Source organism: Kutzneria buriramensis, assembly GCF_003387475.1.
In the GTDB taxonomy this organism is placed as follows: domain Bacteria; phylum Actinomycetota; class Actinomycetes; order Mycobacteriales; family Pseudonocardiaceae; genus Kutzneria; species Kutzneria buriramensis.
In genome coordinates this window covers 510609-622708 of sequence record NZ_QUNO01000001.1, presented here as the reverse complement: position 1 = coordinate 622708, position 112100 = coordinate 510609, and the positions used below count along the sequence as shown (strand labels likewise).

At 70.4% G+C, this 112100-nt stretch carries 117 protein-coding genes (1 of these 117 only partly in view); 21 read left to right on the top strand and 96 right to left on the bottom strand.

Translation table 11 applies throughout. The features are described 5' to 3' along the window. On the top strand, positions 1-162 hold the final stretch of the coding sequence (locus tag BCF44_RS03005; RefSeq protein ID WP_116172474.1) for a serine/threonine-protein kinase. 1500 nt of this gene lie to the left of the window's left edge; the window shows 162 of its 1662 coding nt (coding positions 1501-1662); its start codon lies beyond the left edge, outside the window; its stop codon occupies positions 160-162. 186 nt (positions 163-348) lie between these two features. On the opposite strand, the gene BCF44_RS03000 is transcribed toward BCF44_RS03005, so the two are convergent. Beyond that, on the bottom strand, positions 349-1263 hold the full coding sequence (locus tag BCF44_RS03000; RefSeq protein ID WP_116172473.1) for a LysR family transcriptional regulator: 915 nt from the start codon (positions 1261-1263) through the stop codon (positions 349-351). An 82-nt stretch (positions 1264-1345) separates the two neighbouring features. Between BCF44_RS03000 and BCF44_RS02995 the strand changes: the two genes are divergently transcribed. Next, a complete protein-coding gene (locus BCF44_RS02995) occupies positions 1346-2287 on the top strand; it encodes a DMT family transporter (protein ID WP_116172472.1) in 942 nt (313 codons plus the stop codon). A gap of 186 nt (positions 2288-2473) precedes the next feature. After that, the gene (locus tag BCF44_RS02990; RefSeq protein WP_147328374.1) at positions 2474-2689 is read left to right on the top strand and encodes a hypothetical protein; all 216 of its coding nucleotides are present in this window, start codon (positions 2474-2476) and stop codon (positions 2687-2689) included. On the opposite strand, the gene BCF44_RS02985 is transcribed toward BCF44_RS02990, so the two are convergent. Together BCF44_RS02985 and BCF44_RS02980 are read right to left on the bottom strand one after the other, a co-directional pair. Further along, entirely contained in the window at positions 2632-3309 is a 678-nt protein-coding gene (locus BCF44_RS02985; protein ID WP_116172470.1) for a response regulator, read from the bottom strand. The two genes, BCF44_RS02990 and BCF44_RS02985, sit on opposite strands and share 58 nt — an antisense overlap. After that, positions 3306-4610 (bottom strand): ATP-binding protein, encoded by a 1305-nt coding sequence (locus BCF44_RS02980; protein ID WP_246014790.1) that lies wholly within the window; start codon positions 4608-4610, stop codon positions 3306-3308. Before BCF44_RS02980 ends, BCF44_RS02985 begins: the two co-directional genes overlap by 4 nt. Before the next feature lie 111 nt (positions 4611-4721). Between BCF44_RS02980 and BCF44_RS02975 the strand changes: the two genes are divergently transcribed. Together BCF44_RS02975 and BCF44_RS02970 are read left to right on the top strand one after the other, a co-directional pair. Beyond that, the gene (locus tag BCF44_RS02975; protein ID WP_170217306.1) at positions 4722-5954 is read left to right on the top strand and encodes a PspC domain-containing protein; all 1233 of its coding nucleotides are present in this window, start codon (positions 4722-4724) and stop codon (positions 5952-5954) included. Next, positions 5947-6150: a hypothetical protein gene (locus tag BCF44_RS02970; protein WP_116172467.1), complete on the top strand. Its 204-nt coding sequence runs from the start codon at positions 5947-5949 to the stop codon at positions 6148-6150. Before BCF44_RS02975 ends, BCF44_RS02970 begins: the two co-directional genes overlap by 8 nt. 42 nt (positions 6151-6192) lie before the next feature. Here the strand turns inward: BCF44_RS02970 and guaA are convergent, their stop codons facing one another. Continuing rightward, positions 6193-7737 (bottom strand): glutamine-hydrolyzing GMP synthase, encoded by a 1545-nt coding sequence (gene guaA, locus BCF44_RS02965; protein WP_116172863.1) that lies wholly within the window; start codon positions 7735-7737, stop codon positions 6193-6195. A 67-nt stretch (positions 7738-7804) separates the two neighbouring features. On the opposite strand from guaA, the gene BCF44_RS02960 reads away from it, so the two are divergent. Next, the gene (locus tag BCF44_RS02960; RefSeq protein ID WP_116172466.1) at positions 7805-8506 is read left to right on the top strand and encodes an aminoglycoside phosphotransferase family protein; all 702 of its coding nucleotides are present in this window, start codon (positions 7805-7807) and stop codon (positions 8504-8506) included. A 62-nt stretch (positions 8507-8568) separates the two neighbouring features. Continuing rightward, the gene (locus BCF44_RS02955) at positions 8569-10026 is read left to right on the top strand and encodes an aldehyde dehydrogenase family protein (protein WP_116172465.1); all 1458 of its coding nucleotides are present in this window, start codon (positions 8569-8571) and stop codon (positions 10024-10026) included. Between the two features lie 33 nt (positions 10027-10059). Here the strand turns inward: BCF44_RS02955 and BCF44_RS02950 are convergent, their stop codons facing one another. The 7 genes from BCF44_RS02950 to guaB form a co-directional block, all read right to left on the bottom strand. Then, complete coding sequence (locus BCF44_RS02950; protein ID WP_116172464.1) at positions 10060-11574, bottom strand: FAD-binding oxidoreductase; 1515 nt, start codon at positions 11572-11574, stop codon at positions 10060-10062. Positions 11575-11730: 156 nt separating this feature from the next. Beyond that, positions 11731-13422: an FAD-dependent oxidoreductase gene (locus tag BCF44_RS02945; protein WP_116172463.1), complete on the bottom strand. Its 1692-nt coding sequence runs from the start codon at positions 13420-13422 to the stop codon at positions 11731-11733. 39 nt (positions 13423-13461) lie between these two features. Next, positions 13462-13902 (bottom strand): hypothetical protein, encoded by a 441-nt coding sequence (locus tag BCF44_RS02940; RefSeq protein WP_116172462.1) that lies wholly within the window; start codon positions 13900-13902, stop codon positions 13462-13464. Then, positions 13902-14213: a PadR family transcriptional regulator gene (locus BCF44_RS02935; RefSeq protein WP_116172862.1), complete on the bottom strand. Its 312-nt coding sequence runs from the start codon at positions 14211-14213 to the stop codon at positions 13902-13904. Before BCF44_RS02935 ends, BCF44_RS02940 begins: the two co-directional genes overlap by 1 nt. 65 nt (positions 14214-14278) lie before the next feature. After that, on the bottom strand, positions 14279-14776 hold the full coding sequence (locus BCF44_RS02930; RefSeq protein WP_116172461.1) for a GNAT family N-acetyltransferase: 498 nt from the start codon (positions 14774-14776) through the stop codon (positions 14279-14281). Next, positions 14773-15903: a GuaB3 family IMP dehydrogenase-related protein gene (locus BCF44_RS02925; RefSeq protein WP_116172460.1), complete on the bottom strand. Its 1131-nt coding sequence runs from the start codon at positions 15901-15903 to the stop codon at positions 14773-14775. The genes BCF44_RS02930 and BCF44_RS02925 overlap by 4 nt, the downstream gene beginning before the upstream one ends. A gap of 229 nt (positions 15904-16132) precedes the next feature. Next, on the bottom strand, positions 16133-17641 hold the full coding sequence (guaB, locus tag BCF44_RS02920; protein ID WP_116172459.1) for an IMP dehydrogenase: 1509 nt from the start codon (positions 17639-17641) through the stop codon (positions 16133-16135). Between the two features lie 116 nt (positions 17642-17757). On the opposite strand from guaB, the gene BCF44_RS02915 reads away from it, so the two are divergent. After that, on the top strand, positions 17758-18147 hold the full coding sequence (locus tag BCF44_RS02915; protein ID WP_116172458.1) for a DUF5319 domain-containing protein: 390 nt from the start codon (positions 17758-17760) through the stop codon (positions 18145-18147). Positions 18148-18227: 80 nt separating this feature from the next. Here BCF44_RS02915 and BCF44_RS56475 read toward each other — a convergent pair whose 3' ends face one another. The 5 genes from BCF44_RS56475 to BCF44_RS02890 form a co-directional block, all read right to left on the bottom strand. After that, on the bottom strand, positions 18228-19205 hold the full coding sequence (locus tag BCF44_RS56475) for an anti-sigma-D factor RsdA (RefSeq protein ID WP_211352856.1): 978 nt from the start codon (positions 19203-19205) through the stop codon (positions 18228-18230). Continuing rightward, positions 19206-19778, bottom strand: coding sequence for a sigma-70 family RNA polymerase sigma factor (locus BCF44_RS02905; protein WP_116172861.1), 573 nt, complete (start codon positions 19776-19778; stop codon positions 19206-19208). It lies immediately after the preceding gene. 329 nt (positions 19779-20107) lie between these two features. Further along, entirely contained in the window at positions 20108-20704 is a 597-nt protein-coding gene (locus BCF44_RS02900; RefSeq protein WP_015805222.1) for a response regulator transcription factor, read from the bottom strand. A 146-nt stretch (positions 20705-20850) separates the two neighbouring features. Continuing rightward, a complete protein-coding gene (locus BCF44_RS02895; RefSeq protein WP_116172457.1) occupies positions 20851-21708 on the bottom strand; it encodes a hypothetical protein in 858 nt (285 codons plus the stop codon). Further along, positions 21701-22717: a MerR family transcriptional regulator gene (locus BCF44_RS02890; protein ID WP_116172456.1), complete on the bottom strand. Its 1017-nt coding sequence runs from the start codon at positions 22715-22717 to the stop codon at positions 21701-21703. Before BCF44_RS02890 ends, BCF44_RS02895 begins: the two co-directional genes overlap by 8 nt. 210 nt (positions 22718-22927) lie before the next feature. Between BCF44_RS02890 and BCF44_RS02885 the strand changes: the two genes are divergently transcribed. Beyond that, on the top strand, positions 22928-23227 hold the full coding sequence (locus BCF44_RS02885) for a WhiB family transcriptional regulator (RefSeq protein ID WP_116172860.1): 300 nt from the start codon (positions 22928-22930) through the stop codon (positions 23225-23227). Between the two features lie 110 nt (positions 23228-23337). Then, on the top strand, positions 23338-23616 hold the full coding sequence (locus BCF44_RS02880; protein WP_211352855.1) for a PLD nuclease N-terminal domain-containing protein: 279 nt from the start codon (positions 23338-23340) through the stop codon (positions 23614-23616). A gap of 186 nt (positions 23617-23802) precedes the next feature. On the opposite strand, the gene groL is transcribed toward BCF44_RS02880, so the two are convergent. The 5 genes from groL to tsaB all read right to left on the bottom strand — a co-directional run bounded on the left by groL (position 23803) and on the right by tsaB (position 28167). Beyond that, positions 23803-25422, bottom strand: a complete 1620-nt coding sequence (gene groL / locus BCF44_RS02875; RefSeq protein ID WP_116172454.1) for a chaperonin GroEL — start codon at positions 25420-25422, stop codon at positions 23803-23805. 85 nt (positions 25423-25507) lie between these two features. After that, positions 25508-25801, bottom strand: a complete 294-nt coding sequence (groES, locus tag BCF44_RS02870; RefSeq protein ID WP_116172859.1) for a co-chaperone GroES — start codon at positions 25799-25801, stop codon at positions 25508-25510. A gap of 154 nt (positions 25802-25955) precedes the next feature. Beyond that, on the bottom strand, positions 25956-27011 hold the full coding sequence (gene tsaD, locus BCF44_RS02865) for a tRNA (adenosine(37)-N6)-threonylcarbamoyltransferase complex transferase subunit TsaD (protein WP_116172453.1): 1056 nt from the start codon (positions 27009-27011) through the stop codon (positions 25956-25958). Beyond that, on the bottom strand, positions 27008-27490 hold the full coding sequence (rimI, locus tag BCF44_RS02860) for a ribosomal protein S18-alanine N-acetyltransferase (RefSeq protein WP_211352854.1): 483 nt from the start codon (positions 27488-27490) through the stop codon (positions 27008-27010). The genes tsaD and rimI overlap by 4 nt, the downstream gene beginning before the upstream one ends. After that, complete coding sequence (tsaB, locus tag BCF44_RS02855) at positions 27487-28167, bottom strand: tRNA (adenosine(37)-N6)-threonylcarbamoyltransferase complex dimerization subunit type 1 TsaB (protein ID WP_116172857.1); 681 nt, start codon at positions 28165-28167, stop codon at positions 27487-27489. Before tsaB ends, rimI begins: the two co-directional genes overlap by 4 nt. Positions 28168-28223: 56 nt before the next feature. Between tsaB and BCF44_RS02850 the strand changes: the two genes are divergently transcribed. After that, on the top strand, positions 28224-29675 hold the full coding sequence (locus tag BCF44_RS02850) for an acyl-CoA synthetase (RefSeq protein ID WP_116172452.1): 1452 nt from the start codon (positions 28224-28226) through the stop codon (positions 29673-29675). Between the two features lie 69 nt (positions 29676-29744). On the opposite strand, the gene tsaE is transcribed toward BCF44_RS02850, so the two are convergent. The 7 genes from tsaE to glmS all read right to left on the bottom strand — a co-directional run bounded on the left by tsaE (position 29745) and on the right by glmS (position 36456). Continuing rightward, the gene (tsaE, locus tag BCF44_RS02845; RefSeq protein ID WP_116172451.1) at positions 29745-30212 is read right to left on the bottom strand and encodes a tRNA (adenosine(37)-N6)-threonylcarbamoyltransferase complex ATPase subunit type 1 TsaE; all 468 of its coding nucleotides are present in this window, start codon (positions 30210-30212) and stop codon (positions 29745-29747) included. Further along, complete coding sequence (locus tag BCF44_RS02840) at positions 30194-31297, bottom strand: alpha/beta fold hydrolase (RefSeq protein ID WP_116172450.1); 1104 nt, start codon at positions 31295-31297, stop codon at positions 30194-30196. The genes tsaE and BCF44_RS02840 overlap by 19 nt, the downstream gene beginning before the upstream one ends. Continuing rightward, entirely contained in the window at positions 31294-32436 is a 1143-nt protein-coding gene (gene alr / locus BCF44_RS02835) for an alanine racemase (protein ID WP_116172449.1), read from the bottom strand. Before alr ends, BCF44_RS02840 begins: the two co-directional genes overlap by 4 nt. 71 nt (positions 32437-32507) lie before the next feature. Continuing rightward, complete coding sequence (locus BCF44_RS02830) at positions 32508-32930, bottom strand: PIN domain nuclease (protein WP_116172448.1); 423 nt, start codon at positions 32928-32930, stop codon at positions 32508-32510. Then, positions 32921-33127: a type II toxin-antitoxin system VapB family antitoxin gene (locus BCF44_RS02825; RefSeq protein WP_116172447.1), complete on the bottom strand. Its 207-nt coding sequence runs from the start codon at positions 33125-33127 to the stop codon at positions 32921-32923. Before BCF44_RS02825 ends, BCF44_RS02830 begins: the two co-directional genes overlap by 10 nt. Positions 33128-33162: 35 nt before the next feature. Continuing rightward, complete coding sequence (locus BCF44_RS02820; protein ID WP_116172446.1) at positions 33163-34596, bottom strand: NAD(P)H-hydrate dehydratase; 1434 nt, start codon at positions 34594-34596, stop codon at positions 33163-33165. A 12-nt stretch (positions 34597-34608) separates the two neighbouring features. Further along, positions 34609-36456, bottom strand: coding sequence for a glutamine--fructose-6-phosphate transaminase (isomerizing) (glmS, locus tag BCF44_RS02815; RefSeq protein WP_116172445.1), 1848 nt, complete (start codon positions 36454-36456; stop codon positions 34609-34611). A 262-nt stretch (positions 36457-36718) separates the two neighbouring features. Between glmS and BCF44_RS02810 the strand changes: the two genes are divergently transcribed. Further along, positions 36719-37549, top strand: a complete 831-nt coding sequence (locus BCF44_RS02810) for a poly(ethylene terephthalate) hydrolase family protein (protein WP_116172444.1) — start codon at positions 36719-36721, stop codon at positions 37547-37549. Between the two features lies 1 nt (position 37550). Here the strand turns inward: BCF44_RS02810 and BCF44_RS02805 are convergent, their stop codons facing one another. The 11 genes from BCF44_RS02805 to eccCa all read right to left on the bottom strand — a co-directional run bounded on the left by BCF44_RS02805 (position 37551) and on the right by eccCa (position 50709). After that, a complete protein-coding gene (locus tag BCF44_RS02805) occupies positions 37551-37931 on the bottom strand; it encodes an ATP synthase subunit B family protein (protein WP_116172443.1) in 381 nt (126 codons plus the stop codon). Next, the gene (locus BCF44_RS56470; protein ID WP_116172442.1) at positions 37928-40387 is read right to left on the bottom strand and encodes a WXG100 family type VII secretion target; all 2460 of its coding nucleotides are present in this window, start codon (positions 40385-40387) and stop codon (positions 37928-37930) included. The genes BCF44_RS02805 and BCF44_RS56470 overlap by 4 nt, the downstream gene beginning before the upstream one ends. Further along, the gene (locus BCF44_RS02795) at positions 40387-40704 is read right to left on the bottom strand and encodes a type VII secretion target (protein WP_116172441.1); all 318 of its coding nucleotides are present in this window, start codon (positions 40702-40704) and stop codon (positions 40387-40389) included. Before BCF44_RS02795 ends, BCF44_RS56470 begins: the two co-directional genes overlap by 1 nt. A gap of 152 nt (positions 40705-40856) precedes the next feature. Next, the gene (glmM, locus tag BCF44_RS02790) at positions 40857-42191 is read right to left on the bottom strand and encodes a phosphoglucosamine mutase (protein WP_116172440.1); all 1335 of its coding nucleotides are present in this window, start codon (positions 42189-42191) and stop codon (positions 40857-40859) included. A gap of 227 nt (positions 42192-42418) precedes the next feature. Further along, positions 42419-42967 carry a 30S ribosomal protein S9 gene (gene rpsI / locus BCF44_RS02785; RefSeq protein ID WP_116172856.1) on the bottom strand — a complete coding sequence of 183 codons (549 nt, stop codon included), beginning with the start codon at positions 42965-42967 and terminating at the stop codon, positions 42419-42421. 14 nt (positions 42968-42981) lie between these two features. Beyond that, a complete protein-coding gene (rplM, locus tag BCF44_RS02780; RefSeq protein WP_116172439.1) occupies positions 42982-43425 on the bottom strand; it encodes a 50S ribosomal protein L13 in 444 nt (147 codons plus the stop codon). Between the two features lie 271 nt (positions 43426-43696). Next, positions 43697-43990 (bottom strand): WXG100 family type VII secretion target, encoded by a 294-nt coding sequence (locus BCF44_RS02775; RefSeq protein ID WP_246014789.1) that lies wholly within the window; start codon positions 43988-43990, stop codon positions 43697-43699. Positions 43991-44073: 83 nt separating this feature from the next. Beyond that, on the bottom strand, positions 44074-44388 hold the full coding sequence (locus tag BCF44_RS02770; protein ID WP_116172438.1) for a WXG100 family type VII secretion target: 315 nt from the start codon (positions 44386-44388) through the stop codon (positions 44074-44076). A gap of 141 nt (positions 44389-44529) precedes the next feature. After that, entirely contained in the window at positions 44530-44913 is a 384-nt protein-coding gene (locus BCF44_RS02765; protein WP_116172437.1) for a hypothetical protein, read from the bottom strand. 14 nt (positions 44914-44927) lie between these two features. Then, positions 44928-46712, bottom strand: a complete 1785-nt coding sequence (locus BCF44_RS02760) for a type VII secretion-associated protein (protein ID WP_116172436.1) — start codon at positions 46710-46712, stop codon at positions 44928-44930. 1 nt (position 46713) lies between these two features. Next, positions 46714-50709: a type VII secretion protein EccCa gene (gene eccCa, locus BCF44_RS02755; RefSeq protein WP_116172435.1), complete on the bottom strand. Its 3996-nt coding sequence runs from the start codon at positions 50707-50709 to the stop codon at positions 46714-46716. A gap of 188 nt (positions 50710-50897) precedes the next feature. Between eccCa and eccD the strand changes: the two genes are divergently transcribed. After that, entirely contained in the window at positions 50898-52295 is a 1398-nt protein-coding gene (gene eccD, locus BCF44_RS02750) for a type VII secretion integral membrane protein EccD (protein WP_116172434.1), read from the top strand. A 6-nt stretch (positions 52296-52301) separates the two neighbouring features. Beyond that, positions 52302-53756 carry a type VII secretion-associated serine protease mycosin gene (mycP, locus tag BCF44_RS02745; protein ID WP_116172433.1) on the top strand — a complete coding sequence of 485 codons (1455 nt, stop codon included), beginning with the start codon at positions 52302-52304 and terminating at the stop codon, positions 53754-53756. A gap of 52 nt (positions 53757-53808) precedes the next feature. Here mycP and BCF44_RS02740 read toward each other — a convergent pair whose 3' ends face one another. The 3 genes from BCF44_RS02740 to eccB are packed head-to-tail and all read right to left on the bottom strand — an operon-like array spanning position 53809 to position 56912. Next, complete coding sequence (locus BCF44_RS02740) at positions 53809-54909, bottom strand: WXG100 family type VII secretion target (RefSeq protein ID WP_116172432.1); 1101 nt, start codon at positions 54907-54909, stop codon at positions 53809-53811. Continuing rightward, complete coding sequence (locus BCF44_RS02735) at positions 54906-55220, bottom strand: hypothetical protein (protein ID WP_116172431.1); 315 nt, start codon at positions 55218-55220, stop codon at positions 54906-54908. Before BCF44_RS02735 ends, BCF44_RS02740 begins: the two co-directional genes overlap by 4 nt. Positions 55221-55274: 54 nt before the next feature. Beyond that, positions 55275-56912: a type VII secretion protein EccB gene (eccB, locus tag BCF44_RS02730; RefSeq protein WP_281283070.1), complete on the bottom strand. Its 1638-nt coding sequence runs from the start codon at positions 56910-56912 to the stop codon at positions 55275-55277. Between the two features lie 268 nt (positions 56913-57180). Between eccB and eccE the strand changes: the two genes are divergently transcribed. Genes eccE through BCF44_RS02715 form a run of 3 tightly spaced genes read left to right on the top strand, consistent with a single transcriptional unit; the run spans position 57181 to position 60233 of the window. Beyond that, positions 57181-58365, top strand: coding sequence for a type VII secretion protein EccE (gene eccE / locus BCF44_RS02725; RefSeq protein ID WP_342775561.1), 1185 nt, complete (start codon positions 57181-57183; stop codon positions 58363-58365). After that, positions 58362-59096 (top strand): hypothetical protein, encoded by a 735-nt coding sequence (locus tag BCF44_RS02720; RefSeq protein ID WP_116172854.1) that lies wholly within the window; start codon positions 58362-58364, stop codon positions 59094-59096. Before eccE ends, BCF44_RS02720 begins: the two co-directional genes overlap by 4 nt. Before the next feature lie 45 nt (positions 59097-59141). Then, on the top strand, positions 59142-60233 hold the full coding sequence (locus BCF44_RS02715) for a WD40/YVTN/BNR-like repeat-containing protein (RefSeq protein WP_116172853.1): 1092 nt from the start codon (positions 59142-59144) through the stop codon (positions 60231-60233). A 1-nt stretch (position 60234) separates the two neighbouring features. Here the strand turns inward: BCF44_RS02715 and truA are convergent, their stop codons facing one another. The 9 genes from truA to BCF44_RS02670 all read right to left on the bottom strand — a co-directional run bounded on the left by truA (position 60235) and on the right by BCF44_RS02670 (position 65626). After that, positions 60235-61086: a tRNA pseudouridine(38-40) synthase TruA gene (gene truA, locus BCF44_RS02710; RefSeq protein WP_246014787.1), complete on the bottom strand. Its 852-nt coding sequence runs from the start codon at positions 61084-61086 to the stop codon at positions 60235-60237. Beyond that, positions 61083-61625, bottom strand: a complete 543-nt coding sequence (gene rplQ / locus BCF44_RS02705) for a 50S ribosomal protein L17 (protein WP_116172428.1) — start codon at positions 61623-61625, stop codon at positions 61083-61085. The genes truA and rplQ overlap by 4 nt, the downstream gene beginning before the upstream one ends. Before the next feature lie 32 nt (positions 61626-61657). After that, positions 61658-62716 (bottom strand): DNA-directed RNA polymerase subunit alpha, encoded by a 1059-nt coding sequence (locus BCF44_RS02700; protein ID WP_116172427.1) that lies wholly within the window; start codon positions 62714-62716, stop codon positions 61658-61660. Between the two features lie 86 nt (positions 62717-62802). Beyond that, the gene (rpsD, locus tag BCF44_RS02695) at positions 62803-63408 is read right to left on the bottom strand and encodes a 30S ribosomal protein S4 (RefSeq protein ID WP_116172426.1); all 606 of its coding nucleotides are present in this window, start codon (positions 63406-63408) and stop codon (positions 62803-62805) included. Between the two features lie 23 nt (positions 63409-63431). Further along, complete coding sequence (rpsK, locus tag BCF44_RS02690) at positions 63432-63839, bottom strand: 30S ribosomal protein S11 (protein WP_116172425.1); 408 nt, start codon at positions 63837-63839, stop codon at positions 63432-63434. Positions 63840-63868: 29 nt separating this feature from the next. Beyond that, a complete protein-coding gene (gene rpsM / locus BCF44_RS02685; RefSeq protein ID WP_116172424.1) occupies positions 63869-64249 on the bottom strand; it encodes a 30S ribosomal protein S13 in 381 nt (126 codons plus the stop codon). A 223-nt stretch (positions 64250-64472) separates the two neighbouring features. Beyond that, on the bottom strand, positions 64473-64586 hold the full coding sequence (gene rpmJ, locus BCF44_RS02680; protein WP_022925314.1) for a 50S ribosomal protein L36: 114 nt from the start codon (positions 64584-64586) through the stop codon (positions 64473-64475). 160 nt (positions 64587-64746) lie between these two features. Beyond that, a complete protein-coding gene (gene infA / locus BCF44_RS02675) occupies positions 64747-64968 on the bottom strand; it encodes a translation initiation factor IF-1 (protein ID WP_005166804.1) in 222 nt (73 codons plus the stop codon). Positions 64969-65155: 187 nt separating this feature from the next. Continuing rightward, positions 65156-65626: a DUF1707 SHOCT-like domain-containing protein gene (locus BCF44_RS02670; protein ID WP_211352853.1), complete on the bottom strand. Its 471-nt coding sequence runs from the start codon at positions 65624-65626 to the stop codon at positions 65156-65158. Between the two features lie 78 nt (positions 65627-65704). Here BCF44_RS02670 and BCF44_RS02665 point away from each other — a divergent pair, with 78 nt between their 5' ends. Continuing rightward, positions 65705-68863, top strand: coding sequence for an AfsR/SARP family transcriptional regulator (locus BCF44_RS02665; RefSeq protein ID WP_116172422.1), 3159 nt, complete (start codon positions 65705-65707; stop codon positions 68861-68863). Here BCF44_RS02665 and map read toward each other — a convergent pair. From map to rpsL, 28 genes are all read right to left on the bottom strand, one after another. Beyond that, a complete protein-coding gene (gene map, locus BCF44_RS02660; RefSeq protein WP_246014832.1) occupies positions 68844-69581 on the bottom strand; it encodes a type I methionyl aminopeptidase in 738 nt (245 codons plus the stop codon). The two genes, BCF44_RS02665 and map, sit on opposite strands and share 20 nt — an antisense overlap. Positions 69582-69636: 55 nt before the next feature. Further along, a complete protein-coding gene (locus BCF44_RS02655) occupies positions 69637-70188 on the bottom strand; it encodes an adenylate kinase (protein ID WP_116172420.1) in 552 nt (183 codons plus the stop codon). Continuing rightward, positions 70188-71504, bottom strand: coding sequence for a preprotein translocase subunit SecY (secY, locus tag BCF44_RS02650; RefSeq protein WP_116172419.1), 1317 nt, complete (start codon positions 71502-71504; stop codon positions 70188-70190). The genes BCF44_RS02655 and secY overlap by 1 nt, the downstream gene beginning before the upstream one ends. Positions 71505-71969: 465 nt before the next feature. Further along, on the bottom strand, positions 71970-72413 hold the full coding sequence (gene rplO / locus BCF44_RS02645) for a 50S ribosomal protein L15 (RefSeq protein WP_116172418.1): 444 nt from the start codon (positions 72411-72413) through the stop codon (positions 71970-71972). Beyond that, positions 72413-72595, bottom strand: coding sequence for a 50S ribosomal protein L30 (rpmD, locus tag BCF44_RS02640; RefSeq protein ID WP_116172417.1), 183 nt, complete (start codon positions 72593-72595; stop codon positions 72413-72415). The genes rplO and rpmD overlap by 1 nt, the downstream gene beginning before the upstream one ends. A 1-nt stretch (position 72596) precedes the next feature. Further along, positions 72597-73202 (bottom strand): 30S ribosomal protein S5, encoded by a 606-nt coding sequence (gene rpsE, locus BCF44_RS02635; RefSeq protein WP_116172416.1) that lies wholly within the window; start codon positions 73200-73202, stop codon positions 72597-72599. Positions 73203-73236: 34 nt separating this feature from the next. Then, a complete protein-coding gene (gene rplR / locus BCF44_RS02630; RefSeq protein ID WP_170217304.1) occupies positions 73237-73638 on the bottom strand; it encodes a 50S ribosomal protein L18 in 402 nt (133 codons plus the stop codon). Between the two features lie 2 nt (positions 73639-73640). Then, positions 73641-74180: a 50S ribosomal protein L6 gene (rplF, locus tag BCF44_RS02625; RefSeq protein WP_116172414.1), complete on the bottom strand. Its 540-nt coding sequence runs from the start codon at positions 74178-74180 to the stop codon at positions 73641-73643. 16 nt (positions 74181-74196) lie between these two features. Further along, on the bottom strand, positions 74197-74595 hold the full coding sequence (gene rpsH, locus BCF44_RS02620; RefSeq protein WP_116172413.1) for a 30S ribosomal protein S8: 399 nt from the start codon (positions 74593-74595) through the stop codon (positions 74197-74199). 76 nt (positions 74596-74671) lie between these two features. Then, entirely contained in the window at positions 74672-74857 is a 186-nt protein-coding gene (locus tag BCF44_RS02615) for a type Z 30S ribosomal protein S14 (RefSeq protein WP_043721535.1), read from the bottom strand. A 4-nt stretch (positions 74858-74861) separates the two neighbouring features. After that, positions 74862-75425, bottom strand: a complete 564-nt coding sequence (gene rplE / locus BCF44_RS02610) for a 50S ribosomal protein L5 (RefSeq protein ID WP_116172412.1) — start codon at positions 75423-75425, stop codon at positions 74862-74864. A gap of 2 nt (positions 75426-75427) precedes the next feature. Further along, positions 75428-75742 (bottom strand): 50S ribosomal protein L24, encoded by a 315-nt coding sequence (gene rplX, locus BCF44_RS02605; RefSeq protein ID WP_116172411.1) that lies wholly within the window; start codon positions 75740-75742, stop codon positions 75428-75430. Further along, positions 75742-76110, bottom strand: coding sequence for a 50S ribosomal protein L14 (rplN, locus tag BCF44_RS02600; protein WP_116172410.1), 369 nt, complete (start codon positions 76108-76110; stop codon positions 75742-75744). The genes rplX and rplN overlap by 1 nt, the downstream gene beginning before the upstream one ends. Before the next feature lie 61 nt (positions 76111-76171). Continuing rightward, a complete protein-coding gene (rpsQ, locus tag BCF44_RS02595) occupies positions 76172-76447 on the bottom strand; it encodes a 30S ribosomal protein S17 (RefSeq protein ID WP_116172409.1) in 276 nt (91 codons plus the stop codon). After that, on the bottom strand, positions 76444-76692 hold the full coding sequence (gene rpmC, locus BCF44_RS02590) for a 50S ribosomal protein L29 (RefSeq protein WP_116172408.1): 249 nt from the start codon (positions 76690-76692) through the stop codon (positions 76444-76446). The genes rpsQ and rpmC overlap by 4 nt, the downstream gene beginning before the upstream one ends. Next, entirely contained in the window at positions 76692-77111 is a 420-nt protein-coding gene (gene rplP, locus BCF44_RS02585; RefSeq protein WP_116172407.1) for a 50S ribosomal protein L16, read from the bottom strand. Before rplP ends, rpmC begins: the two co-directional genes overlap by 1 nt. A gap of 3 nt (positions 77112-77114) precedes the next feature. After that, positions 77115-77951: a 30S ribosomal protein S3 gene (gene rpsC / locus BCF44_RS02580; RefSeq protein WP_116172406.1), complete on the bottom strand. Its 837-nt coding sequence runs from the start codon at positions 77949-77951 to the stop codon at positions 77115-77117. After that, positions 77951-78364, bottom strand: a complete 414-nt coding sequence (gene rplV / locus BCF44_RS02575) for a 50S ribosomal protein L22 (protein WP_116172405.1) — start codon at positions 78362-78364, stop codon at positions 77951-77953. Before rplV ends, rpsC begins: the two co-directional genes overlap by 1 nt. Before the next feature lie 32 nt (positions 78365-78396). Continuing rightward, entirely contained in the window at positions 78397-78678 is a 282-nt protein-coding gene (gene rpsS / locus BCF44_RS02570) for a 30S ribosomal protein S19 (RefSeq protein WP_033384221.1), read from the bottom strand. 18 nt (positions 78679-78696) lie between these two features. After that, positions 78697-79530: a 50S ribosomal protein L2 gene (rplB, locus tag BCF44_RS02565; RefSeq protein ID WP_116172404.1), complete on the bottom strand. Its 834-nt coding sequence runs from the start codon at positions 79528-79530 to the stop codon at positions 78697-78699. A gap of 23 nt (positions 79531-79553) precedes the next feature. Next, complete coding sequence (gene rplW / locus BCF44_RS02560) at positions 79554-79853, bottom strand: 50S ribosomal protein L23 (protein WP_043721514.1); 300 nt, start codon at positions 79851-79853, stop codon at positions 79554-79556. 3 nt (positions 79854-79856) lie between these two features. Then, positions 79857-80537 (bottom strand): 50S ribosomal protein L4, encoded by a 681-nt coding sequence (rplD, locus tag BCF44_RS02555; RefSeq protein ID WP_116172403.1) that lies wholly within the window; start codon positions 80535-80537, stop codon positions 79857-79859. Beyond that, positions 80537-81187: a 50S ribosomal protein L3 gene (gene rplC, locus BCF44_RS02550; RefSeq protein ID WP_116172402.1), complete on the bottom strand. Its 651-nt coding sequence runs from the start codon at positions 81185-81187 to the stop codon at positions 80537-80539. The genes rplD and rplC overlap by 1 nt, the downstream gene beginning before the upstream one ends. A 28-nt stretch (positions 81188-81215) precedes the next feature. Next, entirely contained in the window at positions 81216-81521 is a 306-nt protein-coding gene (rpsJ, locus tag BCF44_RS02545) for a 30S ribosomal protein S10 (RefSeq protein ID WP_003938093.1), read from the bottom strand. A gap of 415 nt (positions 81522-81936) precedes the next feature. Continuing rightward, positions 81937-83130 (bottom strand): elongation factor Tu, encoded by a 1194-nt coding sequence (gene tuf, locus BCF44_RS02540; RefSeq protein ID WP_116172401.1) that lies wholly within the window; start codon positions 83128-83130, stop codon positions 81937-81939. 136 nt (positions 83131-83266) lie between these two features. Beyond that, positions 83267-85366 (bottom strand): elongation factor G, encoded by a 2100-nt coding sequence (fusA, locus tag BCF44_RS02535; protein ID WP_116172400.1) that lies wholly within the window; start codon positions 85364-85366, stop codon positions 83267-83269. Between the two features lie 90 nt (positions 85367-85456). Continuing rightward, entirely contained in the window at positions 85457-85927 is a 471-nt protein-coding gene (gene rpsG / locus BCF44_RS02530; protein ID WP_116172399.1) for a 30S ribosomal protein S7, read from the bottom strand. After that, positions 85927-86301 carry a 30S ribosomal protein S12 gene (rpsL, locus tag BCF44_RS02525; RefSeq protein WP_025361387.1) on the bottom strand — a complete coding sequence of 125 codons (375 nt, stop codon included), beginning with the start codon at positions 86299-86301 and terminating at the stop codon, positions 85927-85929. Before rpsL ends, rpsG begins: the two co-directional genes overlap by 1 nt. Positions 86302-86783: 482 nt before the next feature. On the opposite strand from rpsL, the gene BCF44_RS02520 reads away from it, so the two are divergent. From BCF44_RS02520 to BCF44_RS02510, 3 genes are read left to right on the top strand one after another with little or no spacing between them, the layout of a single operon-like run. Beyond that, on the top strand, positions 86784-87437 hold the full coding sequence (locus BCF44_RS02520) for a YbaB/EbfC family nucleoid-associated protein (RefSeq protein WP_170217303.1): 654 nt from the start codon (positions 86784-86786) through the stop codon (positions 87435-87437). Beyond that, complete coding sequence (locus BCF44_RS02515; RefSeq protein ID WP_116172397.1) at positions 87437-88285, top strand: WXG100 family type VII secretion target; 849 nt, start codon at positions 87437-87439, stop codon at positions 88283-88285. Before BCF44_RS02520 ends, BCF44_RS02515 begins: the two co-directional genes overlap by 1 nt. Then, positions 88282-89529: a WXG100 family type VII secretion target gene (locus tag BCF44_RS02510; protein WP_116172396.1), complete on the top strand. Its 1248-nt coding sequence runs from the start codon at positions 88282-88284 to the stop codon at positions 89527-89529. Before BCF44_RS02515 ends, BCF44_RS02510 begins: the two co-directional genes overlap by 4 nt. 115 nt (positions 89530-89644) lie before the next feature. Here BCF44_RS02510 and BCF44_RS02505 read toward each other — a convergent pair whose 3' ends face one another. The 17 genes from BCF44_RS02505 to rplJ all read right to left on the bottom strand — a co-directional run bounded on the left by BCF44_RS02505 (position 89645) and on the right by rplJ (position 111838). Next, positions 89645-93544 (bottom strand): DNA-directed RNA polymerase subunit beta', encoded by a 3900-nt coding sequence (locus BCF44_RS02505; RefSeq protein WP_116172395.1) that lies wholly within the window; start codon positions 93542-93544, stop codon positions 89645-89647. 93 nt (positions 93545-93637) lie between these two features. Next, positions 93638-97117 carry a DNA-directed RNA polymerase subunit beta gene (gene rpoB, locus BCF44_RS02500; RefSeq protein WP_116172394.1) on the bottom strand — a complete coding sequence of 1160 codons (3480 nt, stop codon included), beginning with the start codon at positions 97115-97117 and terminating at the stop codon, positions 93638-93640. Positions 97118-97343: 226 nt separating this feature from the next. Further along, positions 97344-98078, bottom strand: a complete 735-nt coding sequence (locus BCF44_RS02495) for a hypothetical protein (protein WP_116172393.1) — start codon at positions 98076-98078, stop codon at positions 97344-97346. A 637-nt stretch (positions 98079-98715) separates the two neighbouring features. After that, on the bottom strand, positions 98716-99267 hold the full coding sequence (locus BCF44_RS02485) for a DUF2017 family protein (RefSeq protein WP_170217302.1): 552 nt from the start codon (positions 99265-99267) through the stop codon (positions 98716-98718). Positions 99268-99398: 131 nt separating this feature from the next. Next, complete coding sequence (locus tag BCF44_RS02480) at positions 99399-100247, bottom strand: hypothetical protein (protein ID WP_116172390.1); 849 nt, start codon at positions 100245-100247, stop codon at positions 99399-99401. 22 nt (positions 100248-100269) lie between these two features. Further along, on the bottom strand, positions 100270-100806 hold the full coding sequence (locus BCF44_RS02475) for a hypothetical protein (protein WP_116172389.1): 537 nt from the start codon (positions 100804-100806) through the stop codon (positions 100270-100272). A 39-nt stretch (positions 100807-100845) separates the two neighbouring features. After that, positions 100846-102111, bottom strand: a complete 1266-nt coding sequence (locus BCF44_RS02470; RefSeq protein WP_116172388.1) for an MCE family protein — start codon at positions 102109-102111, stop codon at positions 100846-100848. Next, positions 102111-103289, bottom strand: a complete 1179-nt coding sequence (locus BCF44_RS02465; RefSeq protein ID WP_116172387.1) for an MCE family protein — start codon at positions 103287-103289, stop codon at positions 102111-102113. The genes BCF44_RS02470 and BCF44_RS02465 overlap by 1 nt, the downstream gene beginning before the upstream one ends. Continuing rightward, on the bottom strand, positions 103286-104473 hold the full coding sequence (locus tag BCF44_RS02460) for an MCE family protein (RefSeq protein WP_116172851.1): 1188 nt from the start codon (positions 104471-104473) through the stop codon (positions 103286-103288). The genes BCF44_RS02465 and BCF44_RS02460 overlap by 4 nt, the downstream gene beginning before the upstream one ends. After that, positions 104470-105453: an MCE family protein gene (locus BCF44_RS02455; protein ID WP_116172386.1), complete on the bottom strand. Its 984-nt coding sequence runs from the start codon at positions 105451-105453 to the stop codon at positions 104470-104472. The genes BCF44_RS02460 and BCF44_RS02455 overlap by 4 nt, the downstream gene beginning before the upstream one ends. Beyond that, positions 105450-106475, bottom strand: coding sequence for an MCE family protein (locus BCF44_RS02450; protein ID WP_116172385.1), 1026 nt, complete (start codon positions 106473-106475; stop codon positions 105450-105452). Before BCF44_RS02450 ends, BCF44_RS02455 begins: the two co-directional genes overlap by 4 nt. Then, on the bottom strand, positions 106472-107797 hold the full coding sequence (locus BCF44_RS02445) for an MCE family protein (RefSeq protein WP_116172384.1): 1326 nt from the start codon (positions 107795-107797) through the stop codon (positions 106472-106474). The genes BCF44_RS02450 and BCF44_RS02445 overlap by 4 nt, the downstream gene beginning before the upstream one ends. Then, positions 107794-108612, bottom strand: coding sequence for an MlaE family ABC transporter permease (locus tag BCF44_RS02440; protein ID WP_116172850.1), 819 nt, complete (start codon positions 108610-108612; stop codon positions 107794-107796). The genes BCF44_RS02445 and BCF44_RS02440 overlap by 4 nt, the downstream gene beginning before the upstream one ends. A gap of 11 nt (positions 108613-108623) precedes the next feature. Next, a complete protein-coding gene (locus tag BCF44_RS02435; RefSeq protein WP_116172383.1) occupies positions 108624-109412 on the bottom strand; it encodes an MlaE family ABC transporter permease in 789 nt (262 codons plus the stop codon). Continuing rightward, positions 109409-110629: an ABC transporter ATP-binding protein gene (locus BCF44_RS02430; RefSeq protein WP_116172382.1), complete on the bottom strand. Its 1221-nt coding sequence runs from the start codon at positions 110627-110629 to the stop codon at positions 109409-109411. Before BCF44_RS02430 ends, BCF44_RS02435 begins: the two co-directional genes overlap by 4 nt. A 228-nt stretch (positions 110630-110857) precedes the next feature. Then, positions 110858-111244, bottom strand: coding sequence for a 50S ribosomal protein L7/L12 (gene rplL / locus BCF44_RS02425; protein WP_116172381.1), 387 nt, complete (start codon positions 111242-111244; stop codon positions 110858-110860). Between the two features lie 60 nt (positions 111245-111304). Next, positions 111305-111838 (bottom strand): 50S ribosomal protein L10, encoded by a 534-nt coding sequence (gene rplJ / locus BCF44_RS02420; protein WP_116172380.1) that lies wholly within the window; start codon positions 111836-111838, stop codon positions 111305-111307. Positions 111839-112100: the final 262 nt, after the last annotated feature.

Genomic DNA, 112100 nt, shown 5'->3' with positions numbered 1-112100 from the left:
ACCAAGGTGACCGCCGTCGGCAAGAACAAGGTCACCGCGGTGCTGACGTACCAGAAGAAGGACGGCTCCACCGCCAAGGAAGCCGACGTCTTCACGCTCGTGCAGCAGGACGGCAGCAACTCGCTGCTCATCGACAGCCAGCAGTCCAGCCCGCTGAGCTGAGTCTTTGGCGCCGCCTCCGGCGTCGCGGCTCGGCCCCTTTGGGGCCGACGCCTCGCCCTTGCCGGATTTCGATCCGCCGCATCGGCTTTTTGGTGGGTGCGCCGGGTGGCGGCCGATCGAAATCCGCCAACCGGGCGAAGCGTCGGCGGGGCCTCGCATGACTCAGCACCAGCCTGATGGGGGCGGTCAGGCGGTGCGGCGGGCGGCGGCGCGCAGGCAGCGGATGAGGCTGGCGGTGGCCGGCTGGTCGGCGGTGAACTCCGGCACGGCGGCGTAGATGTGCCGCACGGGCTCGGGATGGCGCACCGGCCGCACGACCGTCCCCGCCACCACGGTGCCCAGCCCCAGCTTCGGCACCATGCTGATGCCCAGGCCGGCGGCGACGAAGCCCTGCGCGGTCTGATAGTCGTTGCACTGCAAGGAGAAGCTCGGGCTGAAGCCGGCCGACGCGCAGGCGTCCAACAGGATCTGCCGGCACGTCCAGCTCGACGCGTGGTAGTACTCGTTGTCCACCCACGGCTCGTAGGCCAGGTCGGCGAGGTCGAGAACCTCCTTGTCGGCCAACGGATGCCCGGCCGGCAGCACCGCGGAGTACGGGTCGTCGAGCAGATGCACGAGCTGGATTCCATTCAGCTGCGGGGTTTTCCCGTCGGCGACGACCACAATGGACACGTCGGCGCGGCCGGCCGCCGCCTCGTGGATGGGGTCCAGCGGCTCCACATTGGCCAGGTCCAGCTGCACGCTCGGATGCTGCTTGCGGAACTCGGCGACCGCGCCCGGCACCAGGGCCGCGCCGGCGGTGGAGAAGTAGCGCACGCGCAACCGCCCGGTCCGCCCCTCGCGCAGGTCGGCCAGCGCCCGCTCGGCCTCGGCGAGGTTGTCGGCGATCGTGCCGGCGTGGTCGGTGAGCAGCTTGCCGGCGGCGGTCGGCTGCACGCCGCGGCCGACCTTCTCCAGCAGCGGCAGCCCGGCCTCCCGCTCCAGCACGGAGATCTGCTGGCTGATCGCGGACGGCGTGTAGCCCAGATTGGTCGCGGCCGCGGTGATGGATCCGCTGGTCACCACGGCCCGGAGCACCTGCATCCTGCGCACGTCGAGCATGCTCAGATCTTACAGCGTGGCTTAAAGGTTTTGAAGTTTAATTCACTTGTTCTGATGCTTTGCCCGACGCAGACTTGTTGCCGTGACAACTCCGGGGAGCCTGTTCCGACTGATCTCACTCGCCCTGATCTGGGGCTCGAGCTTCTTGTGGATCAAGCTGGGCCTGGACGCGCTGGCGCCGTCCCAGATGGTCTTCGCCCGCGTCGCGCTCGGCGCGATCGTCTTATGCGCCATCGCCGCGGTCCGGCGCAGCCGGCTGCCACGCGGCGCCCGGATGTGGGGCCATCTCGTCGTCTACGTCTTCCTCGGCAACGTGCTGCCGTTCACCCTGTTCGCCATCGGGGAGCAGACGGTCGACTCCGGGCTCACCGGCGTCATCAACTCGACCATGCCGCTGTGGGCGGTGCCGTGCACACTGCTGTTCGGCGGCGTCCGGCGAGTGAGCCTCAACACGGTCCTCGGCGTGCTGCTGGGCTTCGCCGGCGTGCTGCTGATCTTCTCCCCATGGCAGGCGACCGGCATCAACCTCGGCGGCGCGGCGGTCTGCCTGGTCGCCGCGGCCAGCTACGGCGCGGCCGTGGTCTACGCCGGCCGGTTCCTGGCCAACAAGGGCGTCGAGCCGGGCGGCCTGGCCGCCGCGCAGATGCTCACCGCCACCGCGATGGCCGCCCTGGTGCTGCCGTTCAACGGCCTCCAGCCGATCCACTTCGACGTGCCGGGCCTGCTGGCCGTCGGCGTGCTGGGCGTGTTCGGCACCGGCCTGGCCTTCCTGATCCAGCACGCGCAGATCGCCAAGGAGGGCCCGACCGCCGCCGCGATGGTCGCCTACCTGCTGCCGGTGGTGTCGGTGCTGCTCGGCGTGCTCTTCCTGCACGAGGCGCTGACCCTGCGTGAGGTCGCCGGCGTGGCGATCGTGCTGGTCGGCGTCGGCCTGACCAAGCGCAAGGAGCGCACGCCGGCCCCGACAGCGGTCGAAGAGCTCGAGGAGTCGGTTCCGAGCGCAATCCGGCAGCCGGTGCAGTAGCGGGTTCGCGCCGGTGCCCGGACCGCGGGCCGAGCTCGATCGAGTCGGTCCATCGATCGAGCTCAGCCGAGGGAAGGCACCGGCTCAGAGGCGAACCCGCCCCGCGCGGAACGCGCGGCAGAAACACTGAACCGGGCGCTCCCCGGATCCGTTGGCTGGAATGGGACCGGAACGGGGAGCGTGGGCATGTTGTGGGCACTGGTCATCGGGTCATCGGTTGTCGCCGTGCTGGCGGTCTTCTGGCACCCCCGCAAGGGCGTGCACAGCGGCGGCGGCCCGGAGGGCACGCACACCGTCGCGCACGTGATCGACACCCTCGAGCTGGAGCTGGAGTCGTACGGCCGTCACACCAAGCGGCGGTCGGTGGCCCAGCGGGACAGCTCGTACCTGTTGGACAGCTGAGTCTTGCGCAGCACGCTGGACACGTGCGTCTCCACGGTCTTCACGGAGATGTACAGCTCGGAGGCGATCTCCTTGTACGCGTAGCCGCGGGCCAGCAGCCGCAGCACCTCGCGTTCGCGCGGGGTCAGCAGGTCCAGCTCGGGGTCGGCGATCGGGGCGGCGCCCGGCCGCTCGGAGAAGGCGTCCAGCACGAAGCCGGCCAGCCGCGGCGAGAACACCGCGTCGCCCTCGGCCACCCGGCGCACCGACCTGGCCAGCTCCTGGCTGGAGATGGTCTTGGTGACGTAGCCGCGGGCGCCGCCGCGGATGACCGCGATGACGTCCTCGGCGGCGTCCGACACCGACAGCGCCAGGAACACCACCGACGGGTTGGCCGGCCGGACCCGGCGCAGCACCTCGGCCCCGCCGCCGTCGGGCATGTGCACGTCCAGCAGCACGACGTCCGGGCGGTGGTGGGCTATGCCGGCGACGGCCTCCCCGACCGACCCGGCCTCGCCGACCACCTCGACGTCGTCGCCGTGCGCGGCCAGCTCGGCGCGCACCCCGGCGCGGAACAGCGCGTGGTCGTCGACCAGGAACACCCGCACCGGCTTGCGCTCCTGCTGCTCGGGTGTGGTCATGCCTTGGCCTCCTTCTTGCGGGGCATCTCCAGCTGCACCTCGGTGCCCTCCCCCGGTGACGTGCGCAGCCGGACCTTCCCGCCGTGCCGGTCCATTCTGCCCCTGATCGAGTCGGCGAGCCCGTGTCTGTCGGTCGACACCTGCTCGGGGTCGAAGCCCTTGCCGCGGTCGCGCACGAACACCGTGACGGTGTCCGGCTCGATCTCCGCGTACACGCTGACCTCGCCGACCCCGGAGTGCTTGGCGGAGTTGACGATCGCCTCGCGGGCGGCCTGCACCAGCGCGGTCAGCCGGACGTCCATCGGGCAGTCGCCGACCACGACCTGCTCCACGGCCACGCCGAAGGTGTCCTCCACCTCGCCGCAGGCCACCGCGATCGCCTCGTGCAGGGTGCCGAAGGTGACCGGCACGTCGGCCGCCTCGTTGGCCTCGGCGGCCTGCGCCCGGCCCCGGCCGTAGCCGGTCGGCCCGTACAGCCAGGTCCGCAGCTGCCGCTCCTGGCCGCGGGCCAGCTTGACCACCTCACGCGGGTTCTCGGCCTGCTTCTGGATCAGCGCAAGCGTTTGCAGCACGGAGTCGTGCAGGTGCGCGGCGATCTCCTCACGCTCCTGGTCGCGGATGCGGGCCCGCCGCTCGTCGTCCAGGTCGCGGACCAGGCGCAGCCACCACGGCACGGTGATGACGCCGACGCCGACGAGGGTGGCGAGCATGGCCAGCAACACCGGCGGCAGCAGGGCCGGCGAGATCTGCTGGAACAGGAACAGCGCGACGCCACCGCACACCAGCACCACGCCGGCGATCAGCCGGATCTTGGCCTGGGTGCTGCCGGTGCCGACGAAGCCGCTCACGCCGGACTTGGCTCCGTCGCGCCACTTGCGCCGCTGCGCCTCGTCGGCCTCGCGGTAGACCAGCGCCGCGCCGCCCACGCCGACCGTGACCGGCACGATGAACCAGGATCCGAGCGAGCCGCTGAACACCGTGATCACGATGAACAGGCCGATGCCCAGGGCGATCATGGCGATGCCCTGCTGGCGCTCCTTGGCGTCCGGCGGCGCGGCCTTCTCGCCCGGCGGCGCCTGCGCGGCGAACATCCACAGCAGCACGTACGCCAGCGGGCCCATGAAGCCGATCGCCGTCATCACGGTGAACGCCGCGCGCACCCACAGCACGGGCACCCGCAGATGCTCGGCCAGACCGCCGGCGACACCGCCGACGAGTTTGTGCGACTCGCTGCGGTGCAGTCTGCGGACGGCGTACACCTCCGGGGTGGCGGTCTCTTCCTCGGCCAGCTGCGAACTCACCCCGAAATGGTCACACGCGGGGTGATGCACAGCCATCAGGGACGAGCCCGGGGATTGTTTCAGGGGGCTCCCGGATGCCGCGGCCCGCCGGCAGGCCGCATGCTCGTCACCGTGAACACGACCAAGCACTCCGGGATCAACATCGAGCACCTGGCGTCCGACTTCTGGGCCACCCGCCCGAGGCGGCCGCGACAGGGCCGGATGGTGGCCGGTGTCGCGGCCGGCATCGGGCGGCGTTACGGCATCGACCCGGTGATCGTGCGGGTGGCACTGGTCGTCACCACCGTCTGGGGCGGCGCCGGCATCCTGTTCTACCTGCTGGGCTGGCTGACGCTGGCCGACGAGAACGACGAGGCCTCGGCGATCGAGTCACTGGCCGGCCGCGGCCGCAGCTCCGTCTCGCACGGCTTCACCATCCTGCTCTGCGTCCTGTGCGTGCCGGCGTTCGGCGCGCTGTGGAGCGGCGAGTTCGGCTTCTTCAGCGGCGTGCTCAGCGTCGCGGCGCTGATCGGCGCGCTCGTTCTGTTGCACCGCAACCGCGCCGGGCTGGGAGTGGCCGGCGCCCCGACCTCGACCTCAGGGGGATCGATGACCGCGCCGAGCTACGCGCCTGGTGCGCCGGTGTCCGCCGAGTGGGACCCGCTGGGCGCGTCCCCGCTGCTGTGGGAACTGCACGACCCGAACGAGCCGGAGACCACCCAGGTCGCCACCACCGACCAGGCCGACGCCACCGTCGCGACCCGGCCGCGGCGGCGGAACTCGGCGGTCGGCGGCGTGACCATGGGCATCGCGGTGCTGACCGCGGCGGCCCTGATCTTCACCAAGGCGTACAACCCGTGGCTGACCTGGCCACACATCCTCGGCATCGTCGCCGGCGTGCTGGCCGGCGGCCTGGTGGTCGGCGCGTTCGTGCGCGGCGGCCGCGGCCTGATCGTGCCGACGGTGCTGGTCGGCGTGGCCGCAGTGGCGCTGACGAACTCGCCCAACGGCGGCGGTTCCGGCTTCGGAGACCTGCGGGCGACGCCGACCACCACGCTGGACGCCACCTACGCGCGGTCGTTCGGCGAGGTGCGACTGGACCTCACGTCGTTCAAGTTCGACAAGGAAAAGCCGGCGCGGACGTCGGTCAGCGTGGACGCCGGCGACGCCCGGGTGATCCTGCCGGCCAACGTGAACGTGGACGTCACCTGCACGGCCGACGTCGGCACCGTGCGCTGCCTGACCCAGCGCGGCGACTGGCGCGACGTCAGCCTGCACGTCACCGAGAACGTGCCGAACGCCGTCGGAACCGTGCACCTCGACGTGCACGCCGGGGCCGGAGACGTGGAGGTCGACCGTGGCTGACCTGGAGCGCCGGGGCGGACCCCGGGTGGTGAGCCTGCTGTTCGGCGTCGGCGGCCTGTTCGCCACCGCCTACGCGCTGACCGACGGCCGGATGGCCGACCTGCCGTTCGGGGTGACCGGACTGGTCGCCGGCGGCGCCATCCTCGTCGGCCTGCTGATTCTGTTGTGGACGGTCAGACCATCCGCCCGGAGATAGGAAAGGAAGGGCCCCCGCGTTGCCGAGCGGGGGCCCTTCCCGTCATTCCCACTCGATGGTGCCCGGCGGCTTGCTCGTCACGTCCAGCACGACCCGGTTGACGTCGGCCACCTCGTTGGTGATCCGGGTGGAGATGCGCTCCAGCACGTCGTAGGGCAGGCGGGTCCAGTCCGCGGTCATCGCGTCCTCGCTGGACACCGGCCGCAGCACCACCGGGTGGCCGTAGGTGCGGCCGTCGCCCTGCACGCCGACGCTGCGCACGTCGGCCAGCAGCACCACCGGGCACTGCCAGATGTCGCGGTCCAAGCCGGCCGAGGTCAGCTCCTCGCGGGCGATGGCGTCGGCCTGGCGCAGGATCTCCAGCCGCTCGGCCGTCACCTCGCCGATGATCCGGATGCCCAGGCCCGGGCCCGGGAACGGCTGCCGGTGCACGATCGTCTCCGGCAGGCCCAGCTCCAGGCCGACCCGTCGCACCTCGTCCTTGAACAGCGCCCGCAGCGGCTCCACCAGCGTGAACTGGAGGTCCTCGGGCAGGCCGCCCACATTGTGGTGGCTCTTGATGTTCGCGGTGCCGGCGCCGCCGCCGGACTCCACCACGTCCGGGTAGAGCGTGCCCTGGACCAGGAAGTCGTACTGCTCCTTGTCCTGGAGGTCCTGCGCGGCCTGCTCGAAGACGCGGATGAACTCGCGGCCGATGATCTTGCGCTTCTGCTCCGGGTCGCTGACGCCGGCCAGCGCGCCCAGGAACCGCTCGCGCGCGTCCACCGTGACCAGGTTGACCCCGGTCGCCGCGACGAAGTCCCGCTCCACCTGTGTTCGCTCGCCCGCGCGCAGCAGGCCGTGGTCGACGAACACACAGGTCAGCCGGTCGCCGATGGCCCGCTGCACCAGCGCCGCCGCCACCGCGGAGTCCACGCCGCCGGACAGGCCGCAGATCGCCCGGCCCTCGCCGACCTGCTCCCGGATCCGGGTCACCTGCTCGTCCACAATGGACGCCGTCGTCCACTGCGGACGGATGCCGGCGATGTCGTGCAGGAAGCGCCGCAGCACCTCCTGGCCGTGCGGGGAGTGGCCCACCTCAGGGTGGTACTGCACGCCCGCGAAGCGCCGGTCCACGTTCTCGAAGCCCGCCACCGGCGCGCCCTCGCTGCTCGCGGTCACCTCGAAGCCCTCCGGGGCCTTGGTGACGCTGTCGCCGTGGCTCATCCACACGGGGTGGTGCGCCGGCAGGTCCTCGTGCAGCAAGCCGCCGTCGGCCGTCAGCTCGGTGCGCCCGTACTCACGGGCACCCGTGTGCGCGACGACGCCGCCGAGGGCCTGCGCCATCGCCTGGAAGCCGTAGCAGATGCCGAAGACCGGGATGCCCTGCTCGAACAGGGCCGGGTCCACCTGCGGCGCGTTGTCCGCGTAGACGCTGGACGGGCCGCCCGACAGCACGATGGCCACCGGGTCCTTGGCGACGAGTTCCGCGACGGTCGCGGTGTGCGGAACGACCTCGGAGTACACCTGGGCCTCGCGCACCCGGCGCGCGATCAGCTGGGCGTACTGCGCGCCGAAGTCGACGACGAGCACGGGTCGGCTCACGATCAGCGGACCTCCTGGTTGGGGGATATTCGCTATCTTCCCAGTTCGGCGCGCGGCTAGCGTGCACCGGGTGGAGCTGCGCGGCGGGCTGAACACGGTGTGGCTGATCGACAACCGCGTGCACCGGCCGGCGGGGCCGTGGTCGTCGAGCGTGCATGCCTTGCTGCGCCACGTTTCCGCGGCCGGATTCGCCTCGGCGCCGGTCCCGTTCGGCTTCGACGCCGAGGGCCGGGAAGTGCTCTCCTACCTTCCGGGTGAAGTTGGTCACCACTTCCCGATGAGCGACGAGGCGGTGGTCAGCGCGGCCCGGCTGCTGCGGCGGTATCACGACGCCACGGTCGGCTTCGCCGGCGGCGAGTGGCAGTGTCCGGCGATCGAGCCGGCCGAGGTCCTCTGCCACGGCGATTTCGCCCAGTACAACCTCGTCTTCGACGGCGACACCGCCGTCGGCATGATCGACTTCGACTGGGCGCGGCCCGCGCCGCGCTGGTACGACGTGGCCTACGGCGTGTACCGGTTCGCCCTGATGGACCTGGACCGGCCGCTGGACCGGCAGCTTCGCGGCGCGGCGCTGTTCTGCGACTCCTACGGCGCCTCCGCCGCCACCCGCAGCGGCGTCGCCGACAACCTGGCGGCCCACCTGATCTGGATGGCCGAGCTGGTGGAGCAGGATCCGCGGTTCGTCACGCAGCGCGCGGAGGAGCACAACCAGATGTATCGGGCGCACGCGGCCGCGGTGCCCGACCTGCACAGGACACTTTGTCACGGTTGACCTGGATCGTTGTACCCAATGGCCACCGGCACGACCCGGTGCGGTGGTCATATCGTGTGGTCATGGAAGACGCGATCGAGGCCAAGCCCCGCCCGTGCTGGATCGCCGGTCACCCCGAGCAGGGCGCGACCGAGCTGCTGGTTCGCCACCCGTACGACGGCACCGAGGTCGCCTCCGTCGCCGTACCCGGCCCCGACCAGGTGGAACGGGCCGTGCAGGCCGCCGCCGACGTGGCCGTGAAGTTCCGCTCCTCGCCCGCCCACCTGCGGGCCGGGGCGCTGATGCACGTCTCCGAGCAGCTGGCCGCCCGCCGCGAGGAGCTCGCCGAGGTGATCACCGCCGAGAACGGCAAGCCGCTGAAGTGGGCCGACGGCGAGGTCAACCGGGCCATCTCCACGTTCCGGTTCGCGGCCGAGGAGGCCCGCCGGTTCACCGGCGAGCTCCAGCGGCTGGACACCGACCCGGCCGCCGAGGGCCGGCTGGCGCTGGTGCGCCGGGTGTCGCGCGGGCCGGTGCTGGGCATCGCGCCGTTCAACTTCCCGCTCAACCTGGTCGCGCACAAGGTCGCGCCGGCGATCGCGGTCGGCTCCCCGATCATCGTCAAGCCCGCGCCCCGGACCCCGCTGTCCGCGCTGATCCTGGGCGAGCTGCTGGCCGAGACCGACCTGCCCGAGGGCGCGTTCTCCGTGCTGCCGGTGGGCAACGAGGAGACGGTCGCGCTGGTCAAGGACGAGCGGCTGCCGGTGGTGTCGTTCACCGGCTCCGGCCCCGTCGGCTGGTCGATCATGGACTCCGCGCCGCGCAAGCACGTCGTGCTGGAGCTCGGCGGCAACGCCGCCGCGGTGGTCGCCGCCGACTGGAGCTCGGAGACCGACCTGGAGTTCGCCGCCAAGCGGATCGCGCTGTTCGCCAACTACCAGGCCGGGCAGTCCTGCATCGCCGTGCAGCGGGTGATCGTCGACTCCTCGATCGCCGACGAGTTCGTGCCGCGGCTGGTGGCCAGCGTCCGCGACCTGATCACCGGCGACCCGCACGACCCGGACGTCGAGGTGGGCCCGCTGGTCGACACCGCCGCCGCCGAACGGGTCGAGTCCTGGGTGGGCGAGGCCGTGGCCGGCGGCGCCGAGCTGCTCGCCGGCGGCCACCGGGCCGGGGCCACCGTGGAGCCCACCGTGCTGGCCAATGTGCCGGCGGACAGCAAGGTCTGGGCCGAGGAGGTGTTCGGCCCCGTGCTCGCGGTGTCCGTTGTGGACGGTCCCGACGCCGCGCTGGCGGCCGTCAACGACTCCGCCTACGGCCTGCAGGCCGGCCTGTTCACCCACGACCTCCAGCTGGCCTTCCGGGCCGCCTCCGAGCTGGAGGTCGGCGGCCTGATCGTCGGCGACGTGCCGTCGTACCGGGCCGACCAGATGCCCTACGGCGGCGTGAAGGGCTCCGGCTTCGGCCGTGAGGGTCTCAAGTCGGCGATGGCCGACTTCACCGAAGAGCGGGTCATGGTCCTGACCAACGTCAAGTTCTGAGCGAAACGGGGGCACCCCCAGGGAGCCCCCGTTTCACGCCTTGGCCACCGACTGGGCGAAGGACATGACGCCGTCGGGGTCGTACTGCTGGGCGACCTTGCGCAGCCTGGGCAGGTTGGGGCCGTAGTAGGCGGTCCCCCAGTCCTTGATGCCGGCGTCGATGTAGTTGACGTACGCGCCGTCGCCGATCAGGGAGCCGAGGCTGTCGCGCACCTCGTTGACCGCCGCGCGCGCCGACTCCGCCGTCGAGCCCTGGTAGATCTGGGCGGTGGCAAGGGATCCGCGGTGCGGGAAGGCGGTGTCCGTCACGCCGACCCGCGCGGCCGCGCCGCCGATGCTGTCCAGCAGCACGTCCATGCCGCCGCGGCCGGTCATCAGCTCGGCGAACTTCCCGGTGTCGGACAACGGTTTCGCCAGTACGCGGGAGGTTGCGGTGAAGGATTCCCGCTTCAACACGCCGTTTCCGTTCCAGCTCGGGGCGCACTGCGCCGTCGAGTAGGTGGCGCAGCCGCCGAAGTACTTCATGGCGTCCAAATAGGACTTGGACAGCGCGTACCGGTCGGTCGGCTGCACGCCCGTCGCGGCAACCAGCTTGTCCAGCAAGGGATTCAGGTCGGACGTGGAGCCGACGAAGCAGCCGTTGATCCGGCAGGTGGGCGGATTGCCGCCGGAGACGCCCATGGTCGTCCACAGCTCGTCCGGCGCCGTGCCGATGAACTGCTGCCAGCCGCCGAGCACGTCCGCCATCGAGCCGTCCGGGAACTGGAGCTGGAACACCGCCAGCTGCGGCGCTTCCTCCGTCTGGAACGTGAACGATGTGACGATGCCGAAGTTGCCGCCGCCCCCGCCGCGCAGCGCCCAGAACAGGTCGGGGTCCTGCGACGCCGAGACCGTGCGCAGCTTGCCGTCGCCGGTCACGATCTGCGCCGACACCAGCTTGTCGCAGGTCAGGCCGTACTTCGTGGTCAGCACCCCGACCCCGCCGCCCAGCGTCAGGCCGCCGATGCCCACCGTCGGGCACGATCCCGCCGGCAGACACCGCCCCGCGTTCGCCAGGCCTGCGTAGACGTCCATCAGCCGCGCACCCGCGCCGATCGTCGCCATGCCGTCCTTGACGTCGACACTCGCCATGCCGCCGAGGTCCACGATCAGGCCACTGTCCGGTGTGGAGTATCCGACGTAGCTGTGGCCGCCGCTGCGGGCCGCGATCGGGATCCTCGACGCGTACGCCAGCTCCACGCACCGCTGCACGTCCGCGGCGTTCGCCACCGTCGCCACCGCCGCCGGCTTCCGGCTGTCGAACAACGGGTTGTAGGCCAGCTTCGCCGTGTCGTACCCCGCATCGGACGGCAGCACCAGCTTGCCCGCCAACTGCCCGCGCAGCTTGTTCCAGTCCGCCGGCACCGCCGGCGGCCGCGTCGTGGTCGTCGGCGCAGAGCTGGTGGTCGTCGGCGCAGAGCCGAACCCGCCCGTCGCGCACGCCGACATCGTGACTGCCGTCGCCCCGAGCCCGGCCGCCTGAAAAAACGTCCGCCGGCTGATCGCCATCCTGGACACCTCCTGACCCGAGGACGCGTCGGAACCGCCCGCGTTGCCAGCAGTCTCCCAACGATCAGTTCCGGTCGCCGGTCGGCCAGGCGACCGCGCAGTCCGTCACCGGTCACCAGCTGACCTGGGTCGCCGGCACGCCCGAGCTCGGAAAAGTCAGCCCAGCCGGAGCGCTCCCGGGGCGTCGGCGGGCACGACCGGGTGCTTGGGGGCGACGGGGGCCATCCGCCGGTACGACGACCCGGCGGCGGGCCGCTGGTCCTCCTCGCCCTTGTTCGGCCACAGCGCGAAGGCCCGCTCGGCCTGCGCGGTGATCGTCAGCGACGGGTTGACGCCGAGGTTGGCGGAGATGGCGGAGCCGTCCACAACGGACAGTCCGGGATGACCGAAGGCCCGGTGGTACGGGTCGATCACGCCCTGCGAGGCGTCGGCCCCGATGGCGCAGCCGCCGATGAAGTGGGCGGTCAGCGGGATGTTGGCCAGCTCGCCCCACGTGCCGCCGGCGACGCCGCCGATGTGCTTGGCGGCGAGCTGGTTGGCGAGGTGCCCGGCGGGGATGAAGGTGGGATTGGGCTCGCCGTGCCCCTGCTTGGACGTGAGCTTCCCGCGCCGGGTGAAGGTGGTGATCGAGTTGTCCAGGCTCTGCATCACCAGCAGGATCACGGTCCGCTCGCTCCACCGGTGCACGGACAGCATCCGCGCGGTGGTCACCGGGTGCCGCACGGCGTAGCGCAGGAACTGGAGCCACCGCGCGGTGGGCAGCGAGCCGTCGGTGGCGATGGTCTGCAACAGCCCCATGGCATTGCTGCCCTTGCCGTACCGGACGGGCTCGATGTGCGTGGTGGCGTCGGGGTGGATCGACGAGGTGATGGCCACGCCCCGGCTGAAGTCCTGGCCGGGGTCGAAGCTGAGCCGGCCGGCGCCGATGATCGCCTCGGAGTTGGTGCGGGTGAGCTCGCCGAGGCGACCGGACAGCCCCGGCAGCGAACCGGTGTCGCGCATCTTGTGCAGCAGGTTCTGGGTGCCCCAGGTTCCGGCGGCGAGCACGACCTGGCCGGCGGTGATCGACGACCGCCCGCCGAAGCGGGCCCCGGTGCGCCGGGTGTCGACCCGCCAGATGCCGTCGGCGAGCTCCCGCAGCCCGGTCACGGTGGTCATCGGCAGCACCTTGGCGCCGGCCCGTTCGGCCAGGTACAGGTAGTTCTTGACGAGCGTGTTCTTGGCGCCGACCCGGCAGCCGGTCATGCACGACCCGCACTCGGTGCACCCGGTCCGCGCCGGCCCGGCGCCGCCGAAGAACGGATCGGCGACGGTCTTGCCGGGCTCGCCGAAGTACACGCCGACCGGGGTCGGGTGGTACGACTCCGAGATCCCCATGTCGGCGGCGACCTTCTGCATGACCCGGTCGGACGGCGTGGTCGTGGGGTTGGTGACGACGCCGAGCATCCGGCTGGCCTGGTCGTAGAACGGCGAGAGCTCGGCCTCCCAGTCGGTGATGTGCGCCCACTGCGGGTCCTCGAAGAACGGCTTCAGCGGCCGGTACAGGGTGTTGGCGTACACCAGCGACCCGCCGCCGACGCCTGCCCCGGCCAGCACCATCACGTTGCGCAGGGCGTGGATCCGCTGGATCCCGTAGCAGCCGAGCTGCGGGGCCCACAGGAACCGCCGCAGGTCCCAGGAGGTCTTGGCGAACTCGTCGTCGCTGAACCGGCGACCGGCCTCCAGCACGGCGACCTTGTAGCCCTTCTCGGTCAGCCGCAGCGCGGCGACGCTGCCGCCGAAGCCGGAACCGATCACCACGACGTCATAGTCGACGGAAGCACCGTTGCTACTCGCCAGTAGGCCCATGGACCGAGGCTAAGCGGAACCGGCGCGTTCCACCAGCCCTCAGTGCCGGTGGGCGAGCAGCCGGCGGGCGCCCCCGCCCAGGTAGGCGGCGACGACGGCCGGAGCCACGAGCACGAACAGCAGCGGGTCGCCACCCAGATGAGCGACGCCGACAGCCGCGCCGACCACCAGGCCGGTCAGCCACGCCAGCCGGGGCGCGGCGACGCCCATCAGGGCCGCCACGAGCAGCAGCACGGCCAGGACGACCTGCCCGGCGTCGTCGGACGTGCCGATCCGGTCGACGGTCCCCACCACTGTCGCGGCGGCGAGCACGCCGATCACGTAGCCGCCCACCCGTAGCCAACTCTGACTGATCACGAACCACACACCTCCGGCGATCCAGGCGGCGCGGCGGTCGGCCGGCACCGCGGACAACTCGGCGAGCAGTGCCTCACCCAGTTCACGGCGATTCGGCGGCAGCAGCCGGAACAGCAGCCTCATCACGCACCCTCGATCGCCGGCCGCGGCGCGCTGCGGCGCACGGGCTCGCGGTCGACCTCGGCCGCCCGCTGCACGCCGGTGGCGGTCAGCCGGTACAGGTGCCGGCGCGGACGCCCCTCCTGCGGATCGGTCTCCCAGCACGTCTCCAGGAGCCCACGGTCGGCCAGCCGACCGAGGATCGGGTAGAGCGTGCCGGAGGCCAGCTCGGTCTCCTTGGCGATGTCGTAGCCGTGCCGCCAGGTCGACGGCTCACGCCGCAGCGCGGCCAGCACCGAACGGGTCTGCGGCGACGAATCGGGACGTGCGGGCATGTCCATAGCCTACCTATGTAGACCTTGAAGGTCTACATAGGTTCGGACCCCTTCTCGGACGGGTTTCAGAGATCCGTGCGCAGGATGCCAAACTTGACCATGTCGTGGCGCACGCCGCCGCGCGGGTGGGCGCCACGAATCACGCCTTCGCGGCGCAGGCCGGCATTGGCGAGCGCCTTCTGCTCGGCGATGTTGTCGACGTCGGTGTCGGCCTCGATGCGGTCGTACGGCGTCGTGGCGAACAGGTGCTCCACCAGCAGCCGCTGCGCGATCGAGCCGACGCCCCGTCCACGCGCGGACGGCACCAGCCCGATGCCGATGTTCCAGGCCACGCAGCCGGTGGTCGGCCCGTACATCACGGGCAGCCAGTTCACCAGGCCCAGCCGCTCGCCGGTCGCGGTGTCCACCACCAGCAGCCGGTGGATCGGCACCCGGATCAGGTCGCGCACCGGCTCGCCGGGGTCGGCGTCGAAATCGCCGCGCCCCCCGGCGGCCTTCACCTGCTCGATGTCCTCCTGGGTGGGCTCGACCAGCCCGACCCCGTCGCGCTCGAGGGCGGTCATCCCCGCACCGTCAGGCCAACCTTCTGGAACTCCTTGATGTCGGAGTAGCCGGTCTTGGCCATCGCCCGACGCAGCGCCCCGAACAGGTTGACGGCGCCGTCCGGGTCGGCCGACGGCCCGAACAGCAGCGTCCGCAGGTCCACCTCCGCCTCGGCGCCGACGGTGACGCGCGAGCGCGGCACCGACGGGTGTGCGGCGGCCGAGGTCCAGTACAGACCCTGGCCGGGCGCCTCGGTGGCGGCCGACAGCGGCTCGCCGAGCATCACGGCGTCCGCGCCGCAGGCGATCGACTTGGCGATGTCGCCGCTGGAGTGCACGCCGCCGTCGGCGATCACGTGCACGTACCGGCCGCCGGTCTCGTCCAGGTAGTCCCGCCGCGCCGCCGCCGCGTCCGCGATGGCGGTGGCCATCGGCACGCCGATGCCCAGCACCTGGTCGGTGGTGGTGACGCCGCTGGAGTGCCCGTAGCCGACGATCACGCCGGCCGCGCCGGTGCGCATCAGGTGCATGGCGGTCCGGTAGTCGCCGACGCCGCCGGCGATCACCGGCACGTCCAGGTCGGCGATGAACTGCTTGAGGTTGATCGGCTCGCCGTCGCGGGCCACGTGCTCGGCCGACACGATCGTGCCCTGGAGCACGAGGATCTCCACGCCCGCGGCCAGCAGGTCCGGGGTGAGCTCGGCGGCGCGCTGCGGGCTGACCCGCACCGCCACCGTCACGCCGGAGTCCCGGATCTGCTTGATCGCCTCGGCGATCAGGTCGGCCTGGATCGGCGCCGCGTGCAGCTCCTGGAGCAGCCGGGTGACGGCCAGCGGGTCGTCCTCCTCGGCGGCCCGGGTCAGCCGGAAGATCGCGTCCTCGACGTCTGAATGCCGCGCCCACAGCCCCTCGGCGTTGATCACGGCCAGCCCGCCGAGCTCGCCGATCGCCACCGCGGTGCGCGGCGAGACCACCGCGTCCGACGGGTGCGTGATCAGCGGGATGTCGAACCGGTACGCGTCGATCTGCCACGCCGTCGACACGTCCTTGGACGACCGCGTCCGCCGCGACGGGATGATCTCGACGTCGTCCAGCTCGTAGGCCCGCCGCGCGGAGCGACCCATCCCGATCTCAACCAAGTCCCGCACGGCGGTCCCTCCTCAAGGCAACCGGCACAGGATATGTGACCCGGTAACGCGCCGATCCGCGAGGCCGCGCCGGTGCTTCGCCCGATCGCTGGATTTCGATCGCCGCCACCCGACGCACCCCACCGCCGAGCCGACGCGGCGCTCGAAATCCAGCAAGGGCGAGGCACCGGTCACGAGCGGCCTCGCCGCGACGCCGAAGGCGGCGCCAAAAACACAGACGCGCGGCATGTCACCGCGTCGTGTAGTTGGGAGCCTCCACGGTCATGGTGATGTCGTGCGGGTGCGACTCCTTCAGGCCGGCCGCGGTGATCCGCACCAGCTGCCTCTGCTGGAGGTCGGCGATGGTGGCGGAGCCGGTGTAGCCCATGGCCATCCGCAGCCCGCCGACGAGCTGGTAGGCGACCTGGGACAGCGGGCCGCGGAACGGCACCCGGCCCTCGATGCCCTCGGGGACCAGCTTGTCCTCGCTGAGCACGTCGTCCTGGAAGTAGCGGTCCTTGGAGTACGACTTGCGGTCGCCGCGGCCGGACATCGCGCCCAGCGAGCCCATTCCCCGGTACACCTTGAACTGCTTGCCGTTGACCAGGATCAGGTCGCCGGGGGCCTCGGCGGTGCCGCCGAACAGGCCGCCGAGCATGACCGCGCTGGCGCCGGCGGCGATGGCCTTGGCGATGTCGCCGGAGTACTGGATGCCGCCGTCGCCGATCACCGGCACGCCGGCCGGGCGACAGGCCTGGTCGGCCTCGTAGATGGCGCTGATCTGCGGCACGCCCACGCCCGCGACGACGCGCGTGGTGCAGATCGAGCCGGGCCCGACGCCGACCTTCACGCCGTCGGCGCCCGCGTCCACCAGGGCCTGCGCGCCGCCGCGGGTGGCGACGTTGCCGCCGACGATGTCGACGCTGTCGCCCAGGTCCTTCTTCAGCCGCGCGACCATCTCCACCACGCCGCGGGAGTGCCCGTGCGCGGTGTCCACGATCAGCACGTCCACGCCGGCCTCGGCCAGGCTCATGGCGCGGGTGTAGGCGTCCTCGCCGACGCCGACCGCGGCGCCGCAGATGAGGCGGCCGTCCGGGTCCTTGGTGGCGTTCGGGTACTGCTCGGTCTTGACGAAGTCCTTCACGGTGATCAGGCCACGCAGCTTGCCGTCGCCGTCGACGATGGGCAGCTTCTCGATCTTGTGCCGGCGCAGCAGGCCGAGCGCGGCGTCCGCGGACACGCCCACCTGGGCGGTCACGAGCGGGCCCTTGGTCATCACCTCGCGCACCGGGCGGCTGTGGTCCACCTCGAAGCGCATGTCGCGGTTGGTGATGATGCCGATCAGCTTGCCGTCGGGCTCGGTCACCGGCACGCCCGAGATGCGGAACTTGGCGCACAGCCGGTCCACCTCGGCCAGCGTGGCGTCGGGCGGGCAGGTCACCGGGTCCGTCACCATGCCGGCCTCGGACCGCTTGACCACCTCGGCCTGCGCGGTCTGGTCCTCGATCGACAGGTTGCGGTGCAGCACGCCGATACCGCCCTGGCGGGCCATGGCGATGGCCATCCGGGCCTCGGTCACGGTGTCCATCGCGGCCGAGGCCAGCGGGATGCGCAGCGTCACGTTGCGGGAAAGCTTGGTCGAGGTGTCGACCTGGCTCGGGATGACGTCGGACTCGGCGGGCAGCAGCAGCACGTCGTCGAAGGTCAGCCCGAGCATGGCGAACTTCGACGGCGTTTCCTGAGCGGTGAGCTCGGTCATGATTCGGGCCTCTGGCCTTCCTGCACTGACTACAAAGGGTGGATTTTCGCAGGCGGAGCGCCTCTGTCCATGGTATCTGGAGCCATCGGCGGCCCGGCGCGGTACCGTGCGGGGTCGTGCCGCACGACGCGTTGCCACCAGACCCCTTCGCGGGCGACCCCGACGACCCCGCTCGGGCGCTGCGCGATGCGGATGACGACCATGAGCACGACCCGATCGGCGAGGAGGAACGGGCCGAGCTGATCAACGATCTCAGCGACCTGGCCGTGTACCAGGCGCTGTTGCAGCCGCGCGGGGTCCGCGGCGTGGTGGTGGACTGCGGCGACTGCGACGAGCCGCATTACCACGACTGGGCGCTGCTGCAAGCCAGCCTGGAGCAGCTGCTGCACGACGGGCACATGCGGCCGCACGAGCCGGCCTTCGACCCGGACCCGGCCGACTACGTCAGCTGGGAGTACTGCCGGGGGTACGCGGACGGCGTCAACGAGCGGGAGAGCGCCCGCTGAGCTGCGAGCAAGCTCACAGTGTGACGTGAAGGGCCATCCCTCGCAGCCGTGCGAGGAATGGCCCTTTTCGTGCGTTTCGGTCAGTGGGTGGTCGGCGTGGTGCCTGACGTCGACGACTTGCCCCCGTTGCCGTTGCCGTTGCCCGGGTTGTTGTCGTCGCTACCGGGCGGCGGCCCGCCCTTGCCGCTGCCCACGGCCGACCCCGTCGTCGTGCTCGGCGGCGTCGACGACTCCTTCGGGGTGGTCGTCGTGGTGGTCGTCGTGGTCGTGGTGGTGGTCGGCGGCGGGGTCGTGGTGGTCGTCGTCGTGGTCTCCGTGGATGTCAGCGTCGGCGACGTCAGCGGCACCGAGGTCGTCGGCGGCGCCGAGGTGGTGTTGAGCTCGTTGACCAGGCTCTGGTGCGTCTGGGACAGCGCGGAGCGGCCGTCCTCGTTGGACACCAGCGGCAGCGAGCTCTGCGCGTTGGCCAGCGCCGTGCGGGCGTCGCCGATCCGGCCCTGGCTGAGCGCCGAGCGGGCGGCCTTCAGGTCGGACTCGACCGCGACCGCGGCCTCCACGGAGTGCGCGTGGTCGGTGTAGAGCATCTGGGTCAGCCCCCAGAGGGCGTCACCGGGCCTGGCGTCGCGCGCGGCCAGGCTCACGCCGGTGAAGGCGATCGCCAGGACCGCGGCCGCGGTGGCCAGCGGGACCAGAAGTCGGGGTCGGCGGCGGGCGTCCCGCCGCGCTCGGAGCACCGTCTCGGCGGCCGTCTCGGTGTCGACCAGCTCGCCGAACGGCTCGCTGTCCACGTCCCGCCGCCAGGACAGCAGCAGCGCGCTCAGCTCGTGGCCGGCGAGCGCGGGATTGAGCTCGGGGTTACCGCCCCCGAGAGCGTCCAGCAGCGCGTCGTCGGCACGCACCGCCCCCAGGTCCACCGGTGTCTCGCCGCCCAGGTCGAAGCCGTTGACCTGCTCGCCGCCCAGTGGGTCGTCGCCGGTGAGCACCGGTCTGCCCGGTCCTCTCCAGTGCCACTCTCTCTTGGTGGCATCCTCGCCGCCGGGCCCGTGCTGCTCGGCCACTCAGACCACCTCCTCCGCTGCCAGTGTCTTGCGTAGACGTGCCAGGGCGCGGTGCTGCGCCACGCGCACCGCTCCCGGGGTTGAGCCCACCGCGTCCGCCGTCTCCTCGGCCGACAGCCCGACGACCACGCGGAGCAGCAGGATCTCCCGCTGCTTGGCGGGCAGGATGCGCAGCAACTGCGCCATGCGCTCGGACAGCTCGCCGTGCATGGCCCGTTGCTCGGGGCCCGCGTCGGTCTCCGGGGCGTCCGGGACCTCGGGCACCGGCTCGGCGCGGTTGCGCGCGGCCGCGCGGTGCGCGTCCGCGACCTTGTGCGCCGCGATGCCGTACACGAATGCGAGAAAGGGCCGGCCTTGGTCGCGGTAACCGGGCAGAGCCGTGAGCACCGCGAGACACACCTCCTGGGCGACGTCGTCCGCCGAGGCGAAAGACCTCTCCTGCCTGCCAACACGCGCGCGGCAGTACCGCACGATCAGAGGGCGGATCGACGCCAGGACACGTTCGATGGCCTGGCGGTCGCCATCAACGGCCGCGCCCACTGCGGCGTCCAGTCCGTCCCCCGTAGTGCTCATCGCAGACACAAGCCCTGGTGTTACTTCTGGGCACACCGACGCGGTCGGCGTGCGAGACGGTGGTCGCTCAACCCGGTCGGACTCACCGTACCGGGCGACACCGAACGATGTAACGCAACGATCGGTCGCGTTCGGTCACCGAGCGTGGCAAAGGGCCGCAGACACGGGCCAGTCCAGCTCAACCGGTAGCTGAGCTGGACCAGTGCGGCATGCGACACCGGTGACGGGGCGGCAGCGGGGAACCGATTTCCCCGCCCTCCGCTAGGGGGACGCCGGCGAAAATGTGGCGTCCCCGACACTGGCGGCTCTCGTGCTGAACAGCGGGTACTTCAGGACACCAGGCCACGACGGAAGCCGTGCGCGACGGCCTGGGCGCGGTCACGGACGCCGAGCTTGCGGAACAGCCGGCGGGCGTGCGTCTTGACGGTGTCCTCGGACAGGTACAGCTCGCGGCCGATCTGCCCGTTGCTCTTGCCCTGGCTCATGCCCCGCAGCACCTGGAGCTCGCGCTCGGTGAGCTGCACGCCCGGGTCGGACGGCTGCCGGGGCGCCGGCACCGAGGTGCTGGCCAGCGTGTGCGCGAGGGCGGCGACCAGCTCCGGCCGGGACGCGTCCCAGCGCAGGTAGCCGCGGGCCCCGCCGGCGATGGCGGCGGCGATGCTGCCGGCGTCGTCGGGCGCGCCGAAAACGATGACGTTGGCCTGCGGGTTCGCCGAGACCAACCGACGGGTCGCCTCCACCCCGGTGGGCACGGCGCGCTGGGTTCCCACCAGTACGACATCCACCGGCTGCCGGGAGAATCGCGCCAACAACTCGTCACCGTGTGCCACGCAGTCGATGCGACTGACCCCGGGGACTGCCGACATGACACGCGTCAGCCCCTCCCGCACGCTGCGGCGGTCGTCGCAGATCAAGACCGTCGTCACGGGGACTCCTTTCCTGCAGCCGAGTGACGTTCCTCTTCCCCTATCGGACGCCGGGCGGGCAACCTTGACACGATCCGGTGCTTAATCCGTCAAGTAGTTCGCCCGGATGTCCGCCAGGCCGGGTTCCCCGGAACGGAGCAGCGGCCTCACGGCACCCAGACGGAGGCCGCCGCGAGCGATCGGGCGACCGGATCGGCGCGGAGCAACACGCAGCTCAGCACCCCTTTAGCCCGTTCGAGCCACCCCGGGGCCCCATCGGGTCGAAGCTCACCCAGCAGTAGTGCGCAGGGCCACACGAGGGGGGTGAGACCCAGGGCCTCATTGTGATGCAGATCACACTCCAACAGGGCTTCAGCTCGCTCTTTCGAGACCACGTCGTGCAGATTCGCCAGCGCCGCGGCGAGCACCATCCGGGACTTGACCCGGTGTCGGACGGCCCCGGCGGCGGTCGCCACGGCCACCGCGCGCTCGGCCGGAACCAGCGCCTCGGCGGGTCGGCCGGCGGCCAGCTCGATCTCCGCGCGGACCCAGTCCAGCCGCACCGCCGAGCGCCAGCGGTGACCCTCGGTGCCACCCAGCCGCTCGACCGTGTCGGCCGCCACCACATGCAGGCGACGGGCCGGGCCGCCGACACCGATCGCATCCGCGGCGAGGCCGGTCAGGGCATCCGTGAACGCGCCCGCGGCGTCCACGCAGTCGGGGTCGTCGGCGACCGGCTCGACGCCGGCGAGCCGCGCCAGCGCCTCGCCGTCCAGCCGGCGCGCGGCGGCGTGACCACCCACCTGGCGGCGTTGGGAGGCCAAAGTGCTCGCTGCCAGTGACGCCAGCACCGGATCGGCGGTGTGCCGCAGCTCGGTCAACAGCGTCGTGGCGGCGGCGTAGCGGCCCTGCCCGCCCAGCACCACCGCGGCCAGCCAGCGCTGCCGTGGCGTGCCCATGGCGGCCTTGGCCACGTCCGCGCCGGGGTTGCCGCCGAAGGCGGCGTCCCTCAGGTAGTCATCCATCGGTGCCCAGCAGCACGTACGAGATGCGGTCCACCGCGGCGGACAGCGAATCGAGGGGCTCCGCGTGCGGCGGCAGCTTGCTCTGGTGCCAGCCGGGGCCGCCCACGAACAGCCGGATCCGCTGGCGGGTGCGCGGCAACTCGGTCAGCAGCTCGCAGTGCGCGTAGCGGGGCAGCTGCGCCCACAGGAACACCGCAGCGGGCGCGATCCGCCGGATGGCCGCTCCGAGTGCATCCGCCGGCAGCGCGGCCCCCAGCATCATCGTGCCGACACCCTTCTGGGCGAGCGCGGCCGACAGCGCCAGGAGCGGCAGGCTGTGCTGTTCCTCCGGCACGCAGGCCAGCATCACCGGCCGTGGGTTGACCGGCACCGGCGCGCCGATCTGCGCCGCCGACAGCGCCGCCGTCACACACTGCGTGAACAGGTGCTCGACCTCGACGCACTCGCCCGAGTGACGCCAGCGCTGGGCGATACCCGTCAGCACGGGCCGGATCATGGTGTTCCAGGTGACCATGACGCCGAGCTCCGTCAACGCGTCGCGCAGGAGCTGCTGCACCGACACCGCGTCCATCGCCATCACGGCCCGGCCCAGGCCACGGGCCTGCCGGCTCACCCCCGGCAGCCGCAGCACGCGGCCGCCGGTGCTGACCTGTTCGTCGGCCGCGTCGCCGCCGACGATCAGCTCCGACTGTTCGGCCGGGGCGGGCTGCACGGTGAGCCTCTGCTCGGGCAACGCGCTGCTCAGGGCGTAGCGGGCGGCCTCGGCCGGTGACGCTCCGCGCAGCAGCGCCCGCTGCATGAGTTCCAACCGGGCGATGTCGTGGCCGCCGTAGCGGCGGTGCCGGCCGGTGGTGTGGTCCGTCGGGCCGAGGCCGTAGCGCCGGTCCCAGGTGCGCAGCGTCGCAGGTGCCACACCGAGCCGCCTGGCAACTGCCGCAACGGAGAGCATCGGTTCGCCGGCTGCGCGCGCGTCCGGCGCGGGCTCCGGCTGAGTCGTCACGGTGGACATGGTCCGGGCACCTTCTCACAGCGGCAACTCACGTCACTCGGTGTGACCTGCGCCACCAGACGTGGCGGACCTTGATCACCCGTCGGCAGGAATGAACAACTTCCCACTCGAACACTCTTGAACAAGTTTTGGCGCGGTTCTACGGTGATCACAGTTAAGCCATACGGAGCAACCACGATGGGCACCGACCCGGCGAGGAGGCGGTTCTCGATGGCAGACACCCGGAGGCTCCCCGGCCCGAACGCGGACGTCTGGGACTGGCAGTTGGAAGGCAACTGCCGGGGCATGGACAGCGCCTTCTTCTTCCACCCCGACGGCGAGCGCGGACCCGCGCGGTCCCGCCGCGAGGCCCGGGCCAAGGCCGTCTGCCAGACCTGCCCGGTGCTGGAGATGTGCCGCCGGCACGCGCTGGCCGTCCAGGAGCCGTACGGCATCTGGGGCGGCATGTCGGAGTCGGAGCGCGACACCATCCTGAAGTCGAGGCGTCGTCAGCTCGTGCTCACGTCCTAGCTCTCAGGTATGACGCCAGGACCATCTTCGTGGTGGACGCCCGATGAGAACGGGCACCCCTAACGTCGAACGCATCGACGGGGACGAAGGGGATGGTCGAAGTGCACAGTATGGCTCTGGTCCAGTTCGGACAGGTGTTCGCCGGGGTGGCGCTCGTCGGACTGGTCGCCCTGGCCATCGCGCACGTGCTGATCGCCGTGCTCGCGGTGGTCAGCGTGATCACGTCCAGGCAGAGCCTGGGCATGAAGGCGGTGTGGTTCCTGCTGATCTGGGCGATGCCGCTGATCGGCAGCGTGCTGTGGTTCCTGGTGGGCCGCCGCGAGGAGCGCGCCCAGTGGAACCCCGCGGCGTCTTTGCCGCATGTTCCGCGCGGGGCGGGTTCGCTCTGATCCGGCGCCTCGCCCTTGCCACGTTTTCGAGCGCCGCATCGGCTCGGCAGTCGGGTGCGTGAGTGGCGGCACTCGAAACGTGGCAACCGTGCGAAGCACCGGCGCGAACGCGCGCCGGCCAGCTGCCACCGAACACGACGAGGGGCCCTTCCGACAGCGGAAGGGCCCCTCGCTTGGGTTCAGGCCTCAGTGACCGTGACCGTGGCCGTGACCGGCGGCAGCCGCCGGCTCCTCTTCCTTCTTCTCCACGACGGCGCTCTCCGTGGTGAGCACCATGCGGGCGATGGAAGCGGCGTTGGCGATCGCGGAGCGGGTCACCTTCACCGGGTCGATGACGCCGGCGCCGACCAGGTCGCCGTACTCCAGGGTGGCGGCGTTGAAGCCCGAGCCCCACTCCAGGTCCGCGACCTTGGACGTCACGACGGCGCCCTCCAGGCCGGCGTTGCTGGCGATCCAGAACAGCGGCGCGGACAGGGCGTCGCGCACGATGCGCACGCCGGTGGCCTCGTCGCCGGTCAGGCCCAGGTTGTCGGCGAGCTCCTTGGCCGCGTGCACCAGGGCGGAACCGCCGCCGGGCACGATGCCCTCCTCGACCGCGGCCTTGGTGGCGGCGACCGCGTCCTCGATGCGGTGCTTGCGCTCCTTCATCTCGGTCTCGGTGGCCGCGCCGACCTTGATCACCGCGACGCCGCCGGACAGCTTGGCCAGCCGCTCCTGGAGCTTCTCGCGGTCCCAGTCGGAGTCGGTGGCCTCGATCTCCTTGCGGATCTGCTCCACGCGGGCGTGGACGTCCTCGGTGCGGCCGCCGCCGTCCACGATCGTGGTGTTGTCCTTGGTGACGTGCACGCGCCGGACGTTGCCCAGCACCTCCAGGCCGACCTCGGACAGCTTCAGGCCCACCTCGGCCGCGACGACCTGCGCGCCGGTGACGGTGGCCAGGTCGTCCAGGAACGCCTTGCGGCGGTCGCCGAAGTACGGGGCCTTCACCGCGACGACCTTGATGGTCTTGCGGATCGAGTTGACCACCAGCGTGGACAGGGCCTCGCCCTCGAGGTCCTCGGCGATGATCAGCAGCGGCTTGCCGGACTGCGCGACCTTCTCCAGCACCGGGAGCAGGTCGGCCAGCGCCGAGATCTTCTCGCGGTGCAGCAGGACGTACGCGTCCTCGTAGACCGCCTCCTGCGTCTCCGGGTCGGTGGCGAAGTACGCGGAGATGTAGCCCTTGTCGAACTGGACACCCTCGGTGATCTCCAGCTCGGTGGCGAGCGTGGAGGACTCCTCGATGGTGATGACGCCGTCCTCGCCGACCTTCTCGATGGCCTCGCCCAGCAGCGCGCCGATCGAGGAGTCGCGGGAGGAGACCGTGCCGACCTGGGCGACGTTGTCGCGGCCCTTGATCGGGGTGGCCTTGTTCTTCAGGAACTCCACCACGTGGTCGACGGCGGCCTGCATGCCGCGGCCCAGCGAGGTGGGGTTGGCGCCGGCGGCCACGTTGCGCAGGCCGACCCGGACCAGGGCCTGGGCCAGCACCGTCGCGGTGGTGGTGCCGTCGCCGGCGATGTCGTTGGTCTTGGTGGCGACGCTCTTGGCCAGCTGGGCGCCGAGGTTCTCGTACGAGTCCTCGAGCTCCACCTCGCGGGCCACCGTCACGCCGTCGAGGGTGACGGTCGGGCCGCCGAACTTCTTGTCCAGCACCACGTGGCGGCCGCGCGGGCCGAGGGTCACCTTGACGGCGTCGGCCAGCTTGTTGACGCCGCGCTCCAGGGCCCGACGAGCGTCCTCGTCGAAGCTGATCTGCTTGGGCATTACGAGCCTTTCTCAGGGTTCACGCACACAGGCGCCCCGGCGGCCCGGTGTGGGCCGCCGGGGCGCCTGAGCGGAGAAAGCGACGTCAGTTGATGACGGCCAGCACGTCGCGCGCGGAGAGGATGAGGTACTCCTCGCCGTTGTGCTTGAGCTCCGTGCCGCCGTACTTCGAGTAGACGACGACGTCGCCGACCGCGACGTCCAGCGGGATCCGGTTGCCCTTGTCGTCGATGCGACCCGGGCCCACGGCCAGGACCTTGCCCTCCTGGGGCTTCTCCTTGGCGGTGTCCGGGATGACAAGACCGGAAGCGGTCGTCGTCTCGGCCTCGTTGGCCTGGACGAGGATCTTGTCCTCGAGCGGCTTGATGTTCACGCTCACCGGGGTGACCTCCACGGTCGTCGAAAGCGTTGGCAGGTACCGACGGCGCCTGCCACCCCGCCGTCGCGGGGGCCGGGGCGGTAGTTGGTGCCGTGCGACTAGCACTCTACCCATGAGAGTGCCAACGCTTCAACCAACCCCACCCAGCTGCCCCTCAGAGGATCTGAACCTGGGACACCGGCAGGCCCGGGTCCGTCGCCAGGTTCAGGCCGGAGGGCTCGGCGTCGGCGGCGACCAGGTGCGCGCCGACGGCGGCGATCATGGCGCCGTTGTCGGTGCACAGCCGGGGCCGGGGCACGCGCAGGGTGATGCCGGCGGCGGCGCAGCGTTCGGCGGCGAGGCCGGACAGCCGGGAGTTGGCGGCGACACCGCCGGAGATGACGAGGGTGTCGACGCCGAGGTCCTTGACGGCCCGGATGGCCTTGCCGGTGAGCACGTCGGCGACGGCCTCCTGGAACGAGGCGGCGACATCGGCCAGCGGCACCTCGAGGCCGTCCCGCTCACGGTTCTCGACCCACCGGGCGACGGCGGTCTTGAGGCCCGAGAAGGAGAAGTCGTACTTGGCGTCGCGCGGGCCGGTGAGGCCTCGCGGGAACGCGATGGCGCAGCCGTTGCCGGTCTTGGCCAGCTTGTCGATGGGCGGCCCGCCGGGATACGGCAGGTCGAGCACCCGGGCGACCTTGTCGTAGGCCTCGCCGGCGGCGTCGTCGATGGTGGAGCCGATCTCGGTGATCTTGCCGGCCAGGTCCTCGACGAGCAGCAGCTGCGAATGCCCGCCGGACACCAGCAGCGCGACACAGGGCGACGGCAGCGGACCGTGCTCCAGGGTGTCGGCGGCGACGTGCCCGGCGAGGTGGTTGACGCCGTAGAGCGGCTTGTCCAGGGCGGCGGCGTAGGCCTTGGCCGCGGACACGCCGACGAGCAGCGCGCCGGCCAGACCGGGCCCGGCGGTGACGGCGATGGAGTCGACGTCGTCCAGGGTCATGCCGGACTTCTCCAGCGCCCGGGACATGGTCGGGATCATGGCCTCCAGGTGCGCGCGGCTGGCCACCTCGGGCACCACGCCGCCGTACCGGGCGTGCTGCTCGACGCTGGACGCGACCTCGTCGGCCAGCAGTTCGAGGGTGCCGTCCCGGCCCAGCCGGACGATGCCCGCCCCGGTCTCGTCGCACGAGGACTCGATGCCCAGCACGATCCGGTCGCCGGTCACGACGTCTCCTCCTGTCGAACGGCCGCGGGGCGGCCCATGGTGTACGCGTCCGCACCGGACGGTTGGTAGTACCTGCGGCGCAGCCCCAGCTGCTCGAAGCCGTGCGACCGGTACAGCGCGATGGCGCGCTCGTTGTCGGTGCGGACTTCCAGGAACACTGGCGCCGCGACCTCGTCGGCACGGGCCAGTAACGCCTCGAACAGCGCGCGGCCGACGCCCCGGCCCTGCCAGTCGCTGTCCACGGCGATGGTCTGCACGCTGCCCTCGAAGTCGGGCGCCCGGCCGTTGATCGCGAGCCCGGCGTAGCCGACGAGCAGCCCGCTCTCGTCGTACGCGCCGAGGTAGTAGTGCCCGTTGTCCAACTCGGACCGGAAGGCGCGCTCGCGCCACGGGTCGTCGTCGGGGAAGAGCTTGCGCTCCAGCTCCGCGCACCGCGCGGCGTCCTTGTGACGCAGCGCGGCCAGCGTGAAACCGGTCACGGCTGCGTCACCCGCTTGCGCCCGGTGGGCACGACGGCGTCGGGGCGACGCAGGTAGAGCGGGGTCATCGGATCCGGCTCGGCGCCGGCCAGCAGCGCCGCGGCCGCCACGGCGACCAGGCCGTGCGGCGACGGGAACGGGGCCAGCGCGATCGGCAGGTCCAGCACGTCGGCGTACATCTCGGCGCCCTGCCCGGCGGCGCTGGCCACGTCCAGCGACGGCAGCTTCTCGGCCAGGTCGGCGGGCTTGTCGACGTGCGGGCCCTCGACGCGCCCGCCGTCGGCGTCGTAGGCGGCCCAGTAGACCTCCCGCCGGCGGGCGTCGGTGGCGACGAGCAGCCGGTGGCCGCTGCGCGCCTCGACGGCAATGGCGTCGACCGTCGGCACCGGGTACACCGGCCTGCCCAGCGCCTGCCCGAGGGCAGCGGCCGTGACCATGCCGACACGCAGTCCGGTGAACGGGCCGGGGCCGCTGCCGCACACGATGGCGTCCACGTCGGCCATGGTCCTGCCGGCCTCGGCCAGCGCCTCCCGCAGGTGCGGGATCAGCAGCTCGCCGTGGGCTTTGGCGTCGATGGTGACGCGCTGCGCCAGCGTGCGCGGCGCCGCGTCGGCGTCCAGCTGGACCACTCCGGCGGTGACGGCGGGGGTCGCGGTGTCGATCGCAAGCACTAGCACGGTCGTCAAGGGTACGACCATCATCGGAACGGACTTCGACGCGAGGGGTTGATGGGATGTTGCTGCCGGCTCTGGCCGACCCGACCGACGCTGAGGCTGTGCTGTTTCTCGACCCTGCGAGCAGGTCTTCGGGCGGCTCCGGAGACCGGAAACTGACCTACCTCGAGCTCGCCGGGTGCGCGTCGGCGATCGCATCGCGCCTGGTCGGCGGCCGGGTGGCGGTGTGGGCGACGCCGACGATCGAGACGTGCGCGGCGGTGGTCGGGGCGTTGGCGGCGGGTGTCGCGGTGGTGCCGATCAATCCCAAGGTCGGCGAGCGCGAGCTGGAGCACATCCTCGCCGACAGCGCGCCGGCCCAGGTGCTGGCGGCGCCGGGCGTGGCGCTGCCGGGCGGGCTGGCGGCGCTGCCGCGGCTCGATGTCGATCTCTCCGTGCGGGCCGAGGGCCTGCCTGCGGAGCCGGACGAGGAGGCGCCGGCGTTCATCGTCTACACCTCGGGCACGACCGGGCCGCCCAAGGGCGTGGTGATGCCGCGCCGGGCGATCGCGTCCAATTTGGACGCCCTGGCGGCGGCGTGGCAGTGGACGCAGGCCGATGTCGTCACCCACGGGCTGCCGATCTTCCACGTGCACGGCCTGGTGGTCGGCGTGCTCGGGCCGCTGCGGCGCGGCGGGGCCGTGCACCACATGGGCAAGTTCAGTTCCGCGGCCGCCGCGGCGGAGCTCTCCGGCCCGGCGACGATGATGTTCGGCGTTCCCACGATGTACCACCGGCTCGCCGCCGACGTGGAGGCCGATCCCGAGCTGGCCAAGGCGATCGCACAGGCGCGGCTGCTGGTGTCCGGCTCCGCGGCGCTGCCGGCGACCTGCCACGCGCGCATCTCGAAGGCGACCGGGCAGCAGATCGTCGAGCGCTACGGCATGACCGAGACGCTGATGAACTGCAGCGTCCGGGCGTGGGGCGAGCGCCGTCCGGGGACCGTCGGCACGCCGGTGGATGGTGTGTCGCTACGGCTCGTCGACGATGCCGGCGACGTCGTCGAGGTGAGCGACGACGCGACCATCGGCGAGATCGAGGTGCGCGGGCCGAACCTGTTCCTGGAGTACCTCAACCGCCCCGACGCGACCGCCGAGGCCATGCACGACGGCTGGTTCCGCACCGGCGACATGGCCACCCGCGCGTCCGACGGCTACATCCGGATCGTCGGCCGGCGGGCCACGGACATCATCAAGAGCGGCGGCTTCAAGATCGGCGCCGGCGAGATCGAGAACGCGCTGCTGGAGCACCCGGGCGTGGCCGAGGTCGCGGTCGCCGGCCGTCCCGACGACGACCTGGGCGAGCGGATCGTGGCCTGGGTGGTCGCCGCCGACCCCGCGCCGGCGGCCGAGGAGTTGATCGACCACGTGGCCCGGCTGCTCACCCCGCACAAGCGTCCACGCGTGGTGCACTTCGTGGACTCCTTGCCGCGCAACGAACTGGGCAAGGTGACGAAGCGGGCGCTGCCCTGACTCCCCTTGTTGCCACATGCGCTTCCTACTTGGCACCTGGGCGCAAGTAGGAAGCGCATGTGGCGGAAATCAGGGGAGCTCGCGCTCCGTCCAGGTACCGTGCGGGTGCAGCTCCGCCACTCGAACGTCGTCGTCGAGCCGGGCCAGGCGGATCAGCAGGTGGTCGTCGGACAGCCGTTCGGCGCCCTCCTCGCCCCACTCCACCACCACGGCGGCGTCCACCAGCTCGGTGTCCAGGTCCAGGTCGTCCAGCTCGTCCAGGCGGCCGCCGAGCCGGTAGGCGTCGACGTGCACCAGCCCGACGCCCCGCGTCCCGGCCCGGTGCTCACGGGCGATCACGAACGTCGGCGAGCTGACCCGGCCGTGCACGCCCAGCCCCTCGGCGATGCCCCTGGTCAGCGCCGTCTTGCCCGCGCCGAGCGGCCCCGACAGCAGCACCAGGTCGCCGGCCCGAAGCAACCCGCCCAGCCGCCGGCCGAACTCGACCGTGTCCGCCTCCTCCGGGAGCCGGAGTTCCTTCACGCCCGTTTCCACCATCGCCGTCCACTCGTCTCGCCGTCCGCACAGCTCCGCACGAGCTCCACCAGGTGTCCGGTGACCAGGTCGGCCTGCTCCAGCATCACCATGTGGCCGGCGCCCTCGGCGCGGACCAGCTCGGCGTCCGGCAGCTCGGCGGCGATCGCCTCGGCGTGCCGGAACGGCGTGAGCCGGTCGGCGTCGCCGCTGAGCACCAGCACCTTGCAGTGCCGCAGCCCGGCCAGCGCCGCGTAGCGGTTGTGCGAACCCAGGGTACGGACGAAGTCGGTGATGGCCGCGAGCGAGGTCCCGTCGATCATCGTGTCCATCAGGTCGACCAGCTTGGGGCTGACCGCGCGGTCGCCGAAGGCCAGGCCGCGGATGGCGCTCCAGGTGAGCTGGCCGCCTGCCTTGCGCGCCCATTCGACCAGGCCGGGCTGCCAGTTCGCGAGCAGGCCGAGGCCGCGGGTGGCCGGGTTGTGCCGGGACAGCAGCGGACGGGGCAGGCCGGACGCGCCGACGTCGCCGGCCGAGGTGCCGATCAGCGCGACGCCGCGGACGCGCTCCACGAACAGCTCGGGCTCCTGCTCGGCCAGGGCCATGATCGTCATGCCGCCCATGGAGTGCCCGACCAACACGAGCGGACCGTCCGGGACCAAGGCCCTGAGCACGGCGGCGAGGTCGCGGCCCAGCTGCTCGATGGTGCTGGACTCGGCGGTGGCCCGGCCGGAGCGGCCGTGGCTGCGCTGGTCGTACAGCACGAGGCGGACCCGGGGATCGACCATCTTCGCCAGGTCGCGGCGCTGGAAGTGCCAGCAGCGGCGGTCCAGCACGAAGCCGTGCACCAGCACGACGGTCAGCTCCGGGGCGCCGCCGTCCTCCGGGTCGACCTCCTCGCACGCGATCGGCACGCCGTCGTCCGCGGCCACCGTGCACTCCCGACTCGGGCGTAACTGGCCGAGCGGCTCGTCCTCGTGCGGGTCGTCGGCGTCGCGGCGCTGCCGTGCGATGCGGGCGTTCTGCGCCGCCGCGCCCAGGACTAAACCCGTCGCCGCCGCGCCCACCACGCCGCCGGTCACTCCGGCGGCCTTCACCCACGGCCTCATCGCGCGCCGCCGACGTAGCTGCGCCGGACCCTCGGCCGGTACATCCCGGTGACGATCTCGTAGTCGATGGTGCCGGTCCTGTCGGCCCACTCCCGCGCGGTCGGCTCGCCGTGCTCGCCGGACCCGAACAGGATCACCTCGTCCCCGTCGGTGATCGGGTCGTCGCCGCAGTCCACCACGATCTGGTCCATGCACACCCGGCCCACCACCGGCCGCCGGCTGCCGCCCAGCCAGACGTCCATCTGCCCGGACAGGGCCCGCGGCACGCCGTCCGCGTAGCCGACCGGGACCAGCGCCAGGGTGGTGTCCGTGTCGGCGGTCCAGGTATGGCCGTAGGAGACGGACTCGCCGGCCGGGACCCGGCGGACCAGCGACACCGAGGAGCGGAACGTCATCACCGGCTTCAGGTCGGCGCTGCCCGGGACCGGGTTCAGGCCGTACACCGCGATGCCCGGGCGCACCAGGTCGAAGTGCAGGTCCGGGCGGGTCAGCGTGGCCGCCGAGTTGGCCAGATGGCGCAGCGGGTGCAGGCCGGCGTCCAGGACCACCTTGTACGCCTCGTCCAGGCGGGCCGCCTGCCGGTCCATCGACGGGTGCCCCGGCTCGTCCGCGTTGGCCAGGTGCGACCACACCGCCGCGATCTCGATCGTGCCCTCGTCGTGGGCGGCGGAGGCCGCCTCGACCAGCGCCGGCCAGTCCGCCGGCTGCGCCCCGCCGCGGGTCAGGCCCGTATCGATCTTGAGGTGGACCCGGGCCTCCTGGCCGACCGCGCGGGCCGCCGAGTTGACCGCCCACAGCTGGCGCAGCGAGGACACCGACAGGTGGATGCCCGCCGCGACTGCCGGGCCGAAGTTGTCGTCCACCGTGTGCAGCCAGCAGAAGATGCGCGCCTGGATGCCCGCCGCGCGCAGCGCCAGCGCCTCGTCCACCGAGGCCACGCCCAGCCACGACGCGCCCGCTGCCAGCGCCGCGTTGCCCACCGCCACCGCGCCGTGGCCGTACCCGTCGGCCTTGACCACAGCCATCGTCTGCGCCCCGGACTGGCCCGCCAGCCGGGTCAACAACTCGACGTTGTGCTTCACGGCGTCCAGGTCGATGCGGACCTCGGCCCGTGGGAGGGGATTGTGCTGATCAGCCATAGCGCGTTCATGGTGACACAGGCCGAGGACACCCGGCCGGGCAAAGACCGCTGAACGGGCTACGTCACAGCTCAGTCGGCGGTGCCCGGCGGCACCACCCACCGGGTCGGCTGATCGGTGATCGCCGCGATGTCGTCGTAGTCGACGTCGTAGTGCAGGAGCACCACACCGTGCCGGTCGGCGGTCGCCGCGATGAGCAGGTCCGGCAGCTTGACGCCACGGTGTGAGCCCCGCCGCGCCAGGCCTTCCTGCACCTCCACGGCGCGCTGCCACACCTCGTCCGGCGAGGGCAGCCGCTCGAAGCCGGCCGCCAACTGGGCGCGGCGGCTCTCGTAGTCGCCCTTCCCCCGCGCCGAATACAAGATCTCCAGCTCGACCATCGAGCAGATCGCGACCAGTCCGGCCTCGATCAACGGCCCCAGGAACTCGTACACCACCGCCTTGTGCAGCCGGGCCAACGCACTGGTGTCCGCCAGGTAGCGGGCTACCGCCACGCCTCACCCCGTACGTCCGGGTCGGCGAGGTCGGCGAAGGCCCCGCCCCGCGCGGCGGCGAGGAAGTTCCGCCGCGCCTGAAGCGCGACGACCTCGGCCAGCGCCGTGTTGACCGTGTCCTTCTTCGTGCCGGTTCCGAGCACCTGCTGGGCCTGGAGCAGTAGGGCGTCGTCGATGTCGATCAGGGTGCGCGTCATGGCGAGCCTCCGTCTCCGTATATACAGAGACGAGTCTAGTGTATATACGCGCTGCGGATGTGGCGGATGGCGTCGGGGATGGCGGCCTGGAGGTGGGAGGCAGGGGCGGGGGCGCCGTCGGCGGCGAGGTCGGCGGCGAGCTCGTGCACGTACGCGGCGCAGCCGGCGGCGAGCCAGGGGTCCTCGCCTGCGGCGAGCAGGGCGCCGATGAGCCCCGACAGGACGTCGCCGGAGCCGGCGGTGGCGGGCCAGGAGGAACGGGACTGGTTGACGAGCACCCGGCCGTCGGGGGCGGCGACGACGGTGGAATGGCCCTTGAGCAGCACGACGGCGTGGAACCGAGCGGCGGCGCGGCGGGCTGCGGCGATGCGGTCGGGTCCGACGTCACCGGCGAGACGGGCGAACTCGCGGTCGTGCGGGGTGAGCACGAGCGGCGTCTCGGGGTCGCGGGCGTCCCACAGGGTGGGGTCGCCGGCGAGCAGGGTGATGGCGTCGGCGTCGGCGCACACGGGCACGCCGGCGGCGAGGACGTCCGCGAGGACCTCCCGACCGGCCTTGCCGGTGCCGAGGCCGGGCCCGACGACCCACGCCTGTACCCGGCCGGCGTCGCCGACGTTGCCGGTCGCGACGACCTCGGGCCACCGGGTCCGCACGACGTCGGCGGCGGTGCCGGCGTAGCGGACCATGCCGGACGTCGCGAGCACGGCGGCACCGGTGGAGAGCACGGCGGCACCGGGGTAGGTGGCCGATCCGGCGGCGATGCCGGTGACGCCCTGCGTGTACTTGTCGTCGGTCGGCCCGGGGATGGGCCACGCGTCCGCGATGTCCTCGGACTCCAGCAACACTGCGAGCGGGTCGTCGAGGTCGTCAGCGATACCGATGTCGACTACGCGCACACGCCCGGAGGCAACCGCGCCGGGACCGACCACGTGGCAAGGCTTCCGACCTCCGAACGTCACGGTGACGTCGGCCTCCACGTGCGGACCGTCGATGGCGCCGGTGTCGGGGTCGACGCCACTGGGCAGGTCCACGGCGACGATCGGCGCCCGCACGGAATCCACCAGCGCGGCGGCGTTCGGACGCAGGGATCCCTTGGCGGACAAGCCAACGATGCCGTCGACGACGACGTCGGCACCGGCGACCGAATCACCGATGCGGCCGCCGGCACGACGGAACGCGGCCAGCCCGGCGACGTGCGCACGTTCCGGCGACAGCAGCACCGCCGTCACGGAAACCCCGCGCCGGCAAAGGAAAGCGCCCGCCCACAGGGCGTCGCCGCCGTTGTTGCCGGCACCGACGAGCAGCCCGACCCGACGCCCGGACGTGCCGCCGGTCAGGTCGGACAGCAGCGCCAGCACTTCGTTGGCCACGGCGTACGCGGCGATCCGCATCAGCCGGCTTTCCGGCACCCTGGTGAAGACCCGCTGCTCAGCAGCCCGAACCTGGTCGGCAGTCCACACGCCCCGCATGAGAAGCCTCGATCACTCGACGGTCACGGACTTCGCGAGGTTACGCGGCTTGTCGACGTCGTAGCCGCGGCTGCGGGCGATCTCGGCCGCCAACACCTGAAGGGGGACACTGGAAACCAAGGGCTGCAACAGGGTTGGCACCGCCGGTACCTCGATCAGGTGGTCCGCGAACGGCTTGACCGTGTCGTCCCCCTCCTCGGCGATGACGATGGTGCGCGCACCCCGGGCCTGGATCTCGCTGATGTTGGACAGCAGCTTGCTGTGCAGCACCGCCCGACCCTTCGGCGACGGCATCACGACGACCACCGGGAGCTGGTCCTCGATCAGCGCGATCGGGCCGTGCTTGAGCTCGCCGGCGGCGAAGCCCTCGGCGTGCATGTACGCCAACTCCTTCAGCTTCAACGCGCCCTCCAGGGCGACGGGGAAGCCGACGTGCCGCCCGAGGAACAGCACCGCCTTGGAGTCGGACAGCTCCCGGCCGAGCGCCCGGACCTGGTCGACGGTGCCCAGAGCGTGCTGCACCGCCGCCGGCATGGCCTCCAACTCGCGGAACTCGCGGGCCACCTCGTCCGGGTACTTGGTGCCACGGGCCTGCGCCAGCGCCAGGCCGACCAGGTAGTTCGCGGCGATCTGGGCGAGGAACGTCTTGGTCGCGGCGACCCCGATCTCCGGGCCGGCGTGCGTGTAGAGCACGGCGTCGGACTCGCGCGGGATCTGCGCGCCGTTGGTGTTGCAGATGGCCAGCACGCGGGCCTTCTGCTCACGGGCGTGCCGCACCGCCTCCAGCGTGTCGGCGGTCTCGCCGGACTGCGAGATGGCCACCACCAGGGTGTCACGGTCCAGCACCGGGTCGCGGTAGCGGAACTCGCTGGCCAGCTCGCACTCCACGGGCAGCCGCGTCCAGTGCTCGATGGCGTACTTGGCGACCAGGCCGGAGTGGTAGGCGGTGCCGCAGGCGACGACGAAGACCTTGTCCACGTCGCGCAGGTCCTGGTCGGCCAGCCGCTGCTCGTCGAGCACGATCCGGCCGTCGGCGAAGTGCCCGCGCAGGGTGTTGGCCAGCGCCTCCGGCTGCTCCTCGATCTCCTTGAGCATGAAGTAGTCGTGGCCGCCCTTCTCGGCGGCCGACAGGTCCCAGTTCACCTGGAACGGCTTGGCCTGCACCGGCTCCCCGTGGAAGTCGGTGACCTCGTAGCCGTCCTTGGTGATCGTGACGATCTGGTCCTGGCCCAGCTCGACGGCGTCCCGGGTGTGCTCGATGAACGCGGCCACGTCGGAGGCCAGGAAGGTCTCGCCGTCGCCGACGCCGACCACCAGCGGCGAGGAGCGGCGCGCCGCGACCACCTTGTCCGGCTCGTCGACGTGGGTCACGACCAGCGTGAACGCACCCTCCAGGCGCCGGCACACGGTCCGCACGGCCGCGGCGAGGTCGCCGTCGTAGACCCGGGCGACCAGGTGCGCGGCCGTCTCGCTGTCGGTGTCGCTGGCCAGCTCGACGCCGTCGGCCTCCAGTTCGGCCCGCAGCTGCGCGAAGTTCTCGATGATCCCGTTGTGCACCACCGCGATCCGTCCGGTGGTGTCCCGGTGCGGGTGCGAGTTGCGGTCGATCGGCGCGCCGTGCGTGGCCCACCGGGTGTGGCCCATGCCGGTGCCGCCGGTCAGCGTGTCCCGGCCGACCTCGTCGAGCCGGGCCTCCAGGTTGGCCAGCCGGCCGGCCTTGCGTTCGACGGCCAGGCCGCCCTCGCCGTCGAGCACGGCGACGCCCGCCGAGTCGTATCCGCGATACTCCAGACGGCGCAAGCCCTCGAGGACGACGTCCAGCGCCGGGCGATGACCGGTGTAACCCACGATTCCGCACACGACGGTACAGGGTAGCTAGACCACAAGCCGGTTGCGGCCGGCCGGGTTGTTTCCCGTCACACCAGGTCAGAGCCATGATCGGAATCGATTTGGTGTAGACCAATACTGATCGAAAGTCGCGAGGCCGCCGCCGGTGCCTGGACCGCGGCCGTTTTTCGATCGAGTCTGTCCATCGATCGAAAAACGGCAAGGGAAGGCACCGGCCTCGTGGGCGGCCGAGCCGCGCGCGGAACGCGCGCCGAAGACGCGGTACGGTCCGGGTATGTCGCGACGCAAGCCGTTGACCGCGAAGCAGGCGCTCACGGAGCTGAGCCGGCCCGGTCCGCACGGCGTGCGCCGCGGCGATCTGGCCCTGGTCGGGCTGCCGGGCACGCTGTTCACCCCGCGTCGGGGGCACGGCCTGCCGGCGGTCGCGTTCGGGCACGGTTGGCTCCAGCCGCCGCAGCGCTACCTGGGCCTGTTCCGGCACCTCGCGTCCTGGGGCGTGGTCGTGGCCGCGCCGGCCACCCACCGTGGCCCGCTGGCGTCGGCCCGGCTGTTCGCCGACGACCTGCGCACGGCGCTGGACGTGGTGTCGGGCGTGCGGCTCGGCGACGGCGACCTGAGCGTCGACGGGGACAAGCTCGCGGTCGGCGGGCATTCGGCGGGCGCGGGCGCGGCGGTGCTCGCGGCGGCCGAGGACGACCGGATCCGCGGCGTGTTCACCGTCGCGGCGTCGGAGACGCGGCCGTCGGCGGTGGAGGCCGCCCGGCTGTGCCGGATGCCGGCCGTGCACCTCGCCGCCGAGGAGGACCTGATCGCGCCGCCGGTCGGCCACGCCGAGGCGATCGCGCAGAACTGGGGCGGGCCGGTGCAGCTGCGCACCATCGCCGACGCCAACCACCTCGGCTTCGCCGAGGGCCGGCACTGGAGCGAGCTGCTGCTGCACGGCCGCGGCGAGGCGAGGACACAGACCGTCGCCAAGGCGCTGATCACGGCGTTCCTGCTGCGGCAGCTGAACGGCGACAAGACGTACGACGCCTTGCTGTACGGCGACGTGAAACGCGCCCCGGTGGGGTATCAGCGCGCCGGTCGGCCGGCGGCGAGGGCCTGAGCTACCTCATCCAGCTCTGGTTCGAGTAGTCGTCGTCATCGTCGTCTTCGATGCGGGGACGCGCGGTGCGCCGCGGCGTGGGACGCGGCGGGGGCGGGATCTCCGGCATCTGGAACGACGGCGTGGCCGGCGGGTCGTAGTCGTCCTCGGTGTCGAGGAACGTGAAGGTCTCCTCGCGGCCCTCGTGCGCCGGGCGCGGGGCGGTGCGGCCGTCGCGCTTGGTCTGCGCCTCGTCGAGGGCCTTCTGCGTGGTCTCGCGGTTCTCCTTGAGGGCCTGGGCGAACTTCTGCTCGCTCTCGGCCCGCTGCCGCGTGACGTCGTCCTGGAGCCGCTGCATCTCGGCGACGGCGTTGTCCGCGGCGACGATCGCCTGGTAGCTCACTGGCGCTGGCTCCCCTCGTCGTCACCGAGCACGCCGTTCATCCGCGCCACCGACGCCGATCCCGTGGTGTCGTCGAAGACGCCGCCCTGAGTCGTCCGCCAAGCCGCGTTGGTGCTGCGTTCCTGGTCCTCGCCACCGCCGCCGTGCCCGCCGCCGCCCATCGCGCCCATCATCGGCATGCCTCCGCTCATCGGCGGGGCGGCCGCCTGGTGCGCGCCGCCGCCCATCTGGGCCAGGCCGGCGTCGCCGGGGGCACTGGCCTGCTCGGTCGGCGTCATGCTCGGGGCCGACGCCGCGTGGGCGGTGTCCCAGGCGCTGTGATGACCGCCCTGGTCGCCGACCACGCTGTGCTCGGTGCCGAAGTTCCACGCCCCCTGGCCACCGGTGTCGACGTGCGCCCCGGAGGTGAACGAAGCCGAGGCGACGGTCGTGGCCGCGGGCGGGTCGAAAAGGCTCCCGGAGATGCTGCCCTGGTCGTGATCGCCGGTTGCCACGAAGTCGTACGTGCCCGAATCCGCCGCCGCCGGCGCGGTCCACGCCGCCGGGTCCGGCATCGCGACGTCGTCCGGCAGCGCGTGCTGCGGGCCCGTGGACGCGGTGGTGTCGTCCGGCGGGGTCCATGCCGCGTCGTGCGCCGGCGGTTCGTCGAGGGCGTGCGCACCGGTCGAGGCCGGCTGGTCAGAGGTTGGGTCGGCTTGGTCGTTGGTCGGATGCGGGCCGACATGCGGCTGCCCCGGGTCGGCGTCGGCAGCGTGCGTCGGCGACGCCGCCGGACCGTCGGCGTTGTTGTAGTCGATGGTGTAGGTGTGCGGCGGCTTGCCGGAGCCGTCGTCGATGGACACCTGCACCTCGCCCGGCACCTTGCCCTGCTGGGCGGTGATCGTGAGGTCGCCGTCGTGGATGACGGCCTTGCCGTCGGCGCCGGCCGGCGTGGGAATGGAGCCGTCCGGGTTGGTGGCCGGCTGCCCCGGGACCCCGCCCTGGATCGGCACTCCGGTCTGGCCCGGAACGCCGCCCTGCGCCGGCATTCCCGGCTGACCGGGACCACCCTGGCCCGGCGCACCGGTGTGCCCGGGAATCCCGCCCTGCCCAGCCATTCCCGGCTGATTGAGGCCACCATGGCCCGGCACGCCGGGTTGTCCCGGCACGCCGCCCTGGCCGGTCGCCCCCGGCTGGCCGGCCAGCCCGGCCACCGCCGGATTGTTGGCCACCTTGCTGAAGTCGACGTCGTACGTCTTGGCCGGCTTGCCGTCGCCGGTGTCCACCTTGATCTTGACGTGGCCCTGGCCGTCCGGGCTGGTGACGTCGATGTCGTTGGAGCCGTCGTGGATCTTCACGGTCTCCGCGGACTGCGGCGTGGTCGGCTGCGGAACCTGAGGCACGTGGGGCGGCTGGGGTGTGGCCGGCGGCTGGACGCTCTGCGGCTGGGTCGGCGCACCGCCGCCACCACCGCCACCGCCCATCGAACCGCCACCGCCACCGCCGCCCCCACCACCGCCGCCGGTGCCCCCGCCACCGCCACCGCCACCGGTCTTGGTCGGCCCGCCCTCGGGCACCTGGGACAGCCCGGAGAACGGCGTCTTGTTGACGGCCTCGGCGGCGGTGATCAGGGTCTGGAACGCCTGCTTGATGCCGTTGTCCGCGGCGGTCGAACCCTGTTGCAGCAGCTGGAGATTCTGCTCGAACGGGTCCTTGAAGCCGGCGTCGAGCACCTTCTTGGTCAGGCCGGCAACGGCCTGCAGCAGCTCGTCGGCCGCCCAGCTCAGGCACCACAGCAGGGCCTCGGCGAGGGTGTCGCAGAGGTCCATGGCGAGGTCGAACAGCGCGCCGCCGGGCATGGTGAAGCCGATCAGGTCGGCGAGCCCGTCCTTGAGCCACTTGACGAGGTCGTCGAGCCCCATCTCGCACTTGTAGACGATGATCAGCTGGACCAGGTCGGGGATCTCGAACGCGATCTTGTCGAAGTCGATCTGGTCCAGCGTGTGCCCGTAGGCGTCGACGATCTTCTGCGCGGCCTGGGTGCTGGCGGTGATGGCCTGGCTCAGCTTGGCCAGATCGCCGTCGATGCTCTGCGCCTTGGCGTCGAACTGCTGCGTGTACGCGCCGAACGCGTTCGCGGCGTCGCCCTGCCACGAGCTGCCGACCACGCCGGCGACCTTCGAGTTCATCGCGTCGCGGGTGGCGGCGAAATCGGTGCCGACCTTCTGAAGATCCTTCGCGGCCTGGGTCAGCTTGCCGTAGTCGATGCCCCGGGGCTGGTCGAACGGCTTGACGATGTCGGTGTCGAAGTTGAGATTCTTGCCGGTGTAACTGTTGTAGAGATCGATGTACGGCTTGAAGCCGTCGCGTTTGTCGGTGTGGCTGTCGCAGACGTCGTCGGATCGGCCCACGCCGGGCGTGCTCGATGTGACCTCTCTCAGCTTGGCGCCGACGTGTTTCACCAATTTGCCGGGCATCAGGCCCTACCCCCGGCCGAGGAGATCGAGGACGCATTCGCGGAATCGGTGTCGCCGTAGTTCTTCGCGGTCGCGTTCAATCCGGCGCAGATGTCCTCGGCGTGGGAACCGAAGTCCTTCACGTTGGCGCTCAATGTCTGCACGGCCTTCGTCGCGGCGTCCCCCGCCTGCGGGCACGAGCGGCCCGTGATGTCACCCGTGACGTGCACCGAGTCCAGCGTGGTGCGGTAGCCGGCCGCGGTCGTCTCGTCGAGATCCCGGAAGTACGAACCGAGAGTGGTGATCGCCTGGCCATCGGCCTTGACGCTGCCCGACATGATCTTCGCCCTCCCCTGGCCCCCTGGTGTGGCTGACTACTCGGACTCCGCGGGGCGTGTTTCGGTTCCACCCCGCGGCCCACGCCGATGAGTCGCACACTATTACAGAAACCGGACAGGGCCGGGCGCTATCACCGAACCGGTGTGGCGGTTCAGCCGACGGCGGAGACCACCTCGGCCAGGCGGGCGGCGGCCCCGTGCGCCTCCTCGTGGCTGGGGGCCTCGACCATCACCCGGACCAGCTGCTCGGTGCCGGACGGCCGCAGCAGCACGCGACCGGTCTCGCCCAGCTCGGCGGTCACCTCGGCGACGGCCTTGCTGACCGTCTCGGCGGCGGCGACGGCGGCCTTGTCCGCGACCCGGACGTTGATCAGCACCTGCGGCAGCCGCCGCATCACGCCGGCCAGGTCGGTCAGCGTCTTGCCGGTGGCGGCCACGCGGGCCATCAGCCGGAGCGCGGTCAGCAGGCCGTCGCCGGTGGTGGCGTGCGAGGGCAGGATCACGTGGCCGGACTGCTCGCCGCCCAGCGAGTAGCCGCCGGCCCGCAGTTCCTCGACGACGTAGCGGTCGCCGACGGCGGTGGTGAGCAGCCGCACGCCGTTGTCCTTCATCGCCAGGTGCAGGCCGAGGTTGCTCATCACGGTGGCGACCAGGGTGTCGTCCTTGAGCTCGCCGGCGTCCTTGAGGGCCAGCGCGAGCACAGCCATGATCTGGTCGCCGTCGACCTGGGCGCCGGTGCCGTCCACGGCGAGGCAGCGGTCGGCGTCGCCGTCGTGCGCGATGCCCAGGTCGGCCCCGTGCTCGAGCACCGCCGCCTGGAGCACGTCCAGGTGCGTGGAGCCGACGCCGTCGTTGATGTTGAGGCCGTTCGGGTCGGCGTGAATGGCGACGACCTCGGCCCCCGCCCGGCGGTAGGCCTGCGGCGCGGTGGTGGAGGCCGCGCCGTTCGCGCAGTCCACCACGATCTTGAGGCCGTGCAGGTCGTGCGGGGTGGAGAGCAGCAAGTGGTCGATGTAGCGGCTGGCCGCGTCCGGCACGTCGGTGACCCGGCCCACGCCAGCGCCGGTGGGTCGGCTCGCGGTCTCGCCGAGCCGGGCCTCGATCTCGTCCTCCAGCTCGTCGGACAGCTTCACGCCGCCCTTGGCGAAGAACTTGATGCCGTTGTCGGGCATCGGGTTGTGCGAGGCGGAGATCATCACGCCCAGGTCGGCGTCCAGCTCGGCGACCAGGAAGGCCACCGCCGGAGTCGGCAGGACGCCCAGCCGGAGCACGTCCGCGCCTGCCGCCGTGAGGCCCGCGGTGACCGCCGCCTCCAGCATCTCGCCGCTGGCCCGCGGGTCCCGGCCCACCACCGCCACCGGGCGGTGCGAGGTGTCGTGCTCGGCCAGCACGCGAGCCGCCGCCGCGGCCAGGGAGAGCGCCAGTTCCGGGGTCAGGTCGGCGTTGGCCATACCGCGGACGCCGTCGGTGCCGAACAGACGGGACATGGACGCTGCTACCTCCGGGGGCGGGGACATCGGGGCGGTCAGACTACGACTCAGGCGCACCGGGGCAGCATGGGGTTGCGTCACGCTGCCGGGCCGCCGCGCCGGAGCGGGGGTGCAGGGGGCGGAGCCCTCCTGCCTTGGGGCCTGGGGCGAGAGCCCCAGAAAACACAAAACGGGCGACGTCGGCCTGCGCTTTCCGCAGGCACACGTCGCCCGTTTCGCTCGTTTTAACGCTTGGAGTACTGAGGCGCCTTGCGGGCCTTCTTGAGGCCGTACTTCTTCCGCTCCTTGGCCCGCGGGTCACGGGTCAGGAAGCCGGCCTTCTTCAGGGCCGGACGGTCCTCGGACTCGAACTCGATGAGCGCACGGGCGATCGCCAGCCGCAGCGCGCCGGCCTGGCCGGAGATGCCGCCGCCGACGAGGTTGCCGATGACGTCGAACATCTCGGTGCGCTCGACGGTCACCAGCGGCTCCTTGATGAGCTGCTGGTGGACCTTGTTCGGGAAGTACTGCTCCAGGCTCTTGCCGTTCAGCGTGAACTTGCCGGAACCCGGCACCAGGCGCACGCGAACGATGGCCTCCTTGCGGCGGCCGACGGTCTGGATCAGACGGTTGGGCAGCGCGACCGGGGCGGGCGCCGGAGCGGCCTCGGCCTCGGTGTCCGACTCGACCGCGGCGTCGAACTCGGCGACGGCGTCGGCCTCGGTGGTCTCGACAGCCTCGGCGGCGACGGCCTCGTCGGCGAGCTGCTCGGGCTCGTGGTCAGGAGTGGTCACGGAAACTTCCTCGGTCACTGGGCGATCTTGGTGATCTCGAACGGCTGCGGCTGCTGCGCCGCGTGCGGGTGCGCCGGGCCGGCGTACACCTTCAGCTTGCTGGCCATGGCGCGACCCAGACGGGTGTGCGGCAGCATGCCCTTGATCGCCTGCTCGACCAGGCGCTCCGGCTGCTTCTCCAGCATCTCGCCGAAGGAGCGCTTGCTCAGGCCGCCCGGGTGACCGCTGTGGCGGTACACGAACGCCTGCTCCCGCTTGTTGCCGGTGAGCGCCACCTTCTCGGCGTTCACGATGACGACGAAGTCGCCGGTGTCGACATGCGGGGCGTAGATGGGCTTGTGCTTGCCACGCAGCAGCGTCGCGGCCTGGGTGGCGAGCCGGCCGAGCACCACGTCCTGGGCGTCGATGACGTGCCAGGCGCGGTTCACCTCGCCGGCCTTCGGGCTGTACGTGCGCACGGACCTACCTCGTCGTCACTCACTCTGTGCGCGACCTTGCGCAGGTCGACGCTCGTGTCATGGGGTGTCGTTGCGGCGGGGCGCGCCAGCGTGATCGAAACTGCTGGAGCACGCGCGGCAGCAAGCCTCGCGCCGCATTACCGCACAACAAACAAAGAAGATACCCGGCTGCCCCCGTGAGGGTCAAAACGGGTGGTCGGAACACATACGTGGACCCCGGGAGGGTGATGTCCCGGGGTCCACGGCATCACGAAGCCACGTGACGAAGGTCTCAGCCCCAGAGCTTCTTGGCCGCGCCCTCGGCGCCCTCGTAGCCCGAGCCGGCGTCGCGGACGGCGATACCGATGGCCTGGAGGGTCTGGTTGAACTCCTTGGCGGCGTCGTCCCAGTTCTTCTGCGCGACCTGGTACGCCTCGGCGGCGTCACCGGTCCAGTCGGCGACGATCGGCGCGATCTTCGCCTTGAGCTGGTCGAGGTGCGAGTCGATCTGCTGCGACGCGCTGTTGATGTCGGACGCCGCCTGCTGGATCTCGGCGAAGGTCACCTTGATGGAACTGTCAGCCACTGTTTTCTCCCCTGAATGAAGTCTGTCAAACCTGCGAATGAAGAAGCTGTGTTTTCCGGCGCAACCGAAACGAGAGGCTTAGCTCAGCCACCCAGGCGGCTGGCGATGTTGCTGATGCCGCGGTGGGCTTCCTCTTCCTGCTGCTGGTAGGTGCCGGACGCGGTCTTCATCGCGTTGGAGATGTCGGACAGGGCCTGGTTCAGCTTCTTGGCGTCCTCCATCAGGCGCTCCTGGAGCTGCTGGAACGCGGCCGAGGCCTGACCCTGCCAGCTGGCCTTCAGCGGCTCGAGGTCGCTGTTGAGCTTGTTAACGGCGCCGTTGATCTCCTGCTCGACGCTCTCGATGTCCTTCGCGCAGCTCGCCATCTCGGCAAAGTTGGTGCCGTAACCAGCGGACATTGGGACGGGCCCCCTTCAATCTGGGTGAGTGCAGCTTGCTTGGTTCGTACGTCTACTGCGACGACGACAGTGCCATGGTCGGTTCCACCCCGTCGCGACTTCTTCGCAAACAGTTGCTCTAGTAAACGCGGCCGGGTGGAACTAGCCGCGGTAGAGGATTCCCTTTTGCGAAAAGTCCTCGTCGTCGTCACTCGGAAGGGGGCGTCGGGACCCCGTCACGGGTGGCTTCGGGGAACTCGGTGTAGTCGACCCGATCGGGGCGAGCAGCTCGGTGCCCTCCGGCAGCCGCTCCACCGGCAGCCCCTCGTCGTTACGGAAGGAGGTCGCCGCCCGGCGCATCCCCGGCGACGTCAGGTCGCCCGGCTGCGGGTGCTCCTGGCGGGCGCGAATCTTGCCGGCCAGCTCCCGGGTCTTGCCCTTGGTGGCGGCGCTGCGCGCCCGGGCCTCGGCGGCGGCCCGGCCGCCCCGGGCCACCGCGGCGTCCACATCGGACCGGAACTGGCTCATCGAATCCCCGATAGCCACGACGTTTCCCCCTCTTATGCGTCGACGGCGAGCGTGCTCACGACCTGCTGGCACGCGGCGCGCATGGTGTCCTGGTCGCCGGCCGGGTACTGGCAGCCGACGCTGACCTGCGCCTTCCCCTTCAGCACCACGTACCAGTCGACCGTGGCGCCGTCGACCTGCTGCCGGTAGTGGACGACGTCCTTGCCGCCGAAGCTGGTCGCGGCCGAGAAGCCGGAGAAGGCGGAACCGGCCTTGTCCACGGCCGACCGCACCTGGCTGATGGCCAGGTCGCGCTGGACGGTGGCGTCGTAGTCCAGCGCCCGCTCCTGCACGGCGATCAGGTCCTGGCCGGTGGAGCCGTCCGGCTTGAGCTGCACCTCGCGGTTGGCCGCGTCGCCGCCGATCTGGCTCCACCCCGGCGGCGCGGTGAATCGGTAGTCGTACTGCGCCACGGGTTTGCCCTCGGGACCGCCGGTGACCAGCCGGAACACCGTCACCGCAGCGGCGATCACCACCACCACAGACCCGACCACGATCCACGGCAGCCACTTGCTCTTGCGCCTCACCGCCACCGGAGCCGGCACCTGTGGGAAGTTGCTCGGCTGCACGGGATGAGTGACCTCCGCCGCGCCTGCTGGCATCGGCCCCGCGCCGCCGACCGGGACGGCGGAGTAACCGGGACTGGGCGTCTCCAGCGGTTGCTGCATCGGGCTCGGCGGCCGCACGCCCGGGAACGCTCCCGTCCGATGTGGATCAAGCGTCACCACGCGCAACGCACCGCGGGCCACCACCGTCTCCGGCTGGTCCAAGGTGGTCGGCAGCACGCCGACCCGCTCGTGCACGAGCCGCGCGACCAGCGGGATCCGGCTGGAACCGCCGACCAGGAACACCGTGCTCAGCTCGCCGGGCGTCAGCCGGGCCGCCTTGACGGTGTCCGCGACCAGGTCGGCCGCGCGACCCAGCTGCGGGCCGATCAGCCGCTCCAGGTCGGCCCGCGTGACATGGGCGTCCGGGAACGGTGTGGGCATCGGCACGTCGGTGTAGGCGTGCCGGGACAGCGTCTCCTTCGCGCCGCGGACGTCCTGCCGCAGCACGCGGCGCCGCCGTCGGTCGGCCATCTCCCGGCCCTCGACCAGCGCCTGCCACGCCTCCGGTTCCTGCGCGGACACCAGCGTGCCGACGTGTTCCAGCAGCGCCTGGTCGATGTCCGCGCCGCCGAAGTTGGGCTCACCGCGCGTGGCCAGCACCTCGAACGACGCCCCGCGCCGGCGCACCACGCTGGCGTCAACCGTGCCGCCGCCGAAGTCCAACACGGCCAGGGCGGTGCCGTCCGGCATCGCCGTGGACGCCGAGTGGAACACCGCCGCGGCCACCGGTTCCGGCACCAGCGACACCTCCGTGCCCAGCCCCTGCCCAGCCTGGCGCAGGATCCGGGTGCGGACCGCGCCCCAGTCGGCGGGATGGGTCAGCACCAGCAGGTCGATGCGCGCGCCGCCGACCAGCCGCCTCGCCTCGCCGGTCGCCCGGACCAGCACCGCCCGCACCACGTCCAGCACGTTCAGCACGGTGTCGCCGAGCAGCAGCTGGCCCTCGTCGATCCGGCGCTTCGGGTTCGGCTCGTACCGGGACGGGTCGACGGCCGCCTGCCGCTCAGCCTCCTGGCCCACGAACAGGGTGCCGCCGCGGTCGGCGAAGACCGCCGACGGCATCACCGGCGTGCCGCCCTCCAGGACGACCAGCTGCGGCTCCCTGCCGTCGACGGCCACCGCCACGCACGTGCTGGACGTGCCGAAGTCGACCGCTACATGGACTGTCAACTCACTCGCCCGGCAGCCACGCGGTCTGCATCAGCTGCTGGCCCAGCTTGCGGGTCACGATCACGCCCCGGCCCGGCGGCAGGATCTGCGGCTTGTACGTGCCGATCAGCACGCCCTCGTCCTTGCTGCAGGACATCACCATGCCCGGCGCGGCGATCTCGCGCAGCTTGCCGATCACCGGGTCGAACAGCGCCCGGCTGGCGCCGCCGGAGCGGCGGGCCAGGATCATGTGCAGGCCGACGTCCTTGGCCTGCGGCAGGAACTCGGCCAGCGGCTGCAACGGGTTGCCGCTCTGGGTCGCCACCAGGTCGTAGTCGTCGACCACCACGAACACCTCGGGGCCCTTCCACCAGGACCGGGCCTTGAGCTGCTCCTGGGTGACGTCCGGGCCGGGCAGCCGGCCCTTCAGCGAGTTCTTGACGTCGGCGATGGTGTCGGCGAGCTGGTTGGCCGACACCACGTAGCTGAGCAGGTGGTCGGTGTCGATGAACCCGAGCATCGTGCGCCGGTAGTCGACCAGCAGGATCACGGCCTCGCTGGTGGTGTACCGGGTCATGATGCCCCGGACGATGGTGCGCAGCAGGTTGGTCTTGCCGGACTCGCCCTCGGCGAAGGCGAAGAAGTGCGAGTCGTTGTCGAAGTCGAGGAACACCGGCGCGAGGCCGTCCTCGTTGACGCCGATCGGCACCAGGTGCGGGTTGCGCTGCTGCTGCGGCACCGGCAGCTGCTCGTACGGCAGCAGCTCCGGCAGCAGGCGGACCTGCGGCGCGACCGGGCCGCGCCAGGCGGCCGTGATCTTGCCGATGGCGTCCTGCACGCCGGCGCCGACGTCGCCCACGTTGGACGAGGAGTCGATGCGCGGCAACGCGGTCAGGAAGTGCAGCCGGTCCGGCGTGAGGCCGCGACCCGGACGTCCGACCGGCACGTTGACCGCGACCTTGCGGTCGAACTCGGACTCGCTGGGGTCACCGAGCCGGAGCTCGAACCGCGTGCCCATCAGGTCCTTGACCGCGGGCCGGATCTCCGCCCACCGGTTGGCCGAGATCATCACGTGGATGCCGAAGGACAGACCCTGGGCGGCCAGGGCGAGGATGGCCGGCTCCAGCGCCTCGAACTCCTGCCGGAAGTTCAGCCAGCCGTCGATGACCACGAAGACGTCGCCGTAAGGGTCGTCCTTGATCTCGCCGCGCCGCTTGCGGTTGCGGAACTCGACCATGCCGTCGATGCCGGCGTTGCGGAACCGCTGCTCCCGGTCGGCGATCAGGCTGGTCAGCTCGGCCACCATGCGTCGGGCCTTGTCCGGCTCGAGCCGGCTGGCCACGCCGCCGACGTGCGGCAGCCCCTCCAGCGGCGCGAGCGTGCCGCCGCCGAGGTCCAGGCAGTAGAACTGGACCTCCTCCGGGGTGTGCGTCACCGACATCGACATGATCAACGTCCGCAGCAGCATCGACTTGCCGGACTGCGGGCCGCCGACGACCGCGCCGTGGCCGGCCGCGCCGGAGAAGTCCGCCCAGAACGGGTCCCGGCGCTGCTCGAACGGCTTGTCCACCAAGCCCAGCGGGATCTGGAGGTAGCCCTGGTAGCCCTGCGGGTAGATGCCCCGGTCCGGCGTCGCGGACAGCGGCGGCAGCAGCATGTCCAGCGACTGCGGCTCGTTCAGCGGCGGCAGCCACACCTGGTGCGCCGGCGCGCCCTGGCCGCCCAGCCGGCCGACGATGACCTCGAGCACGCTGGGCTCGATCTTGTCGTCGTCCTTGGGCTTCTCCTTGACGACCTCGCGCGGCTTCTCCGGCTCCTTGGGGATCTCCACGAAGTCCGGCACGAACCACTTGGGCCGGCGGTCGCCGCTGATGCCGGCGGGCGCGGCCGGGCCGGCGATCATGCCGGCCGGCCGGTACGGGCCGGAGACGTAGGCGGCCTTGAACCGGGTCATCGGCTCGCCCTGCACGGCCAGGTAGCCCGAGCCGGGGATGGGCGGCAGCTCGTAGGCGTCGGGAACGCCGAGCACCGCTCGGGATTCCGACGCGGAGAACGTCTTGAGGCCGATCCGGTAGGACAGATAGGTGTCCAGGCCGCGGAGCTTGCCCTCCTCCAGCCGCTGCGAGGCCAGCAGCATGTGCATCTGCAGCGACCGGCCGACGCGGCCGATCTGGAGGAAGATGTCGATGAAGTCCGGCTTCGCGGTCAGCATCTCGGAGAACTCGTCGATGCAGATGAACAGCGCCGGCAGCGGGTCGAGGTCGGCGCCCTTCTCGCGGGCGCTCTCGTAGTCCCAGACGTTCTTGTAGTTGCCCTTGGCCAGGACCTCCTGGCGGCGGGCCACCTCGCCGGCGATGGCGTCCTTCATGCGGTCGACCAGGGTGAGGTCGCCGGACAGGTTGGTGATGACCGCCGCCACGTGCGGCGAGTCGTCCAGGCCGAGGAACGTCGCGCCACCCTTGAAGTCCACCAGGATCATGTTCAGCGCGGTGGACGAGTGGGTGGCCAGCAGGCCGAGCACCAGGGTGCGCAGGAACTCCGACTTACCCGAACCGGTCGCGCCGATGCACAGGCCGTGCGGGCCCATGCCGCCCTCGGCCGCCTCCTTGATGTCCAGCTCCACGGACTGGCCGAACTCACCGACGCCGAACGGGATCTTGTAGCGGTCGGACTTCGGCCGCGGCCGCCACGCCTGCGCGATCTCGAACGTCATCGGGTCGCCCGGGATGCCGAGCAGCTCCAGGATCGGCGGGTTGGCGTTGAGCAGCGGCTGGTCCTCGGCGCCGGTGGCCTCCTGGCCGCCGATGCGGTACGGCGCGAGCCGCCGGGCCAGCGCCTCGGCCTCCGCCACGGACAGCGAGTCGGGCTTGCCGAACCACTCCACGCCGGCGCCGCTGCGGGCGCCGAGCCGGTCAGGCTCCACGACCAGCCGCAGGCCCCGGCGGTTGGCCAGGTTGCCCAGCGAGTCGGACAGGTCGAGCAGGGTCACGCCGACCAGGCCCTCGTCGAGGATGATCTGCTCCTCGCGGGTGATCTCGCCGTCGTCGATCACGATCAGGATGTGCGGCTGGTCGGTCAGCGGCGGGGCGTTGCGCTGGAACCGCTGGCGGTCCTTGGTCTGCTCGTGCAGCCAGTCCTCGACCTGTTGCAGCGATCCGGTCATCAGCCGCATCTGGCCGATGCCGTCGACCTCGGTCGGGTGCTGGGCGTGCGGCAGCCACTTGCACCATTCCCACTCGTTCTTGGCCCGGCCGGCGCTGACCACCGCGACCAGCAGGTCCTCCGGCGAGTGGAACGTGACCAGCTGCCCGAGCATGGCCCGGGCCAGGCCGCGGGTCTGCTCGCGGTCGCCGGAAAGCGAGATGGCGGCGAAGCCACGCATGGTGATCATGGTCGGCAGGTCGGGCACGATCGAGTGGGCGCGCACGAAGCGGCGCAGCGCCAGGGTGGCGATCGGCTCCAGCTCGTCGACGGGGCCGGTCTGCGGCGGCACCAGGCGGGTGGCCAGCCGCTGCGAGCCGCGGGCGATGCGCACGTGACCGAAGTCGGGGTCGCTCTGCCGGCGCTCCCACATCCGCCGGGTGGTGGCCATCGACCACAGCGCCTGCGGGTCCGGGTGGTTCCACTCCAGCGCGGCCCGCTGGTCGTCGGCGGCCTCGCGGGCGCGTTCCCGCATCTGGCCGAGGTAGCGCAGGTAGTCCTTGCGGTCCTCGTTCATCTCGGCCTTGCGCTGGCCGCCGCCGCGCCCGCCGCCCGCGCCGCCGGCCATCATGCCGACGGTGGAGATCAGGAAGAAGCCGCCCATCATGATCGTCTGCGGGTTCTTGGCGCCGGGCGCCGCGAACATGTAGCCCATCATGCCGACCGAGGCGACGATCATGACGATCGGCAGCACCTTCATGACCACGTTGCCGGGGATCACCCGGGGCAGCTCGGGTGGCGGCTCCAGGTGCACCTCACCGCCCGGCGGACGCGGGGCGGCTAGGCGCGCCTGACGCCTGAACTGGAGCGTGCTCACCGGGACACACCTCTTCAGGTCGGGGGTGGATCTAAACCCATTGGAACGTCTTCACCGGAACCGCCGTTCCCGGCGGTGCCGGTGCGGCCATACTAGGGGCGGCCACGGGGGGCGCGCGGACGGTTTGCTCCAGTTCGGCGCACCCGGTGGCGTGAGTCCACACGAGACCGAAAGATGAGGGGGCCCTGGTGGCGACCGGTACGACGGTGTTCAGCCGGGTGACGGTGGTCGCGCCGCAGACACGCATCGACGTCGCGTTGCCGTCCGACGTCTCGGTCGCCGACCTGATGCCCGTGCTGCTGCACATGGCCAAGGAGAACGCGCCGGACGGCGGCGCGCGGCACGGCGGCTGGTGCCTGGCCAAGCTGGGCGACCCGCCGCTGGAGGCGAGCCGCACGCTGGCCTCGCTGGGCGTCGTCGACGGCGATCTGCTGCAACTGCGCCGCCGCTCGGAGAATCCGCCGCCACCGCTGTACGACGACGTCGTCGACGCCATCGCGGAGTCCAATCCGGACAGTTTCCGGCCGTGGACCGCCGAGACGGCAAGGCGAATCGGTCACGTCGCCGGCGCGGTCGCGCTGCTCGGCGCGGCCGTCGCGGTGCTGCTGGCCGGTCCGCTGCTGCCGGGTGGTTACGGCCTGGTGGCCGCGATCGCCGCGGGCGTGGCGATGATCGCCAGCGTCGCCGCCGGCGCCGTGCTCACCCGCGTCTACCAGGTCCCCGTGACCGGCGTGATAGTCGCCGCCGCGGGCGGGCTGCCGATGGCGTTCGTGGCCGGCCTGTACGTGATACCCGGCGACCTCACGCGGTGGAGCCTGTTGTTGGCCTGCCTGTTGGTGATGATCGTCTCCTGGGCCTGCATCCTGCTGGTCGGCTCGGGCGTGACCGTGTTCATCGCCGCCGCCACCGCGTCCACCCTCGGCTGGCTGGCCTTCCTCGTCGGCGCGGTGCTGGACACGCAGCCGATCGCCGGCATCGCCGCCGGCGCGGCCGCGGTGTCGCTGGTGGCGCTGTCCTGGCTGCCGCGCTTCACCATCCGGCTGGCCAAGCTGCCGCTGCCGACCGTGCCCGGCAACGCCGAGGACCTCAAGGACGACGGCGGTTTCCCCGAGTACGCCATGATCGAGAAGCGAGCCGGCCTCGCGCACGAGTACATGACCGGCATGATCATCGGCGCCGGCGTGACCACCGCGATCGCCGCCGTGCTCGCGGCCACCTCGGGCACCGTGTGGGGGCCGATCTTCGCGGTCGTCGTCACGCTGGTGATGCTGCTGCGCTCGCGCACGTACGCCAACGGCAGCCAGGCGGTCGCCCTGCTGGCCAGCGGCATCGTCGCCGGCGGCGGCGTGCTGGCCGGCTGGATCGCGCTGTCCGACCCGTTCGGCCGGCTGCTGTGGGTGTTCGGCACGCTGGTGGTGGTCGGCGCGGCGGCGCTGGTGCTGGGCGTGGCGTTCCCCAACCGCAAGTTCTCGCCGGTGCTGCGCCGGTCCGTGGACGTGTTCGAGGCCGTCTGCATCGCCGCGGTGGTGCCGCTGGCGCTGGCCGTGATGGACCTCTACAGCACGCTGCGCCACCTGAACCTCTGAGGAATCATGCGGATCACTAGGACAACCGCGTTCGCGGCGGCCGTCGTGGTCGGCCTGCTCGGCCTCGCCCCTGCCCCCGCGCTCGCGCAGGACGGCGGCGGCAACGCCGGCGCCTGGGCCCCGCCGCCACTTAACTACAGCAAGCCCACCAATCCGGCTCCGGACAAGGGCTTGGTCCCGGGCGCGAAGTACACCGAGGACCAGACGTGCATCACGTCCACCGGCGGCTCGGGGCAGGTCAAGGAGCCGCCCAACGGGCAGACCTGGCTGCGGTTGGACGAGGCGCACCAGTACGCCACCGGCAGGAACCAGATCGTCGCCGTCATCGACACCGGGGTGAACGGGCACCAGGCGTTCAACAACCGGCTGCTGCCGGAGATCGACTACCTCAACAACATCACGAACGTCAACAAGAACGACTGCGACGGCCATGGCACCGAGGTCGCCGGCATCATCGGCGCGGACACGACCGGCCTGGGGGTCGGCTTCCAGGGCGTGGCGCCGGCGGCCAAGATCCTGCCGATCCGCCAGACCAGCCCGTCGATCAAGATGACCACGCCGACCAACCCGAACGGGACCGGCGCCGGCACCTCGGAGACGCTGGCCTACGCCATCATGACCGCGGCCGACCACAACGCCACGGTGATCAACATTTCGCTGTCGGCCTGTCTGACGCCGGCCCCCGGCCTTTCCCAGAGCCTGCTGCAGAACGCGATCCACTACGCCGTGGACGTCAAGAACGTGGTGATCGTGGCCGCCGCCGGCAACCTGGAGCAGGGCAGCCTCTGCAACACCCAGAACGACCGGCCGGATCCCAACAACCCCAAGTGGATCGAGTCGCCCGCCTGGTTCTCCGACGACGTGCTGTCGGTCGGCGCGATCGCCACCGACAGCGGCAACGGACAGACACCGGGCGCTCCGGCCAGCTTCACCATGTGGGGCCCGTGGGTCAGCATCGCCGGGCCGGGCACCGGCATCATCACCCTGGACCCGGGCGCGAACACCGGCCTGGCCAACCTGGAGAAGACCAGCAACGGGCAGACGCAGACGATCCAGGGCACCAGCTTCGCCGCGCCGTACGTGGCCGGGCTGGCCGCGCTGGTGCGGGAGAAGTTCCCGACCCTGGACGCCCAGCAGGTGATGCACCGCATCGAGATGACCGCGCAGCACCCGGGCACGCCCACCGGCCGCAACAACCAGGTCGGCTACGGCATGATCGATCCCGTCGCCGCGCTGACCGCGGTGATCCCGGGCGAGCCGAACTCGCCGGCGACGGCGAAGCCCACGCAGATCCCGTCCGGCGTCGGCGTGACCGAGGTGGCGAGCGTGTCGCCGATGCTGTGGGCCATGTACGGCACGCTGATCGGCGTGGCGCTGCTGTTGATCACCCTGTTCGTGGTGCACGCCACGAACCGCTCCCGTCGCAACCACAAGCCGGTGCCGCAACGACTCCAGATGTGAGCATCGCTCGACACGAGGAGGCCCCCGCGAGTGCGGGGGCCTCTCTTCGCTGCTACTTCTCGCCGATGACCGTCGGCGCGGTCTTCTCCGGCGCGCCGAGCAGATCCCGCAGATCGCCGCTGAGCCGGATCTTGGACTTGTGCTCGGTGTCCTCGCCGCCCTGGCCCTTCTGGCCGCCCATGCCACCCATCATGCCCATGCCGCTGCTGCCGGCCGCCCCGCCCTGCGCGGGGGCCGCCGCCGCTGCCTGCGGTGCGGGCGTGAAGTGCTCGGTGGCCGTCTGGTCGGCGAGGCCGGAAACGGTGCCGGCGCCGGGTGCCTGGACGGGCGCGGCGTCGTGCGCGATCCCGGCCGCGGCGGGCATCGCGCCGCCACCTCCGATGTGCGCGCCGCCGGCTGCGGCCGCGTGAGATGCCGGCGCGGCGGCCTGGGGTGTGGTGTCGGCCGACGGAGCCGGCGACGCAACGGCCGGCTGTGCCGTGGCTGCTGCCGGGGTTTGCGCAGCCGCGTGTGTAGCCGGCGGCTGGGCGGTCACGGCGTGCGCCGGGGCCGTCGTCGGGGCAGGCGGGGCGTAGCTGTAGGACCAGTTCGAGGTCGGCATCGGGTGCTTGACGGTGATCTTCGAGAACGCGTCGCTCCCGCACAGTTTGGTGAACGCCTCCAGCACGTCCCGGGCCGACTCGAACAGCTGCCTGGTCGGCCCGTGCTGGTCGTCGAGGTGCTCGGTGGCCCGCTTCTCGCCGTGCACCGGCACGGACAGCGCGTCGGACACGGTGTCGGCGCTGTCCGCCAACGTGTCCCCGAGCTGGTCGACGAGGTGCTCGATGCCGTCCGCGGTCTGCTGGAGCGCGTCAGCCATGGCGTTCATCGCGTCGGCCAGGTCGTGCCCGGACAGGCCGTAGGCCTGCATGTAGGCCATGAACGAGTCGGCGTCCTTGCCCTGCCACGACGCGTCCAGGCCGCCCAGCTGCTTGGTCAACGTGTCGGTGACATCGCCGGCGGCCTTGGCCGCCTGCCGCCAGCGGTCGGCCTCGTCCCGCAGCGCGGACCACTGGCCGACCAGCGGCGCGTAGTACTCCTCCACGGGATCGGTCACGCCGAGCCGGCGGCTGGTCTGCGACAGGTAGTCGAGGTGGGCCGGGGAGACGTTCACTTGCCCCCCGCCCGCTTCAGCGTGGCCGCCACGTCCTGGTCGTGCGAGCCGTAGTGGTCGGCGGTCTTGGCCAGCCCCTCGGCGGCGGCGGTGAGCGCGTCCACGGCCCGGGCCAGCTGGTCGGACAGGTTCTGCGCGGCCCGGGCGTACGCCGTGTCGGCGCCGGTGGTGCGGCCCAACCGGCCGAAGGCGTCGGCCGGCAGCGGCGCGCCGCGCAGGGCGTCCCGCGCCGTGCCGAGATCACCGGCCGAGCGGGACACCGTTCTGGCATAGCTCGCGATCCAGTCCGGATCGATCTTCACGCCGGTCACGCCGTCCCCTCCCGTGCAACGATTACCGGTCCCTTCGACGCGCCCCGGCGGCGTTCAGTTCCCGCCGGTGTTCCCGCCGGCCGGCGGCGACTGCTGGCCGCTCGGCGCGGTCGCCGGGTAGCTGCCCATGGCCACCGGCGGCTGCATCGAGTCGTACGTGCGCAGCGCGGCGCCCGGGTCGAGCGAGGAGCCCTGCGGCAGCAGCTTCACGATCGCGTCCGGCGCCGGCGGGTAGCTGGCCGGGTCGCCGAGCCCGATGCCGGCGGCCACCTGGTCCGGCGTCATGCCGCTGATCGACGAGGAGAAGCCGTAGCGCACGCCCAGGTCGGAGATCACGTAGACCGGGCCGGTCCGTTCGTCCGAGACGGATGTGCTGTCGCGGACCACGGCGGCCTGCCCGGTCGGCAGGTAGAAGTCGGTCACCTTGGTGCCGTCCGTGCTCGGCGTGCCCAGCTTGATCGGCTTCGCGTTGTTGGGCAGCAGCTGCTGGTCCGGGGTCGCGATGCGCACCGTCAGCTGCGGAACGTTGTTGGGGTAGCTCCACGCCACACACATCGTCGGGTAGTCGCCGATGGCCACCGGGTTCACCTGCTGCACCGGGAACTCGTCCAGCGCCCACGGCGTGGTGACGTCCGTGATGGCGGCCGCGTCCGACAGCGAAACGTCGTGGTTCTTGGTGCCGCCGGCCTCGACCTCGGCGGTGGCCGCGATCGGGGACACCTCGTGCTTGCCCTCGGCCACCAGCACGTAGTAGTGCGCGTTGCCGTCGACGCCGATGGTGTGCAGCACGTCACCGATCACCGCGCCGTCCGGCGCGTGGTAGTTGGTCGGCGCTGCGCCGACACCGTCGATGGTCGGCAGGCTCAGCGGGACTGTGCCGGGAACGGCGTTCAGCACCGCCGGGCTGATCGGCCGCGCGTCCTGCTCGTGCAGGCGATACGTGTTGGCGATGGTCTGCTTCAGATCCACCTGGGACTTGACCACCTTGGTGTTCTTCAGCCCGATGCTGCTGCTGAACGAGGACTTTCGGTAGACCACGTAATAGCTGTGGCCGTGATCCGGCGTCACCAGCAGCGGATGCCCGTTGTCGATCTCGTTGCCGACGTTGCCGACGCCGGCGATCACCGACGTGCTCGGCGCGCCGGAACTGGCGTCGCCGTCCTTGGGCAGCGTGTCGCAGACGTCCCAGAAGTTGCCGATGCGCTGCGCGCCAACGGGAAGCAGCTGCGGACCGTCCACAATGCCCTGCTTCTTGTCGCGGGGCATGCCCTGCAGCACGTCGTCGTCGACGACCGCCGGCGCCGCCGCGGCGGGCGAGTTCGCGGCCTGCGCGCCACCGCCGCCGCTGTTGTTGGCGAGCAGGATGAGTCGAGCGGACGTCACATTGAAGGTGGGCACCAGCCGCTTGTTGCCGTTGCTGTCCGCCAGCATCGCGTACACCGCGCCGGACTGCTTGCCGATCACCACCCCGGGCGACTCGGGCACGGAGCCGGCCGGGCTCAGCACGGCGAACAGCACGAAGCCGATGGCCGCGACCATGGCGATCAGCACACCGACCACCGCCGACCGCATGTGCGAGCCCATCGGATCGTGCATCATCACCGAGTCCTTGCGCACCAAGGCGGACTCCATCCGCCTCAGCATGAATCGATACGCCTGGACCTGGGACTTGCTCGTAGGTGTCGAAGGCATTCTCGGCTCGCAGCTCTCCCGTTCGCGGTACGGTTTCGCAGGATAGCGGGAGGCCATGCCGGCCGGGGGCGCTTCGCGACGACCCGACCGCCCGACGACCGATATCGCAGCGCACACCGAGGGGAAGATCGAGCGGATGTCCGTCACCACGCAACGCCCGGGACCGCCCGGCCAGGGCGCGCCCCAGCCGCAGGCCCAGCCGGCGCCGCCGCGACGCGTGCCGCCGGCACGTCGGCGCAAGGCCGGCGCGAGCATCGCCGGCCTGCCGGTGGCCAACCTGGTCGTGCTCGAGGTCGGCGTCGCGATCGGGCTCGGACTGCTCGCGGTGAACCGGACGCTGCTGCCGGTCGCGGGCGGCGTCGCCGGCCTGGCGCTCATCCTCACGTTCATCCGGTGGAGTGGCCGGTGGTTCACCCAGTGGGTGGGCCTGACGCTGCGCTACCTGTTCCGCTCGCACACCCGTGCCGTCGCGCCGGCCGGCCACGCGGCCGCCGCGGCGCTCGACGAGCACGGCGAGACCAAGGTCGTCGGCGCCGAGGACGACCGGGTCGCGCTGCTCCGGCTCGCGGTGCCGGACCTCGTCGTCGCGCACACCGACGACCACGAGCGCACGTCGGTCGGCATGGCCTGGCAGGACGGCGTCTGGACGGCCGTGCTGCGGGTCGAGCTGGAGGCCCAGCTCGTCGCGCCCATCGGCAAGGCGCCGAACCTGCCGCTCGGGGCGCTCGCGCCGTGCCTGGAGGACCGTGGCGTGGTGCTGGACTCGATCCGGGTGCTGTGGCACTGCTACCCCGGCAGCGCCATCCTGCCGCCGGCCTCGCCCGCGCTCTCCTCCTACATGGAGGTGGTCGGCGCGCTGCCGACGTCCGCGCGGCGCACCACGCTGGTCGCCGTCCGGCTGGACCCGCGCCGCTGCGGCGCCGCCATCCGTGAGCGCGGCGGCGGCGTCGTCGGCGCGCACCGGGCGCTCATCGGCGCGGTGTCCCGGGTGCGCAGCGCCCTGGAGGCCCGCGGCGTGCCGACCCGTCCGCTCGACACCGACGAACTGCTCGCCGCCGGCATCGCGCTCGGCGAGCTGACCGGCGGCCTCGGCGCCGAGGGCCGGGTCGGGCTCACCGAGAAGTGGGGCGGCGTGACCGCCGCCAGCATCGGCCACAGCAGCTTCTCGATCACCGGCTGGCCCAGCGGCGGTGTGGCCAACGGCCTGAACGCGTTCACCAGCATCCGCACGCTGTCCTCGACGGTCGCGCTGGCCATCTCGCCCGGCACCCAGGACGGCGAGGTCGGGCTGCGCGGGCTGGTGCGGCTGTCCGCCCGGACCCCGAGCGAGCTGTCCCGCGCCGAGAGCCAGCTGGACAAGATGACCGACAAGCTCGGCTTCGCCATGACGCCGCTGCGCGGCCTCCAGGCCGCCGCGCTGGCCGCGACGCTGCCGTTCGGAGGGTGGGCATGAGCACCAGTCAGACCCGGTCCCGCGACACCATGGGCAAGGTCGGCGGGCTCGCCCCCGAGTACCTGGCCACGCCCGAGCTGCTGGACGCCATCAGCCCGTCCGCCGAGCGCGGCGGCGCGCTGTTCGGCACCGACACGCGCAACGAGCCCGCCAGCGTCTCGCTGCTGCGGCCCGTGCCGACCCGGGTCGTCACGCTCGGCGGTCTGTACCTGGCCCGCCAGCTGGCGCTGCGGGCACTTGCCGCCGGCGCGTGGGTGATCATCGCCACCGGCCGGCAGCAGGCGTGGGCGCCGCTGCTCGCGGCCACCCAGACCGGCCCCAACGAGCGGCAGCTGCCGGTGGTGTCCGTGCGCCGGCTCTCGCCGATCGAGCTGCCCGACGGCACCGAGGAGAACCCGGTGCTGGTCGTGCACGACGGCGGCGCCACCCCCGTCGAGCTGCTGCCGCCGCGCACGCCGTGGCAGACCACCATGTACGTGCTGCCCTACCTGCACCCGCAGGCCGGCTCGATCGCCGCCAACGCCGACCTGGTGCTCATGCAGCGGCTCCAGGCCGCCCAGGCCCAGCTGGCCGCGCGGATGTGGCGGCTCGCCCCGGCCCGGGTCACCGAGGTGACGCAGCTGCGCGACGACCACGTGCTGGCGCTCGGGCAGGACCTCTGGGTGTCGATCCGGCTGGTCACCAACGAGGGCGAGAAGCAGATCCTGGGGCCGGTGCGCCGGGGAGACTGACCGGATCCGAGGCAACCCGATCGTGTGACCGACCGTCACCGGAACATGACGCTCACACGATGCACGGTCCTGGCGGTCGCCGCGGCGGCCGCCCTGCTCTCGGCGCCCGCGGTGGCCGACGCCGCCACTGTGGTGCCCGCGGGCTTCGCACCGGCGTCGACCAGCTGGCTGACCACCCAGCACGGCTACGTGCTCGGCTACGCGGGGCCGACCCCGTACCTGCTGGAGACCACCGACGGCGGCGCTCGGTGGTCCCGGCTGGCCGCGCCGCCGATCGCGCTGCCCGACAACCACAACCACGTGGCGCTGACCGTGGCCGACGCCAGGCACGCCTTCGTCTCCGACGGCACCCTCATCCAGGCCACGACCGACGGCGGCCGGCACTGGTCGGCCGTGACGCTGGCCGGCCTGGCGGCGCCGAGCTACCTCAGCAAGATCGCCATCGCCGACGGCCGGGTGCTCGCGCTGGCCAGCACCCTCGGCCGGCCCGACCACAACACCACCCAGCTCTACACGGGCGCGGTCGGGGCCAAGATCCTCCAGCCGGTGGCCGGCATGTCCATCGACGGCTCCACCACGTACGGCGACCTGGCGGTCGGCGGCGGGGTCCAGGTCTTCGTCGGCTCCGGCTACGGCAGCGGCGAGTACTGGACGTCCACCGACGCCGTGCACTTCACGGCCTCGCCGCTGCCCTGCGACGCGTCGAAGCAGACGCTGCTCGACGGCGTCCGGCAGGGCAAGGTGCTCAACCTCTGCCTCGGCGACCCGTCCGATCCCTCACCCGGCCACATGCACAAGCAGCTGGTCACCGCCGCGGCGCTGGGCGTCCGGTACCTGCCGTCCGACGCCGAGGCGCCGCTGGCCGGCATCATCCAGGGCTTCGCGTCGGCGTCCGACCAGAACGCGAGCATCGCCGCCACCGGCGGCGGGGTCGAGCTGCTGTACAGCACCACCGACGGCGGCAAGACGTGGCAGACGACCCAGCTCGACGAGGACCGGTTCGGCCTGTCCGACCTGCACTTCGTCGACTACGCCTTCGGCACGGTCGTCAGCGGCGCCCCCGACGCGTGGAACGGCTCCGCCGTCTACCGCACCACCGACTCCGGCCACTCCTGGCAGCAGCTCGCGTTCAAGTAGCTCAGCAGGCGGTGCTCACGCGCACGTTGCGGGTGATCGCGGCGCGGGCGGCCAGGTCCTGGTCCGCGGGGTAGTCGACGCGGACCAGGGTCAGGCCGTGCGCCGGCGCGACGGTGACAGAGCTGGACCGCTCGCTGGCGCGCAGCAGGGACGCGGGCCAGTCGACGGGCTTGCGGCCCTCGCCGACGGCCAGCAGCGAACCGACCAGGCTGCGGACCATGGAGTGGCAGAAGGCGTCGGCGGAGACGGCGGCGCTGAGCACAGCGTCATCGCCGCGGGTCCACTCCAGGCGCTGGAGCTCACGAATGGTGGTGGCGCCGTCCCGGCGCTTGCAGAAGGCGACGAAGTCATGCTCGCCGAGCAGCAGCCGTGACGCCTCGGACAGCGCCTCCAGCGACAGCGGACGCGGCCAGGAGAGGGTGTCGAGCCGGCGCAGCGGATCGGCGCCGAAGGGGCCGTCGGCCACGCGGTACACGTAGTGGCGACGCAGCGCGGCGAACCGCGCGTCGAACTCGTCGGGCACGCGGATCGCCCGGAAGACCCGGACATCGCCGGGCAGGATGCGGGACAGCCGCTTGGGCAGGCCGTCCACATCGGACTCGACCGGCAGGTCGACGTGCGCCACCTGCCCGCTCGCGTGCACGCCGGCGTCGGTGCGACCGGCGACGGTCAGCGTGAGCGGCCGCCGGAACACCTGGGACAGCGCGTCTTCCAGCACGCCGCACACGGTGCGGCGCTCGGGCTGGCGCGCCCAGCCGGAGAAGTCGGTGCCGTCGTAGCCGAGATCCAGCCGAACGCGGACGAGCCCGCCATCCCCGGCGGGGGTGGCGGGCTCGTCGTGGACGAGAGTCACTCGGACTTCTCGGCCTCAGCCTCGGGGGTCTCCTCGACCTCGGCGACAGCCTCGGTCTCGGCGGCCTCGTCAGCGGCAGCCTCCTCGGCGGCCGGGGTCTCGACGACCGCGGCGGCCGGGGCGGCGGCCTCGTCCTTGGCGAACTTCGTGCCCCGGGCCTTCTCGGCCTCGGTGGCGACCAGCTTGTCCGCGATCAGCTCGATCACGGCCATGGGGGCGTTGTCGCCCTTGCGGGGCATGGTCTTCACGATGCGGGTGTAGCCACCGTTGCGGTCGGCGAAGTGCGGGCCGATCTCGGCGAACAGCTTGTGCAGCACGTCCTTGTCGCGGATGGTCTTGAGGACCTCACGACGGTTGTGCAGGTCGCCGCGCTTGGCCTTGCTGATCAGCCGCTCGGCGAGCGGACGCAGCTTGCGCGCCTTGGCCTCGGTGGTCTTGATCCGCCCGTGGGTGAACAGCGCGGTGGCCAGGTTGGCCAGCAGCAGCCGCTCGTGGGCCGGAGACCCGCCAAGCCGGGCGCCCTTGGTGGGGGTCGGCATTTCCGTTGCTCCTGTGGTCTAGAACAGCTGGGTCAGAGCTGCTCAGTCTCTGCGTAGTCCTGGCCGTCGTCGTGGTGGCCGTCCGCACCCGTGTCGGACCAGCCCGCGTCGGCCGCCGGGAAGTCGGTGGCGGCGAGCGACGGGTCGAATCCGGGCGGGCTGTCCTTCAGCGCGAGGCCGAGGCCGACGAGCTTGAGCTTGACCTCGTCGATCGACTTGGCGCCGAAGTTGCGGATGTCGAGCAGGTCGGCCTCGCTGCGCGAGACCAGCTCCCCGACGGTGTGGATGCCCTCACGCTTGAGGCAGTTGTAGGACCGGACGGTGAGGTCCAGGTCCTCGATCGGCATCGCGAACGCGGCGATGGTGTCCGCCTCGGCCGGCGACGGGCCGATCTCGATGCCCTCAGCGTCGACGTTGAGCTCACGGGCCAGCCCGAAGAGCTCCACCAGCGTCTTGCCCGCGGAGGCGACGGCGTCCCGGGGCGTGATGGAGGGCTTGCTCTCCACGTCCAGGATCAGCTTGTCGAAGTCGGTGCGCTGCTCGACACGAGTGGCCTCGACCTTGTACGTCACCTTCAGCACCGGCGAGTAGATCGAGTCGACCGGGATCCGGCCGATCTCGGCGCCGGCCTGCTTGTTCTGCACCGCCGGGACGTAGCCGCGACCGCGCTCGACGACGAGCTCGATCTCCAGCTTGCCCTTGGCGTTGAGGGTGGCGATGTGCAGGTCGGGGTTGTGCACGGTGACACCGGCCGGAGGCACGATGTCGCCCGCGGTCACCGCGCCGGGACCCTGCTTGCGCAGGTACATGGTCACCGGCTCGTCCTCCTCGGAGGACACGACCAGCTCCTTGAGGTTCAGGATGATGTCGGTGACATCCTCCTTCACCCCGGGAACCGTGGTGAACTCGTGCAGCACGCCGTCGATCCGGATGCTGGTCACGGCCGCGCCCGGGATGGACGACAGCAGCGTGCGCCGGATCGAGTTGCCCAACGTGTAGCCGAACCCGGGCTCCAGCGGCTCGATGACGAACCGGGACCGGGTGTCGTTGATGGGCTCCTCGGCGAGCGTGGGTCGCTGAGAGATGAGCACTGCTTACCTTCTTTCGTACGACGCCCGCTATTTGACGTCGACCGATTCCCGGCGCGACCACCCGCAGGTGGCCGCGCCGGGAGGGATCACTTCGAGTACAGCTCGACGATCAGCTGCTCCGACACCGGCGTGTCGATCTGGGCCCGCTCGGGGAGCTGGTGCACCAGGACACGCAGGGAGGACGGAACCACCTGGAGCCAAGCCGGGATCGGACGGTCACCGAAGGTGGCCTTGGCAACCTCGAAAGGCAGCGTCGGCAGCGACTTCGGCTTCACGTCGATGATGTCCCACTTGGACACCCGGTAGCTGGGGATGTTCACCTTGTGGCCGTTCACGATGAAGTGACCGTGGCTGACCAGCTGGCGAGCCTGGCGGCGGGTGCGGGCCAGGCCGGCGCGGTAGATGACGTTGTCCAGCCGCGACTCGAGGATCTGGAGCAGGTTCTCACCGGTCTTGCCGGACTTGCGAACCGCTTCCTCGTAGTAGCGGCGGAACTGACGCTCCAGCACGCCGTAGGTGTAGCGAGCCTTCTGCTTCTCCTGCATCTGCAGGAGGTACTCGGACTCCTTGATGCGGCCGCGGCCGTGCTGGCCGGGCGGGTACGGACGGCGCTCGAAAGCCTGGTCGCCGCCGACGAGGTCAACCTTGAGACGACGCGAGATGCGCGTCGCGGGGCCGGTGTAACGAGCCATCTGTGCTTACTCCTCCCCGTGCCCTAGACCCGGCGCCGCTTGGGCGGGCGGCAGCCGTTGTGGGGCTGCGGGGTCACGTCCTGGATGGTTCCGACCTCGAGGCCCGCCGCCTGCAGCGACCGGATCGCGGTCTCCCGGCCGGAGCCGGGGCCCTTCACGAACACGTCGACCTTGCGCATGCCGTGCTCGGCCGCCTTGCGGGCGGCGTTCTCGGCGGCCATCTGCGCGGCGAACGGCGTGGACTTGCGGGAGCCCTTGAAGCCGACGTGGCCGGCCGAGGCCCACGCGATGACGGCGCCCGTCGGGTCCGTGATGGAGACGATCGTGTTGTTGAACGTGCTCTTGATGTGGGCGTGCCCGTGCGAGACGTTCTTCTTCTCCTTGCGGCGGATCTTCTTGACCCCCGCGCCGGAGCGAGTCTTGGGTGGCATTTCTGGTGAGATCTCCTAGCTAGCGGGGGTTACTTCTTACCGGCCTTCTTCTTGCCGGCCACCGTCTTCTTCGGGCCCTTGCGGGTGCGGGCGTTGGTCTTCGTCCGCTGACCGCGCACGGGGAGCCCACGACGGTGCCGAAGCCCCTCGTAGCAGCCGATCTCCATCTTGCGACGGATGTCGGCGGCAACCTCGCGGCGGAGGTCACCCTCGACCTTGTAGTTCGCCTCGATGTGCTCACGCAGCTTGGCGAGGTCGTCGTCGCCCAGGTCCTTGGCCCGCAGGTCCGGGCTGATGCCCGTCGCGGCCAGGAGCTCCTTCGAGCGAGTCCGGCCAATGCCGAAGATGTAGGTCAGCGCGATCTCCATCCGCTTCTCGCGGGGGAGGTCGACGCCAGCGAGTCGTGCCATGCGGCGTACTGCTCCTCACTTGTTCGTCACTCCAGGTCTGCTCCTCGTCCGTTCTGGGACCGACTCGCTGTGCCGGTACGCCCGCTCGCGCGGGCGTTGTCCCAGCCCCGGCCTGGAGTCCGGGGGTGAGCCGGGTGCTGTGCGCGCCCGGCAGGGTCGAGGAGGTGTGTGTACTTGTGGTCGCGTCCACTTGGCGGATCGACGACAAGCACGAGGCCGGTGATCAGCCCTGGCGCTGCTTGTGGCGCAGGTTGTCGCAGATCACCATGACCCGGCCGTGACGGCGGATCACCTTGCACTTGTCGCAGATCTTCTTGACGCTCGGCTGGACCTTCACGGTCGTGCACTCCTGCGTTGCGTGGTGTACGGGGTCCGGAATCCGGTCCCCGGAGTGGGGGTCCGGGGGCTTGCCCCCGGCGTGGGGGCCTGGGGGCCGGGCCCCCAGAAAGCACCGATAGGGGTGCTCCGGCGAAGCATGCGGCCCCACATCCCTACCCTCACTTGTAGCGGTAGACGATTCGGCCGCGGGACAGGTCGTAGGGCGACAGCTCCACGACAACCCGGTCCTCCGGCAGGATACGGATGTAGTGCTGCCGCATCTTGCCGCTGATGTGCGCGAGAACCTTGTGGCCGTTCTCCAACTCGACTCGGAACATCGCGTTGGGAAGTGGCTCGACCACGCGGCCCTCGACCTCGATGGCCCCGTCCTTCTTGCCCATGTCCTCCGCGTTTCGTGACGGTGGTATGACTGGTGTGCGGCCCGCGCGACACCCCGACTCCGATGCCCACCGAGTTCACGAACGCGGCGACGTGCAGGTCACCGCAGGCACGACGGAATCGACGCGACGAGTGCGCCGTCGGTCAAGTGTACGACCGCGGCCGTCGTAGCCCAAATCGAGACGCAGGTCACGCCCTGTTGTCGCGGCCGAGGCCGAGGATGTAGCCCGCGAGCAGGAGCGCTCCCCAGGGGCCCGCCACCCAGATCCACCAGGGGTAGACCACGTGCGCCGTGATCGACACGATGCCCCAGATCACGAAGTTGACCAGGCTCGCCGCGAACCAGGCGCCGGTCGCGACCCGCATCACCTCGGACCCCCCGCTGCGCCGCCGCGCAACCTCCGCCGTCGGCCGGCCGGCCGGCGGCTCCGGCGCGCGCTCCGCGCTCGACCACGGCACCGGCTGGCGCACGTCCGGCAGGTCCGCCGTGACCGCCGCCAGGTCGCCGAAGGTGCGGGCCTCCCACACCTGGCGCGTCCGCTCGTCGAACTCGTCGAGGTCGAGACGGCCCTCGGCGTGCGCCTTCTTCAGCTGGCCGGCCACCAGCCCGCGGTCCGCGTCCGACACCCGCCGGGCCTCCGGCGGCACTGGCTGCTCCACACGTCCATCCTGCCAGGCCCCAACGTCCGATAACAGTGTTACGGCTGGCCTGTCGCCCCCACCCGGCACAATCGCCGCGTGGAGTTTCGTCTGCTCGGGCCGCTGCAGGTCGTCCGTGACAACGCCGAGGTCCCCGTCAACGCCGCGAAGCAGCGGGTCCTGCTCGCCGCGCTGGCCCTGCACGCCGGTCGCCTCCTGCCCGCCGACGAGCTCATCGACCGGATCTGGGGCCCCACCCCGCCCGCCGGCGCCCGCAACACCCTGCGCACCTATGTCATGCGCCTGCGCAAGGCACTCGGCGACGCCTCCGTCATCGAAACCATGCTCGACGGCTACCGCCTCACCGGTGACACCGACGTCCAGCGCTTCAACTCCTTGATCGCCGACTCCCCCGATCTCACTCGCCTGGACGAGGCCCTGGCCCTGTGGCGGGGCGCCCCAGCCGACGGTCTGCTCCCCGCCGAGGTGCAAACGCTTGCGGACCGCCGTCTGGAGGCCCTGATCCGTCGCTGCGAGTTGGCCGTTGAGCAGGGCCGTCACGACGAGGCCGTTCCCGCCCTCCGCGACCTCGTCGCCCAGCACCCCCTCCGCGAAAACCTCTGGGCCCTGCTCATGCGCGCCCTCCACGCCGCCGGCCGCCGAGCCGAGGCGCTGACGGCGTATGACGAAGCCCGGGCGATCCTGAGCGATCAACTCGGCATCGACCCGGGCAGTCTGCTGCAATCGCTGCGCGCGGAGCTCGCAGGTGGCGTCAATCCTGCTGAGCCCCCGACGCCGCGGCCACGGCCGGTGTTCCAGCTTCCGCCGGCAGTCGGGAACTTCGTCGGCCGGGCGCCGGAACTCGACCGGATCAGGACGGCGCTCATGCCTGGTCCGGCGATGCGCATCATGACCATCTCGGGGCCGCCCGGCGTCGGCAAGACGGCGCTGGCCGTCCGAGCGGCTCACATGCTGCGGGACCAGTTCCCGGACGGTCAGCTGTTCATCAACCTGCGGGGCCATGCGCAGAGCAGTCCGGTGCGTGCGGTGGACGCGCTCGCCCGATTCCTGCGCGCCCTCGGCGTCAAACCGGAGGACATCCCGATCGACGAGGACGAGCTCACGGCCCGCTACCGGACCGAACTCGCCGACCGGCGAGTTCTGGTCGTGCTCGACAACGCGGTGTCGCTGCACCAGGTGCAGCGGCTGTTCCCCGGCTCGGCCGGCTGCGCGGTGGTCATCACCAGCCGGAATCAACTTCGATCACTGGTGGCCAGCCACGGCGCGGCCATTCTGCTGCTCAACGTGTTCACGGCCACCGAGTCGGCCGAGCTCATCGAGCGGTCGCTGGGTCCGCAGACCGAGCGACTGTCGGCGACGCTCGGTCAGCTGTGTTCCCATCTACCGCTCGCGCTGCGCCTCGCGATCGCAAACATGGCCAACATGACCGCGCGGGAGATCGAGAGTTACCTCGCCGAGCTCATGCGCGGACGTCAGCTGACGTCGTTGGACATTGCCGATGACCACGCTCTGGCCCTGCGTACCACCTTCGACCTCTCGTACCAGGTGCTCACGCCGGCGGCGCAGCGCCTCTTCCGCCTGCTCGCCGCCGTGCCCGGACCGGACTTCACGGCGGATGCCGCCGCTGCGCTCGTCGAGGTCGACGCCGCCGAAGCACATCGGCTACTCGCCGAGCTACAGGTCGCGAGCCTGACGCAGAGCGCCGCTGGTGGACGCTGGCAGCTGCACGACCTACTCAAGTTGTACGCCCAAGAACTGCTCGTCGACGCGGCCGAGGCCGAGGCGGCCAGGCTCCGGCTCCTCGCCTGGTACCTGCATTCGGCCGACGCTGCCGTCGCGCAGTTGACGCCGCACATGGTTCGTGGCGCGCTGGAGCCGCTGCCCGACGGCGTCACCGTGCCCGCGTTGCCGGACGCGAGGACAGCGCTCCACTGGCTCGGAGCCGAGCACCAGAACCTGGTGGCGGCCGCCGTTCACGCCGATGAGAACGGTCCTCGCGAGTTCTGCTGGCAGCTCGCCAACGCGCTACGCGGCTACCTGCGCAGTCGCGGGCATCGTGTCGACTGGCTCACGCTCAGCGAGGCAGGCATGCGGGCCGCGGTCGCCGCGGGCAACACGGTGGCCCAGGCGGTCATGCACAACTGCCTCGGCACGATCTACGAGATCACCGACAACGACCGGTCGATCCATCACTTCACCCAGGCGCTGGCTGTCGGCGGCGACGACATCGAGCCCGACCTGCGGGCGGCTGCGCTGAACAACCTCGGCACCCAGTACAAGGAGATCGGCCGACTCGACGATTCCATCGCCCATTACGAACGGGCGCTCGCCATCGCCACCCAGTTCTGCACCCCGACCGTCGTGGCGATCGTCGTCGGCGGCCTCGGCACCGCCCTGCTCATGGCCGGCCGGCTCACCGCCGCGCGGGAACAGTTCGAACGGGCGGCGCAGGACTGCTTCGCGTTGAAGCTAAACGAATCGTCCGGGATCCAGGTGGGGAACCTCGCCATCACGGCGCTCGAGATGGGCGACACCGGAACCTGCCTCGATCACGCCGCCACCGCTCACGAGATCTTCGAGCGGCACGAGTACGGCTACGGCCTCGCCGGCGTCTTCACGGTCATCGCCAGCGCGAGGTACGAGCTCGGTGACCTCGCCGAGGCGGCGGCGGCCGCCGAGAACGCCGTGGAGCTCGCCCGCTCGGCCAACGCCGACCGCTATGAGAGCGATGCCCTAGCGGTGCTGTCGACGATCTCGACCAGGCGGGGCAATGTGCCGGCGGCGCTGGACCAAGGCCGGCACGCCCTGAAAATCGCAGTGGACATCAGGCAGGCCCGAGCGGAGATCGAGGCGTGTCTGGCGCTTGCTCAGGCCCATCAGGCCGACGGCGATCTGCCAGCGGCGCAGGAGCACGCCCGACGCGCCCTCAGGACGACCAATCAGGCCGGCATCGGCCAACGCGAGGCGCGCTGTCACACGGTGCTCGCCATGACGCTCGTCGAACATAACGGGTCCCCCGAGGCAGCCGTTCATGCCGAACAGGCCGTACGCATCGCACGGGCCCATGGCCAACCCATCGACGAGGGGCGGGCGCTGATCGTGCTGGCGAAGGCTTATGCGGACCACCGAAGTGCGGACTGCCTCCGGCAAGCCGAGACGGTTCTCGACCGCATCGCCCACCCGGGTGCGGCCGAGGCGCGCGAGCTACTGACCGGAATCAGTCCTCGGGGGCGGTGAGGATCCAGGGGCCGTCGTCGGTGATGGCGACGGAGTGCTCCCAGTGCGCGGCGCGGGTGCCGTCTGCGGTGATGACGGTCCAGCCGTCGTCGAGCTCGGTGGTCTGGTCGGTGCCCAGGGTCAGCATCGGCTCGATGGCGATGGCCATGCCGGCCTTCAGGCGGGGGCCCTTGCCGGGCTTGCCGAAGTTGGGCAGGAACGGCTCCATGTGCATTTGGGTGCCGATACCGTGGCCGCCGTAGTCGGTAACGATGCCGTACTCGACGCCGTCGGCCTCGTCGGAGCGCAGCACCGAGCCCTCGATGGCGAAGGAGATGTCGGTGAGGCGGGCCCCGACGACCGCGGCCTCGATGCCGGCGTGCATGGAGGCCCGGGTGGCCTCGGAGAGCTTGCGATCGGCCTCGGTCGACGGTCCGATGAGGACGGTCACGGCCGCGTCGCCGTGCCAGCCGTCGAGGATGGCCCCGCAGTCGATGGAGATCAGGTCTCCGTCGGCCAGCACCTGAGTGCGGCTCGGGATGCCGTGCACGACCTGCTCGTTGACGGACGCGCAGATGGACGCGGGAAAGCCGTGGTAGCCCTTGAAGGACGGCACGGCCCCGGCGTCGCGAATGGTCTGCTCGGCCAGCTCGTCCAGCTCGGCGGTGCTGACGCCGGCGGCGGCCCGCGCGGCCATCAGGGCCAGGGAGCGGGCGACCACGATTCCGGCCGCCCGCATCGCCTCCAGCTCACCGCGCGTCTTGATCTCGATACCGCGACCTCGCTTGAGCAACTCAGGCTCCCGCGCGCAGCGCCTTGAGCGCCCGCTCGGTGATCTCGCTGACCTCGCCGACGGCGTCGACGGTGACCAGGATGTCCGCGTAGTAGTCCAGCAGCGGCCGGGTGGCCGACCGGTAGACCTCCTGGCGGTGCCGCACGACCTCCTCGGTGTCGTCGGCCCGGCCCCGCGCCAGCAGCCGACCCACCACGACGTCCTCGGGCACGTCCAGCTCGAGCACGGCATCCAGCGACTCGCCGTTGTCGGCCAGGATCCCGGCCAGCACGTCGGCCTGCGCGGTGTTGCGCGGGAAGCCGTCGAGCAGGAAGCCGGCCTGCGCGTCGCCCTGGGCCAGCCGGTCCTTGACCATCGCGTTGGTCACGGAGTCGGGCACCAGGGCGCCGGTGTCCAGGTACTTCTTGGCCTCCAGCCCGAGCTCGGTCTCCTCGGCGATGTTGGCCCGGAAGAGATCCCCGGTGGAGATGTGCGGGACTCCGAGCTTCTCGCTGAGCACGGTGGCCTGTGTACCCTTGCCCGCGCCTGGCGGGCCGACGAGGACGAGTCTCACTAGCGCAGGAACCCTTCGTAGTTGCGCTGCATGAGCTGGCTCTCGATCTGCTTGATCGTGTCGAGACCGACGCCAACCATGATCAGCACTGCGGTGCCGCCGAACGGGAAGTTGTTGTTCGAGCCCGTCGAACTGGTGCCGGTGATGCTGATGAAGAAGCTCGGCAGCACGGCGATCACGCCCAGGTAGAGCGAGCCGGGCAGCGTGATCCGGTTCAGCACGTACGTGAGGTACTCCGACGTCGGCCGGCCCGGGCGGATGCCCGGGATGAAGCCGCCGAACTTGCGCATCTCGTCGGCGCGCTCATCGGGGTTGAACGTGATCGCCACGTAGAAGTACGTGAAGAAGATGATCAAACCGAAGTAGAGCGCGATGTGGCCGGCGCTGGCCGGGTCCACGATGTAGCTCTGGATCCACTGCTGCCAGCTGCCGCTGCCACCGGTGTTGGTGGTCAGCGAGATGATCAGCTGCGGCAGGTAGAGCAGCGACGAGGCGAAGATGACCGGGATGACGCCCGCCTGGTTGACCTTCAGCGGCAGGTACGTCGAGGTGCCGCCGTACATCCGGCGGCCGATCATGCGCTTGGCGTACTGCACCGGGATCCGGCGCTGGGCCTGCTCCAGGAAGATGACGAAGCCGATGATCAGCAGGCCGAACAGGCACACCGCGGTGAAGACGAGGCCGCCGCTCTGCTGGAGGATGACCTGGCCCTCGTTCGGGATGCGGGCCGCGATCGAGGTGAACATCAGGATGGACATGCCGTTGCCGATGCCGCGCTCGGTGATCAGCTCGCCGAACCACATGATGATCGCGGTGCCCGCGGTCATGGTGATGACGATCACGCTCAGCGTGAACAGGTCCTGGTTCGGGATCGGCTGCACGGAGCAGTTGGTGAACAGCTGACCCCGGGTGGCCAGGGCCACGATGCCGGTGGACTGGAGGATCGCCAGCGCCACCGTCAGGTACCGGGTGTACTGCGTCAGCTTGTTCTGGCCGGACTGGCCTTCCTTCTTCAGCTGCTCGAAGCGGGGGATCACCACCGTCAGCAGCTGGATGATGATGCTCGCCGTGATGTACGGGAGGATGCCCAGCGAGAACACCGACAGCTGCAGCAGAGCGCCACCGCTGAACAGGCTGATCAGGCCGAAGACCCCGTCCTGGGACACGGTCGAGATGCACTGCTGGACGTTCGCGAAGTTCACGCCCGGGGAAGGCACCTGCGAGCCCAGCCGATACAGCGCCATGATCCCCAGAGTGAAAAGGATCTTGCGGCGCAAGTCCGGCGTCGCGAGAGCCGAGCGGAAGGCGCCAAGCACGCGTGACCTCCTCGGCGTCACCGGTCATCCGACCGGTGAACGGCTTGTCCGACCTCAGTGGGCCGGCTGACGACCTGGCAGCAAGCCAGGAACGCTTCGCGCCCTTATGGCCCGAAGCGTGCTCACGACTCTAACAGGCCCGACCGCGTGTACGGACCCCACCAGGGCGAGAAACCCAGGGTGATCGCGGGACACCGCCGGGCGACGGGTCCCGAACCGGGCATAACACCAGCTGGACGGCGCCGAACGGCAGACAGATGAGGGCCGAATCTGGCCGAAACGCGGGTCCGCGCCGATGCCTGGACCGCGGGCTCAGCGTGATCGAGTCTTTCCATCGATCACGCTGAGCCAAGGGAAGGCATCGGCCTAGCGGCGGACCCGCCCCGCCAGGAACTGGCGGCAAGAACACGAAACGGCCGGCTGAGGGGAGACCCAGCCGGCCGTTTCGAGGTACTACCTGTCAGTTCACAGCGTGGTGACGGTGCCACCCGCGGCGGTGATCTTCTCCACCGCGCTGCCGGAGAACTTGTGCGCGGTGACCTCCAGCTTGACGCCGGCGATGTCACCGTCGCCCAGCACCTTGACCAGCTCGTTCTTGCGAACGGCGCCCGCGGCCACCAGGGCGGCCACGTCGACGGCGCCGCCCTGCGGGAACAGGCGGGCCAGGTCGGCGACGTTCACGACCTGGTACTCGGTGCGGAACGGGTTGCGGAAGCCCTTGAGCTTCGGCAGCCGCATGTGCAGCGGGAGGTTGCCACCCTCGAAGCGAGCCGGCACGTTCTTGCGTGCGCCGGTGCCCTTGGTGCCGCGACCCGCGGTCTTGCCCTTGGAACCCTCACCGCGGCCGACCCGGGTCTTCGCCGTCTTGGCGCCGGGGGCCGGGCGGAGGTGGTGGATCTTGATGGTCATCAGTTGACCTCCTCCACAACCACCAGGTGGCGCACCGTGTGGATCAGGCCCCGGTTGACGGGGTTGTCCTCACGCACGACCGACTGGCGGATCTTGCGCAGACCCAGCGTCCGCAACGACTCGCGGTGGTTCTGCTTGGTACCGATGCTGCTCTTGACCTGCGTCACCTTGAGCTGGGCCATGTCACACCTGCCCCGCGCGAGCGCGCAGCATGCCGGCCGGAGCGACGTCCTCCAGCGGCAGGCCACGACGGGCCGCGACCTCTTCGGGGCGCTGAAGGCCCTTCAGGGCGGCCACGGTGGCGTGCACGATGTTGATGGCGTTGTCGCTGCCCAGCGACTTGCTCAGCACGTCGTGCACACCGGCGCACTCCAGGACGGCGCGCACCGGGCCACCGGCGATGACGCCGGTACCGGCGCTGGCCGGGCGCAGCAGCACCACGCCGGCGGCCTTCTCGCCCTGGATCGGGTGCGGGATGGTGCCGCCGATGCGAGGCACGCGGAAGAAGTTCTTCTTCGCCTCCTCGACACCCTTGGCGATGGCGGCCGGAACTTCCTTGGCCTTGCCGTAGCCGACGCCGACCATGCCGTCGCCGTCGCCCACGATCACCAGCGCGGTGAAGCTGAACCGACGACCACCCTTGACGACCTTCGCCACCCGGTTGATGGCGACGACGCGCTCGAGGTGCGGGGTCTTCTCCTGGGCCGCCCCGCCGCGGCCACCGTCACGACGGTCGCGGCGCTCTCCGCGCTCGCCACCGCCGCCTTCGCGACGCGTGCGTCCCGGCATCAGACGGCCCTCTCAATTCCAGTGATGTGCATGTTCAGAACTCCAGCCCCGCCTCGCGGGCGGCGTCCGCCAGCGCGGCGATCCGGCCGTGGTAGTCGTAACCGCCGCGGTCGAAGACGACCTTGTCGATGCCGGCTTCCTTGGCGCGGGCCGCGACCAGCTGGCCCACCTTGACGGCGCGGGCCTTCTTGTCGCCGTCCAGCGCGCGCACGTCCGCCTCCAGGCTGGAGGCCGACGCCAGCGTGTGGCCGGCGAGGTCGTCGATGACCTGCACGGTGATGTGCCGCGAGGACCGGTTGACGACCATGCGCGGACGCTCGGGCGTGCCGCTGATCTTCTTGCGAAGCCGGAAGTGACGACGGGCCCGCGAGACACGACGCCGGGTCGACACGTCCTTGCCGACCGGCTTCCTCTTGGTAGCAGTGGACTCAGCCATGATCACTTACCCGTCTTCCCGACCTTGCGGCGGATCTTCTCGCCCGCGTACCGCACGCCCTTGCCCTTGTACGGGTCGGGCTTGCGCAGCTTGCGGATGTTGGCGGCGACCTCGCCGACCAACTGCTTGTCGATGCCCTGGACGGAGAACTTGGTCGGGGTCTCCACCACGAAGGTGATGCCCTGCGGCGCCTTCACCGGGACCGCGTGGCTGTAGCCGAGCGCGAACTCGAGGTCGGAACCCTTGAGCTGCACGCGGTAGCCGACGCCGGTGATCTCCATCTTCTTCTCGTAGCCCTGCGTCACGCCGATGATCAGGTTGTTGATCAGCGTGCGGGACAGGCCGTGCAGCGAGCGCGAGAGGCGCTCGTCGTCGGGCCGGGTCACCTGCAGCGTGCCGTCCTCGGCCCGCTCCACGGCGATCGGCTCGGCCACGGTGTGCGAGAGGGCGCCCTTCGGGCCCTTCACGTTCACCACCTGGCCGTCGATGTTCACGTCGACCCCGGAGGGGACGGTGATGGGCAGCCTTCCAATGCGCGACATCGTCAGTCCCCCTTCCTCACCACACGTAGGCGAGGACTTCCCCGCCCACACCCTGCTTGCCCGCCTGCCGGTCGGTCACCAGACCGCCGGAGGTGGAGATGATGGCGACACCCAGCCCACCGAGCACCTTGGGCAGGTTGGTCGACTTCGCGTAGACCCGCAGACCCGGCTTGGACACGCGCCGGACGCCGGCGATGCTCCGCTCCCGGTTCGGGCCGTACTTCAGCTCGACGACGAGGTTCTTGCCCTTGTCGCCCTGCTGGTCGCGGTAGCCGGCGATGTAGCCCTCGCGCTTGAGGATCTCGGCGATGTTCGCCTTGAGCTTCGAGTGCGGCATCACGACCTCGTCGTGGTATGCCGAGTTTGCGTTCCGCAGACGCGTCAACATGTCTGCGATCGGGTCGGTCATCGTCATGGGTGACCTGTCAACCTTTCTCGCCCTGGTTCCCTCGGGCCTGGGGCGAAGTGGGGGTGGTGCGGGGTCTAACGACTTACCAGCTGGACTTGTGCACGCCGGGCAGCTCGCCGCGGTGCGCCATCTGGCGCAGGCAGATCCGGCACAGGCCGAACTTGCGGAACACGGCGTGCGGACGGCCGCACTTCTGGCAGCGGGTGTAGGCCCGGACGGCGAACTTCTGCTTGCCGGCCGCCTTGTTGATCAGCGCCTTCTTCGCCATCGGCTCAGTTCTCCTTGAACGGGAAGCCGAGGTGCTTGAGCAGCGCCCGACCCTCGTCGTCGTTGGTGGCCGTGGTCACGACGGTGATGTCCATGCCACGGGGACGGTCGATCGAGTCGGGGTCGATCTCGTGGAACATCGACTGCTCGTTCAGCCCGAACGTGTAGTTGCCGTTGCCGTCGAACTGCTTGCCCGACAGGCCGCGGAAGTCGCGGATACGGGGCAGCGCGATGGTGAGCAGGCGGTCCAGGAACTCCCACATGCGGTCGCCGCGCAGCGTGACGCGCGCGCCGATCGGCATGCCCTCGCGCAGCTTGAACTGCGCGATGGACTTGCGGGCCTTGCGGACCTCGGGACGCTGGCCGGTGATCGTGGCCAGGTCGCGGACCGCGCCCTCGATCAGCTTGCCGTCGCGGGCGGCGTCGCCGACGCCCATGTTCACGACGACCTTCACGACACCCGGGATCTGCATCACGTTGTCGTAGGTGAACTGCTCCTGCAACGCCGCGACGATCTCGCTGCGGTACCGGGTCTTCAGCCGCGGCAGGACCTTCTCAGTAGTCGTCATGATCAGATGTCCTTACCGTTGCGGCGGGAGACGCGCACGCGCCGACCGTCGTCGTTCGTGCGGTAGCCGACGCGGGTCGGCTTGCCCTCGGAGTCGACGACCATCACGTTGCTCACGTGGATCGGCGCCTCCTGGGTCACGATGCCGCCGGACTGGGCACCGCGCTGGGTCTGGGTGATCCGGGTGTGCTTCTTGATCCGGTTCACGCCCTCGACCAGCACGCGGTCGTTCTCCGGGTAGGCCTGGATGACCTTGCCCTTCGCGCCCTTGTCCTTGCCCGCGATGACCACGACCGTGTCGCCCTTGCGCACCTTCATCACAACACCTCCGGCGCGAGCGAGATGATCTTCATGAACTTCTTGTCACGCAGCTCGCGGCCGACCGGGCCGAAGATGCGGGTGCCCCGCGGCTCGTTGTCGGGCTTGATGAGCACCGCGGCGTTCTCGTCGAACCGGATGTACGAGCCGTCCGGACGACGCCGCTCCTTGACGGTGCGAACGACGACGGCCTTGACGACGTCGCCCTTCTTCACACCGGCGCCGGGGATGGCGTCCTTCACGGTGGCGACGATGATGTCGCCGATGCCCGCGTAACGACGCGAGGAGCCACCGAGCACGCGGATGCAAAGGATCTCCTTCGCACCGGTGTTGTCGGCGACCCGCAGTCGCGACTCCTGCTGAATCACTTACAGCTCCTGACCATCGATGGCCTGCCAGATTTCCGACCTGACAGGCTCGGTCTGCTTGTTACTTGGCCTTCTCGAGGACCTCGACCAGCCGCCAGCGCTTGGTGGCCGACAGCGGACGGGTCTCCATCAGCAGCACGCGGTCGCCCACGCCGGCCACGTTCTCCTCGTCGTGCGCCTTCACCTTGGTGGTGGTGCGCAGCACCTTGCCGTACAGCGGGTGCTTCTTGCGGTCCTCGAGGGAGACGACGATCGTCTTCTCCATCTTGTTGGACACCACGAGCCCCTCGCGGACCTTGCGGTCGTTGCGGCTCACGGCCTCGTTGGTCTCACTCATGCGGCACCCTCACCAGTCGTAACGTCGTCGGGCGACACGGAAAGACCGAGCTCCCGCTCCCGCATCACGGTGTAGACGCGGGCGATGTCGTGACGGACCGTGCGCAGCCGGCGGTTGTTGTCCAGCTGGCCGGTGGCCATCTGGAAGCGGAGGTTGAACAGCTCCTCCTTGGACTCCCGAAGGCGCAGCACGAGCTCCTCGTCGGTGAGCTCACGCAGCTCCGCGGCGTTGGTACCCGCTGCCATCAGAAGTCACCACCCTCACGCGTGACGATCCGGCACTTCAGCGGCAGCTTGTGGATGGCGCGACGCAGCGCCTCCCGAGCGACCGTCTCGTTCGGGTAGCTCATCTCGAAGAGCACCCGGCCGGGCTTGACGTTGGCCACCCAGTACTCGGGCGAGCCCTTACCGGAACCCATGCGGGTTTCCGCCGGCTTCTTGGTCAGGGGGCGGTCCGGGAAGATGTTGATCCAGACCTTGCCGCCACGACGGATGTGCCGGTTGATGGCGATACGAGCGGACTCGATCTGCCGGTTGGTCACGTAGGCCGGCTCCAGCGCCTGGATGCCGAACTCGCCGAAGGTGACACGCGTGCCACCCTTGGCGGCACCAGCCCGCTTGGGGTGGTGCTGCTTGCGGTGCTTGACCCTACGCGGGATGAGCACTACTCAGCCCTCCCCATTGCCAGTGTTCGTCGGCTCGGCGGCCGGGGCCTCGGACGCGGCGGCGGCGTTCGCCTCGGCGGCCGCGCGGCCGGCCTCGGTGCTCGTCGCCGTGGTGCCGGCCGAGCCGGAACGGCGGGCCCGGTTCGGACGCTCGCGCCGCTGCTGCGGGCGGTCGTTGCCGGCCGGGGCCGCGGTGTCGCGCGACCGGAAGCCGCCGACCACGTCACCCTTGTAGATCCACACCTTCACGCCGATGCGGCCGAAGGTGGTGCGGGCCTCGAAGAAGCCGTAGTCGATGTCCGCGCGCAGCGTGTGCAACGGGACGCGACCCTCGCGGTAGAACTCCGAGCGGGACATCTCGGCACCGCCGAGACGGCCGCCGCACTGCACCCGGATGCCCTTGACCTGCGGCGAGCGCATGGCCGACTGCATGGCCTTGCGCATCGCGCGCCGGAAGGACACGCGGTTGGACAGCTGCTCGGCGGTCACCTGCGCGACCAGCTGGGCGTCCGACTCGGGGTTCTTGACCTCGAGGATGTTCAGCTGGACCTGCTTGGCGGTCAGCTTCTCCAGCTCGCCCCGGATGCGGTCGGCCTCGGCGCCGCGGCGGCCGATGACGATGCCCGGACGGGCGGTGTGGATGTCGACGCGGACCCGGTCCCGGGTGCGCTCGATCTCCACCTTGGAGATGCCGGCCCGCTCCATGCCCTTGCCGAGCATCTTGCGGATCTTCACGTCCTCCGCGACGTACTCCGCGTACTGCTTGTCGGCGTACCAGCGGGACTTCCAGTCGGTGGTGATACCAAGGCGGAAGCCGTGCGGGTTGATCTTCTGACCCACTACTGGGCCCCCTTCTTGGCTCGAGACTTGCCGGCCTTCTTCTCGACCGGACGGGACTCGACCTCGATCGTGATGTGGCTCGTCCGCTTGCGGATCCGGTAGGCCCGGCCCTGCGCGCGCGGCCGGAACCGCTTCAGCGTCGGCCCCTCGTCCACGTACGCGCTGGACACCCACAGGGTGTCGCGGTCGAGGCTGAGGTTGTTCTCGGCGTTGGCCATGGCGCTCGCGAGCACCTTGGCCACCGGCTCGCTCGCCGCCTGCGGCGCGAACTGGAGCACGGCCAGGGCCTCCGTGGCGTTGCGGCCACGGATGAGGTCGACCACTCGGCGTGCCTTCATGGCGGTCAGGCGGACGTAGCGGGCCCGCGCCACGGCGCGCGGCAGCTCCTCCGCGCCGGTCGCGTTGTCAGCCATTGCTTGTTACCCCTTGCTCTGTCCGTGCCCGCTCAGCGGCGGCGCGACTTCCGGTCGTCCTTGATGTGACCCTTGAAGGTCCGAGTCGGGGCGAACTCGCCCAACTTGTGACCCACCATGGCCTCGCTGACGAACACCGGAACGTGCTTGCGGCCGTCGTGCACCGCGATGGTGTGCCCCAGCATGTCGGGGATGATCGTCGACCGGCGGGACCAGGTCTTGATCACGGTCTTCTTGCCCGACTCGTTGAGGGCGTCCACCTTCTTGAGCAGGTGGTCGTCAACGAAGGGGCCCTTCTTCAGGCTGCGTGGCATCCTTCACTCCCTTCCTGCTCAGCGCTTCTTACCGGTGCGACGACGCCGGACGATGAGCTTGTCGCTTGCCTTGCGGCGGCGGGTACGGCCTTCGGGCTTGCCAGCGGGGTTCACCGGGTGGCGACCGCCGGAGGTCTTGCCCTCACCACCGCCGTGCGGGTGGTCGACCGGGTTCATGGCGACACCACGCACCGTGGGCTTGCGGCCCTTCCAGCGCATGCGGCCGGCCTTGCCCCAGTTGATGTTGGCGTGCTCGGAGTTGCCGACCTCGCCGACCGTGGCGCGGCAGCGCACGTCCACGTTGCGGATCTCGCCCGAGGGCATCCGCAGCTGGGCGTACGGGCCGTCCTTGGCCACCAGCTGCACCTTCGCGCCGGCGGAGCGGGCGATCTTCGCGCCGCCGCCGGGGCGGAGCTCGATCGCGTGCACCACGGTGCCGACCGGGATGTTGCGCAGCGGGAGGTTGTTGCCCGGCTTGATGTCCGCGCGCGGACCGTTCTCGATCGTGTCGCCCTGCGCGAGCCGGTTCGGCGCGATGATGTAGCGCTTCTCGCCGTCGGCGTAGTGCAGCAGCGCGATGCGCGCGGTGCGGTTGGGGTCGTACTCGATGTGCGCGACCTTGGCCGGCACGCCGTCCTTGTCGGCCCGACGGAAGTCGATCAGGCGGTAGGCCCGCTTGTGACCGCCGCCCTTGTGCCGAGTGGTGATCTTGCCGTGCGCGTTGCGGCCGCCACGACCGTGCAGCGGACGCACGAGCGACTTCTCCGGCGTCGACCGAGTGATCTCGGCGAAGTCGGACACGCTCGCACCGCGACGGCCTGGCGTCGTCGGCTTGTACTTGCGAATGCCCATGTCAGATCAGCAGTCCTCAGTCATCAGGCGGTCGGGCCGCCGAAGATCTCGATCGCCTTGCTCTCCGCGGAGAGGGTGACGATCGCGCGCTTCGTGTCCTTGCGCTTGCCGAAGCCGGACCGGGTCCGCTTCCGCTTGCCCTGGCGGTTGATCGTGTTGACGCTCAGGACCTTGACGCCGAAGACCTTCTCGACCGCGATCTTGATCTGCGTCTTGTTGGCGTCCGGGGCCACCAGGAAGGTGTACTTGTTCTCCTCGAGAAGGCCGTAGCTCTTCTCGGAGATCACCGGCGCGAGCAGGATGTCCCTGTGGTCGGGGATCATTGGTCAGACCTCCTCGGTCAGCTCGGACGAGCGGGCCGTGGCCTTGACCGAACGACCCTTGGCCGGGCCGGCGATGAACAGCTCGTACGCGTCCTTGGTGAACACGATGTCGTCGTTGACCAGCACGTCGTAGGTGTTCAGCTGGTCCGGCGCGATCGGGTGCACGTTGTCCAGGTTGCGCACCGACAGCCAGTCCTGCTCCTCGAAGCGGCCCAGCACGACCAGCGTGCGGCGCGACTCCGTGATCGCGGCGAGCGCGACGCGAGCGGCCTTGGTGGACGGCTTGTCGCCCTCGACCAGGGAGCTGACCACGTGCAGTCGACCCGCGCGGGCGCGGTCGGACAGCGCGCCGCGCAGCGCGGCGGCCTTCATCTTCTTCGGCGTCCGCTGCGAGTAGTCACGCGGCTGCGGGCCGTGCGAGATGCCACCGCCGGCGAACTGCGGGGACCGGGTCGAACCCTGGCGGGCGCGGCCGGTGCCCTTCTGGCGGTACGGCTTCTTGCCACCGCCGCGGACGTCGCCGCGGGTCTTGGTGGCGTGCGTGCCCTGGCGGGCCGCGGCCAGCTGGGCCACGACGACCTGGTGCATCAGCGGGATGTTCGCCTGCACGTCGAAGATCTCGGCGGGCAGCTCGACGCTGCCGGCAGCCTCACCAGAGGCGTTGCGAATGTCCAGCGAGGTCATCAGGCACCGCCCTTCGCGGCCGTCTTGACGAACACCAGGCCGCCCTTGGGGCCGGGGATGGCGCCCTTGATGAGCAGCAGGCCGGACTCGGCCTCCACCTGGTGCACGGTCAGGTTCTGGGTGGTGACGCGGGCGTGGCCCATGCGGCCGGCCATGCGCACACCCTTGAACACGCGGCCCGGGGTGGCGCAGCCGCCGATGGAACCCGGCGAGCGGTGCTTGCGCTGCACGCCGTGGCCGGCGCCCAAGCCCTTGAAGCCGTGGCGCTTCATGACACCGGCGTAGCCCTTGCCCTTGCTGGTGCCGACCACGTCGACGACCGAGCCGGCCGGGAACACCTCAGCGGTGATCTCCTGACCGACCTCGTAGGTGTCGGCGTCGGTGGTGCGCAGCTCGGCGACGTGGCGACGCGGCGTCACACCGGCCTTGGCGAAGTGACCGGCGCGGGGCTTGTTCACCTTGCGCGGGTCGATGGCGCCGAAGGCCAGCTGGACGGCGGTGTAGCCGTCCTTCTCCTCGGTACGGATCTGGGTGACGACATTGGGCCCGGCCTTGACGACCGTGACCGGCACAACCCGGTTCTTGTCGTCGAAGACCTGGGTCATGCCGAGCTTGGTGCCCAGGATCCCCTTGATCTGCTTGTCAGACATGAGTTCGTTACTCTCCGCCGCCGCGCGCTTACTGGATGTTGACGTCGACGCTGGCCGGCAGGTCGATGCGCATGAGCGCGTCGACCGTCTTCGGCGTCGGGTCGAGGATGTCGATCAGCCGCTTGTGCGTGCGCATCTCGAAGTGCTCGCGCGAGTCCTTGTACTTGTGCGGCGAGCGAATGACGCAGTAGACGTTCTTCTCGGTCGGCAGCGGCACCGGCCCGACGACCCGAGCGCCGGTGCGCGTCACGGTCTCGACGATCTTGCGCGCGGACGCGTCGATCGCCTCGTGGTCGTAGGCCTTGAGCCGAATGCGGATCTTTTGTCCCGCCATGATGGCTTGCCGTTCCTCTTCTCGTACCGCTGCGGGCTGACTCGTGACGGGCCGGGGCCCAGCTCGGTGCCGCTCCCCTATTCACGAGTCAAATGTCATCAGGTGCCGGGGCCCTCCGGTCCACGCGGTCGGGCGTGTCGCCTTGACAGGGACACAGCTCCGACGCGCACACCAGCCCTACTGGTCCTTGTTCAGTCCCGGTAGGCGGGGGTCCGGTCAGACCCATACACCCAGGCCATTGCAGGCCCGTGTGGGTGCCGGCTTCTCGCAGCAGGGCGGCTGGTACGCGAACGAGCCAGCCGCCTCTGCAACGAGCAACCCGTTAAGGATGCCACACGTGCGTGCGGCGTCCAAATCGGGGCCGGCGTAGTGAGGGCCAGGTAACAAATGAATGTCACCTGGCCCCCACCGCGAATTACTTGGTGATCGTCTCGACGGTGCCGGCACCGACGGTGCGGCCACCCTCGCGGATGGCGAACCGCAGGCCCTCGTCCATGGCGATCGGCTGGATCAGCTTCACGCTCATGTTCGTGGTGTCGCCCGGCATGACCATCTCGGTGCCCTCGGGGAGGGTCACGACGCCGGTCACGTCGGTGGTGCGGAAGTAGAACTGCGGCCGGTAGTTGTTGAAGAACGGCGTGTGCCGGCCACCCTCGTCCTTGGACAGGATGTAGACGTTGCCCGTGAACTCGGTGTGCACCGTGGTGGTGCCCGGCTTGATCACGACCATGCCGCGCTCGACGTCCTCGCGCTTGACACCGCGGAGCAGCAGCGCGGCGTTGTCACCGGCGCGGCCCTCGTCGAGGAACTTCTTGAACATCTCGATGCTGGTGCAGGTCGTCTTGAAGCCCTTCTCGCGAATGCCCACGACCTCCACCTCCTCGTTCACCTTGACCACACCGCGCTCGATGCGGCCGGTGACGACGGTGCCACGACCGGTGATGGTGAAGACGTCCTCGACGGGCATGAGGAACGGCTTCTCGACCTCACGGACCGGCTCCGGGACGTTCTCGTCCACGGCGTCCATGAGCTCCAGCACCGACTGGGCCCACTTCTCGTCGCCCTCGAGGGCCTTGAGGCCGGACACGCGCACGACCGGAGCGTCGTCGCCGGGGAACTCCTGGTCCGAGAGCAGCTCGCGGACCTCGAGCTCGACGAGCTCCAGGATCTCCTCGTCGTCCACCATGTCGGCCTTGTTCAGGGCCACCACGATGTAGGGCACACCGACCTGGCGGGCCAGCAGCACGTGCTCGCGGGTCTGCGGCATCGGGCCGTCGGTCGCGGCGACCACCAGGATCGCGCCGTCCATCTGGGCGGCACCGGTGATCATGTTCTTGATGTAGTCCGCGTGACCGGGGGCGTCGACGTGCGCGTAGTGGCGCTTCTCGGTCTGGTACTCGACGTGCGAGATGTTGATCGTGATGCCGCGCTGCTTCTCTTCCGGCGCCTTGTCGATCTGGTCGAACGCGAACGCGGCGTTCAGGTCCGGGTACTTGTCGGCCAGAACCTTGGTGATCGCCGCCGTCAGCGTGGTCTTGCCGTGGTCGACGTGACCGATGGTGCCGATGTTGACGTGCGGCTTGGTCCGCTCGAACTTCGCCTTCGCCACTGGATTGTCCTCCTGGACTTGTGTTGCTTCCGCCGGGCCGTTCTGTGGTTGGTCGGCCCGGCGGTTACGTCAGGGTCGGTTGGGTGGCAGCCCGGGGATCGCTCCCCGGGCGACCGGTGAAAGCTGCGGGGCCGAACTACTCCCCGGTCGCCTTCGCGATGATTTCCTTCGCCACGTTGGTCGGAACCTCGGCGTAGGAGTCGAACAGCATCGTGTAGTTCGCCCGACCCTGGGTCTTGGACCGCAGGTCGCCGACATACCCGAACATCTCCGACAGCGGCACCAGCGCCTTCACGACACGGGCCCCACTGCGCTCCTCCATCGCCTGGATCTGACCACGGCGGGAGTTCAAGTCGCCGATGACGTCGCCCATGTAGTCCTCGGGCGTGGTCACCTCGACAGCCATCACCGGCTCCAACAGCACCGGGTCGGCCTTCCGAGCGGCTTCCTTGAGCGCCATCGAACCGGCGATCTTGAAGGCCATTTCGGAGGAGTCGACCTCGTGGTAGGCACCGTCCAGCAGCGTCACCTTGATGCCGACCAGCGGGTAGCCCGCCAGCACGCCGTACTGCATCGCGTCCTGGGCGCCGGCGTCGACCGAGGGGATGTACTCCCGCGGGATGCGGCCACCCGTGACCTTGTTGTCGAACTCGTAGAGCGCACCGTCGGTGCTCTCCAGCGGCTCGACGTCGATGAGCACCTTGGCGAACTGGCCGGAGCCACCGGTCTGCTTCTTGTGCGTGTAGGAGTACTTCTCCACCTTGCGGCGGATGGTCTCCCGGTAGGCCACCTGGGGCTTACCGATGTTCGCCTCGACCTTGTAGTCGGACTTCATCCGGTTGACGAGCACCTCGAGGTGCAGCTCGCCCATGCCGGCGATGATCGTCTGGCCGGTCTCCTCGTCCAGCTTGACCTGGAAGGTGGGGTCCTCCTCGGCCAGCTTCTGGATCGCGGTGCCCAGCTTCTCCTGGTCGGCCTTCGTCTTCGGCTCGATCGCCACCGAGATGACCGGGTCCGGGAAGGTCATGGACTCCAGCACGATCGGCTGCTGCGGGTCGCACAGGGTGTCACCGGTCGTGGTGTCCTTCAGACCGATGGCCGCGTAGATGTGGCCGGCGCTGGCGACCTCGACCGGGTTCTCCTTGTTGGAGTGCATCTGGAAGAGCTTGCCGATGCGCTCCTTGCGGTCCTTGGTCGAGTTGATGACCTGGGAGCCGGCGTTGAGCTTGCCCGAGTAGACCCGGATGTAGGTCAGCTTGCCGAAGAACGGGTGCGCGGCGATCTTGAACGCCAGCGCCGCGAACGGCTCGTCCGCGGACGGCTTGCGCGAGGCCGGCGTCTCGCCGTCCTGGAGCGTGCCCTCGACCGGCGGCACGTCCAGCGGCGACGGCAGGTAGTCGATGACGGCGTCGAGCATGGGCTGCACGCCCTTGTTCTTGAACGCCGAGCCGCACAGCACCGGGTAGGCGATGCGGTCGGTCACGATCTTGCGGATGCCCCGCTTGATCTCCTCGACCGTCAGCTCCTCGCCACCGAGGTAGCGCTCCATCAGCTCGTCGTCGGTCTCGGCGACGGCCTCGATGAGCTTCTCGCGGTACTCCGCGGCCAGCTCGGCCAGGTCGGCCGGGATCTCCTCGACGGTGTAGTCGTCGCCCTTCTGGACCTCGCCGTGCCAGGTCAGCGCGCGCATCTGGACCAGGTCCACGACGCCGATGAAGTCGTTCTCGGCGCCGATGGGCAGCTGGATCGGCAGCGGCGTGGCGCCGAGCCGCTCCTGGATGGTGCGGACGGTGAAGTAGAAGTCCGCGCCGAGCTTGTCCATCTTGTTGACGAAGCAGATGCGCGGGACGTCGTACTTGGTCGCCTGCCGCCAGACCTGCTCGGACTGGGGCTCGACGCCCTCCTTGCCGTCGAACACGGCCACCGCGCCGTCCAGGACCCGCAGCGAGCGCTCGACCTCGACGGTGAAGTCGACGTGCCCCGGCGTGTCGATGATGTTGATCTGGTGGTCGTTCCAGAAGCAGGTGGTCGCGGCGGACGTGATGGTGATGCCGCGCTTCTGCTCCTCCTCCATCCAGTCCATCGTCGCCGCGCCGTCGTGGACCTCACCGATCTTGTAGTTGATCCCGGTGTAGAACAGGATCCGCTCGGTGGTGGTGGTCTTTCCCGCGTCGATGTGGGCCATGATCCCGATGTTGCGGACCTTGGCCAGGTCAGTGAGCACTTCCTGTGCCACGGGTGTCTTCCTTGCTGTTCGTGCGGCTGTGGTCGGTGCGGGTGGCGCCGATCCGTTGCGGCCGGCTCGTGCAAGCCGGCCGCGCCCGAATCACCAGCGGTAGTGCGCGAAGGCCTTGTTGGACTCGGCCATCTTGTGGGTGTCCTCGCGGCGCTTGACGCTCGCGCCGAGACCGTTGCTGGCGTCCAGCAGCTCGTTCATCAGGCGCTCGACCATGGTCTTCTCGCGACGCTGCCGGGAGAAGGTGATCAGCCAGCGCAGCGCCAGCGTGGTGGAGCGGCCGGGCTTGACCTCGATCGGCACCTGGTAGGTGGCGCCACCGACGCGGCGGCTCTTCACCTCGATGGCCGGCTTCACGTTGTCCAGCGCGCGCTTGAGCGTGACGACCGGGTCGGTGCCGGTCTTCTCGCGGGCGCCCTCCAGGGCCTGGTAGACGATCCGCTCGGCGACCGAGCGCTTGCCGTCCACGAGGACCTTGTTGATGAGCTGGGTCACCAGCGGGGAGCTGTAGACCGGGTCAGAGATCAGCGGCCGCTTCGGGGCCGGGCCCTTGCGGGGCATCAGCTCTTCTCCTTCTTCGCGCCGTAGCGGCTGCGCGCCTGCTTGCGGTTCTTCACGCCCTGCGTGTCCAGCGAGCCACGGATGATCTTGTAGCGGACACCCGGCAGGTCCTTCACACGACCGCCACGGACGAGCACCATCGAGTGCTCCTGGAGGTTGTGGCCCTCACCCGGGATGTAGGCCGTGACCTCGATGCCGCTGGTCAGCTTCACGCGGGCGACCTTGCGCAGCGCCGAGTTCGGCTTCTTGGGCGTAGTGGTGTAGACGCGGGTGCAGACGCCGCGCCGCTGCGGGCTCCCCTTGAGAGCCGCGGTCTTGGTCTTCGCGACCTTGTCCTGGCGGCCCTTGCGGACCAGCTGCTGGATCGTGGGCATAGACCGGCTGCTTCTTCCGTTCGCGTCTTGGCGTCCTCGCGGGCGCCGTGGACTCTGTGTACTTGGCCCCTCCGTCCCCCGAGGTCGGGCGTGTCGCCCGCTCACGGGACCCGCGAGAGACCAACCAGCATGTCCCAACGGTTTCCGGAGGACTTCCGTCGCCCTGAGGTCGACGCAGCCAGAGACTGCCATCCACAGGCACGCGGAGCGGCCCGACATGGGTCGGGCACGGATAACAAAGATACCTTCCCCGCGGCCCGAGGGTCAAAACGGGGGTCGGACGCACACCGGACACGCGTGTCGCGCGTGGCGTGTCGCACTGTCCCAAGATCACGAAGGAAGATCGGCGAGGGCCGCTCCATTCCTCGCGACAAGCATAGTCGATCGCGTGTTCGAGCCCGTTCCGGGTCATTTGCCGGACGGTGACCGGCGCGATGCGGTATGTGTTTACCCGGCACCACCGACACGGGGAGAACCGGGGCATGAATCAGGACACCGCCGCGCGCATCGAGGCGTTTCAGCGCAATGTGGCCCAAGCGGAAAAGGACGTCGACCGCTTCGATCAGATGCGGGAGGAGATCGTCGCCATCGAGGCGACGGAGACTTCCCGGGACGGCGCCGTCAGCGTCGTCGCCGGCCCGTCCGGCGCGGTGCGGTCGATCACCATCAGCCCCTCCGCGATGAGCATGTCGGCCCAGGCCTTGTCCCGGCTGGTCACCACCACGTTCCAGCAGGCGGTGGCCAAGGCCGCCCGCCAGCAGGCGGAGATCGTGCAGCGCTACGCCGGCGACCGCACCGACATCGCCGACCGGGTGAACAAGGTGCAGGAAGAGCTGGCCAACCCGCCGGAGCCGCAGGCCGACGCCTGGCACGACGCGCCGCCGCGGCCCCAGGTCCAGCCGCCCGCGCCGGCCGGCTACGCCCCGCCCCGGCACGCTCCCGCGCCGCAGTACGGCGGCCCCCAGCACGCTGCGCCGCCGGCCCGTCCGGAGTACGCCGACGACCCGGCGCCGCGCACCTTCATGACCGGCGACGCCCCGGCGCGCCCGGCCGCGCCGGCCCCCCGGCCCGCGGCCCGGCCGCGGCCCGTGGACGACGACGAGGAGTTCCGGTTCGGTTCGGAGGACTCGTTCTGATGGCCGACGGATTCAACGTCAACACCGAGGAACTGGCCCAATGCGGCCAGCGCGTCTCGTCGATGTCCAGCCAGGCCGAGTCGCTGCACGGCCGGGCCACCGCCGCCGAGGTTCCGGGCACCTCGTGGGGACTTCTCGGTGAAATGACCACCCACAGCAAGTACGCGGATATGCAGAACCAGCTCACCGATCATCTGTCGAACATGACCAGTGGGCTGAGCAACGCCGGGCAACGCATTTCCAACACGGCGGATCTGTACCGGGAGACCGACGAGCACCACAAGAAGCAGATCGAGCAGTCCGGCGGCGACCCCGGCGATCCGGGCAAGGTCGATCCCGGCCAATCCGGCGGTCCCCAGGGCCCGACCAAGGTCGACGGCGGCCCGGTCCCGGGTGGCGGTCACCCGCCGACCGGCATCGGCGAGCACGGCGGCGCCCCGGGCACCGGCGGCCCCATCGGCGGCCCCGGCACCGGCGGCCCCATCGGCGGCCCGGGCGCGGGTGGCCCGGTCGGCGGTCCGCCGCCCACCGGTCTGCCGACGACCCTGCCCCGGCCGACCACGCCGCCCGACCCCGGCCAGGCCCCCGGCGGCCAGCCCGGCGGCGCCGGCAAGATCACCATCGAGGTGGAGGGCGGCGGCCCGGTCAGCGTCGAGGTGACCGGCGAGGCCAAGGAGGACGTCGAGGTCAAGGGCGACATCCAGGCCGCCGACGGGCAGACCCAGCACGTCGACGTGCACGCCCAGACCGATGCCGCCGGCCACGCCAAGGTGTCCCTCCAGGACCCGTCGGCCTACCAGCACATGAGCGGCACGCTGCTCCCGAACACCCCTGAGGAGCAGGCATGAGCTCCCTGCCCACCGGCCAGTCCGATGTGCTCGACGAGATCTACGGCACTGGCAACGACGTGCACGCCACCGTCACCGAGATCGAGCAGTACTCGGCCGAGTCCAGCGACTCCGGCGGCATCGACCCGCTGAACACGCTGATCAGCAAGGGCCTCGGCTTCGTCATCGACTACATCGAGCCGGTCAAGGAGGCGCTGGAGCTGGTCACCGGCAGCCCCGACGCGCTGAACGCGGCCGCCGAGACGTACTCGCAGCTGTCCGCCGACATCGACCAGCTCGGCCAGCAGCTGCACGACGAGCTGACCAACGGCTTCGCCAGCTGGCAGGGTGACGCGTCCGACACCGCGCACCAGCAGATGGCGTCCTTCCTGGACGGCATCCACGGCACCTCGACGCTGGCCGGCTACATGGTCCAGCTGCTCAAGGCCAGCGCGCAGATGATGCAGGCGGCCAAGGACATCATCATCGGCATCCTGGCCGACTTCGTCGAGCAGATGCTGATCACCTGGGCGGTAGGCCTCGCCGGCACCATCTTCACCTTCGGCCTGTCCGACGCGGCGGCGACCGCGGCCACCGTCACCGAGGCCGGCGTCGCCGTCGGCAAGGCCGGCGCCGCGGTGACCAAGGTCGGCAAGCTGATCGAGAAGGTCGGCAAGCTGCTCGAGAAGATCATGGAGATGATCCGCAAGATCGCGCAGCTGCTGAAGAAGGTCGCCGGCAGCGTGCAGAAGCTGGGCGGCAAGATCGGCAAGATCGGCGAGGACATCGCCAAGGACGCCGGCAAGCTGGGCAAGGCCGTCGGCAAGGGCATCGGCAAGGCCGGCGACAAGGTGATGGAGGTCGGCGCCAACGTCGGCAAGATCGGCTCCCGGGTCGACGAGGCCGGCACCACCGTCGGCAACATGGCCGAGCACGTCGTCGCCCGCGACGGCAAGGGCCTGGTCGGCGACGTCAAGCAGCTCGGCGAGGACTGGGACCACATCACCGGCACCGCCAAGAAGGTGTTCGGCAGCAGCGAGAAGGCGGCCGAGGCCGGCTCGTCCGGGGAGAAGGAGGACGAGGGCTTCGACTGGAAGGGCGAGATCAAGGACGGCGCCAAGGAGATCTACTCCACGGCGAAGGAGACCATGGACAACGTCCAGGAACCCGAGCAGTCCAGTGAGGACATCGACTCCGAGCTGACCGTCGGCAGCGGCGGCTCGAACTACGAGCGCGAGTCGGGGATGAACCGGCCCGTCTACTGAGGACTGTGCTTTCGCCGCGCGTTCCGCGCGGGACGGTTCGCCCGCCACCGACACCACATAGCCGAAGGGCCGGGATGCTTCCGCATCCCGGCCCTTCGGTTTCAGCTCGGCTACCTCAGCGGTAGTCGCGACCGAAGTCGTAGTCGTCCAGCGGAACCGCCGCACCCGTGCCGGTGCCGAAGACGTCCGGCGTGTAGTAGCCGTCGTCGTACGACGGGATCGCGTAGGCCGCGGCCCGCGCCTCCTCCGTCGGCTGCACCTGGATGTTGCGGTAGCGGTTGATACCGGTGCCGGCCGGGATCAACTTACCGATGATGACGTTCTCCTTCAGGCCGATGAGCTTGTCGCTCTTGCCGTTGATGGCGGCGTCGGTGAGCACGCGGGTGGTCTCCTGGAAGGAGGCCGCCGAGAGCCACGACTCCGTCGCCAGCGAGGCCTTGGTGATACCCATCAGCACCGGACGACCCGAGGCCGGCTCGCCGCCCTCGGCCACCACGCGGCGGTTCGACTGCTCGAACTCGCTGCGCTCGATCGGCGCGCCCGGCAGGAACTCCGTGGCGCCCGAGTCGATGATGATCACGCGGCGGAGCATCTGCCGCACGATCACCTCGATGTGCTTGTCGTGGATGGACACACCCTGCGACCGGTACACCTTCTGCACCTCGTTCACCAGGTGCAGCTGGGCCTCGCGGGGACCCATCACGCGCAGCACCTCGTGCGGGTCCGGGGTGCCCTCGAGCAGCTGCTGGCCGACGGACACGTGGTCGCCGTCCTGCAGCGGGCCGTCCGGGGTGATGGCCAGGCGCTGACGCTTCGACAGCTTGTCGAAGATGATCTCCTCGCTGCCGTCGTCCGGCACCAGGGTGATCTTCCAGAACCGGTCGCCGTCCTCGATCCGCACGCGGCCGTCGACGTCGGCGATCGGCGCCTTGCCCTTGGGCACGCGGGCCTCGAAGAGCTCCTGGACACGCGGCAGACCCTGGGTGATGTCGTCCGCGCCGGTGGCGCCACCCTGGTGGAAGGTACGCATGGTCAGCTGGGTGCCGGGCTCGCCGATCGACTGGGCGGCCACGATGCCCACCGCCTCGCCGACGTCCACCAGCTTGCCGGTGGCCATCGAGCGGCCGTAGCAGCTGGCGCACACGCCGACCGCCGACTCGCAGGTCAGCACGGAGCGGACCTTGACCCGGATGGTGCCCACCCGGATCAGCGTGTCCAGGGCCGGGTCGCCCAGGTCGGCGCCGCGGTTGAGCACCACGTTGCCGTCCGAGTCGGTGATGTCCTCGGCCAGCGAGCGCGCGTACACGCTGGTGCGCGCGTACTCGTGCATCACGACCTTGTCGCCGACCTTCTCGCCGACGGTCATCATCACGCCGCGGTTGGTGCCGCAGTCGATCTCGCGGATGATCACGTCCTGCGAGACGTCCACCAGACGACGGGTCAGGTAACCCGAGTCGGCGGTCTTCAGCGCGGTGTCGGCCAGACCCTTGCGGGCGCCGTGCGTGGCGATGAAGTACTCCAGCACCGACAGGCCCTCGCGGAACGAGTTCTTGATCGGCCGCGGGATGTACTCGCCCTTCGGGTTGGTCACCAGACCACGCATGCCGGCCAGCGACCGGACCTGCGTCATGTTGCCGGCCGCGCCGGACTTGACGATGACCCGGATGGAGTTGTCCTCGGGGAAGGCCGTCTCCATCAGCTTGGCGACCTCGTCGGTCGCCGACTGCCACACCTTGACCAGCTCGTTGTTGCGCTCGGCGTGGGAGAGCTGACCGCGCTGGTAGCGCTTCTCCACGGCCTCGGCCTTGCCCTCGTACTCGTTGAGGATGGCCTTCTTCTCCTCGGGCACGAGCACGTCGGAGATGGCGACCGTCACACCCGAGCGGGTGGCCCAGTAGAAGCCGGCGTCCTTGAGCTTGTCCAGCGTCCGCGCCACCGTCACCATCGGGTACCGCTCGGCGAGGTCGTTGACGATCTCGGACTGCCGCTTCTTCGGCATCTCCTCGTTGATGAACGGGTAGTCCGCCGGCAGCAGCTCGTTGAACAGCACCCGGCCCAGGGTGGTCTCGGCCAGCCACGGCTGACCGGGCTCCCACTCCTCCGGCTCCATGCCGCGGCCCGGCACCTGGTCGTTCAGCCGCACCTTGATCGGCGCCTGGAGGCCGATCGCCTTGCGGTCGAACGCCATGATCGCCTCGGCGACCGAGGAGAACGCCCGGCCGGCGCCCTCGGCGTCCGGCTTGATCCGGGTCAGGTGGAACAGACCCGTGACCATGTCCAGACGCGGCATCGCCAGCGGCCGCCCGGAGGCGGGCGACAGGATGTTGTTGCTGGACAGCATCAGGATCCGGGCCTCGGCCTGCGCCTCCGCCGACAGCGGCAGGTGGACCGCCATCTGGTCGCCGTCGAAGTCGGCGTTGAACGCCTCACAGACCAGCGGGTGCAGCTGGATGGCCTTGCCCTCGACCAGCTGCGGCTCGAAGGCCTGGATGCCCAGCCGGTGCAGCGTGGGGGCGCGGTTGAGCATCACCGGGTGCTCGGTGATGACCTCTTCCAGCACGTCCCACACGGCCGGACGAGCCCGCTCCACCATGCGCTTGGCCGACTTGATGTTCTGCGCGTGGTTCAGGTCGACCAGCCGCTTCATCACGAACGGCTTGAACAGCTCGAGCGCCATCGCCTTGGGCAGGCCGCACTGGTGCAGCTTCAGCTGCGGGCCGACCACGATGACCGAACGGCCGGAGTAGTCGACGCGCTTGCCGAGCAGGTTCTGACGGAACCGGCCCTGCTTGCCCTTGAGCAGGTCGGACAGCGACTTGAGCGGGCGGTTGCCCGGGCCGGTGACCGGCCGGCCGCGGCGGCCGTTGTCGAACAGCGCGTCGACGGCCTCCTGGAGCATGCGCTTCTCGTTGTTGACGATGATCTCGGGCGCGCCGAGGTCGATCAGTCGCTTCAACCGGTTGTTCCGGTTGATCACCCGGCGGTACAGGTCGTTCAGGTCGGAGGTGGCGAACCGGCCACCGTCGAGCTGGACCATCGGCCGCAGGTCCGGCGGGATCACCGGGATGCAGTCGAGCACCATGCCCATGGGCGAGTTGCGGGTCTGCTGGAACGCCGCCACGACCTTGAGCCGCTTGAGCGCGCGCAGCTTCTTCTGGCCCTTGCCGCTGCGAATGGTCTCCCGCAGGATGTCGGCCTCGGCGTCGACGTCGAAGTCCTTGGCCAGCTGCTGGATCGACTCCGCGCCCATCGAGCCGGTGAAGTAGTCGCCGTAGCGGTCGACCAGCTCGCGGTAGAGCAGCTCGTCGGCGATCAGCTGCTTGGTGTCCAGCTTGGTGAAGGTGCTCCAGATCTCGTCGAGCCGGTCCAACTCGCGCTGGGCCCGGTCGCGGAGCTGGCGCATCTCCCGCTCGCCGCCCTCCTTGACCTTGCGGCGCACGTCGCTCTTGGCGCCCTCGGCCTCGAGCTCGGCCAGGTCGGCCTCGAGCTTCTGGGCGCGGGCCTCCACGTCGGCGTCGCGACGGTTCTCGACGCGCTTGCGCTCGACCTGCATCTCGCTCTCGAGCGTGGGCAGGTCGTTGTGGCGCAGCTCGCCGTTCACCGAGGTGATGACGTAGGCGGCGAAGTAGATGATCTTCTCGAGGTCCTTGGGGGCCAGGTCGAGCAGGTAGCCCAGCCGGCTCGGGACGCCCTTGAAGTACCAGATGTGGGTGACCGGCGCGGCGAGCTCGATGTGGCCCATCCGCTCGCGGCGCACCTCGGCGCGAGTGACCTCGACGCCGCAGCGCTCACAGATGATGCCCTTGAAGCGGACGCGCTTGTACTTGCCGCAGTAGCACTCCCAGTCCCGGGTCGGACCGAAGATCTTCTCGCAGAAGAGTCCGTCCTTCTCGGGCTTGAGGGTGCGGTAGTTGATGGTCTCGGGCTTCTTGACCTCGCCGTACGACCACTGGCGGATGTCGTCGGCCGTGGCGAGGCCGATGCGGAGCTCATCGAAGAAGTTGACGTCGAGCACGTCGGCTCTTCTCCCCTTCGGGTTGATTGCTGCCTGGGGGTCGGGACGCTGACTCCGGCTTTTCGGGGGTGACCGGAGTCAGCGTGGCGAAGGTCAGTTCACGACGTCGTCGACGGACGGCGACTCGTTCCGGGAGAGGTTGATGCCGAGGTTGGCGGCCGCCCTCTCCAGGTCCTCGTCGTCGCCGTCGCGCATCTCGATCGCGGCGCCGTCGCTGGAGAGCACCTCCACGTTGAGGCAGAGGGACTGCAGCTCCTTGAGCAGCACCTTGAACGACTCCGGCACCCCGGGCTCGGGGACGTTCTGGCCCTTGACGATGGCCTCGTACACCTTCACGCGGCCGAGCTTGTCGTCCGACTTGATGGTGAGCAGTTCCTGCAGGGTGTATGCGGCGCCGTAGGCCTGCATGGCCCAGCACTCCATCTCACCGAAGCGCTGGCCACCGAACTGCGCCTTACCACCCAGCGGCTGCTGCGTGATCATCGAGTACGGGCCGGTCGAGCGGGCGTGGATCTTGTCGTCGACCAGGTGCAGCAGCTTGAGGATGTACATGTAGCCGACCGACACCGGGAACGGGTACGGCTCGCCGCTGCGCCCGTCGAACAGGGTGGCCTTGCCCTCCTGGCTGACCATGCGCTCGCCGTCCCGGTTGGGGCGGGTCGAGCCGAGCAGGCCGACGATCTCCTCGACCTTGGCGCCGTCGAACACCGGCGTGGCGGTGTTCGTGTTCGGCTCCACCTCGTAGAGCTCCTCCGGCAGCTTGGCGGCCCATTCCGGGTCGCCCTCGATGCTCCAGCCCTGCTTGGCGATCCACCCGAGGTGGGTCTCCAGCACCTGGCCGATGTTCATACGGCGGGGCACACCGTGCGTGTTCAGCACGATGTCCACCGGCGTGCCGTCCGGCAGGAACGGCATGTCCTCGGCCGGCAGGATCTTGCCGATGACGCCCTTGTTGCCGTGGCGGCCGGCGAGCTTGTCGCCGTCCTGGATCCGGCGCTTCTGGGCGACGTAGACGCGGACCAGCTCGTTCACGCCCGGGGGCAGCTCGTCGTCGTCCTCGCGGCTGAACACGCGGATGCCGATGACCTTGCCGGTCTCGCCGTGCGGCACCTTCAGCGAGGTGTCGCGGACCTCGCGGGCCTTCTCACCGAAGATGGCACGCAGCAGGCGCTCCTCCGGGGTCAGCTCGGTCTCGCCCTTCGGCGTCACCTTGCCGACGAGGATGTCGCCGTCGCGCACCTCGGCGCCGATCCGGATGATGCCGCGCTCGTCGAGGTCGGCCAGGACCTCCTCGGAGACGTTCGGGATGTCCCGGGTGATCTCCTCGGCGCCCAGCTTCGTGTCGCGCGCGTCGATCTCGTGCTCCTCGATGTGGATCGAGGTGAGAACGTCGTCCTGGACCAGGCGCTGGGACACGATGATCGCGTCCTCGTAGTTGTGGCCCTCCCACGGCATGATCGCGACGAGCAGGTTCTTGCCCAGCGCCATCTCGCCGTTCTCGGTGCACGGCGCGTCCGCGATCACCTGGCCGTGCTCGACCCGGTCGCCCTCGTTCACGATGGGCTTCTGGTTGATGCAGGTGCCCTGGTTGGAGCGGCGGAACTTGTGCATCGCGTAGGTCTGGCGGCTGCCGTCGTCGGCCATCACCGTGATGAAGTCCGCCGACAGCTCCTCGACCACGCCGGACTTCTTGGCGATCACCACGTCGCCCGCGTCCACCGCGGCGCGCAGCTCCATGCCGGTGCCGACCAGCGGCGACTCGCTGCGCAGCAGCGGCACGGCCTGGCGCTGCATGTTCGCGCCCATCAGGGCGCGGTTGGCGTCGTCGTGCTCCAGGAACGGCACCATGGCGGTCGCCACCGACACCATCTGGCGCGGCGAGACGTCCATGTAGTCCACGTCGGCCACGTCGGCGAGGTCGGTCTCGCCGCCCTTACGGCGGACCATGACCCGGTCCTCGAGGAAGTTGCCGTCGTCGTCGATCGGCGTGTTGGCCTGCGCCTTGACGAAGCGGTCCTCCTCGTCCGCGGTCAGGTAGTCGATCTGGTCGGTGACCCGGCCGTCGACGACCTTGCGGTACGGGGACTCGATGAAGCCGAACGGGTTGACCCGCGCGAACGAGGACAGCGAGCCGATCAGGCCGATGTTCGGGCCTTCCGGCGTCTCGATCGGGCACATCCGGCCGTAGTGCGAGGGGTGCACGTCGCGGACGTCCATGCTGGCGCGCTCACGCGAGATGCCGCCGGGGCCCAGCGCCGACAGGCGGCGCTTGTGGGTCAGGCCGTCCAGCGGGTTGGTCTGCTGCATGAACTGCGACAGCTGCGAGGTGCCGAAGAACTCCTTGATCGCGGCCACCACCGGCCGGATGTTGATCAGGGTCTGCGGCGTGATCGCCTCGACGTCCTGGGTGGTCATGCGCTCGCGCACGACCCGCTCCATGCGGGACAGGCCGACCCGGATCTGGTTCTGGATCAGCTCGCCCACGGTGCGGACGCGACGGTTGCCGAAGTGGTCGATGTCGTCGACCTCGACCGGGATCTCCTGCTCGTTGACCGTCATCGAGGTCTCGCCGGCGTGCAGCCGGACCAGGTACTCGATGGTGGTGACGATGTCGTCCTCGGTCAGCACGCCGGTGGACACCGGGAAGTTCAGGCCCAGCTTCTTGTTGACCTTGTACCGGCCGACCTTGGCCAGGTCGTAGCGCTTCTCCTTGAAGAACAGGTTCTCCAGGAGCGCCTGCGCGCTCTCCTTGGTCGGCGGCTCGCCCGGACGCAGCTTGCGGTAGATGTCCAGCAGCGCCTCGTCGGGGCCGGCGGTGTGGTCCTTCTCGAGCGTGGCCAGCAGCGTCTCGCTGAACGAGAAGCGCTCGCGGATCTGCTCGGTGGTCCAGCCCAGCGCCTTCAGCAGCACGGTGACCGGCTGGCGGCGCTTGCGGTCGATGCGGACACCGACGGTGTCGCGCTTGTCGACGTCGAACTCCAGCCAGGCGCCGCGGCTCGGGATGATCTTGACGTTGAAGACGTCCTTGTCGGTCGTCTTGTCGATCGCCGAGTCGTAGTACACACCGGGGGAGCGCACGAGCTGGGAGACCACGACCCGCTCGGTGCCGTTGATGATGAACGTGCCCTTGTCCGTCATCATCGGGAAGTCACCCATGAACACCGTCTGGCTCTTGATCTCGCCGGTGGTGTGGTTGGTGAACTCCGCCGTGACGAACAGCGGGGCCGCGTACGTCATGTCCTTGTCCTTGCAGTCCTCGACGGAGGCCTTGACCTCGTCGAAGCGCGGGTCGGAGAAGGACAGCGACATGGAACCGGAGAAGTCCTCGATCGGGGAGATCTCGTTCAGCACCTCTTCGAGGCCACCCGTCGGGGCCTCGTCACCGGCGTCCACCCGGCGCTGGAACCAGGCCTCGTTGCCGGTGAGCCACTCGAACGAGTGGTTCTGCATTTCGAGGAAGTTCGGGGCGGACAGCGGCTCGCTGATCTTCGCGAACGAGACGCGCCGGGGCGCTCCGGGAATTCCGGTGGAGTTGGTCGCAGCAGTGGCCTTGGTCGCGCGGGAGACTGCCAAGATGCGTCCTTCCAGGGACTGATGTACTGGCGGCAGCCGCGTCAGCAGGGACTAACGCGTCTGTCAAGGGTGCGTGGCTCCCCGAATCCCGTGCTCTCGGCGAAGGGCAAACGGACAGAGGGCAGCGCAAAGGGGCAGTCTAGCCCGGAGAACGGCGACTGTCGAGGGGTCCCTGGAAGGCCCACGGCGGTGCTCACCGACAGAGTGACCCCGCCCAGGCCCGCAGTCAAGGTGTCACCGGCCGATCACTCCAGTGGCGGACACCGAATCCACTCGCCCGGACGGCGCTGACCAGCGGCGACGGCCGCGGGGACGGATGATCACACTCGAAAGAGGTTGGCACACCCTGGCGAGTCGCCAGTGCCACGATCTCCGAAACAGTGTGGCGAACGTCACTCCCGAAGGTGCTGGTGAAGACCGCCGACGGCGGTGCCGCGAGCCGGTCGAGCACCTCCGCCAGCGCCCGGTCGAGCAGCCGCTCCCCCGGCCCGACCGGGGCGGCCGGGCGGACGTGCAGCACCGCCGCGTAGCCGGCCGCCGCGCCCGCCGCCGGGCCCTCCAGCCAGGCGCGGATCGACGCGTCGTAGTCCTCGCCGCGCAGCGCCAGGCCGACCCGGTAGCGCGCCAGCGCGCGCAGGGCGGCCCCGCTGACCAGCAGCACGCCCGTCGCCACCCGCGTGCGGGCGTGGCGCTCGCGGTCGCACGCGGCCAGCACGGTGTCGAACGCGGTCACCCAGTCCGCCCTGCGGAGCTGGGCCACGGTCGGGCTCCTGCCGGCCGTGGCGGCGCCGGGGCCCGGGTCGGCGAGCCCAGAGGAATCGAGCACCGGATCGTCCGGCACCGGGACCGGGCGCAGGCCCGCGGCCGCGAGCCGGGCCGCCAGGATGTGCAGTGCCGCGGTGCGCTCGGTGGGGCGCACGCCGAGCACCGCGATGGTCTTCGTGGGCGAGATGTCGGTCATGGGTCCAGCCTGGCGCTGGAAGCCGCTGATCGACCCCGTGTGGATCCCCAATCTTTTCTTGGCTCGTTTTGACCCCTGTGAGCTGCGGATTCGTTCCGGAAACGGGTCAGAAGTTCGGGTCGGTCGCCGGGTTTTCTTGGCGGGGAGGGCGAATTGTCGGGGTGCGGGGCTAGCTTCGGATCCGGAAAGGGGGTGTGTGCGCGGCGGTCCCGGGAAGGGGGACGTGGATGGCGAGCAAGGCGGAGCGGGACGAGGTGCGGGCGTGGATGCTCGAACTCGGCTGCCCGCTCGAGCGGATCGCCACCGAGATGGCACAGCGGTTCGGCGCCCGGCCCCGGCTGGCCTGGCGGTACGCGCTCGGCTGGACGCAGGTGCAGCTCGCGCACCGGTACAACCGGGCCAATCCCGGCCGGGCGATCAGCGCCGAGCGGGTCAGCGAGTGCGAGAACTGGCCCGCCTCCCGCGGCCGGCCCAGCCTGCAGTACCTGCTCGGGCTCGCGCGGGCGTACGGCAACGGGTGCAGCGCGCTCAAGCTCGCCGACCTGGACGACCTGCGCGCCATGCCCGAGCACGAGCGCGAGCTGCTGCTCGCCGGGCCCGCCGGCGGCGGGCCGCGGCGGACGCCGCTGCCGCTCGGTCAGCCCCTGGACGCGCCCAGTCCGGTGAACTCGCCGAGCGTGTCCACCACCGCGCGCAGCCAGCAGGCGCGGTCGTACCGGCGGCGCTGGTCGGCGGGGGCGTCCTCGGGCAGCGGCGCGGACAGCGCCTCGGGCACCCAGGTGGCCAGGTAGGCGATGCGCAGGCTGAGCAGCACCCGGGTCCAGGCGCGCAGCCGCTGCGGGTCGTCGGCCAGGCGCACCACGCCGCCCTCGGTCGGCAGGTTGCGCCAGGCGTCGGCCACCGCGGCGCGCAGCCCGCCGATCAGCTCCGGCTCCCACCACAGGCGGACCTCGGCCGGCTCGCTGTCCGGCACGTGCATGCGCAGCACGGCCTGGAGCGGCGGGTGATCGGTCTGCTCGGTCGGCAGCGCGATGCCGAGCACCTCGCCGAGCGGGTAGTCCGTCGTGTACTGGCTCAGCCGCCAGTCGAGCAGCGCGTGGAACTCCGCCAGCCTGCTGCGCAGCCACGCCACGCGCTCGGGCTCCAGGGTGCCGACCACGACGCCGTCATCCCGATGCCACTTGATCACGGACCCGACCTCCCCAGCCACCCGAACGGTTGATCAATATTTACCAGCTCACGGAGTGTGCGGGTGTGAAAGGGAGGAGTAATGACGCTCGGGCCGCCGTACTCGTGGCATTTGCGAACACCTCCACCCGCTCACCTCGGCGTGAGCCCGCTGATCAACCATTTCCCGTCCACCCGGTGCGCGTTCACCGTGTATACCAGGCCGACCGGGCTGGACTGGTTGGTGTCGGCCCTGGTGGTCGTCTGGTTCAGGAACGCCAGCAGGATCGCGTCGTCGCCCTGGAGCTGCTCGACGCCGATCTTGGCGACCTGCCCGGTCACCACCGCCTTCTGCGCCGGCGCCTGGGCCTTCACCTGCTCGAACAGCTTGTTGTAGTCGTCGAGGAACTTGCCGGTGCTCACCGCCTGGCCGGCCTTCTGCGCCCCGGCCAGGTCGGTGTACTTGTACGAGGACACCGTCTGCATGTCCCCGGTGACCTGGCTGATCACGTCCGCCGTCGCGCCGGTGTCGGTCAGCGCCTTGTTGCCCGCCGACCCGCTGTCGAGCACCTGGCCGGCCAGCCCGCGGAACACGAAACCCGCCGCCACGAGCACCGCGGCGATCAGGATCATCACGATCGGGCCGAGCACGGTCTTCGGCCGCAGCGCCGCCAGACGCCGGCCCGCCGGCGCCAGACGCTCCCCCAGCGGCTTACGCTCCGTGACCGGTTCGGGCTCGGGTTCGGGCGTCGGCCGGGACGTCGGGACCTCACGTGCCGGCGCCTCGTCGACCGGTTCGGCGCCGATCACCTCGGGGGCGAGCACGTCCCGGTCGACCACGTCCTTGTCGATCGGCGCCGGCTCGACCGGCAGCCGGCCGGACACGCTGTCCTGCACGGGGGTGTCCTGCGGGCGGACATCGGACGTCGGCCGGCGCAGGCCGGCGACCCGGGGCCGGCGGACCGGCTGCTGGGCGTTGGCGTTACGGCGGGGTGGTGGCACCTGCTGGTCCTTCCGCGGCCGGCTACTGCGAGCCCAGGACGATGGAGCCGGCCTGGCTCAGCTTCCAGCCCTGGTCCGTCCTGGTCAGCTGGATCTGCATGGGCAGCCGGTTGGCCGGCTTGCCGTTGTTCGGGGTGACGTCGACCTGGACGATGGCCACCACCGTCGCGGTGCCGGCGCGGTCGTCCAGCTCGGTCACGGCGGCGTCCAGCACCTTCGCCGTCGAGCTGGTCTTCTGGTCGGCGAGCTGCTTCTTCCAGTTGGCCTCGCCCTGCTTGATCGCGGTGGCCAGGTCGCCGGTGGAGGACTGCACGAGCCGGTCGAACGAGGCGTCCGGGTTCTTGTAGTCCAGCGTGTAGAAGTTGATCAGCTCCTCGCGGCCGACGCGCAGCACGTCATCCCGGGTGGCGGCGAACTTCACCGATTCGTCGCCGGACGCGGTCCCCCAGCTCACCATCGACGCGCCGCAGAAGATCAGCGCCGCGAGCAGCAGCACCGCCGCCACCGCGGACAGCGCGCCCTGCCATCGGGCCGTTCCGGTTGCCTGCTGGTTCGCCATGCCTCTCCAGGTTCGACTTCTCGGTCAGGGTAGGCCCGCTCAGCCCGACAGGCCGAGCAGCTGGGCCAGACCCGCGGGCCCCAGGTTCGCGCTGCCCAGTCCCGGCAGCAGCCCGACCATCGGGGCCAGGCCCGGCGGCGCCGCCGGCGACTGCTGGCCCGCGCCGGCTCCGCCACCGGCCACGGGCACCGCCGGCTTGCCGCCGTACGGGGCGTTCTGCGCGCCGCGCACGTCGATCGGGCTGCCCGTCGGCTCGGCACAGTACGCCTGGGTGTTCGGCGCCACCGGCGCGGTCACGTCGCCGGCGCGCTTGGCCGTGCCCTCGTAGCCCTTGGTGCACGGCGGCGGGTCGAACAGGTTGACCGCCAGGCCGAAGTGGGCCGTGCCGTCGCCGGGGACCACCGTGTAGGAGCCGCCGACCACCGCCGGGTAGGTCACGAAGATCTGCTCCAGGCCGTCCCTGCGGGGCAGCAGGATCTGTGACGTGGTCAGCAGGTTGGCGGTCAGGTTGCCCAGCGACACGCCGCTGTCCCTGAGCACGCCGTCGATCTGGTCGGCGGCCTGCGGCGCGGTGGTGATCAGCTTGCGCAGGTCGCCGTCCGAGCTCTTCAGCTGGGCCGCCAGCTGGCTCAGGCTGTGGCTGAACGACAGGATGTCCGAGGACTTGTCCAGCTGGGTCTGGAGCACGGTGTTGCCGTCCGCGAGCAGCGTCGTTGTCTGCGGCAGGTGCTGGGACGCGGCCCGGGTGAAGCTGCTGGTGGTGTCCAGCAGGGTCTGGAGGTTCGGGCCGGCGCCCTGGAACGCCGTGTCCAGCTCGTCCACCACGGTGCGCAGCGACTCCGTCGGCACCGAGCTCGACAGGTCGTCCAGGTTGGTCAGCAGGTCCTGCACCGGCGGCGGGGTGGCGGTGCGGGCCTGCGGGATGGTCGCCCCGGCCGCCAGGTACGGGCCGTCGTCGGTGTTCGGCCGCAGGTCGACGTACTGCTCGCCGACCGCCGACCGGTCCGCGACCACCGCCTGCGAGTTGGCCGGGATCCGCGTGTCGCTGGAGTCGATGTCCAGCTCGACGTGCACGCCGTCCTTGCTCAGGGTCAGCGGGCCGACCCGGCCGACGGTGACGCCGCGGTAGGTCACCTCGGCGCCGGTGAAGATGCCGCCGGAGTCGGCCAGCGCCACGTCGATCGCGTAGCCGCGGGGGCCGAAGAGCCGGTCCACGCCGGCGTAGCGGAAGCCGGCGTAGCTCACTCCGACCAGCGCGATCACCACGAACGCGACGATCTGGAGCCGGACCTTGCGGGTCAGCATCAGTGCCCACCCCCACCCAGGAGTCCGCCGAGCAGGCCGCCGAGGCCGCCGGAGCTGGTGTTGCCGCCGGACCCGGTCGGCAGCGGCAGCGGCACGCCGTTGCCTGGCCCGCTGGTCCCGCCGGTGAGTCCACCCAGGCCCGGCAGCTGCGGCAGGATGCTCTGCCGGGACCGGCCCAGGTTGGACACCACGTCGCCCAGGTTGAGGTCCAGGTCGGCGAACAGGTTGGTGTAGTCGCCCTTCACGCCGGCCACCGTCGAGTCGGGGAACGGGAAGGTCAGCAGCAGCTGGAGCGACTTGGGCAGGTTCTGCCCGGTCGCGGCCAGCTGGGTCAGCGTCGGCTGGAGGTCCTTGAGGTCGGCGATCAGGTCCGCCTGGCTCTTGTTCACGGTGTCCACCGCGACGCCGGACAGCGCGCTCAGCGAGTTCAGCATGGTCACCAGTTGGTCGCGCTGCTGGGTGAGCACGGCCAGGCCCGGCCCGAGGTTGTCGATCGCGCCGGCCAGCTCGTCGCGCTGGGTGTTCAGCGTGCCGGAGAGGCGGTTCAGGCCGTCGAGCGCCTGCGTGATGTCGCCCCGGTGCGCGTCCAGATTGGACACCAGCGTGTTGAGGTTGGTCAGCAGCTGGCGGATCTGCGGCTCGTTGCCGGACAGCGCGCTGTTGAGCTGCTTGGAGATGTCCTGGATCTGCCCGATGCCGCCGCCGTTGAGCAGCAGGGACAGTGCCCCGAACACCTCCTCCACCTCGGGATTGCGGTTGGTCCGGTCCAGCGGGATGGTCGCGCCGTTGGCCAGTCGGCCGGCGGGGTTGTTCGGGGAGACCAGCTCCACGTACTTCTCGCCGAGCAGGCTGGACTGGCGCAGCTGGGCCGAGGCGTTGGCGGGCAGCTTCACGTCGCCGTTGACCTCGACGGTGACATCGGCGGTCCAGCCGTCCGGGCCGAGCCCGACCTTGGCCACCTTGCCGACGGCGACGTCGTTGACCTTGACGCCGGCCTGCGGCACCAGGTCCAGCACGTCCTTGAACTCGACGTGCACCTCGTACGGGTGGTCGCCGAGGTCGGCGCCGCCCGGCAGCGGCAGGTCGTACACGCCGCCGAACTCACCGCCGCTGCACCCGCCGAGCACGGTCGCGGCGGCCACGGCGAGCACCGCGAGCGCGGGGACACGACGCCTCACTTCTCACCCCCGACGATCGACTGGCCGAGCATCGGCACCGGCAGCGGCGGCAGCTTGCCCTGTTGCAGGGACTCGATCACCTGGGCCGCCGACGGCAGCGGCAGCACCTTGTTGAGCACGCCGGCCAGCTGGCCGCAGGCGTCGGACAGCACCTGCGGCACGTTCTTCGGCGTGGTCTGCTTGATCAGGTTGCAGACCATGGTGATCGGCGGCTGGGTCAGCTCGTTGATGTCCGCGCGGGTGTCCAGCGTGCCGGACGCCGCGTTGTAGGTGTTCTGGAGGTTGCCCAGGGCCAGCGGCGCGACGTCGAGCGACTCGGCCAGCGCGGCCCGCTGGTCCACCAGCACCTTGGTCACGTCGGCGAGCTTGTCCACATTGGACTTGATCTCGCTGCGGTTGTCGGCGATGAAGCCCTGCACCTGGCCCAGCGCGGTGGACAGCTGGCTGAGCGCGTCGCCGAGGTCGGTGCGCTCGCTCGCCAGGTAGCCCGACACCTGCGCGAGCTGGTCGTTGAACGTGCGCACCTGCTGGTCGCTCTGCGCCAGCGTGGTGACGAACTTCTGGAGGTTGTCGACCGTGCCGAACAGGTCGTCCTTGGAGCCCGCCAGGGTCGAGGTGGCCTGGCCCAGCTGCTTGATGGTGTCGTTGAGGTTCTGCCCGTTGCCGGCCAGGTTGGCCGCGGCCGTGTTGAGCAGGTCCGACAGCGCGCCGTTCTTGTTGGCCCCGTTCGGCCCCAGCGTCGTCGTCAGCTTGTCCAGGCTCTGGTAGAGCTGGTCCAGCTCGACCGGGGTGGCCGTGCGCTCACGGGGAATGGTCGCGTTGTCGGCCATCACCGCGCCGCCGGTGTAGACCGGCGTCAGCTGCACGTACCGGTCGCTGACCACGCTCGGCGACACCACGACCGCCTGGGCGTTGGCCGGCACCCGGATCGACTTGTCCACCGACATCTCCACCTTCACGGTGGTGCCCTGGGGCGTGACGGTGTCGATGCTGCCGACCCGCACGCCCAGCACCCGGACGTCCGAGCCCGGGTAGAGGCCGACGGCGGCGGAGAAGTACGCGGTGACCTTGTTCTGGTTGGTGGCGTACAGCAGCCACCACACGGCGGTCGCGACGACCAGCGCCAGCACGCACACGATGGCGACCGCCTGCGCCAGGCCGAGTCGGGTCCTGGTGGCCGTCATGGCGTGCACCCCTCGGGGTTGATCGGGCCGATCGCCGGCGGCAGCAACCCGCAGATGTAGGTGTCGAACCAGCGGCCGCTGCCCAGGGTGTTGGCGAACACCCGGTAGAACGGCGCCAGGTCGGCGATGCTCTTGGACAGGTTGGCCTGGTTGCGTTCCAGCACCGTGGTGACCTTGTCCAGCTGCTGGAGCGCCGGCTGCAGCTGCGCCTGGTTGTCGTTGACCAGGCCGGACAGCTGGGCGGAGAGGTTCTTGGTGCCGGTCAGCAGCTGGCCGATGGCGTTCTCCCGGCTCCGGAGCTCCTGGAGCAGCAGGTTGCCGTCCGAGAGCAGGGTCTGGAACTGCTGGTCGCGGTCCGAGATGGTCTTGGTGATCTGGTTGGTGTTGCCGAGCAGCTGGGCCAGCTGCTGGTCGCGGGACGAGATCGTCTTGGACAGCGCCGACAGGCCGGTCAGAGCAGTCTTCACGTCCTGCGGCGTGTTGGCGAAGGTCTGCGACAGCACCTCGAAGCTCTGCGCCAGCTGGCTGGTGTCCACCTGGCCGACGGTGGTGGCCAGGCCGTTGAAGGCCTCGTTGACGTCGTAGGGGGCTAGCGTGTGGTTGCGCGGGATGGCCGTGCCGGGGTCCAGCGCCTTCGTGCCCTGCGGGTCCAGCGCCAGGTACTTCTGGCCCAGCAGCGTCTTGATCTTGATGGCGGCCGTGGTCTGGTCGCCGACCCAGGCGTTGTCCACCCGGAAGTCGATCTTGACGTGGTCGCCGTCCAGGCCCACCGAGCGGACCTTGCCCACCTTCACGCCGGCGATGCGCACCTCGTTGCCCGGCACCAGCCCGGCGGCCTCGCTGAAGTCCGCCGAGTACGTCGTGCCGCCGCCGATGATCGGCAGGTCGTCGGCGAAGAACGCGGCCAGCATCAGCAGCGCGATGACGGTCAGGCCGACCGCGCCGATGATCAGCGGATTGCGCTCACGGAAGGGCTTCACGCCTTGCACCTCGCCTGGGTCACCGGCTCCACCGGCAGCGTCACCGGCGAGATGATCGGCGGCACCGCGACCGTGCCGCCGGCGCTGCACAGGAAGAAGTTGAACCAGGAGCCGTAGGTGGCCGTCCTGGTGATCGTCTCCACCTTGCCGGGCAGGTTCTGGAGGAACTGGTTGAGCATGTCGTTGTCGCCCAGGTTCTTCGACAGCGTGCCCAGCTGGGCTATGTCGTCCTTGAGCGGCTGGCGGCCCTGCTGGAGCAGGCCGGCGGTGCTGTCCGCGAGGTCGCCGAGCGCGCTGATCGAGTCGCCGATCGGCTTGCGCTCCTGGGCGAAGCCGCTGACCAACTGCTGGAGCTGCGTGATCAGCGAGGACAGCTGGTCGCCGTGCGCGTTGACGGTGTCCAGCACCGAGTTCAGGTTGTCGATGACCTGGCCGATCACCTTGTCCTTGTCGGCGATGGTCGAGGTCAGCGACGCGGTGTGCGCGAGCAGGCTGTCGATGGTGCCGCCCTCGCCCTGCAACACCTGGATGATCTCGTACGACAGCTTGTTCACGTCGTCCGGCGACAGCGCCTGGAACAGCGGCTTGAAGCCGTTGAACAGCACCGTCAGATCCAGCGCCGGCTTGGTGTGGTCCAGCGGGATGGTGCCGCCCGCCGGCAGCACCGCGTTCGGGTCGCCGGCGCCCGGCTCCAGCGCGATGTAGCGCTGGCCGACCAGGTTGCGGTACTTGATCGTGGCGGTCACCGAGGCGGGCAGCTTGTGGCCGCCGTCGATGGAGAAGCTGACCTGCGCCTGCCGGCGGTCCACCACCTGGATGCTGTCGACCGCCCCCACCTTCACGCCGGCGATGCGCACGTCGTCGCCGACATTGAGCGATGTGACGTCGCTGAACCGGGCGTTGTAGTCGCTGGCCGAGCGCAGGTCGATGTTGGCGATGGTGAGCGCGAGCAGGGTGGTGGCCAGCACGGTGATCACCATGAAGATGATCAGTTTGGTCAGCGGCGCGGCGATGCCCCTCACTTGAGCGTCACCTCCGCGCCCCGGTAGAGCGGGCCGACCAGCAGGCCGCTAGCGCCGGGCACGTCGTTGGGGGCCAGCCCCATCGACGGACCGAGCAGCAGGGAGAGCATGTCCAGCTCCTGGGTCGAGTTGGGCAGGCCGAGCGACGCCGACTGGGTGGTGGTGGCGGACGTGGCGGTGCCGGCGGGCAGGATGCCGTCGTTGATGCTGCGGGACGGGGTCGGCGGCTTGGAGCCGTCCTTGATCGGGCCGTCCGGCGGGTACTGGGGGAACGGGTTGGGCGAGGGCACCAGGTCGTAGCAGCGCGGGCCGCGGGTGTCGGCGTAGCGCGGCTCGTCCTGGTTGGGCAGGTACTTGCCGCGGTTGGCGGTGATCTCCAGCGTGATGTGCAGGCCCGGGTTGGCGGTGCCCTTGCCGAACGCCTGGTCGATGCGCGGCAGGAAACCCGCCATCTGCTTGAACAGGCACTGGTACTCGGGGGCGTACTTGGCCAGCACGTCCAGCGTCGGCCGGCTGGTGCCGGCCAGGTTGATCAGGTTGTTCTTGTTGGCGTACAGGAAGTTCGTGAGATCGCCGCTGGCCGTGGTCACCGACGCGTACAGGTTGGCCAGGTTCTGCTTCTCGTCCACCAGCGTCTTGCTGGTGGTGGTCAGGTCGGACAGCGCGTTGATCAGATCCGGCGCGGCCTGGCTGTAGGTGTTCGTCAGCGACGACAGCTTCTTGATGTCGGCGTCCAGATTGGGCAGTGACGGATTCAGCTGCCCCAGATAGGAATCCAGCTGCACCAGGGTCTGCCCCAGCTGCTCGCCGCGGCCGGACAGCGCCTGGTCGATCGCGGTGAGCGTGGTGGCCAGCTTCTCCGGCTGCACCGCCTGGAGCACCGGCATCAGATCGTCGAGCACGCGCTCCAGCTCGATCGCCGAGCTGCTGCGGTCCTGCCCGATCACGTCGCCGGCCGCGATCGACCGTGACGAGGGATCGTTGGGCAGCACCAGATCCACGTAGCGCTCGCCGAACAGCGTCTTGGGCAGCAGCTGCGCCGAGACGTTCGACGGGATCAGGTTCACCTTGTCCGGCTGGAGCGCCAGTGCGAGCTGCGCACCGTCCCCTGTGGACGTGATGGAGGAGACCTCGCCGACGATCAGCCCGCGCACCTTGACGTCCGACTGCGTCTGCAACTGGTTGCCGACGTGGTCGGTGCGCAGCAGCACCGTGACGGACTTGGTGAACATGCCGGCGTACGTGGCGATGCAGAACCACACGATCAACGCGATCACCGCGATGAACGCGACGCCCATGAGCCTGCGTCGTGCGACCCTCATCCGGCGATCCTCACCGTCGTCGTGGTGCCCCAGATCGCCAGGCTCAGGAAGAAGTCCAGCAGGCTCGTGGTGACGATCGCGGTCCGCACCGCGCGGCCGACCGCCACGCCGACGCCGGCCGGACCACCGGAAGCCCGGTAGCCGTAGAAGCAGTGCACCAGGATGATCACCACGCTGAAGACGAGCACCTTGCCGAAGGACCAGAGCACGTCGACGGGTGGCAGGAACAGGTTGAAGTAGTGGTCGTAGGTGCCGGCCGACTGCCCGTACACCTCCACGGTGATGGTCCGCGCGGCCACGTACGAGGTGAGCAGGCCGATCACGTACAGCGGGATGACCGCGATGAAGCCGGCGATGATCCGCGTGGTCACCAGGAACGGCAGGCTCGGCACGCCCATCACCTCGAGGGCGTCGATCTCCTCGGAGATGCGCATCGCGCCCAGCTGCGCGGTGAAGCCGGAGCCGACCGTCGCCGACAGCGCCAGGCCGGCGACCAGCGGCGCGATCTCCCGGGTGTTGAAGTACGCGGAGACGAAGCCGGCGAAGGCCGACGTGCCGATCTGGTTCAGCGCGGCGTAACCCTGAAGGCCGACAACGGTTCCGGTGAACACCGACAGGCCGACCATGACGCCGATGGTGCCGCCGATGACGGCCAGCGCGCCGCTGCCGAAGCTCACCTCGGCCAGCAGCCGCAGGAGTTCCTTGAAGTAGCGGGTGACCGTCCGCGGCGTCCAGGCCAATGCCTTGATGTAGAAGGCAAGCTGGTCGCCGAAGTTGTCGAGGGTCTCAAGTGGACGGTTGACCGCCCGGCGCATCGAAGCCACGATCACATCCCCTTCGCCGGAACCAGCTGAAGGTAGATCGTGGTGAGCACGAAGTTCACGAAGAACAGCAGCAGGAACGTGATGACCACGGACTGGTTCACCGCGTCGCCGACGCCCTTCGGGCCGCTGCCCGGGTTCAACCCGCGGTAGGCGGCCACGATGCCGGCCAGGAAGCCGAAGATGACCGCCTTGATCTCGCTGATCCACAGGTCCGGCAGCTGGGCCAGGGCGGAGAAGCTGGCCAGGTACGCGCCGGGCGTGCCGCCCTGGAGGATCACGTTGAAGAAGTAGCCGCCGAGCACGCCGACCACGCTGACCATTCCGTTGAGCAGCAACGAGATCAGCATCGAGGCGAGCACGCGCGGCACCACCAGGCGCTGGATCGGCGAGACGCCGAGCACCTCCATGGCGTCGATCTCGTCGCGGATCTTGCGGGAACCGAGGTCCGCGCAGATCGCCGAGCCGCCGGCGCCGGCGATCAGCAGCGCCGTCACGATCGGGCTGGCCTGCTGGATGATCGCCAGCACGGAGGCCGCGCCGGTGAACGACTGCGCGCCGATCTGACGGGTCAGCGAGCCGAGCTGGAGCGCGATCACCGCGCCGAACGGGATCGACACCAGCGCGGTCGGCAGGATCGTGACGCTGGCGATGAACCAGCACTGCTGGATGAACTCGCGCAGCTGGAACGGCCGGCGGAACACCATGCGGGTGGTGTCCAGGCCGAGCGCGAACAGCCGGCCGGTCTCCCGCAGCGCCCCGGCGCCCGGGAAGTTGGCGGTCGGTGCGGTCACTTCTCACCGCCCCGGCGCAGCCAGCCCCGCTTGCGCCCCGGTTCGGGGGCCGCGGCCGGCGCGTCGTCCGCGGTGAGCGCGCCGGACTGCGGCTGCCACTCGGTCTGCGGCAGGTCGGCGGTGCGCGGGTACGGGGTCGGTCGCGGCCCGTGGTTCGCGGTGGCGGTCTGCACCGGCGGCTGGACCTGGGTGGCGCCGGCGAACACGCCGTAGTGCTGCTGCTCCTCGCGGGTCAGGCTGTTGACGATCGCGTCCTGCGCCGTCGGCGGCAGCGTGTGCAGGATCTGCATCACGCGGTCCTTGCGTCGCTCGACCGCGCGGCGGATCGGCAGGCCCGGCGTCGGCTCCAGCTGCGGCACGATGCCGGTGCCGCCGCCGCCCTTCGGGCCGCCCAGCGTCCCACTCGAGCCGCCGGCCCGCAGCGCCGCCAGCTCGGCGGCGGCCTGGCCGGCGTCCTTCTCCTCGCTCATGCCGATCGGACCCTCGCGGCGGCCCATCAGGAACTGTTCCACCACCGGCTCGGTGGAGGTGAGCAGCACTTCGCGGGGGCCGAACATGACCAGTTCTCGGCGGAACAGCATGCCGATGTTGTCCGGCACGGTGCGGGCGGTGCCGATGTCGTGGGTGACGATCAGGAACGTGGCGTCGATCTGCGCGTTCAGGTCGACGATCAGCTGGTTGAGGTACGCGACGCGGACCGGGTCCAGACCCGAGTCGGGCTCGTCGAACAGGATGATCTCGGGATCCAGCACCAGCGCGCGGGCCAGGCCGGCGCGCTTGCGCATGCCGCCGGAGATCTCCCCCGGAAGCTTCTTCTCGGCGCCGATGAGGCCGACCATCTCCATCTTCTCCAGCACGATGCGCCGGATTTCCGCTTCGCCCTTCTTGGTGTGTTCGCGCAGCGGGAAGGCGATGTTGTCGAACAGGTTCATCGAGCCGAACAGCGCGCCGTCCTGGAACAGCACGCCGAAAAGCTTGCGCACGTCGTAGAGCTTGTGCTCGGAGCAGCGCACGATGTCGGTGCCGGTGATGACGATCCGGCCGTGTTCCGGCTTGAGCAGGCCGACCAGCGATTTCAGGAAGACCGATTTGCCGGTGCCCGACGGTCCGAGCAGGACACTGATCTCACCGGGCGGCAGCGTCAGCGTGACATCCCGCCAGATGGTCTGCTTGCCGAAGGACTTCGACAGCCCGTCGACGACCACCTCGACGCCCATCCGCACCTCCTCGCCGTGACCCGAATTACTCCGAGTGCGAATTGTGCACCCCGCAGCGCTGCGACGCCGTGGGACGTCTCCCTGGTGCAACGACCACGGACGGCGAAGGTTACTGGCGAGTTTCCTCCGAACGGGAACCCGTTGCCGAGCCGTTATCGTCCAGATGCAGCAGAGGCGGCCACCCTAACGGGTGACCGCCTCTGCGGGAAATGCGGTGGGGCTACGAGGTCACTTGAGGGTGATCTTGGCGCCCGCGGCCTCGAGCTTCTCCTTGGCGGCCTCGGCGGCCTCCTTGGCGACCTTCTCCAGGACCGGCTTCGGGGCGGACTCGACCAGCTCCTTGGCCTCCTTCAGGCCCAGGCCGGAGACGACCTCGCGGACGACCTTGATGACCTGGATCTTCTTGTCGCCGGCCGACTCCAGCACGACGTCGAACTCGTCCTGCTCCTCGGCGGCCTCGACCGGAGCGGCGGCGCCACCCACGGCGGCGACGGCGACCGGCGCGGCGGCGGTGACCTCGAAGGTCTCCTCGAACTGCTTCACGAACGCGGACAGCTCCAGGAGGGTCATCTCCTTGAAGGCGTCGAGCAGCTCGTCGGTGGTGAGCTTAGCCATGATGGCGTTCCTTCCTCATGAATAACGTGGCCGCCATGCAGGCGGGGATGTGGCTTGTGGTCAGCCCTCGGCCGGAGCCTCGGCTGCCTTCTTCTCCTGCAACGCGGCGGCCAACCGGGCGACCTGCGAGGCAGGCGCCTGGAACAGGCCGGCGGCCTTGGACAGGTTGCCCTTCATGGCGCCGGCGAGCTTCGCCAGCAGCACCTCACGGGAGTCGAGGTCAGCGATCTGCGTGACCTCGTCGACCGAGAGGGCCTTGCCGTCCATGTAGCCGCCCTTGATGACAAGGGCCTTGTTGTCCTTCGCGAAGTCACGCAGCGCCTTGGCCGCGTCGACCGGCTCGCCCTCGACAAACGCGATGGCGGTCGGACCGACGAGCAGACTCTCGAGACCCTCGACACCAGCGTCCTCGGCGGCACGCTTGACCAGGGTGTTCTTCGCGACGGTGTACGTGGTGCCCTTGCCGAGAGCGCGCCGCAGCACGGTGAGCTGCGCCATGGACAGCCCGCGGTACTCGGTGACAACCGCGGCCGAGCTGGCCCGGAACTTCTCCGAGATCTCAGCAACGGCGGTGACCTTGCCTGGCTTCGCCATGGTCGCCTCCTCTCTGCTTGGTAGCGGGGAACCCGCGAACACATCGCCGCGGGCGACCGCTGGAGGAGGTCCTGCAACAGAAAACGCCCCGGCGCAGACGGCACGGGGCGACAAAGTCATGGGCACGGCGCGAGCCGTGCGAATGTTGCCTCGTCCTCCTGCGCGGGCCGCCCGCTCGTCGCGGGACCTTCGTCTGGGCACGCCCAGACACCAGCGGTCTTCGGTGGAACTGGAACCAGGGTAGCAACCCGATGCCGCCAAC

Excerpts from the sequence above, each read along its gene's own strand:
- BCF44_RS03000 (WP_116172473.1), bottom strand. The coding sequence starts at position 1,263 with ATGCTCGACGTGCGCAGGATGCAGGTGCTCCGGGCCGTGGTGACCAGC.
- BCF44_RS02990 (WP_147328374.1), top strand. The coding sequence starts at position 2,474 with ATGTTGTGGGCACTGGTCATCGGGTCATCGGTTGTCGCCGTGCTGGCG.
- BCF44_RS02985 (WP_116172470.1), bottom strand. The coding sequence starts at position 3,309 with ATGACCACACCCGAGCAGCAGGAGCGCAAGCCGGTGCGGGTGTTCCTG.
- BCF44_RS02955 (WP_116172465.1), top strand. The coding sequence starts at position 8,569 with ATGGAAGACGCGATCGAGGCCAAGCCCCGCCCGTGCTGGATCGCCGGT.
- BCF44_RS02950 (WP_116172464.1), bottom strand. The coding sequence starts at position 11,574 with ATGGCGATCAGCCGGCGGACGTTTTTTCAGGCGGCCGGGCTCGGGGCG.
- BCF44_RS02945 (WP_116172463.1), bottom strand. The coding sequence starts at position 13,422 with ATGGGCCTACTGGCGAGTAGCAACGGTGCTTCCGTCGACTATGACGTC.
- BCF44_RS02940 (WP_116172462.1), bottom strand. The coding sequence starts at position 13,902 with ATGAGGCTGCTGTTCCGGCTGCTGCCGCCGAATCGCCGTGAACTGGGT.
- BCF44_RS02935 (WP_116172862.1), bottom strand. The coding sequence starts at position 14,213 with ATGCCCGCACGTCCCGATTCGTCGCCGCAGACCCGTTCGGTGCTGGCC.
- BCF44_RS02930 (WP_116172461.1), bottom strand. The coding sequence starts at position 14,776 with ATGACCGCCCTCGAGCGCGACGGGGTCGGGCTGGTCGAGCCCACCCAG.
- guaB (WP_116172459.1), bottom strand. The coding sequence starts at position 17,641 with ATGACCGAGCTCACCGCTCAGGAAACGCCGTCGAAGTTCGCCATGCTC.
- BCF44_RS02905 (WP_116172861.1), bottom strand. The coding sequence starts at position 19,778 with ATGAGCACTACGGGGGACGGACTGGACGCCGCAGTGGGCGCGGCCGTT.
- BCF44_RS02895 (WP_116172457.1), bottom strand. The coding sequence starts at position 21,708 with ATGGATGACTACCTGAGGGACGCCGCCTTCGGCGGCAACCCCGGCGCG.
- BCF44_RS02890 (WP_116172456.1), bottom strand. The coding sequence starts at position 22,717 with ATGTCCACCGTGACGACTCAGCCGGAGCCCGCGCCGGACGCGCGCGCA.
- BCF44_RS02885 (WP_116172860.1), top strand. The coding sequence starts at position 22,928 with ATGGCAGACACCCGGAGGCTCCCCGGCCCGAACGCGGACGTCTGGGAC.
- BCF44_RS02880 (WP_211352855.1), top strand. The coding sequence starts at position 23,338 with ATGGCTCTGGTCCAGTTCGGACAGGTGTTCGCCGGGGTGGCGCTCGTC.
- groL (WP_116172454.1), bottom strand. The coding sequence starts at position 25,422 with ATGCCCAAGCAGATCAGCTTCGACGAGGACGCTCGTCGGGCCCTGGAG.
- BCF44_RS02850 (WP_116172452.1), top strand. The coding sequence starts at position 28,224 with ATGTTGCTGCCGGCTCTGGCCGACCCGACCGACGCTGAGGCTGTGCTG.
- tsaE (WP_116172451.1), bottom strand. The coding sequence starts at position 30,212 with ATGGTGGAAACGGGCGTGAAGGAACTCCGGCTCCCGGAGGAGGCGGAC.
- BCF44_RS02840 (WP_116172450.1), bottom strand. The coding sequence starts at position 31,297 with ATGAGGCCGTGGGTGAAGGCCGCCGGAGTGACCGGCGGCGTGGTGGGC.
- alr (WP_116172449.1), bottom strand. The coding sequence starts at position 32,436 with ATGGCTGATCAGCACAATCCCCTCCCACGGGCCGAGGTCCGCATCGAC.
- BCF44_RS02825 (WP_116172447.1), bottom strand. The coding sequence starts at position 33,127 with ATGACGCGCACCCTGATCGACATCGACGACGCCCTACTGCTCCAGGCC.
- BCF44_RS02820 (WP_116172446.1), bottom strand. The coding sequence starts at position 34,596 with ATGCGGGGCGTGTGGACTGCCGACCAGGTTCGGGCTGCTGAGCAGCGG.
- BCF44_RS02810 (WP_116172444.1), top strand. The coding sequence starts at position 36,719 with ATGTCGCGACGCAAGCCGTTGACCGCGAAGCAGGCGCTCACGGAGCTG.
- BCF44_RS56470 (WP_116172442.1), bottom strand. The coding sequence starts at position 40,387 with ATGCCCGGCAAATTGGTGAAACACGTCGGCGCCAAGCTGAGAGAGGTC.
- BCF44_RS02795 (WP_116172441.1), bottom strand. The coding sequence starts at position 40,704 with ATGTCGGGCAGCGTCAAGGCCGATGGCCAGGCGATCACCACTCTCGGT.
- glmM (WP_116172440.1), bottom strand. The coding sequence starts at position 42,191 with ATGTCCCGTCTGTTCGGCACCGACGGCGTCCGCGGTATGGCCAACGCC.
- BCF44_RS02770 (WP_116172438.1), bottom strand. The coding sequence starts at position 44,388 with ATGTCCGCTGGTTACGGCACCAACTTTGCCGAGATGGCGAGCTGCGCG.
- mycP (WP_116172433.1), top strand. The coding sequence starts at position 52,302 with ATGCGGATCACTAGGACAACCGCGTTCGCGGCGGCCGTCGTGGTCGGC.
- eccB (WP_281283070.1), bottom strand. The coding sequence starts at position 56,912 with ATGCCTTCGACACCTACGAGCAAGTCCCAGGTCCAGGCGTATCGATTC.
- BCF44_RS02720 (WP_116172854.1), top strand. The coding sequence starts at position 58,362 with ATGAGCACCAGTCAGACCCGGTCCCGCGACACCATGGGCAAGGTCGGC.
- BCF44_RS02715 (WP_116172853.1), top strand. The coding sequence starts at position 59,142 with ATGACGCTCACACGATGCACGGTCCTGGCGGTCGCCGCGGCGGCCGCC.
- rplQ (WP_116172428.1), bottom strand. The coding sequence starts at position 61,625 with ATGCCGACCCCCACCAAGGGCGCCCGGCTTGGCGGGTCTCCGGCCCAC.
- rpsD (WP_116172426.1), bottom strand. The coding sequence starts at position 63,408 with ATGGCTCGTTACACCGGCCCCGCGACGCGCATCTCGCGTCGTCTCAAG.
- rpsK (WP_116172425.1), bottom strand. The coding sequence starts at position 63,839 with ATGCCACCCAAGACTCGCTCCGGCGCGGGGGTCAAGAAGATCCGCCGC.
- rpsM (WP_116172424.1), bottom strand. The coding sequence starts at position 64,249 with ATGGCACGACTCGCTGGCGTCGACCTCCCCCGCGAGAAGCGGATGGAG.
- infA (WP_005166804.1), bottom strand. The coding sequence starts at position 64,968 with ATGGGCAAGAAGGACGGGGCCATCGAGGTCGAGGGCCGCGTGGTCGAG.
- map (WP_246014832.1), bottom strand. The coding sequence starts at position 69,581 with ATGCGGGCGGCCGGAATCGTGGTCGCCCGCTCCCTGGCCCTGATGGCC.
- rplO (WP_116172418.1), bottom strand. The coding sequence starts at position 72,413 with ATGACCATCAAGATCCACCACCTCCGCCCGGCCCCCGGCGCCAAGACG.
- rpmD (WP_116172417.1), bottom strand. The coding sequence starts at position 72,595 with ATGGCCCAGCTCAAGGTGACGCAGGTCAAGAGCAGCATCGGTACCAAG.
- rpsE (WP_116172416.1), bottom strand. The coding sequence starts at position 73,202 with ATGCCGGGACGCACGCGTCGCGAAGGCGGCGGTGGCGAGCGCGGAGAG.
- rplR (WP_170217304.1), bottom strand. The coding sequence starts at position 73,638 with ATGGCTGAGTCCACTGCTACCAAGAGGAAGCCGGTCGGCAAGGACGTG.
- rplF (WP_116172414.1), bottom strand. The coding sequence starts at position 74,180 with ATGTCGCGCATTGGAAGGCTGCCCATCACCGTCCCCTCCGGGGTCGAC.
- rpsH (WP_116172413.1), bottom strand. The coding sequence starts at position 74,595 with ATGACGATGACCGACCCGATCGCAGACATGTTGACGCGTCTGCGGAAC.
- BCF44_RS02615 (WP_043721535.1), bottom strand. The coding sequence starts at position 74,857 with ATGGCGAAGAAGGCGCTGATCAACAAGGCGGCCGGCAAGCAGAAGTTC.
- rplE (WP_116172412.1), bottom strand. The coding sequence starts at position 75,425 with ATGACGACTACTGAGAAGGTCCTGCCGCGGCTGAAGACCCGGTACCGC.
- rplX (WP_116172411.1), bottom strand. The coding sequence starts at position 75,742 with ATGAAGGTGCGCAAGGGCGACACGGTCGTGGTCATCGCGGGCAAGGAC.
- rpsQ (WP_116172409.1), bottom strand. The coding sequence starts at position 76,447 with ATGAGTGAGACCAACGAGGCCGTGAGCCGCAACGACCGCAAGGTCCGC.
- rpmC (WP_116172408.1), bottom strand. The coding sequence starts at position 76,692 with ATGGCAGCGGGTACCAACGCCGCGGAGCTGCGTGAGCTCACCGACGAG.
- rplV (WP_116172405.1), bottom strand. The coding sequence starts at position 78,364 with ATGGCTGACAACGCGACCGGCGCGGAGGAGCTGCCGCGCGCCGTGGCG.
- rpsS (WP_033384221.1), bottom strand. The coding sequence starts at position 78,678 with ATGCCACGCAGCCTGAAGAAGGGCCCCTTCGTTGACGACCACCTGCTC.
- rplB (WP_116172404.1), bottom strand. The coding sequence starts at position 79,530 with ATGGGCATTCGCAAGTACAAGCCGACGACGCCAGGCCGTCGCGGTGCG.
- rplW (WP_043721514.1), bottom strand. The coding sequence starts at position 79,853 with ATGATCCCCGACCACAGGGACATCCTGCTCGCGCCGGTGATCTCCGAG.
- rplD (WP_116172403.1), bottom strand. The coding sequence starts at position 80,537 with ATGACCTCGCTGGACATTCGCAACGCCTCTGGTGAGGCTGCCGGCAGC.
- rplC (WP_116172402.1), bottom strand. The coding sequence starts at position 81,187 with ATGTCTGACAAGCAGATCAAGGGGATCCTGGGCACCAAGCTCGGCATG.
- rpsJ (WP_003938093.1), bottom strand. The coding sequence starts at position 81,521 with ATGGCGGGACAAAAGATCCGCATTCGGCTCAAGGCCTACGACCACGAG.
- rpsG (WP_116172399.1), bottom strand. The coding sequence starts at position 85,927 with ATGCCCCGCAAGGGCCCGGCCCCGAAGCGGCCGCTGATCTCTGACCCG.
- rpsL (WP_025361387.1), bottom strand. The coding sequence starts at position 86,301 with ATGCCCACGATCCAGCAGCTGGTCCGCAAGGGCCGCCAGGACAAGGTC.
- BCF44_RS02520 (WP_170217303.1), top strand. The coding sequence starts at position 86,784 with ATGAATCAGGACACCGCCGCGCGCATCGAGGCGTTTCAGCGCAATGTG.
- BCF44_RS02515 (WP_116172397.1), top strand. The coding sequence starts at position 87,437 with ATGGCCGACGGATTCAACGTCAACACCGAGGAACTGGCCCAATGCGGC.
- BCF44_RS02510 (WP_116172396.1), top strand. The coding sequence starts at position 88,282 with ATGAGCTCCCTGCCCACCGGCCAGTCCGATGTGCTCGACGAGATCTAC.
- BCF44_RS02495 (WP_116172393.1), bottom strand. The coding sequence starts at position 98,078 with ATGACCGACATCTCGCCCACGAAGACCATCGCGGTGCTCGGCGTGCGC.
- BCF44_RS02475 (WP_116172389.1), bottom strand. The coding sequence starts at position 100,806 with ATGGCGAACCAGCAGGCAACCGGAACGGCCCGATGGCAGGGCGCGCTG.
- BCF44_RS02470 (WP_116172388.1), bottom strand. The coding sequence starts at position 102,111 with ATGCTGACCCGCAAGGTCCGGCTCCAGATCGTCGCGTTCGTGGTGATC.
- BCF44_RS02460 (WP_116172851.1), bottom strand. The coding sequence starts at position 104,473 with ATGACGGCCACCAGGACCCGACTCGGCCTGGCGCAGGCGGTCGCCATC.
- BCF44_RS02445 (WP_116172384.1), bottom strand. The coding sequence starts at position 107,797 with ATGAGGGTCGCACGACGCAGGCTCATGGGCGTCGCGTTCATCGCGGTG.
- BCF44_RS02440 (WP_116172850.1), bottom strand. The coding sequence starts at position 108,612 with ATGCGCCGGGCGGTCAACCGTCCACTTGAGACCCTCGACAACTTCGGC.
- BCF44_RS02430 (WP_116172382.1), bottom strand. The coding sequence starts at position 110,629 with ATGGGCGTCGAGGTGGTCGTCGACGGGCTGTCGAAGTCCTTCGGCAAG.
- rplL (WP_116172381.1), bottom strand. The coding sequence starts at position 111,244 with ATGGCTAAGCTCACCACCGACGAGCTGCTCGACGCCTTCAAGGAGATG.
- rplJ (WP_116172380.1), bottom strand. The coding sequence starts at position 111,838 with ATGGCGAAGCCAGGCAAGGTCACCGCCGTTGCTGAGATCTCGGAGAAG.